The following is a 115343-nucleotide window of genomic DNA, read 5'->3' as shown; positions in this document are numbered from 1 at the left end:
GGTATGTTTACAGACAGAGGATATAACTATACAGCAGAAGCAATGACGGATGTGGAGGTATATTATATTCCAACGGTAATCTTTGAAGATATGGTAAAATCCAGCAGAACGCAATTGATGTACGTTGTTCAGCAATTATCATCTATATTAAAATTGAACGAAAATCGAGTGCAAAATATTACAATTCCTAATGCACAAGATCGTGTTATCCAAACGTTAAATTATTTAATGCAGGATTTAGGAGAACAGAGTGGGGAAAAGATTGTAATTTCATGTCCACTTACAACAATTGAAATATCCAAAATATCTGGAACATCTCGAGAGACAGTTAGCGGTGTATTAAAACAATTAAAAAATGATAGCATTGTTACAATTTTAGATAAAAAAATTACAATACATGATCCAACATATTTTGAAGAAATCTCTATGTGAAAATTGTATATTGATTTTTAATTCATACGGTATATTAATAAGGTTCTTTATATATTTATAAGGGACTTTTTTACGTTATCCGCTATAAAAAGATTGTATAGTATGGTAATAATAGCTAAAATCGATAATAAAAAACAAAGTAAAGGGGAGAAGGAATGATTCGCATTGAGTATGATCGATTAGTAGCTATTTGTTACAGTATAGGGGTTTTATTATTATTAAAAATTCCAAATGATAATGAATTAATTGGGGAAAAACTATTCAACGTCTATAGGGTTCCGATACATACGTATGTTTATATGGATTATAAAGTCTCAAATATATTGATTGTTTCTTTCATACTACATGTAATTGCATTTATATTATTTTTAAAATGGCTAGGAAAAAAGGAGTCTAGTACATTTAGAAAAATGAATAAGATAAAAGTAGTAGGTACTAGTATTTTGATTTTAATGATGCCGTTTATTTTAAATAACATCCTCCAGACATTGAATAAAACATGGTACTACGCAGGAAAAACAGGTGTAGAAGCCATAGAATATAAAAAAGATGATAGCCAGTGTAGAGTGGAGAAAAATGGAGAGGATATCGAACGAAAGTGCATCGTTACTTTAAAAAATTATCGTAGTCATTCACAAGCATTAAAAGTTGTTTTATATGATAATGCAAACGAAAATTCAAAAAGTTATCCGGTACCGAAACCAGTCTATTTGCAAAAACACGAGACAAAGCAATTCGAATTTCAAGTTCCTGTTTCTTATAATAGCGGTATTGAAAAAGATAAATTTCCAAATATTAAATTACATTCATTGCATGAAAATGATACGAAATACAATTAATCTATAAGTAAAAGTTTATGAGTAGGAGCAAGAATTTGAAACGATATAGAAAATCAATTTGAATCATCCAACATGCTGCGAGGTAACGGCATATTGGATGATTTTTTATTGTATACCTTTTTACATATGAAAAGGAGGGATACAAAAGAGAAAAATTATCGTAACTATGATGTCCGCTTCTTAATCGAAATGGTATACGACGTTCGCGTGCGTGGACAAGAGCTGATGAGGAATGAGATTTGCTCTTGTGAGAAATAAATAAAGCATAAGAATAAAGAATCTACATAGAGTTCAATGAAAACAGTTGCAAACTGTTCATATTTTGTTATGATAGTGTTACGAAAACGTTTGCATAAAATTCCGATGGGATGCAAAAGGAGAGAAGGACTATGAATAAGACATGGTGGAAAGAAGCAGTTGCTTATCAAATTTATCCACGTAGCTTTATGGATTCAAATGGAGATGGTATTGGAGATTTACAAGGTATTATTGCGAAACTGGATTATTTAAAAGATTTAGGTATAGATGTAATTTGGATTTGCCCAATGTATAAGTCACCTAATGATGATAATGGTTATGACATTAGTGATTATCAAGATATCATGGATGAGTTTGGTACGATGGAAGACTTTGATGCTTTACTAGATGAAGTTCATAAGCGTGATATGAAGCTTATTATTGATTTAGTTATTAATCATACAAGTGATGAACATCCATGGTTTATTGAGTCTCGTTCATCTAAAGACAATCCGAAGCGTGATTGGTATATTTGGCATGATGGTAAAGATGGTGCGGAACCAAACAACTGGGAAAGTATTTTTAATGGTTCGGCATGGGAATATGATGAAGTAACAGGACAATATTATTTACACTTATTCTCGCGTAAACAACCAGATTTAAACTGGGAGAATAAAGAAGTTCGCGAAGTATTATACGATACAGTTAATTGGTGGCTTGATAAAGGTATTGATGGTTTCCGCGTTGATGCGATTAGTCATATTAAAAAAGAAGAAGGTCTCAAGGATATGCCAAATCCAAAAGAGTTAAAATATGTGCCATCTTTTGATAAACATATGAATGTAAAAGGTATTCAACCTTTATTAGAAGAGCTAAAAGAAAATACATTCTCTAAGTACGATATTATGACTGTTGGTGAAGCAAATGGCGTTAAGATTGAAGATGCTGAGCTTTGGGTTGGAGAAGAGCAAGGTAAGTTCAATATGGTATTCCAGTTTGAACATTTAAGTTTATGGGATGCAGAGAAGAAGAAAGACCTTGATGTTGTAGGATTGAAAAAAGTATTAACGAAATGGCAAAAAGGATTAGAAAATAAAGGATGGAACGCTTTATATATTGAGAATCACGATAAACCACGTATCGTTTCAACATGGGGAGATGATAAACAATATTGGCGTGAAAGTGCAACAGCTCTAGGAGCGATGTATTTCTTTATGCACGGTACACCGTTTATTTATCAAGGACAAGAAATTGGTATGACAAATGTTCAGTTACCAAATATTGAAGATTACGATGATGTAGCAATTAAAAATTTATATCGCGAGAAAATTGCAGAGGGCGTACCACATCAAGATATGATGGAGATTATATGGGCTTCTTGCCGCGATAATTCACGTACACCTATGCAGTGGAATGATGAGATGAATGCTGGTTTCACAACAAGTACACCTTGGTTTAGCATGAATCCAAATTACAAAGAAATTAATGTTGAGAAGCAAAAAAATGAAGAAAAGTCTATTTTCAATTTCTATAAGAAAATGATTGCCCTGAAAAAAGAGCACGATGTACTGAACTATGGTACGTACGATTTACTTTTAGAAGACGATCCACAAATTTATGCATATACACGTACGTTACAGGATGAAAAAGTCATTGTAATTAGTAATATCTCAAAAGAGGAAGCTGTGTATAATGAGGGTTCATTTGCACTAGAACGCAAACGTTTGCTTTTAAATAACTATGAAGTTGCGGAACATGAAGAAGTAACAACAATTGCTTTAAAACCTTATGAAACAAGGGTTTATCGCATTTCATAATAAAAAAGGATGCTCTTTGAGCATCTTTTTTTATGAAAAAAAATAAATTTCTATTGCAAAGTGAAAACGCTTTTATTAAAATAGATTTATGAAAACGGTTGCGTAAAAAGAAAAATGATATGAGGAATCGTTTTCATAAAAGGGACAGAAATTATAATTTAAATCATTATGTTGTTATAAATAAAGGGGAGGAAGAACAGATGAAAATTACGTCTTTTGATTTTTGGCAAAAGTTCGGGAAAGCTTTATTAGTTGTTGTAGCCGTAATGCCAGCAGCTGGTTTAATGATTTCCATCGGTAAGTTAATTGGTATGTCTGCTGGGGATGTTAACGCAGTTCATACAATCGCTCGCGTAATGGAAGACATCGGTTGGGCAATCATTACAAATCTACACATCTTATTCGCAGTAGCAATTGGGGGATCTTGGGCGAAAGATCGCGCGGGTGGTGCATTTGCAGCGCTATTAGCATTCGTCTTAACAAACCGAATTACAGGAGCTATATTTGGCGTAAACGCTGAAATGTTAGCGGATTCAAAAGCGAAAGTTTCTTCAGTAATAGCGGGAGATTTAATTGTAAAAGATTACTTTACTTCTGTACTTGGTGCACCTGCATTAAACATGGGAGTGTTCGTAGGGATCATCACAGGTTTCTTAGGAGCTACTTTATATAACAAATATTATAACTATAATAAACTGCCACAGGCATTAGCATTCTTTAATGGAAAACGATTTGTACCATTCGTTGTAATTCTTTGGTCTACAGTTACTGCGATTGTATTATCACTTCTATGGCCATTCATCCAAAGTGGGTTAAATGAATTTGGTCGCTGGATTGCAGCTTCAAAAGATAGCGCACCAGTTGTTGCACCGTTTGTATATGGAACGTTAGAGCGTTTATTATTACCATTTGGTTTACACCATATGTTAACGATTCCGATGAACTATACAGAGCTAGGCGGAACATATACGATGTTAACTGGTTCAAAAGTTGGACAAGTTGTAGCAGGACAAGATCCATTATGGCTTGCATGGATTACAGATTTAAATAATTTACTAGCAAATGGAGATACGAAGGCATATAACGATTTATTAAATAACGTTGTACCAGCTCGTTTCAAAGCTGGACAAGTTATCGGCTCAACAGCAGCGTTAATGGGGATTGCATTTGCGATGTTCCGTAACGTTGATAAAGAAAAGCGTGCAAAATATAAACCAATGTTTTTATCAGCAGCATTAGCAGTATTCTTAACAGGTGTAACAGAACCAATTGAATTCATGTTCATGTTTATTGCTCCAGTATTATATGTTGTATATGCTATTACAACAGGACTTGCATTCGCGCTAGCTGATTTAATTAACTTACGTGTTCATGCATTTGGATTTATTGAGTTAATTACTCGTACACCAATGATGGTTAATGCAGGTTTAACAAGAGACTTAATCAACTTTGTTATTGTTTCATTAGTGTTCTTCGGTCTTAACTTTACACTATTTAATTTCTTAATTAAAAAATTCAATTTACCAACACCAGGGCGTGCAGGTAACTATATTGATAATGAAGATGAGGCATCAGAAGGAACAGGAAATGTACAAGACGGTTCATTAGCAACAAAAGTTATCGATTTATTAGGTGGAAAAGAAAATATTGCTGACGTAGATGCTTGTATGACACGCTTACGTGTAACAGTAAAAGACTTAGATGTTGTTGCACCAGAAGCACAGTGGAAACAAAATGGTGCTTTAGGGCTTATTGTAAAAGATAAAGGTGTACAAGCGGTATATGGTCCGAAAGCTGACGTATTAAAGTCAGACATTCAAGATATGTTAGGTGCGTAATAATATGAAATTGCTAACTTTAAACTGTCATTCTTGGCAAGAAGAGAATCAAATAGAAAAGATACAATACCTTGCTAAAGTAATTCAAGAAGAAGAGTACGATGTCATCGCATTGCAAGAAGTAAGTCAGTCCATACAAGCTGAAATTGTATGCGGTAACAAGAAAGAAGATAATTTTGGACTTTTACTATTAGAAGAGTTAAAAGCGCTACATGTAAAAGATTACAATATTACTTGGGATTTCTCTCATATTGGTTATGACGTGTATGAAGAAGGATTAGCGATTATAACGAAGCATAATATTATAAAAGAAGATACGTTCTTTATTTCAGAAAACGAGGATACAACGTATTGGAAAACGCGTAAAATTGTAAGTACAACACTTGCTTATAATGGTAAGGATATAACGTTTTACTCTTGCCATCTCGGTTGGTGGAATGATGAAGAAGAGTCATTCAAAGGTCAAGTCGATCGTTTGATGGAGCGTGTAGATAGCAATAAGCTCGCCTTCTTAATGGGGGATTTTAATAACAATGCTCGATTGAAAGGCGAAGGTTATGAGTATATGATGCAAAAAGGGTTGTATGACACATATGAATTAGCAATAGAGAAGGATGAAGGAACGACTGTCCAAGGCGAGATTGCTGGTTGGGATGAAAATAAACATAGTTTGCGAATCGATCTAATATTGTGTAACCAAAGTAAAAAGGTTCATTCTTCAAAAGTTATTTTTAATGGTACAAACAGAAATGTAATTTCAGATCATTTCGGTGTAGAGGTTCAATTGGATATATATAATAGAAGAAATCCTCACAGAGAATAAAAGCTGTGAGGATTTTTTTTAGGAATACAAGTATTTCCAAGAGAAAATACTTGTATTTTTTATGACATTTCATATATATTTGTTATTATTGAATGCAAAACCGATTTGGTCATTTTGTATTCATACTTTCACTCACTTCGTTATATAATGAAGTAAGTGAAAGTTAATGGGAAAAAATAGTACGTTTTTGGTTAATACACGATGTAGAAAGTGATATAATTGCAAAATGTATGTATCATTTTCTAAAGAAGGAAAAATATATAATTAGGTGATAACTTCTATGAAACAGATTTGGCGTATTTATAAGACAGATTTACGGAATGTAGCCAAACATTGGGCTGCAATTGTTATTGTTTTAGGATTAATGATTTTACCATCGTTATATGCATGGTTTAACATTAAAGCTTCTTGGGATCCGTATGGAAATACAAAAGAGGTTCCCATTGCAGTTTCTAACCAAGATGCAGGTTCTAATTTAAGAGGGAAAGACATTAATATCGGGAAAGAGATTGTAGACTCCCTTAAGAAAAACAAAAATCTTGGCTGGAAATTTGTAGATGAAAAACAAGCAATTTACGGAGTTGAGCGTGGGGATTATTATGCAAGTATTACGATTCCAAAAGACTTCTCTGAAAAAATTGCAACTGTTCTGGATGAAAATCCTAAAAAACCAGAACTGGATTATTATGTGAATGAAAAAGTAAACGCGATTGCACCGAAGATTACAGCAAAAGGTGCATCAGGCATTACAGAAGAAATTAGTAAAAACTTTGTAAAAACAGCAAACGGTGAGATTTTTAAAGTTTTCAATGATCTTGGAATCGATTTAGAAACAAATTTACCAAGTATCGAAAAAGTAAAAGATCTTGTATTTAAGTTAGAAGCGCAGTTCCCAGAAATGAATACACTTATGGATAAGGCATTAGATGATGCAACTCGAGCAGAAGATGTTGTGAAAGTAGCGCAGAAAGATTTACCTGTTGTAGAGAGTGTAATAAATGATGGGCAGGAAGCGTTGGCGAATTTAGATAAGTTCTTTGCAAGACAAGATCAAACATTAAAAAATGCTCCAGGGACGATAAGAAATGATTTAGTGGCAGCAAAAGGCGTTATGGATAGTGCAGCTGCATTTACTGACTTTTTAATGAATCCAGGTGTAGAATTAAATATTCCTGATTTGTCTGGAATGAATGGATTACCTGAATTCCCAGCGAGACCAGATCTTTCTAAGTTGAATAGTGATGGGTATAAAGGGATAGCACAAAATATTAATCAAACAGTAAATAATGTTCTAAGCTCATCACGTGCAGGAACAGCTTATGCACAAAGTGTTATGGATGGATTGCAAAATGGAAGCGTTGATCCAGAGATAGCTAAGAAAAATATTTCGACTATATCTAATAATCTTCAAACGCATATTGACAATCTTTCTTATGTAATTGATGTTATGGCTCGTTTAGAGCAAGGGGCTCAAACTGAGTTTGGGCAAAATTTCTTTAAAACAAGAAAAGAGCATTTAACGGATATTAAGAATGGACAACAAGATTTAAATAATCGTTTTAAACGTTTAAACGATTTAATTAGCACAGGTCAGGAAGTTAAACAAGATGTGCGTGATGGAATTAATCAGAAATTAAATGAAACAAATGCTTTAATCGATCGAGCTGAAAAAGATTACAATGAAACGTTTGTAGCTGATTATAAAAAGGCAGTTAGCGCGGTAGATCAAGCTAAAGCTGATGCAAATCAAATATATGATAATGCAAAAGCAGATTATGATAAAGCAAAAAATAGCCTTGAAGGTGCAAAAGCAGATTTACAGAAAGCAAAAGAAGATGTACAAAATAGAGGTATTAACGGTTTAGATTCAACGAAAGTAGCTTTAAATAGCTTAAATGGTCAATTCCAATCTGGAATCGGTTTAATTGATGATATGATTCCAGTTCTAGAAAGTACAAATAAGGTTTTAGCGGATGTAAATAGTGATAAAAACCTTAATAATGGAATCGCAAAATTAAACAAAGCGAAAAGCAGCTTACAAAAAGGTGTAGAGGCAACGAATAAGGGAATTACACTTCTTAACAATGGCCAGAAACCTACAAAAGATGTAATTGAAAGTATTAACAACGCTGCGAAGGGCGGATCAGCTCAATTAACAGATGTATTATCGACGTATGATTCAGAAATTGTACCTAATTTCAATACAGCAATTGCTCGTACAAAAGAGATGTCGAAAAATACAACTCAAATTTTAAATGATGCAGACAAAAAGCTTCCAGATGTTAAAAAATTACTAGAAGATTCATCAAAAGGCTTAGTAGACGGGAAAAAGAAATTAGCAGATATTAAAGCTGAAATGCCAGCTACTGAGAAAAAGATTAAAGAATTAGCAGATAAAATTCGTGATTTTGAATCTGAAGAGGATTTAAAAGACATCATACGCTTATTGAAAAACGATGTTGAAAAGCAAAGTGATTACTTTGCGAATCCAGTAAATTTAAAAGAGAATAAATTATTTGCGATGCCGAACTACGGTTCAGCGATGTCACCATTCTATACAGTGCTTGCATTATGGGTAGGCGCATTATTAATGGTTTCATTATTAACGGTAGAAGTACACGAAGAGGGCGCGAATTATAAGAGCCATGAAATTTACTTCGGACGTTTATTAACATTCTTAACGATAGGTCTTTCACAAGCGTTTATCGTATCGATGGGAGATATATTCTTACTCGGTACGTACGTAGTCGATAAGTTCTGGTTTGTGTTATTTAGTTTATTTATTGGTGGAGTCTTCGTTTGTATCGTATACTCACTCGTTTCTATTTTCGGAAACGTTGGGAAATCGATGGCAATCATTTTACTTGTACTGCAAGTAGCAGGATCGGGCGGAACATTCCCAATCCAAATGACACCAGCGTTCTTCCAAGCGATTTATCCGTTCTTACCATTCACATACGCAATTAGCGCAATTCGTGAAACAGTTGGCGGAATGCTTTGGGATATCGTAACGCGAGATTTACTTGTGTTAAGTGCTTTCGTAGTAGTTATGATCGTTGCTGCGTTATTACTGAAAACACCAATTAACAAATCAAGTGAAAAATTTGTTGAGAATGCAAAAGGAAGTAAAATCATTCACTAAAATAAAAGGTTCCTACCGATAGAGGTAGGAACCTTTTTGTTTAATCAAATTTTAATTTTTTTAATGCTTCTGCGAATGGGTTATTTAATGGTTCTTCTTCTTTTTTCTGTTGTTTCATATATTTTTGAACGTCGCGTTTATCGGCTTTGTTTCCAGATTCTTTTTTACGTCGCTCTTGGAATGTTGATAATTTCTCGCGATAGCCACATTTACATGCGAAAATTTGGCCTGCACCCTCACCACGTAATTCTAGTTTCTTTTTACATTGCGGACAGCGAGCGTTTGTTGTACGAGATACATTTTTACGATGACCACATTCACGATCTTGGCATACGAGCATTTTTCCCTTTTTGCCGTTTACTTCTAGCATTGGTTTACCGCAATCTGGACAAGACTTCGTTGAAATATTGTCATGTTTATATTTTTTATCACTCGATTTAATTTCAGAAACAATTTCTTTCGTATAGTTCTTCATTTCCGAAATGAATACTTCTTTCTTTAATTTTCCTTTTGCAATTGCCTCAAGTTTTTGTTCCCATTCACCAGTTAGTGTAGGTGATTTTAATTCTTCTGGTACTAAATCAAGTAATTGACGACCTTTTGATGTAATGTGAATATCTTTACCACGTTTTTCAATTAAGAAAGAATTGAAAAGTTTGTCGATAATATCTGCACGTGTCGCTACAGTACCTAATCCACCAGTTGATTTTAACGTATCAGCAAGTTGTTTATTTTGCGTATCCATATATTTTGTAGGATTCTCCATTGCTGAAAGTAAAGTTGCTTCATTAAAGCGTGCAGGTGCTTTCGTTTGGCCTGATGTTTGCATAAGTAACTTTACAGTTAATGTATCGCCCTTTTCAATGTGAGGTAGAATCTGCTCTTTTACGTCATCAGTTACATCATCGTCTTCAAATCGATTTTCGTATACTTCCTTCCAACCAGCATGTAAAATCGTTTTTCCGCGTGCAATGAACGTTTCACTACCAACTTTGGTACGTAATGTTAGTTGCTCATATTCGAATGCTGGGAATAAAACAGCTAAGAAACGTTTTACAACTAAATCATAAATTTTGCGTTCTTTATCTGTGAATGCTGAGAAGTTAACGTATCCTTCTGTTGGAATAATCGCATGATGATCGCTTACTTTACTATCATCAACAAATGATTTGTTAGGTTTGATAGGCTTTTGTAATACTTTATGTGCGAAGGGACGGTATTCTCCAACACCACATGCTTTTAGACGTTCTGGAAGTGTTCCAACGATATCAGATGAAATGTAGCGTGAATCTGTACGAGGGTACGTTAGCACTTTATGCTGTTCATACAATTTTTGCATAATATTTAATGTTTCTTTAGCAGAGTAACCGAACTTTTTATTTGCATCACGTTGCAATTCAGTTAAATCGTAAAGACCAGGAGAGAATGACTTCTTCTGTTTCTTATCAATTTCCACAACAGTAGCATTTTGTTTATCTAAACTTTTTACAATACCATCGATTTTTTCTTTATTAAAACTACGGCTATTGCCATTTGCATCTTGCCAAGTAAGTTTGAGCTTCTCCATTGTTTGAGCTTCGATGCCGTAGTAAGTTTGTGCTTTGAAGTTCTTTATTTCATCCTCGCGACTAGCAATCATAGCAACAGTAGGGGTTTGCACACGGCCACAATTTAACTGGGCATTAAAGCGAGTCGTTAAAGCACGAGTTGCATTAAGACCGATATACCAGTCAGCTTCTGAACGCGCAACTGCTGAAGCGTATAAATTGTCATAGGCTTTACCTGGTTTTAAATTTGCAAAACCATCTTTAATTGCTTTATCGGTTACAGAAGAAATCCATAAACGTTTGATTGGTTTATTTATCTTAACTTTATCGATAATCCAGCGTGCGACTAATTCCCCTTCACGTCCAGCGTCTGTTGCTACAATAATTTCATTTACATCTTTTCTAAGTAGCTGACTTTTTACAGCATTAAATTGTTTACCAGTTTGTTTAATAACCGTTAATTTCAAACGCTCAGGTAGCATCGGTAAATCTTCTAAATTCCACTTTTTATATTTCACATCATAGCTTTCTGGATCAGCTAATGTAACAAGATGGCCTAAAGCCCAAGTTACAATATATTTACTACCCTCAAGATAGCCGTTTCCTTTTTTATCACACTTCAGTACACGAGCAATATCTCGTGCAACGGAAGGTTTTTCAGCGATTACAACGCTTTTTGACATATTAAAAACATCCTTTCAAATTTCCATAAGTTAAATATAGCATACATCTTCTTGAGATTCAGTTTCGCTCCATATTTGAGCTGTTTTTAATGGAGTGAACAAAATCCCAACTGATTAAAGTTTCACTTTATCAGTTGCTTCTATATTAAATAGAAAAGTAAAGAACTTGTTATTTTACTAGAATAAGAGTAGACTTTGAAGTAGATGAATAAGAAACACATGGGAGTTTGTGGATACAAACTGAGAGTATGACTAGTCCGTCATTGACCATTTGAACCTGTTGGATAATGCCAGCGTAGGGAGAGTGTAAAAGCACATGTTCAGGCACTTTGCGTACGCGCGAAGTGTCTTTTTGTGTATCTCCCATCATTATAGTTAGGAGATGAAAAGGATGAATATGAAAGAAATTAGTAAAGTAGTGGATTTGGTGAGAGAATCTAATCCGCTTGTTCATAATATTACAAATGTTGTTGTAACAAATTTTACTGCTAACGGTTTGTTGGCACTTGGGGCATCGCCTGTAATGGCGTATGCAAAAGAAGAAGTAGCAGAAATGGCTAGCATTGCTGGAGCGTTAGTATTAAATATGGGGACACTTCGTCCTGAAGAAGTAGAAGCGATGTTACTCGCAGGTAAATCAGCAAATGCGAACAATGTGCCAGTACTATTTGATCCAGTTGGTGCAGGAGCAACTTCGTATCGAACAGAAGTTGCGAGACATATTCCGGCTGAAATCGATTTAGCAATTATCCGCGGAAATGCAGCTGAAATAGCAAATGTTATTAATGAGAAATGGGAAATTAAAGGGGTAGACGCTGGTACTGGACATGGCAATGTTGTAAGTATTGCAAGGCAGGCAGCAGACGAATTAAATACAGTTGCGGTTATTACTGGAAAAGAAGATGTTGTTACAGATGGAGAGAGAACTATTGTTATTCGAAACGGTCACCCTATTTTAACGAAAGTTACGGGAACAGGTTGTTTACTAACTTCGGTAATAGGAGCATTTGTAGCAGTAGAAAAAGATTATGTAAAAGCAGCAGTAGCTGCATTAACATTTTATGGAGTAGCAGCGGAACTAGCAGCGGCTAAAACGGTAGAAAAAGGACCTGGTAGTTTCCAAATTGAATTTTTAAATCAGTTAGCGAATACTACTTCTGATGATATTGAGAAGTATGGGAAGATTGAGGAGTTAAAGTAAGGGGGAGGAAACACACGATGCGCATTGAAACAAAGAAAATGTCTAAGTTATTACAGGTGTATTTTATTATGGGAAGTAATAATTGCGCGAAGGATCCTTTATCTGTATTGAAAGAAGCATTAGATGGTGGAGTGACACTTTTTCAATTTCGTGAAAAGGGAGAAGGGGCTTTAATTGGAGAAGAAAGAGTGCGTTTTGCAAAAGAATTGCAGGCGCTTTGTAAGGAATATAGTGTTCCTTTCATTGTAAATGATGATGTAGAATTAGCCATTGAATTAGATGCAGATGGTGTTCATGTAGGACAAGATGATGAAGGAATTACATCTGTTCGTGAAAAAATGGGAGATAAAATTATCGGCGTATCTGCTCATACAATTGAAGAAGCACGCTTTGCAATCGAAAACGGAGCAGATTATTTAGGTGTTGGACCTATTTTCCCAACGAGTACGAAAAAAGATACGAAAGCGGTTCAAGGAACGAAAGGATTAGCTTATTTTAGAGAACAAGGAATTACAGTGCCAATCGTTGGTATTGGTGGGATTACAATTGAAAATACAGTGGCAGTTATAGAAGCGGGTGCGGACGGTGTTTCAGTTATTTCAGCAATTAGCTTAGCTGAATCTGCGTATGAAAGTACGAGAAAATTAGCTGAAGAAGTAAAGAGAAGTTTGTAGGGAAGGACGTGTAGTATTTTAAGTGCTACATGGAGAAATAGACTGCCCCAAAATTTAAACAAATATTTGATTAAAAAAGCACAAACCTTTTTAAATAAAGGTTTGTGCTTTTTCTTTAAAACATAATTGAAATTAAGAGCATTCCAATTCCGATAGAAGTAAATGTTGCAATTAGGCCCGGAATCATAAAACTATGATTTAATACGTATTTACCGATACCTGTTGTACCAGTGCGGTCGAAGTTAATGGCAGCAACGATTGTTCCATAGTTTGGAATGAAGAAGTATCCGTTCACTGCAGGGAACATAGCAATCAGTAATGCTGGCGGAATACCAAGAGATAGTCCAAGTGGCATTAAGGCACGAACTGTTGCTGCTTGGCTGTACAGTAAAATAGATAGAATGAATAATGCGATAGCAAATAGCCATGGTGCACTTGTTACTAAATGCTGAATGGATCCTTGAATCATATTTAAGTTTCCGTTAAAGAAAGTATCTCCCATCCAAGCGATACCGAAAATAGCAACAACTGCTGTTGCTCCTGCTTTAAAGACGTTACCAGATACAATGCTTTCTACATTTGGTTTACAGAAAATAATAATAAGGGCCGCGATAGTTAACATAACCATCTCAATTGTGTTCGGCATGGAAAGACGAGCTAACTTCCCATCAACTATCCATCCTGGACGAAGTGCTTCAAATGAACCAAGAAGTACAACAAGGAAGGTTCCTACAAGGAAAAGGATAACTGATAATTTGGCGCCCTTTACACCTACAAATTCTTTTTTCTCTTCAAGTTTAGGAATCATTCCTTCGTTTAATCGTTTTAAGTATTCAGGGTCTTCATTTAATTCTTTTCCCATCTTACTAGCAACAAATGCTGCTAACATACAAGCAATGAAAGTAGAAGGAATACTCACTTTTAAAATATCTAATAAAGTGATTTTATAGTCAGCTAACATTGCTAAAAGAGCAACTGTGGCAGCTGAAATTGGACTAGCTGTAATTGCTTGTTGAGAAGCGATTACGGCAATCGACATTGGGCGTTCCGGTCTAATCCCTGATTCACGAGAGACTTCTGCAATAACAGGAAGTACAGAATAGGCAACGTGACCAGTACCTGCACATAGTGTGAATAAATAAGTAACAATTGGAGCAAAAAAAGTAATACGCTTTGGATTTTTTCGTAATGCTTTTTCAGCTAGATGAACAAGATAGTCCATTCCTCCAGCAGCTTGCAAAGCACCAGCAGCTGTAATTACTGCCAAAATCATAAGCATTACATCGATAGGAGGCGCGGTAGGTTGTAAGTGGAAGACAAAAACGAGTATTGCCATACCAACTCCACCCATTACTCCTAAACCAACTCCGCCTAGGCGTGCACCAATAAAAATACAGAGTAACAAGGTAAGAAATTGTAGCCAAAACATGATAAACTACCTCCGAAATTCATTAGTTAAGATATATTCGAATAGTTTAATTTGAATGAAAATTAAATAAATACCCGAAGAAATCCTTGTTATTAATACATTTTTTATTATATAACACAAAAAAAGTAACATTCACGTACTTTTTGAAATTATTTTGAAAAAACAATGCGTTAAAAATTTGTATTTATATCTCTAAATAAGTAGACATTTTGATTTATATGTTGTAATCTTTGAAAGAGAATAAATTAATTCTCATAGAACTCCCATATCGTTCAACTCGTTCAGCGAGAAAGGCAAACTGATGGAAACATGAGGACGCAAAACTACAGGAGCTAAGGTCGAAAGGCTATGCTAGCCAGTTACCGGACGGATAGGGTTGGTCTTTGCCAATGCTTTTACATTGGCTTTTTTTTATTCTCGAACATATTGAGAAACATTTTTAAACAAAATATTCATATATTTTGTTTTTTTTGTTTATGTTAGTTAAGGAAGGTGGATATTAATGAAAAAATATTGGCATAAGTTATCGTTCCTTCAAAAGAACGTCTTATTAACCGTACTAGTTATTTTGACGCTTGTTGGAAGTATGGGTGCGTTAAGTTTCAACATGTTTCAAAATAGTATGATGTCTTTATTTGAAAGGCAGTCTATTGAAACAGGAGAAATAGTATTAAAAAAATTGGATTTAGAGTTAGTTAGAGACATGGCGAAAGATCCTACAGCCGAAAAAGTGAAAAAAGAAAAGTTAACAGAGAAATTAGATGAAGTTTCAAAAGAATTGAAAAGTGTTGGACAAACGTATGTTACAGGAGCAAAGCCGAATGAAAAGCGAGAATTAAAACTCGTTGGTTTGACTACAGAGTTAACAAATGCATTCCCTATAAAGACGGGAGATTATTATGAACAACCCGCTCATTGGATGAAGGCATACGATAAAGTGATTGATACGAAAAAGGCACAAATGACAGAAGTATATGAAGATGAAATAGGTTCGTGGGTGACAATATTAGAACCAATTACGGATGGAGAAAACAATATTGTTGCAATTATTGCGGCTGACCTAGATGCTTCCATTGTTCCTATTACAAAAGAGAAGTTTATGATACAGGGCTTACTCTTTATCATTATTTCATTAGCAATTGCGACTATTACTCAATTCTTTATCGTGCGTCACTCGCTAGCTCCATTAAAAGATTTACGAGAAGGGTTACGTAAAATTGGTGAAGGAGACTTAAGTATTAAATTAAAAGAAAGACCAGATGATATTGGAATTATTAATGTTTATTTCAATAACACGATTGAAAAATTTAAAGGGATTATAGATAAAGTAAGGCAAACTGCTGAGCAAGTTTCTTCTTCTTCGCAAGAGTTGTCAGCGAGTACAGAGGAAAATAGCATGGCAGTTCAAGAGATTGCAAGTTCTATTGAAGGTTTAAGAGTAGGGGCACAGTCTCAAAAAACGTCAGTACAACAATGTTTAGGAATTGTACATGGAATGGAAGATAAGGTAGAAGAGATAACTGGGGCTGCAAAACAAGTTGCAGTTGCTTCTGAAGGTATGGAGCAACATTCAATTGAAGGTAATGAAGTGATTGGACAAATTATTAATCAAATGAGTTTAATCCAAAATGCAGTACAAGATTTATCTTCCATCATTTATTCGTTAGAAACAAGGTCAAAAGAAATTAGTGATATCGTAACTGTAATTACAGGTATTTCAAATCAAACAAATCTATTAGCTTTAAATGCTTCTATTGAGGCTTCACGTGCTGGAGCAGCTGGAAGAGGGTTTGCGGTTGTTGCTGATGAAGTACGAAAATTAGCAGAACAAACTGAAGCGTCTGCAAAAGATATAGCGAAATTAATTGGTGAAACACAAGCTGAGACAGAAGATGCTGTAGTTTCCATGCAAAAAGGTTCAAAAGAAGTAGAAACTGGAATTTCACTTGTTCAAAGTAGTGGAGATTTCTTTGAAAAAATTTCAAAATCAGCGCAATCTGTTACAGATCAAGTAAAAGCTGTTTCTGGTAATTCGAGTGACATTTTACAAAATAGCCAAAATATTGTTCAAGTTGTAAATGAATTATCGCATATTGCAAATACTTATGCCAACAGCAGTAGTAATGTTGAAGAAAGCATGAAAGAGCAAGAAATATCAGTACAAGATATTGCAGAATTAGCGACTTCTTTAAGTTGGCTTTCTCAGGAATTACAAGAGCTAATTGGTGAGTTTAAAAGTGAATAAGAAGAAAGATCAATTCTAATCAAAGGGGGATCCCCCTTTGATTATGAATTGAACGAATCTGCCCGTTAATAAGGGATGAAAAAGGTGTGAATTTTCACACCTTTATTATATTTGAGAGAGGAATTTACATAAATATGAAATTAGCGATTTCTTATAATGAGATGGTAAAAGAATTTTTAGGAAAAGTAGAAGGAAATATTACAATACCTAAAGATGTGCAAGGAAAAGAAATTAGAATGAAAAGAAAAACGGAACTGTTTCTAAATTTGACTCATATTGTAGATTTAATAGGAGCGACTGCAACGTGGTTATATCATATTTCTAAAGAAAAACATATTGTCGTGTTTTATCATGTAAGAGGAAGTTTATTTCCGATTACTATTGAAGTTTCTAATTTTCTTTCCTATGAAAGTTTGAATCTACAGATTGAAGAGCAACTGGAACAAATTAAAGAAATAAATGCGGAAGAAATAGAAGAGTTTCAAAATGGTAAGAAATTATATGAAATGTCACCTATTATTATTGGTGAAACATATTATGAGCTACAAGATGCGAATACATTACAATTTGTATTTAGTAAAAATATGCAAAGTGTAGAAATAATATTTAATAGTGTTAATTGGAAAGAGACAACGATTACTCGTTATGCACAACAAATACAAGGTGTTTTAATTGATAAATCACAAAATAATAATAAACTAATAAAACATTTTAATGTTATTACAGAGGCCGAGATGGCACTTTATAGTCAAGTGAATGATACGACAGCGTTATATCCTGAGAAAAGTATCGTCGATATGTTCTATAATACTGTTACTCAATTTCCAAATCGTATAGCTTTATCTTCAAGGGAAGGTACTTTAACTTATGAGGAGTTAAATAAAAAAAGTAATCAAATAGCTCATATGTTAATTAAAAACGGCGTGCGATTAGGAGACTATGTTGGAATATTTATGAAACGTAGCATAGACACAGTAGTAAGTATGGTAGCTATATTAAAAGCTGGTGCAGCGTATGTTCCAATTGATCCAGATTATCCCGAAAGTAGAATACAGTACATTATTCAAGATAGCCAAGCGAAAGTTATATTGATGAAAGAGACGCCTATAACATGTGATGGAGTTCAAACTGTTTCAATTTATGATAGTGAAACTTGTGAAGATATAGATGTAAAGTTGTCTATTCATTGTGATGATGTAGCTTATATGATTTATACATCTGGTTCAACAGGGAATCCAAAGGGAACGATGTTAGCACATAGAGGCGTTGTTAATCTGTATACTTGGATGAAAAAGCAATATGAATTGACAGAAGAGGATGTATTTGCCCAATTTCCTTCCTTTAGTTTCGATGCCTCTGTATGGGAGTCATTTGCTTCTTTATTCTGTGGAGGAAACTTGTATGTATTATTAGAGGAAGAGCGATTGTCTGTAGAAGCATTTGCACATGCAATCTATAAAGTGAAAGCAACTTCGATCTTGGCATTAGCAACAATTTTTGTTCGACAAGTAGCAACGTATTTAGCAGAAGAAGATATATATAAGCTAGCTTCCCTAAAAAGAATTGCGATTGGCGGTGAAATGTTGCCTGTAGAGGTTATTAAATTGTGGAGAGAAAGAATAGGTACAAATGTTGAAATTCATAATGTATACGGACCGACAGAATGTACTGTAGTGACGACAACCTATAAAATACCTAGTCAGTTAAATGAGGATGTTGCGAGTATTCCCATTGGTAAACCATGTGCTAATTATCAAGTTATGATTTTGGATGAGAATATGAATCTTTGTCCAATTGGTGTACCTGGTGAATTATATATAGATTCAGTAGGATTAGCAAAAGGGTATTTTAATAAACCTAATAAAACAATTGAAGCTTTTATTCCGAACCCTTTTAATCCTATAGTTAATATATATAAAACAGGTGATATTGTTAAGTTGCTAGAGGATGGAAATATAGAGTTTTTACATCGGAAAGATGATCAAGTAAAAATTAGAGGACATCGTATTGAACTAGGAGAAATCCAAAGTAAAATTTCTCAAAATCATAATATAAAAGAAAATGCTGTTTTTGCTAAGAAGAGTAAGGAAGGTAGCCAATATTTAATCGCGTTCTATACAACTTTAAATAAAAAAGAAATACCAGAATTAGTTTATCAGTTACAAGAGCAGTTACCAGATTATATGGTGCCATCTAAACTAATTTATATTAATGAATTACCACTTACACCTAATAAAAAGATTGATGTTAAAAAGTTAGCCCAGTTAGAAGAAAAGTATGAACCGCTTCGTCTACAAGAATATGTTGCACCTTCTAATAAAGCAGAGAAGCAAATAGCGAATGCTTGGGCGGAAGTATTAGGAATTTCAAAAATTGGAGTGCATGATGATTTCTTTACAATTGGTGGACACTCATTGAAAGTATTACGAGTATTAACATTGTTAAAAGAAGACTTCTCGCATTTAACAATTCAAGATTTCTTTAAAGAAAGAACGATATATGGATTAGCTCGAATTGAGCGAGAAGTAAAAGTAGAGAAAGAAGAAGTATTTCGGGAATATAAAGTAATTCACGAACCAGATACTATTACGTATGCAAACGTTTTTGAAGAAAAACAGATTTCAAATGTCTTTTTAACAGGAGCTACTGGTTATTTAGGATCACACATATTATATGAATTGCTAAGAGATACATCTGCTACTATTTATTGTTTAGTAAGACCAACCAAAGATGTGCAGCAAAGAATTATAGATACATTAACAGGCTATTTTAATGATATATGTGAAGAATGGTTACAGCGTATACAGGCCGTAGCTGGCGATCTAGGAGAAGAGTATCTTGGGATGAGCGAAGAAGAATTTATGTTCATCAGTTCTAAGATGGATACGATAATTCATTGCGGTGCAGATGTAAGACATTTTGGAGATGTAAAACAATTTGAAAATATAAATGTACAAGGGACTAGCCGTATGCTAGCATTAGCGGAAAAAGGCGCTACATTCCATTTTATTTCTACAATTGGTATCCCGTTAGAATTAGCGGTAGATCAATGGGATACATACATGAAAACTGGTGATTTTAATTACAGTGTAGACTTAGAGAATGTATATTCAAATAGTAAACTACAAGCGGAAAACATTGTTCGTGAAGCAATGAAAAATGGTTTGCGTGGAAATATTTATCGTGCAGGTAATTTAGCATGTCATTCAGAAACAGGTTCGTTCCAACAAAATATTGAAGGAAACGCATTTTATCGTCTTATTAAAACAATGCTATTAATTGGGAAAGCACCAAATGTGAAGTGGAAAGTTGATTTCACACCAATTGATTTTGCTAGTAAATCAATTGTATCGTATTTACAAGATGCGCAAATTGTAGGAGAGACGTTACATATTTGTCATCCACATCAAATTGAGTTTGAACAATTTATACAGCTAATTGGAGAGTGTGGATACAATCTTGAAATGGTTCCACTTTCAGAATATGAAAATGCCGGACTGGAATTAGCAAAGGGAAATGAAGTAATAGCAGAGTTAATTGCTTCTCAAGTTGCAGGAGATGGAGCACAGCAATCTGAAATTGTAATGGGTACGCGTAGAACGAATGAATGGATTAAGAAAAAAGAATTGAAAGTACCAGCAATTAATAAAGAATTTATACAGCAGTTATTAGCTTATGGTGAAAAAGTTGGATATTTTCCAAAAATAATGAAATGATTATGCATGCTTTTGTTTGTTCAATAAAATAAATCATGCTACAATGAAAACGAATTAAGGACCGGGGAGCCAATTGGCTGAGAGGATGTAAGTAAACATCGACCCTCAACCTGATCTGGATAATGCCAGCGTAGGGAGTTACTTAAAGTGATGTAGCATATGTTATTCTATAATAACTTGCATACAAGGCTTTCCTACGCAGTAGGAAAGCCTTTTCTTATTTTTGAAATTTAATTTTATAAGGGGGATTTTATTATGTCACAACAAGTTACAATGTCATTTTCAGTAGTACCACAAGCGAAAACGAAAGATGTATATTCTGTTGTCGATAAAGCAATTGAAGTTGTGCAACAATCGGGAGTTCGTTATGAAGTAGGGGCAATGGAAACAACTTTGGAAGGAGAATTAGATGTACTTCTTGATGTCGTTAAACGTGCACAACAAGCTTGCGTCGATGCTGGAGCAGAAGAAGTGATTACTTCTATTAAAATCCATTATCGTCCAAGCACTGGTGTAACGATAGATGAAAAGGTTTGGAAGTACCGTGATGAATATGCAAAACCAGAAGCAATCTAAACTTATTACAACTATTTGGCTTATCCTTCTCATTGCGATATGGGAAGGATCTGTTTCATTATTTAAAATCGAACCGTGGATTTTACCAAAGCCTTCTGCCATTGTTCAAGAATTAATTGGGATGAAAGATTTACTATTACCAAATACGATGCAAACACTGCAGGAAGTTATAATTGGACTATTCTTTGCAATTTTATTGGGGACGAGCATCGCAATTATTATGGACGTTATACCGTTATTTCGTATTTTAATAAATCCATTGCTCGTTATTTCGCAAACAATTCCAATTGTTGTACTTGCACCGCTATTTATTATTTGGTTTGGATATGGGATGTTGCCGAAAGTAATGGTCGTAATACTCGTTTGTTTCTTCCCAATTGCGCTTAGTATTTTAGAAGGTTTTCAAACAGTAGATAAAAATATGCTGAAACTGTTACAAACAATGAAGGCGACGAAATGGCAAGTTTACCAGAAAGTAAAATTTCCAGCAGTGCTCCCATACTTTTTCTCAGGTTTAAAAATTGCAGTTACATATAGCGTAATGGGGGCAATTATCGGAGAATGGCTCGGTGCAAGTGAAGGATTAGGCGTTATGCTTACGAGGGCTACAAAATCCTTTTTGACTGCCCGAGTATTTGGTGTTGCAGCAATCATCGTTATGGTGACATTGTGCCTGTATTTTATCGTAGAGTTTATGGCAAGAATAACAGCACCATGGATATATAGAAAGGACGGCAGAAAATGAAAAAAGGTTTGAAAGTTATGTTAGCTGCCTTAGTAGCGGTAGGCGTGGCTGGATGTAATCCGGCGAAGAAAGAAGAAAGTAAAAGTAAAGATCAAAAAGTAAAAGTAGTATTAGATTGGTTTCCAAATACGAATCATACTGGCTTATATGTAGCACAAACGAAAGATTATTACAAAAAGCAAGGATTAGATGTAGAAATTATTCAACCGGGTGACAATGTAACAGCAGAGCAAATGATAGCATCAGGAAAAGCTGACTTCGCAATAAGCGCACAAGAAAATGTAACGTTGGCTCGTGTGGAAGGGATTCCTGTTGTATCTGTCGGAGCGATTATTCAGCATAACACTTCAGCATTTGCATCACTTAAGAAAGATAATATGACGTCACCGAAAGATTTTGAAGGTAAACGTTACGGCGGCTGGGGAGGACCAGCAGAAGAAGCGACATTAAAGACGATTATGGATAAGCATCAAGCTGATTTTAATAAAGTTGAAAAAATCATCTTAGGACAAACCGATTTCTTTAAATCAATCGGCCGTGATGCAGACTTTGAATGGATTTATTACGGATGGGATGGAATTGAAGCGAAGCGCCAAGGAAAAGAGTTAAATACGATTATGGTAAAAGACTTAGACCCAGCGCTTGATTTCTATAGTCCTGTTATTATTACGAGTGAAAAACATACGAAGCAAGATAAAGACTTTGTGAAAAAGTTTATGAGTGCAACAACAGAAGGTTATAATTTTGCAATTAAGGAACCGAAAGAAGCTGCTGATATTTTAATTAAAGCTGTTCCAGATGTAAATAAAGATTTAGTTCAAGAAAGCCAAAAATGGTTAAGTACGAAGTATCAAGATGATGCTAAAGCATGGGGAGTACAGAAGGAAGAAATTTGGACGAATTACATGAATTTCTTATATGACAACAAAGTTATTAAAAAGAAAATCGATGTAAAAGATGCTTTTACAAATGAATTCCTTCCAAGTGAAAAATGAGCGGATTACAAATAAAAAATATAGTGAAATCTTTCGATGGAAAGAATGTACTAGAGAAGATTAGTGCCTCTATACAAGAGGGAGAGTTTGTCTCCTTTGTAGGCCCGAGTGGTTGCGGGAAAAGCACATTATTAAACATGATTGCAAATGTTGAAAAACCAACAAGCGGGAACGTAACGTATAACGATAAGCAAGTACAAAAGCAAGATGTTGTTAGTTATATGCCACAACAAGATTTATTACTACCGTGGCGATCAGCTTTGCAAAATATCGTTCTTCCGTTAGAAATTGAAGGAAAGCCGAAAAAACAAAGACTGACAGAAGGAATGGAAGCATTAAAGCAGTTCGAACTAGATGAATATGCAGACCATTATCCAGATGAATTGTCTGGTGGTATGCGTCAAAGAATTAGTTTTCTGCGCACCTATTTATGTGAAAAGCCAATTATGCTGCTTGATGAGCCTTTTGGAAAGTTAGATGCATTTACAAAAATGGAAGTACATAGCTGGCTTTTAAACTCTTGGCATCAAGAGAAGCAAACAATCGTTATGGTGACACATGACTTAGATGAGGCAATCTTGCTGTCTGACCGTGTATTTATTTTATCTCAAAGACCAGCGTCAATAGTTGGCGAGGTACAAGTGAAATTACCTAGGCCGAGAACGATGGATATGTTAACATCACTCGAATTAAAAAAGGATAAAGAAGAGATTTTAAGTGTGTTAGCTCCTTATATGAAAAAATAGAAAAAGCTGATGTTTTAATTTTAGACGAACCGACTAATCATTTGGATGTAGAAACTAAGATGGCTTTACAGGAAGCGTTACAACAATACAAAGGAACGGTTTTAATTGTCTCACATGAACCTTCTTTCTATGAATCGTGGATAACAAAAGTATGGAATATAGAAGATTGGAATGCTGAACAATATGAATAAAGAAAAGGCATTAGCTTTTATGGGCTAATGCCTTTTCTTTGTGATTAACATGATTTTCGAGAACTCTTACATGAGAATTGTATGAAGAAGCACTCTTATGGTGCGCTTATAAGCGTGCTTTTTCTTTTGTTATATTTATAATAATACGAAAGCCTTTCCCTAACAGGTGACTATCTTTCTTTATATATATAGATAGTTCAAAATGGAATAAAAATAATTCCTATATGTAAAGGATAATATGGATATTATAGGAAGACAATAGAAATTAAAGGGAATTCATTTAAAATTCAAATGAACTTCATATAAACTTCATATAGAAACTAAATATAATTATAATAGTTTATTTTATTTTTTGATTTTTCATAAAATTAAAAGTTTGAATTTAGGAGGTATTGCTCAAACCTAAATTCAAACTTTAGTGAAAGAATTAATGGATATTACGTCTAGTTTTCGCTAATTACGGCATTTAAAAGTTCGGCAGGATTACCCGTTCCTGCACCGCCAATTGTAATAGATCCACTAGGAGGAATTTCGCCATTCCATCCTGCGTTCGTAATTACATAATGGTTATTTGTTTTACTACTAATTTTAGAATCCCAAACTTGTGTTAAATTGCCGCTATAATCAAATTCTAATTTCCAATTTTTAATAGGGGTCGTTCCATTATTTTTGATTATAATCGAGAAGTTATAACCGCTGCCCCAATTCGAAGTGACTGAAAATGTAGCAGTGCCATTTCCATCAGGAGGTGTCGTATTAGCTTCATCCGTTTTGACAGTAAGAGCGGTAGGTTGTGATTTATTTCCAGCAGCATCTTTGGCAATTACTGAAAATGTGTATTCTGTATTAGGTTTTAAGTTTTTAATTGTAATGCTATTTGTTGTTGTACTCCATTTCTCTTCTCCAGCAGTAATTTCATATTCCGTAACTCCTACGTTATCAGTAGATGCAGTCCAGTTTAATTGAACTGAATTTGAATTTTTATTCGTAACTACAATGTTTTTAACATTCGTTGGTGGCTCAGTATCTTTTTGACTAATAGGTCCACCAAGTAATTCTTTTACTAGCGTATCAAGTAATTTTGGACCACTGCAACTATATTTTGGACTTGTACGGCAATCTCCGCTTAGTTCCCAAAACATTGCTCCACTTAAACCTTTCGTCTTTATATAGTCTGTTTTGTATTTCATAGATTCATTGTCATCGTAGCTAATAAATGTGCCTGTAGTTGCATTATATAAATAAGGTACTTTAGCTGTGTCATTCCAGTAGCGTACAAAACCATTTTTATTAACGTAATTGGCTGCTAAATCACCGTAATCATACACACCCGTGTCACCGGTAGAATAATCATCCCAAGTACCTTTAGAAGCAAGTTTCCCATCACTACCTGGTTTGCAAGGTTGATATTGTCCGTTATTTTCCTTGCCACAACTTTTCCAGCCACGTCCGTAAAAGGGTACGCCTAATACTAGTTTATCGACTGGAACACCTTCATTTGTATAAACATTTATAGCACCATCTACGTAAAAATTCGTATTTGCTGCTGGGTCATTTGGATCCTTATATAGAGCTGCATTATGATTAGAAGTAGCTTCCCATCCGCCGTGGAAATCATATGTCATAATATTAATCCAATCGAGTATTTGAGAAATTTTCTTTAGCTCTGTATGATCAGCGTAGCGTTGGCTTGCACCTGAAGCGATTGTTAGTAAATATTGTTTGCCATCTTCAGCACCTGCTTTATTCAAAGCATTTCGGACGTCTTGAAGAAGGAGAGTGAAATTTTGTTTATCTTCAGGACGATAACTACCACCAGGAATCGTTTCAACGCCCGGATATTCCCAGTCTAAATCTACGCCATCAAACCCATATGCGCGAAGAAAAGCTACTGTAGAGTCAGCAAATACTTTTCTTGTTTTTTCATCAGCGGCCATATCAGAAAAGCGGTTAGACCAAGTCCAGCCACCAACGGAAATAATTGTTTTTAAGTGAGGATATTTAGCTTTTAATCGTTTTAGTTCACCGAAATTTCCGCAACGGGCATATTTATCGCAATCTTCCCAAGTTGTCCCTGAGCCAGGATACGATTTGGCAACATCAGCCCATGGTTCCCCGAGTACGAGAGTACCATTAGGAACCTCTTTATTTTGCAATGGTACACCAGATTCTTTACAGTTCCACGTTTGTTTATTTGGATTATCAGGATGAGTAGAAGGGTTTCCATGTTTTCCATTCCAACAAATATCCGCGAAAGCATAGTTAAGGTGAGTAAGTTTTGATGCATCAATGTCAGCAACTTGATAATTACGTCCGTAAACCCCCCACGAAGGAAAGTACCCAACAATTTTTTGACTTTGCTTTGGTGAATCTGCTAATGCGAGATTTGGAGTAATAAAATTTGTGAGAAAAAGAGGTAAGAAAAGTAGTATGGATAGTAATAGCAGTGTGAATTTTTGAGACCTCATAGCCATTTCTCCTTTCAAAATAAAAGATATATTTAAAGGCATACGCCAATAAATCAAAATGAATCTAGACGTGTGAAACGTCTGGATAAAATGATCAGACATCACGAAGTCTATACAAGGGAGCTGGGGGTGATTAAATCGTAACAAATGTAAGATTTAGTGTAAACGCTTTATTAAGTTGAAAAAGACTTTCTCAATACAAAAAGGCTTGAATACAAACTATATATGAAAACGAAAAATCGGTATGGGAGGAAAAAGCTCATTATAAATAAATTTGAGAAAAAATTGTATAGAGCCAATTATTAAAGACGTAGAAAGATAAGGAAATATCATGTAAAATAATAGTAAAAATATGTAAAGGAGGGAATAGTGTGGATGTGTTTTTGAACATTGCTGAAGAAAAAATTCGACAAGCAATACGGAATGGTGATCTTGATTATCTTCCGGGAAAAGGAAAACCACTACAATTAGAAGATCTTTCAATGGTACCTCCAGAACTTAGAATGAGTTATAAAATTTTAAAAAATGCGGGAATGATTCCACCAGAAATGGAACTACAAAAAGATATATTAAAAATAGAGGATCTAATTGCTTGCTGTTATGATGAAGAAGAGAGAAAGAAATTACGAGAAGAGTTAACAGCAAAAACTCTGCGTTTTCAGCAGGCAATGGAAAAGAGAAAGATTAAAGATAGTTCAGCTTTTCGTATGTATCAAGACAAAGTATTTCGTAAATTGCGCTGAGAGGGATAAGATGAATACATTTAAAACGATAGAAGAATTAGCGACCTATATCAAAGAACAACAATTGGTACTTCTGTTTATTAAAACGGAAAATTGTGGTGTTTGTGATGTTATGCTAAGAAAAGTAAATTGCGTATTAGAGAATTATGATTACGTAGAGAAAATAGAGATATTACTACAAGATATGCAAGAGATTGCGGGGCGATATGGAGTATTTACAGGGCCAACAATTTTATTATTTCATAATGGAAAAGAAATTCTTCGTGAATCACGCTTCATTTCACTTGAAAATCTAGAAAGAACCATTCAATTATTCGAGGAATAAGGGAGGCTTTTATATGGAATTTATTATTGTCATACTATTATTTGTTGTAGTTGGAATAATCGTAACAGCAGTTCGATCGAACAAAAAGAAGGTAAATCTTACAAAACAAAATAACATTCATAATTCATCTAACAGCTCATCACCATTATTTTTCTTTGCTGGATCTGATAATGATAGCTCGCATGATGGCGGCTCACATGATTGTGGAGGGTCTTTTGGGGGAGATAGCGGAGGAAGCTGCGGTGGCGGTGGTGATTGATGAAAATGCGCCTTATATAGGCGTATTTCTTTTTAAACAAACGTTTGATTAGTCGGCTTACATATGCATAAACACAGTTAAACAAACGTTTGATTAATATTTTTAACATACTAAGGGGAATGGAAATGAAAAGGGAACCGAAAGTGAAAAATAAGGGGAAAGTAGTGTTATTTTTATTAGCTGCGGGAGGCGTATTTCTTGTTAAATTAGCATTTAAATTTGGAACCATACATATGATTCGAACTTGGTTTGAAAGTACGTTTTCTTAAATAAGGAATATAGCCTCTTGCGATAGAGGTTTTTGATTTGTTATTATTAGACTGAACGGTCGGTTTAAAGAGGTGTGAATATGAGAAGAAGCGCAGAAGAGATAAAGAAAGAAATTGCATATAAAGCAGAAAGTCTATTTTCACAGAAGGGCTACGCAGCTACATCTATGGAAGAGATTTGTGAAATTACAGAGCGAAGTAAAGGAAGTATTTATTATCACTTTAAAAGTAAAGAAGAATTATTTTTATTTGTAGTGAAACAGCATACGTATGATTGGATTGAAAAATGGAATGAAAAAGAGAAGTTGTATAGCACTAGTACTGAAAAACTATATGGTCTCGCGGAATATCATGTAGAGGACATACAGCAACCAATTTCAAATGCAATAGAGGAATTCTCTATGAGCCAAGTTGTAAGTAAAGAGATTCTGGATGAACTGTTAGCTTTAACTAGAGAATCATATGTTATGTTTGAGAAATTAATTGAAGTAGGTATACAGTCTGGAGAGTTCCGTGAAGATAATACTCGTGATCTTATGTATATTGTGAACGGATTATTATCAGGACTTGGAGTGCTTTACTACGAATTAGATTATAAAGAGCTGAAACGTATTTATAAAAAGGCAATAGATGTATTGTTAAAAGGAATGGCAGCTGAATAATAGGTCAGTTGCTTTTCTTACAAAATAAATTAGACCGAACGGTCGGTTTGTGAAAGGGGAATGAAAATGAACGCTTTATTTAAAAACCGAGCATTTATGCTCGTTATGGCGTCTGATATTTTACAACAATTTGCAATTTGGATCAGAAATATGGCTCTTTTGTATTTTATAATGGAGCGAACGAATAATGATCCAGTTTCTGTTTCGTTGTTATCAGTTATGGAATATGCACCTATTTTTATTTTCTCGTTTATCGGTGGTGCGCTAGCTGATCGCTGGAATCCGAAAAGAACAATGGTCGCTGGAGATGTATTAAGTGTACTGTCTATTATAGGAATTGTCTTGTTGTTAAAAATGGATTATTGGCAGGCTATATTTTTTGCAACACTCATTTCCGCGATTGTAGGTCAGTTTTCTCAGCCCTCATCTTCGCGTATATTTAAGCGCTATGTAAAAGAAGAAGAGGTAGCAAATGCTATTGCATTTAACCAAACATTACAGTCATTATTTCTGATTTTTGGACCAGTGGTAGGATCGCTTGTGTATACACAACTTGGTTTATTTACGTCACTATATAGCTTAATCATTTTATTTTTGTTATCTGCTATCGCCCTTTCATTCTTACCAAAATGGGTTGAAAAAGAGCAAGTGGCGAGAGATTCATTAAAAAATGATATAAAAGAAGGTTGGAAGTATGTTCTTCATACGAAAAATTTACGTATGATTACGATCACTTTCACCATTATAGGCTTAGCTGTTGGATTAACAACTCCATTAGAGGTATTTCTTGTAATAGAGCGCCTTGGAATGGAAAAGGAAGCAGTTCAATATTTAGCTGCAGCTGATGGAATAGGTATGTTAATTGGTGGTATTGTTGCTGCAATTTTCGCTTCAAAAGTGAATCCGAAAAAGATGTTTGTATTCGGTATGGGCATATTAGCAATGTCATTTTTAGTAGAAGGGCTATCTACATCATTTTGGATTACTAGTTTCATGAGGTTTGGAACAGGTATTTGTTTAGCTTGTGTTAATATTGTTGTCGGTACGCTTATGATTCAACTTGTACCAGAAAATATGGTTGGAAGAGTAAATGGGACGATTTTACCACTGTTTATGGGGGCAATGCTAATTGGAACTTCACTAGCTGGAGGATTAAAGGAACTAACTTCACTAGTTACTGTGTTTTGTATAGCAATGGCACTTATTTTATTAGCGATATGGCCAGTTCTACGTATGCAAATAAAAAAAGAAGATGTTGCTAATAAAGAGGCACTAACAAATTCGTTAGCTTCGAAATAACTATTGTAAGGGAGCAATATTGCTCCCTTTTTCTTTGAGGAACTTTTGACAACTATATGAGCCAATTATATACTGATGTTGTAAAAACGATTTTACAGGTTAGGAGCAATGGTGTGAAAAATCAAATCTATGAATTACGCACTGAAAATAATATTTCACAAGGCGCATTAGCTGATAAATGTAAGGTTTCTAGACAAACGATAAATGCAATTGAGAATAATAAATATGATCCAAGTTTAGCGTTAGCATTCCGTTTAGCTGAAGTATTAGGAACAACTGTTGATAAATTATTTTTGTACAAGCAGTAGAGTCGTTCATTATAAGGCGCACCTTTAAAAATAAAAAAGATTCTCTTCTTATGAGAAGAGGATCTTTTCTTATAGCGTTTTAGTCTTTTGACTAGGTGGTGTAACGGATGTGTTATTTTCTGGAACTCTAGTTAGTAAGAATCCTCCTATAATAAACAGAACAATAATACTAAGAACACCAGCGTTTGTTTTTCCTGTTAATTGCGTTGTAACACCGACTAATACCGGACCCATAATTGCGGCAAACTTCCCAAATATATTATAAAATCCGAAGAATTCATTAGCAGATTCTTTTGGTACTAGTTTTGCAAAGTATGAACGACTTAGTGCTTGAATACCACCTTGAGATGTAGCAACTAACATTGCTAAAATCCAAAAATCAAGTGTCGTTTTTAAGAAATAAGCATATATGCAAATGATGATATAAATAATGATACCGACATATAGCATTTTTTTACCTGTGAATGTTGCTGATAATTTTCCGTATAATAAAGCAAATGGACAAGCGACAATTTGTGTTACAAATAATATGATTAATAGATTAGTTGCACTAATACCGAGATCGGTTCCGTAAGCGGTAGACATAGTAATAATTGTATCGACTCCGTCAATATAGAAAAAGTAAGCGATTAGAAACATAAATACAGTTTTATATTCTTTAATATTTTTAAAAGTAGCAGCAAGGCGTTTGAAGCTCATTGTAATTGGTCTAGGGTGACGTTCAATATAGTGCGTTTGCTCTACGTTTTTTAGCATTGGAATTGTAAATAACCCCCACCAAAGAGCTGTTATCGCAAATGAAATTTGACTAGCAATACCAACAGATAAAGGGATAGTTCCTTTTTGAGAAAGAATAATAAGAGCGATACAACCGATAAAAGGAATTGTACTCCCGATATAACCTAATGCAAATCCTCTTGTAGAAATTCGGTCCATTCTATCTTCAGAAGTGACATCTACTAAAAATGCATCATAAAAAATGTTTGCTCCAGCAAAACCGACTAAGGCGAGCATATAGCATCCTAATAATAAGTACCACTGAGATGTTGGAACGACTGCTAACATACTTGTAAATACGATACCGAGTCCAAAGAAGAATGTGAAAAATCGTTTTTTAAATCCTTTATAATCAGCAACTGTGCCGAGAATAGGAGCAAGTATAGAAATTAAAAGTGTTGCGAACGAGTTTGCATATCCCCAATATGCTGTTGAAGTTGCCCCGGATAGTCCAGCTTCTTTTGCAGCTGCTTTAAAGTAAATTGGAAATAATGCAGTTGTAATGACGAGCGAATATACCGAGTTCGCCCAATCGTATAATATCCAGCTTTTTTCTTGTCTGGACATTTTTTTCATATAATGTTCCCCCTTAAATTTGTTTTACTAACAGTGTACAAAAATAAAAATTATAAAAAGAGAAACAGTGATGAATTTTACATAACTTTTACATATATACACAGTTCTTTACAATTGGAGTAAATCCTCTACAATTGCTCCGTCTGTTTCACCTAAGTGTAAACCGAGTAGTCTAGCGATAGTTGGACCTTCATCAATAAGTCTCATATACGGGACGGTAACGCCACTTTTTATTCCTTTCCCAGCAGCGATAAAAATTGTTTCATAGTTAGGTTTTGTTGGAGAGTATCCATGCGTACCAAATGTATATTTTTTACTAGGCGTAACATCTTTTTCAGTAATTTCTTTTATAAAATCTCCTGTATAGTTTTCAGTGAAATAATACCCTTCTCGTGCTTCTAACATGAATAAACAATTACCGTCTGCACCGCAGTCTTTGGCAGCTTCATCATGAAGTATAAATTCAATTCCGTTTTGTTTATTTTGAAGTAGTTCTTCAAGGAGTAGTTGTACCTCCCGAATTGTATCCGTATCATTTTTGTCCTTTACATATACATAGGCAGAGCCGTCGCAACTTTGGCAATAGGCTTTCCAGTCTACTAATTTTCCTTTTTTATTAAGAGATATAAGTCCTCTTTGATGGAATAGCACATTTAATTGGATGGATTTGTTTTCACTTAAAGCGCTATGATCACCAAGGGCAATAATTGTACTTTCTTCGTATAGGTCACTTTCTTTTAGTGCTTGAATAATTTTCCCTAGACGTCCGTCGTGCCTCTGGATAGCAGCTATTGTTTCGTTAGATTCAAAGCCGTCATAGTGTCTTTGTGTGTCTAGATCGGTGAAATGTACGAACATGACATTAGGCTTTTTCGTCTGGATTGTATGCACAGCAGAGGCGAGGACGAAATCATCCAGCTCTGGTTGTGATAAACCATTTCTTATATGGCCGAAACGACGATTTAAATCTAATTGATATAGCGGGCTACCGCTAAATAAGGAAACTAACACTTGATTTTGCCAAGGTCTATTTGGAAAAATTTCTGGTAAATTGTAATCGATGTTCGCTCTTCCAGTAACAGGCCATAGAAGGGCAGCTGTCGTTAAATTTGCTTTGCGCGCTTCATCATACAATGTTGTTCCTTTTATTGATTTTCGATACCAATGCCAATCAGGTGATTCACGCCCTGGTTGAAGTAACGTATTGCTAACAACACCGTGCTTGTTAGGGTAATTACCAGTTACGATTGTTGAGTGGCTTGGATATGTTACAGAAGGATAAATTGGTTCTACTTTTTCGACAATCGTGCCCTTTTTTATTAGAGATTGGAAATGAGGTAGTTTTTGTAGTATAGGAAAATCTAAAGCTGATAAACAGTCGAATGATAAAATAATGACGTGGTTTGTTAATGCTTTATCCATAAAGTTCCCTCCTGATTATATAAAACCTATTATTATATATTACTATTAATACCTAGTAATAAAAATATATTTTTAGGTGAAAATTTATTATTTATTTTCAGAAAAATTAAACATATAATTAAGTATAAGGGAATCTATGGAAGGAGGAAACACTATGGATTGGTTAGATGGATTTGGTATCTTTTACATCATTGGCGGAATCACAATTATCCTTGTATTTGCTATTTCATATTTACTAAAGAAACGGTTTCCAGACAAACAGTTTGATATTATATTTGCACTTAGTTTAATACTTCTTTGTTTAGCGTCCTTTCCTGTTACAATGATGGTCATTGGTGGGTGGGAAGGAATGGGATATGGATTTATTGGTTTCTTCGTCCTACTTGGTACACTTATCGGTATGATTGCACATCAACTTGTGAAAATTACGCGGAAAAGCTACGTATAAAACTGCAAAAAATGAAAAGAATATATAAAAATAAGAAAATTAGCTATTGTTTAAAAAAAGAATTTGTATTATGATAATCAACAAATTTATTTCGTTATAACGATGAAAAAGGATTAGTACATGTTCAACCTTTTTAGCAGAGAGAGAATCCGTCAGGCTGAAAGATTCTTAAAAAGGTAATATGGAACCTGCCTTTGAGTTCTGCATATGCAGCGGGAATTTCCCGTTATCAAAAAGAGAGCATGCGCAATTTTTGTGCATGAATCAGGGTGGTAACGCCGGCAAAGCTCGGTCCCTATTTAGGGATGCGGGCTTTTTTGTATTTTCTAGAAGGAGGAAGACTGACTATGGCAAAAGAACAAGTGCAAGCCATTACGAAGATGGAAGAGGACTTTGCGCAGTGGTATACCGATATTGTAAAAAAAGCCGAACTTGTTGATTATTCAAGTGTAAAAGGGTGCATGATTTTACGTCCGTATGGTTATGCCTTATGGGAGAATATGCAGAAGGTGATGGATGAGAAGTTAAAAGGAACTGGCCATGAAAATGTATATATGCCAATGTTTATCCCAGAGAGTTTATTGCAAAAAGAGAAGGATCATGTTGAAGGATTTGCTCCTGAAGTAGCATGGGTTACGCATGGTGGAGATGAAAAGTTAGCGGAAAGACTTTGTGTACGTCCTACATCTGAAACTTTATTCTGTGAGCACTTTTCAAAAATTGTGCAATCCTATAATGATTTGCCAAAGTTATATAATCAGTGGTGTTCAGTAGTTCGTTGGGAGAAGACAACTAGGCCGTTCCTTCGTACGACTGAATTTTTATGGCAAGAGGGTCATACAATCCATGAAACGGCAGAAGAATCGCAGGCTGAAACATTAAATATTTTAAACTTATATGCTTCTTTCTGTGAGGATTATTTAGCAATACCAGTTATTAAAGGACAAAAAACAGAAAAAGAGAAGTTTGCTGGAGCAAAGGCAACTTATACAATTGAAAGTTTAATGCATGATGGAAAAGCACTTCAAACAGGAACCTCTCATAACTTTGGGACGAATTTCTCAGAAGCATTTGATATTAAGTTTTTAGATCGTAACGGTAAGTGGCAATATGTGCACCAAACATCTTGGGGTGTATCAACAAGAATGATAGGCGGGCTAATAATGGTTCATAGTGATAATAATGGACTTGTAATGCCACCAAAAGTCGCTCCAGTGCAAGTTGTTATTGTACCAATTGCTCAGCATAAAGAAGGAGTTTTAGCAAAAGCAACAGAGTTACAAGCACATATTCAAAAGGTTGCACGAGTAAAAATAGATGCTAGTAATAAAACACCAGGCTGGAAATTTAATGAGTATGAAATGAAGGGGATTCCAATTCGATTAGAAGTTGGCCCTAAAGATATTGAAAAGAAACAAGTTGTACTTGTAAGAAGAGATACGAAGGAAAAAGAGTTTGTACCAATGGATCAATTAGAAGAACGTATTCCAGCATTACTTGAAGAAATTCATATTTCTTTATTTAATAAAGCAAAAGTATTTCGTGATGAAAATACGTATGTTGCGACAAATTTCGAAGAGATGAAAAAAATAGCTGACGAAAAACAAGGATTTATTAAGGCAATGTGGTGCGGAGAATTAACTTGTGAAGAGAAACTAAAAGAAGAAGTTGGAGTATCTTCACGTTGTATGCCTTTTGAGCAAGAGCATTTAGCTGAAGAATGTATTTGTTGTGGTAAAGACGCTAAACAAATGGTGTATTGGGGAAAAGCGTATTAATACTTTTTCTGATAGGTGATAAAAAGGACTTTGGACTGCATAATAAAATGCAATCCAAAGTCCTTTTTAGTTTTATACATTATTTCATGTGTTATTTAGATGGAAGAATGTTGTTCTTATTTTACGTTTTTACGGCGAATAAATAGTAACATACCGATTAGGAATGTTGAAAGTCCCATTAAAATAGATGTAGGATAATGTGTTGCTGTATTCGGTAATTTATCACCTTGTTTTTTCGTATTATCTTTTACATTACCACCTTGAGAACCGTTGCCACCCTGAGAATTACTATCGCCTTTAACACGGTTGCCACCTTGAGAGCCACTGCCATCAGAACCGCTACCACTAGAACCATTGTCACCAGAGCCATTGCCACCAGAACCATTGTCACCAGAGCCATTGCCACCAGAGCTATTGCTACCAGAACCGTTGCCACCAGAGCTATTGCCACCAGAACCGTTGTCACCAGAGCCACTGCCACCAGAACCGTTACCACCAGAACCATTGCTACCAGAGCCACTGCCACCAGAACCACTGCCACCAGAGCCGTTACCACCAGAGCCGCTGCTATCAGAACCATTGCCGCCAGAGCCACTGCCGCCAGAACCGTTGCCACCAGAGCCGTTACCACCAGAGCCGCTGCTATCAGAACCATTGCCGCCAGAACCACTATCGTCCTGAGAACCACCGTTTCCTGGTGGTTTATTATTATCTTTCGAGTTACCTTCTACTAAATGATCGTTATTTTGTACAATTGCGTTTATTGCTGGAGAGAAGTTTTCTGTTGCTGCATTACCGATATTTAAACCGCTAAAAAAAGATAAAGAGAGTGTTGAGGCTAAAATGAAGATTTTCGTCATGGTTTTCCTCCTAAGAAATTAATATTCCATCTAAAATACATCCCTTTGTAATATTTCTTAGGAAAAAGAGTTTTATACAAAAAAAACTATATATAGAAAAAGGTGGAGTATTTCTAAAGAGAGAAAAGAGTTAGTGTAAATTTTTTATAATAAGTAGAGCGTGGGGAGTTTCAGACTCATTACAATAGAGGAAGTGACAGCAGATGAAAGAATATATTGCATTTGATGTTGGTGGTACACAAATTAAATATGGGATTGTTTCAGAAACAGGAACAGTACGAAAGCATCAAACAGTTCCAACAGAAATTCATTTAGGTGGAGAACAAATTATTCAAAAACTTATATATGTATCCAAAAAAATAATGAATGAACATACTATTGTAGGAATTGGTATTAGCACTGCGGGAATTGTTGATATTAACAAAGGAATTGTGACGGGAGGTGCGGATCATATTCCGGGATATAGTACTATTCCTATTATTGATAGATTGCAAGAGATATTAAAAGTTTCAGTATCGATTGACAATGATGTGAATTGTGCAGCGTTTGGAGAAAAATGGAATGGTAGTGGAAGAGAGAAAGAGAATTTTATTATGCTCACCCTCGGAACAGGGATTGGGGGAGCGATTTTTATAGATGGAGAATTGTACCGAGGAAATTCATTTAGTGCTGGTGAATGGGGGAATATGTTAATAGAAGGAAAAACGTTTGAAGAGGTTGCCTCGATTTCAGGATTAATTCGTCTTGTCAGAAAGTATAAAGGCAAAGGTGAGTGGAATGGGAGAACAATTTTTGAGTTGTATGATAAAGGAGATAGAGAAGTTGCTCAAGCAGTTGGGATTTTCTTTAGACATTTGGCAATCGGAATTAGTAATCTTGCTTATATTTTCAATCCAGAAACGATTATTATTGGTGGAGGAATTACCGATAGAGGAAATAAGTTTTTAAAAGAAGTAAAAGAAGAGGTCAGTAAATACTTAAATCAAGAGATTTATAATAATTGTGAGATTGAACTTGCACAAAACGGTAATTGTGCAGGAATGATTGGTGCTATTTACCACTTCTTACATCATCATAAGTAAATTATATGAATGTTTTCATATAACTGAGAATTTATCCTTTTTATCGCTAGGTAAATAATGCTACAATATAAGAGAAGAATACAATATTTTCCGATTTGGAAAATACTTTGTAGAGAGGGAGAAACTTCATGCCTATTATTTTAGAAAAAGGTCAAAAGATCGATTTAACGAAAGGACAACCAAAAGTAGCAAAACTACAGGTTGGCTTAGGCTGGGATCCAATTGGGCAATCAGGTGGATTTCTGTCTTCATTATTTGGAAGTAAACCAAATGTAGATTGTGATGCATCTGTTGTTATGTTAGAAGGAGATCGTTTTTTAAACAAAAATGATTTAGTTTACTTCGGAAATAAACTTTCTACTTGTGGTAGTATTATTCATTCAGGAGATAATTTAACAGGCGAAGGCGCTGGTGATGACGAAACAATTTTCGTAGAATTACATAAAGTTCCGAGCCGTATTAATCGTTTAGTATTCGTTGTAAATATTTATGACTGTGTAAATCGTCGTCAAGATTTCGGGATGATTCGTAATGCATATATTCGTATTCAAAATCCGCAAACTGGTGAAGAATTAGCGCGCTATAATTTATCGGATAATTATGCTGGCAAAACGACTCTAATTGCAGGTGAAATGTATCGTCACGGAAGTGAATGGAAATTCTCAGCAGTTGGAGAAGGAACACAAGATAAAAACTTAAGTGAGATTGTATCACGTTATCAATAAAATAAACCGAGGAGGAATTGTATATGGCATCAATTTCATTGAAAAAAGGACAAAAGGTAGACTTAACAAAAACGAATCCAGGTCTTTCAAAAGTTCTTGTAGGACTTGGTTGGGATACGAATCGTTATGATGGACAAAATGATTTCGATTTAGATGTTAGTATTTTCTTAGTAGGTGCTAACGGTAAAGTTTCAGGTGCAGAGGATTTCGTCTTCTATAATAACCCAAAAGGTGCGAATGGTGCTGTCGAGCATTTAGGAGATAACCGAACTGGCGAAGGTGAAGGCGATGACGAATCGATTAAAGTAGATTTAAAAAATGTACCTGCACATATCGAACGTATTTGCTTCACAATCACAATTTACGATGGAGAAGGACGCAGCCAAAACTTCGGACAAGTTTCTAACTCTTTCGTACGTATTTTAGATGAAGAAAAGAATGCAGAATTAATTCGTTACGATTTAGGAGAAGATTTCTCTATTGAAACAGCGGTAGTAGTAGGTGAACTATACCGTCATGCAGGTGAATGGAAGTTCAATGCAATCGGAAGTGGATTCCAAGGTGGATTAGCGTCTCTATGTAATAATTTCGGTTTAGATGTAGAGTAATAGATTGATATATCCATCGATAAAACAGATGTTTACTGATGGATATATTTTTTAAGATTAAAATATAGAGGTGAATATAAATGGTTATTCAATTGCAAAAAGGACAGAAGATTGATTTAGGTAAGACAAGCCCTGGTTTAACAAAAGCAGTAATTGGTCTTGGGTGGGATATTAAATCTTACGACGGTGGATCAGATTTCGATTTAGATGCATCAGCATTCCTATTAGATGCGAACGGAAAATGTACGAAGGAAACTGATTTTATCTTCTATAATAATTTACAGTCTCCTTGTGGATCTGTTCTACATACAGGAGATAACCGCACAGGTGAAGGTGAAGGTGACGATGAGCAACTTGTTGTAGATTTGAAGAAAGTTCCAGCAGATGTGCACAAAATTGCTATTACAGTTACGATTTATGATGCAGAAGGCCGTAGTCAAAACTTTGGACAAGTAGGAAATGCGTTCGTTCGTTTAGCGAATGAAGAAACGAATGAAGAAGTTCTTCGTTTTGATTTAGGGGAAGATTTCTCCATCGAAACAGCAGTTGTCTTTTGTGAATTATACCGTCATAATGGACAGTGGAAGTTTAATGCAGTAGGAAGTGGATTCCAAGGTGGTTTAGGTGCGCTTGTAAGAGCGTATGGCTTGGATGCATAGAAAGGAAACGACATTCGTTTCCTTTTTTTGACCTTTCTATAAATCTAGCAAAGAATAGGGGATATAGGTAAGATGAGTATTTTGCAAGGAATCCTTGATACGTATGCTCAGTTTTTTGACTTGGACATGTGGATTAAAGTGTTGCAGGATCCAGTATCTTGGGGATTAATTGGTACACTTGTTGTACTTGAAGGGTTGTTATCTGCTGATAACGCACTTGTATTAGCAGTAATGGTAAAACACCTTCCGGAAGAGAAACGTAAAAAAGCATTATTCTATGGACTTATTGGAGCTTATGTATTCCGCTTTATTGCGATTGGAATCGGAATGTTCTTAATTAAATTATGGTGGGTAAAACTTCTTGGTGCACTTTACCTTGCTTGGTTATCAGTAAAATACTTTATTGATAAGCGTAAAGGTGCAAGTGAAGAAGACGAAGCTCACGGTATGAATCAAAATAGTATTCTCTTTAGAATGTTCGGTGTCTTCTGGGGAACAGTTGCGATGGTTGAATTAATGGATATCGCGTTCTCTGTAGATAGCGTACTTGCTGCATTTGGTGTATCTAATGAAGTTTGGATTCTATTATTAGGCGGAATGCTCGGTATTTTAATGATGCGTGGTATCGCTGGTGTATTCTTAAAATTGTTAGAGCGTATTCCAGAGCTTGAAACAACAGCATATATTTTAATCTTAATTATCGCATCGAAAATGCTATTGTCTCTAATTGATATTCATATTAGTCATACACTGTTCTTCATTATTTTAGTTGTAGCATTTGGAGCAACGTTTATAATTCACTACATGAAGAATTCTGGACAAGCTAAAGAAGAAGTTGCAGCTACTAAAGAAGACAATAAATAATTGAAATGGGTTTGCTCGTTTTGCGAGCGCCCATTTTTTATAACCAAAAATAGTTTATAATATAAGAAGGACTTAGAAAAAACGTAAATGTTTTTGGAGGTGAACTGTTGTGTTTTCACGTTTTACACTTCAACCATATGCATTAAAAGATGAATCAGATTTAAAGCAATTTGAAACGCTTTTAGAAAAACGCCCACAATATGAGCTGACAGAGAATGAGATGAAATTTAGTTATATAGCATGTCGAATCCTTGGCGTTCCTAATGATGTAGATGAATATTTTAATGAACTGTTTGATTATAGTGAAGCGAAAGGAATCGAGGTTTTACACGAACAAAATTTAAACAAAGTGATTGATTCAGAAAAGCTTCGTCATATTCAAGAAGTGTTCGGATTACATCAAGAAGCACCCAATGGTCTGACAGTAAATAGGTTAGTTGCACACTTATCTGGGAAACAACTTTTACCGAAAGTAGACAATCCTGATTTACAGCATTACATACATACGACGTTTATTTCACTATTGAAATTATATGAGAAGCAACATAATCAGTCGTTAAAGACAGAAGGCTTCCGTCGTTTCTTAATCGACATAATTAAACTAAGTGAAAATTACGTAGCGAAGTGGTTTTCTACGATTAATTATAAGAAACAAATGCCGCGTATCGTTTGGTATGGTGATGCACAGGAAAGCCGTATATATTTCTTATATTTTCTTATTATGCTCGGTTGTGATGTGCTTTATTATCACCCCGAAGGAAAAGATGGATTTGAAAATATTGATGAAGAGGGAAGAACTTTTGTTGTATCTCATTCAAGTCGCATTTCGCTTGAACCGTTCCCTGATCGTCGACGTGAGCGTGTTGCAACAGTAGCATATCAAGCTTCGAAAGAAATTGAACAAGTACTTCACCACGATAATTCACTATTATATAAACCGTGGCAATTCCGTTCGTATACACCTGTAGCACGTACGTTAAAAACGACATATGATGAACTCTTTTTAATTACGAAAGAAAAGGCATTTGTACGTCCAACATTCTTTGTTGAAAATAAACATATTTATATCCCTTCTTTATTTGCGAAAATATCAGGTGTTTCAAAGAATGATAAAGAATATTTTCAACGATTAAAGGCTGTTACATCATTTGATAATAGTTTACTAATTAATACATTCCCATTTACGAAAGAGCAAAAAGCAAACTTCCAATATCATTATCGAGATGCATTGGACCGAGCTGGGAAATTACATCCTGATTTAATTATGAATAGCCATTGGTGGCCGCATAAGCGTTTACCGGAAGGTTTACAACATGGGATTGCAGAGGCGATTATCCATACGTGCGAAAGTGAAATGTGTAAACCAATTGCAAAAGAGACGAAACAAGATGTAGCGCTATATGTTTTCGCACAACTTTCTCAAATACCACCGAATATTTTAGAACAGCTTGAGAAATTTGATTATTCACAAGATGTACCAAAAATTGTTATATTTAATAATGAGAAGAGTGGAGAATTAACTCGTTCTGACGCTGTTTTATTACTATTTTTAAATCAAATAGGAGTAGATGTATTCCACTTCAATCCAACAGGAAGAAACGATATTGAACCGTATGTTGAAGCGGGAGCATTTGATTCTCATTGGCTTGAAGAAGTTAATTTCGATCTTGAGTTTCATGGTTCATCAGCCTATAAAAATTTATCACAAACAATAAAAGGACTATTTCGTCCATTTTTATAAGGAAAGGGAGAATACCATATGAATAACCCAGTCGTACTAGATTCGAAAACTGAATTGAATGAGCAAACCGCACAAGATGTTCGCTTGCAACTTAGACAAGATGCAGATGTGCAACGTATTTATAATGCAGTAGATATTAAAGACCAACTGGAATTAATTGAACTTGGAAAAGAACCTTCTATGGAAATTTCACGTTTTGCTGATCAAATTTTACATACAATGTCATTATCAAAAATAGAAGATTCTGGTGAATTGTTAAAGCAACTTGGTAAAATTATGGACAGATTTGATAGTAAAGACTTTGCGGAAGAGAAAAGTGGTTTCTTCTCACGTATGTTCAAAAAAGCGGATAAAATGATTGAACAAATCTTTAGCAAGTATCAAACGATGGGCCGTGAAATTGATAAAGTGTATGTCGAAATTACGAAGTATCAAGATGAAATGAAAAAATCAATTGGTACGTTAGATGGTTTATATGAGCAAAACTTAAAATATTATTTAGACTTAGAAAAATACGTAGTAGCAGGAGAAATGTTGTTAGAGCGTTTAAATACAGAGTTAGTTCCGATGTATGAAGAGCGCGTGCGTAATAATGATCAATTAGCAGGTATTGAATTAGAGTCGCTTAAAAACTCGGTTGAAATTTTAGAGCAACGTATTGATGATTTAGAAAAAGCTCGTATGGTTGCGTTACTTACAGCACCACAAATTCGTATGATTCAACGTGGTAATAATAAATTAATTGGTAAAATCAATACAGCATTTATTACGACGATTCCTATCTTTAAAAATGGTATCATTCAAGCGGTAAATGCCAAACGTCAAAAGCTTGTTGCAGATTCTATGGCTGAACTTGATCGCCGTACAAATGAATTACTTAAGAAAAATGCACAAAATATCGCAACGCAAAGTGTAGAAGTAGCGAGATTATCGGGTTCTTCTAGTATTAAGATGGAAACACTTGAGGAAACTTGGAACATTATTTCAAGAGGTATGCAAGAAACACAACAAATTGAAGAGCAAAACAAACGTGAGCGTGAAGAAAGCCGTAAGCGTATGGCTACATTAACAGAGAATATCAAAAAAGAATTACAAGGGTAAATGAAAAGGCAATGAGGAATAGTCCTCATTGCCTTTTAGTTTTTCTTCACTAATTTAATGATTTCATTCACAACAAGCGGAATGATACTTAATAAGAGAACAAATCCCCAATCTCGCATCGTTAATGCATGTACACCGAATATATTTGCAAGGGGCGGGATGGAGATGATACAAACTTGCATAAGAACACCGATAAGGAGGGAGAAGACTAAATATTTATTTGTAAAGATCCCAATTGAAAAAATCGATTTTGTTCTTGAACGCAAGTTAAATGAATGAACGAGCTGAGAAAAACTAAGAACGACAAATGCCATCGTTTGAGCATGTAATAGAGCATCGTCATCAATTTGCTCTGGGAAAAGAGGGAATAAATTTGTATCTCCAGTATAGAATTTTGCTCCGGCGATAAAAGCTATTAGCGTTAAAAGTCCAATGACAACTCCATTGAAAATTAGGAAAGGAACGCTGCCGCTAAATAAGCTTTCTTTCGCATGTCGTGGTTTTTCCTTCATCACATCTGGGTCTTCAGGATCAACCCCAAGTGATAATGCAGGCAGTGTATCTGTAATTAAATTCACCCACAAAATGTGAATAGGTCGTAGTGGTGTCGCCCAGCCGAGTAAAATGGCTAAAAATAAAGCGATAATTTCTCCGAAGTTACAAGAGAGTAGGAAGAGAATTGATTTTTTTATGTTGCGATAAATATTTCTACCTTCTTCAACGGCTTTCACGATAGATGAGAAATTATCATCTGTTAACACGACATCTGCTGCCCCTTTTGCAACGTCTGTTCCTGTAATGCCCATCGCTACGCCAACATCAGCTTGCTTTAAAGATGGTGCATCATTGACACCATCACCAGTCATAGAAACGATATTTCCTTTTGCGCGTAATGCCTTTACAATTTTCACTTTATGCTCTGGAGAGACTCTAGCGAATACATTTAAATGATTAATTTTGTTAGCTAGTTCTGTATCAGAAATGTTATCTAATTCAGTTCCAATCATAATTTCCGATATTTCTTCAGCAATGCCAAGTTCTTTGGCAATTGCAAAGGCGGTATCTTTATGGTCACCAGTAATCATAACTGTGCGAATACCGGCTTTTTTACATTCTTTAATTGAATCTTTCACTTCAGTTCGTGGTGGATCAATCATACCGACAAGACCAATAAAGATAAGATTTTCTTCAAGATGATTTATATCCACATCGTTTGAATCGTATTGTTTAAATGCGAATGAAAGTACTCTTAAAGCTTCTTGAGACATTGATCCGGCAGCTTCTAATATTTGATTTTTATCAGAATCAGTTAAAATCTCGATTTTGCCGTTTTTAAAAATATGGGTACATCGAGGTAAGAGTTTATCAATAGCGCCTTTCGTCATGCTATAGTAACTTTCATTGTACATATGTACGGTTGACATCATTTTACGATCTGAATCAAAAGGTACTTCGTTAACACGTTCATGTATTTTTTCTAAATGATCTTTTTGCATGTTAAAAGTGGTTCCAGCAACGAGAAGTGCAATTTCAGTCGGGTCTCCCGTTTGTGATTCGTTATTGTAAGACGCATCATTACATAGCACCATATTTTCTAACAATAGACGTTGCGCATCATTATTTACATTTAAACTTTCTAAGCGATCGTATGTGTTATCACTATAAAAGTGAGTAACGGTCATTTTATTTTGCGTTAACGTACCTGTTTTATCTGAACAAATAATTGTGACAGAACCGAGGGCTTCAACAGCTGGTAGTTTCCGAATGATAACGTTTTGTTTAATCATACGTTGCACACCAATTGCAAGAACGATGGAAACGATAGCTGGCAAGCCTTCTGGAATAGCTGCAACAGCTAAACTAATAGCAGTCATAAACATTTCTAATGTATCCCGGCCTTGTAAAAAACCGATGAGAAACATAACGATACAAATAGCTACAGCGACAAAGCCTAAATATTTTCCAACTTGTGCTAAGCTTTTTTGAAGTGGTGTCATATCATCGTCTGCTTCATGTAAAAGGGTAGCAATCTTACCAATTTGTGAGTTCATCCCAGTTTCAACAGCAACACCGACGCCTCTTCCGTATGTTACAAGAGTAGACATAAATGCCATGTTTTTTTGGTCGCCGAGTGGTACTTGCTCATCACTTTGCATGGAAGGGTGGTAGATTGCATCTTTATCAACAGGGACAGATTCACCAGTTAGAGCAGATTCTTCAACTTTTAAATTTGCGGTTTCGATAAGGCGTAAATCGCATGGGATATATCGTCCGGCGTCGAGCATAACGATATCCCCTGGAACGACGTGCTCAGATGGAATTTCTTTTAGTTCACCATTTCTCTTGACGATAGCTTTAGGTGTTGCCATCTTTTTCAATGCCTCTAAAGCTTGTTCTGCTTTCGATTCTTGGACAACACCGATAACAGCATTTAAAACTACAACGAGCGCGATAATACTGGCATCCGCCCATTCACCTACAAAGGCAGAAATAAGGGCAGCAATAATAAGGACATATACGAGGACGTCATTAATTTGGGCGAAAATACGCTGCCATAAAGTGCGTTTTTGTTTTGTAGCTAATTCATTAGAACCGTATTGCTTTAAACGTTCACTTACAATCTCATCTGTTAAACCGTGTTGTTCGTTTGTTTCTAGGTCAATTAATGTTTGATTTTTCGTCTTACTGTACCAATTGCTCATAAGTAAGCACCTCCAGTAAAAACAGTTAGCAATGGTAGTGTTGCTATTATTTGTGAGTAGTATGTATGGAGAAAAAATCTAAGATGAGGTTCTACTTCTATTGTACAATATTTTACAGTTGGTTGAGGGAAAGAGATGAGTTGTCATGAATTTGTTGGAAATAAAAAAGAGCCTCATATAAGAGAGGCTTTTTTACTTTTTAATTAATGTACCTAATTCTTCTGTAATAGCTTGCATTTCACTAATGCTGAATGTTTCACGTTTCATAACATGATCATAAATGTCACGTAAATCTTCGTACATTTCTTCGTTAAAACTAGCAGCTCTCATCGCTCCAGCATTAACCATACGTAATTTTTCTTTAATAGCTTCGACCATATATTCAACGTTTTCTTCTGACTTTACGGATAAATCCACCGAAGTGTCCCCCTTTAAAATAACATAAGGCTATCTTAACATTTTTTATCATTTTCGTTAATGAATCTTTTCAATCCCATTAAATTAGTAGGGATTTCCTTTATATTCACTAATTGGTTGTTTATACTATAAGTATATATAAACAAATGCACCAAGAAAGGAAGAAACAAAAATATGGTTCAAGTATTGTTTGTTTGTCTTGGGAACATTTGCCGTTCTCCGATGGCAGAAGCGATTTTTCGAGATCTTGTCGTAAAAGAGGGACTTAAAGAGAAAATTGTCATTGATTCTGCAGGAACTGGAGATTGGCATGTTGGCCATCCGCCACATAAAGGAACACAAAAAATTTTAAAAGAAAATGCAGTCACTTTTGAAGGAATTAAAGCAAGGCAAGTAGAAAAAGAAGACTTAACAAAGTTTGATTATATTATTGCCATGGACAACAAGAATATAGCAGATTTAAAAAGTTTAGGTAAAACTGGAGGCTATATTGGTAGGCTGTCCGACTTTGTTCCAGACGGTGGCTGGACAGACGTTCCTGACCCTTACTATACAGGGAATTTCCAAGAAGTATATGACCTTGTAACAGAAGGGTGTGCAAAGCTATTAGCTTTCATTCGAAATGAACAAGGAATATGAGGAAGCTTAGAAAGAAATACTTTCTAACATAAGAAATGAAAGGGTGAAGGAATATGGCAAAGAAAAATAATATTGCTCGAAACATTGCGATTGGTGTAGCGGCAGGTGTAGCTGTATCCATGTTAAAGAAAGAAAACCGTGAAAAAGTAAAAAATACAGCAGAAAAAGCAAAAACAAAGATGATTGAAATTGGTGAAAATGCAAAGATCAAAGAAAAAGTGCAAACTGTTACAGATAAAGGACGCGAACTTGCTGATTTCAATGTGGTAAAAGCGAAAGTAGCAGAAATTAAAAAATTAACGCCATCTGTTGTAGAGACGTTAAAAGAAACGAAAGAAATTTTTAGTAAGAAAAAAGTTGAGCCAGAAGAAAAGCCAGAAACGATTGAAATTCAAGCTGTATCTCCAAAGGTAGATGAGCTAAAAGCAGAAGAAGAGCCAGTAGTTGCTGAAGATGGTGGTATGAAAGAAGCGCGTGAATTATTTATGAAAGACTCAAATGCAGTGGAAAAAAAAACTGAAGCGTACATTGAGTTAAAGCAAGATAAAGAAGAGAAGAAAAGCGTTTAAACATATATGAGAAAAATTTTAGAAAAGGTGAGAAGAAATCGTACTTATTCGTTTGGTAAAGATTTATATGACCGGACGATGCGCGATGATGTAGCGGGCTTGGCAGCACAGCTCGCTTATTTCTTCTTGCTTGCGATTTTTCCTGGGCTCGTTTTCTTAATTACGCTTCTTGGATTTATTCCCATTCAAACAGAGGATGTGCTTAGTTTATTAGAGGTTTATGTACCAGATGATGCAATGAACTTAATTGAGGTAAATGTAGATAAAGTTGTAAACCAGCAAAATGGTGGTTTATTATCATTTGGTTTATTATCCATGTTATGGTTTGCCTCAAATGGTGTTAATGCGGTTATGAATGCTTTTAACCGCGCTTATGACGTGAAAGAAACACGTTCTTTTATTACAACAAGAGCGTTATCAATTGTGTTTACATTAGCTATTATTTTTATGATTGTCTTTGCGTTAATTGTTCCGGTATTCGGACAAGTTATTGGAGCAGCAGTGTTTAAAGCACTCGGTTTATCAGATAGTTTTTCTTTCGTATGGAGCATTACACGATTAGTAGCGAGTTTCTTCGTGCTATTTGCTTTGTTTAGTTTCTTATATACATTTGCCCCAGATCGAAAGTTAAAAAGAAGAGAAGTTATTTCAGGGGCGTTATTTGCTACTGTAGGATGGATTGTGGTATCGTACTCATTTGCTTATTATGTAGATAAGTTTGCGAATTACGCCAATACATATGGTGGTCTCGGTGGTATTATTATTTTAATGTTATGGTTTTACTTAACTGGATGGGTAATTTTACTTGGCGGTGAAATTAATGGTTTACTCCACCATTATAGAACGGGTGACAATAATTCCCGTAATGAAAAATGACCTCTTGTTCCATAATAATAGGGAATAGGGGGGATATTTCATGAGTAATAATAAAAAGAATCACAACAATAAAAATAACAATAAACAAAAGAGCAGTTCGCATCCTAAGCATAAAACGAGTAGTAGTGCGAACGGACATAATAGCTACCATTAAAAAAAACGGGTCCTCTATGAGGGACCCGTTTTTTTTAATGGGCAGTAAGACCCCCACCTCAAAATTCAGCGAAAGCAAAGAAGTTAGGTGGGGGTCGGGCTACCCATAAAAGTCCGATTGGTGAGGGCTGATAATCAGTGGGTGATGAAGAAAACCCCCACTGATTAAAGTTTCACTTTATTTGCTTCCTTTTAATAATCGTAAGCCATTCAAAATGACAAGAATCGTACTTCCTTCATGGCCAATAACACCGAATGGAAGAGCTAAAAATTGCAAGAAGTTTGAACAAATTAGCATGGCAATAACGGCTAGCGAAAAGATTACGTTTTGCTTCACAATACGGTTCATTCGTTTTGATAGACGGATCGCTTGAGAAAGACGAGATAGTTCGTTTTTCATCAGTACAACATCCGCAGTTTCTAAAGCTACATCTGTTCCTTCTCCCATTGCGACACCAATGCTAGCAGTAGCTAGTGCAGGTGCATCATTTATACCGTCTCCGACCATTGCTACTGTACCGTATTTTTCTTTTAACTTTTTAATCGTTTCAACTTTTGTTTCTGGTAAACATGATGCGTAATATTCTTTTATATTACTTTCAGAGGCAATAGCTTTTGCCGTCTCTTCATTATCGCCAGTAATCATAATTGCTTCGACACCAATGCTTTGCAATTCACGAATAGCAACTATTGTTTCTTGGCGAAGCGTATCTTTTAAAGCGATAAGTCCAAGAATGCCTCCTTCATCACTAATATAAACGACAGTTTTACCTTCCTTTTCAAGTGAGGCAGAAATACCATTATGAAATGTTTTGGTTTCTTCACCGATAAAATCAGCTTTACCTATTTTATAAGCAGTGTTTTCCAATATTCCTTTTAGCCCAAAACCAGTTACATCTTCAACCTTTTCTGGTTTTTTTAATGTAATGTCGTACGCATGTTGTGCATATTTAACAATAGATTCAGCTAAAGGATGTGTAGAGTGACTTTCAATGGATGCTGTAATAGAAAGTACTTCTTTTTCTGTTATATTTTCTCGAACATATACATCTGTTACGGTAGGTTTACCTTCCGTTAATGTACCTGTTTTATCAAAGGCGATTGCTTTTACTGAAGCGAGACGTTCTAAATGTACGCCACCTTTAAAGAGAATCCCATTTCTCGCTCCGTTAGAAATTGCAGATAACGTTGCTGGTGTAATGGCAGCAACGAGTGCACAAGGAGATGCGACTACAAGTAAGATCATAGCGCGATAAAACGTTTCATTCCAGCTCCAGTCAAGTAAGAAATGAGGAACGAACATCATAAGCGCAACAACGAGTAGTACACCTTTTACGTATGTTCCTTCAAACTTTTCGATGAATAGTTGTGATGGTGATTTTTCACTTTGTGCACTTTGGACGAGACGGATAATCTTTTGGAATAATGTTTGATCGCTCGGCTTCGTAATTTTAACTTCGATAGCACCACGTAAATTTACAGTACCGGCAAATACTTCATCGCCATGTCTTTTCTCATTTGGAATAGGTTCTCCTGTGATTGCTGCCTCATCGATATTTGTTTCACCGTTATGAATTGTACCGTCAGCAGGAACACGTTCACCTGGTTTAATTAAAATAATGTCGTTAATTTGTAACTCTCCAACAGGAACACGTTCCTCAGTTCCGGTGGAAATACGTAATGCTTCTTCAGGTTGTAAGTCAAGAAGAGCGGAAATTTCTTTTTGGCTCTTACTTAACGTATAAGATTCCATAGCACCGCTGAGCGCAAAGATGAAGATTAAAATAGCCCCTTCTGCCCAATAGCCAATAATTGCAGCACCAATAGCTGCAAAGAGCATTAGCATTTCAACATTTAGCTCTTTTTCTTCAATCGTATCTTCAATTCCTTCTTTCGCTTTTGCATATCCACCAACTATATAAGCAAGGATATAGCAAGTAATACCTACATTCATTGCATCGTTCTTTGTGAATAACCAACCAACTAAAATAAAAATACCAGATGCTACTGCAAATACAAGTTCATAATGTTTTTTTAATGTGTCCCATAGAGAGGGATGAGAAATTGTTTCTTTTGCGTGTAACGTTTTTACTTCTGAGTTCATTACTACTCGCTCCTTCCGAATTCTTATTGAGAAAAATAATCAAAATCGAAACCCCTATAAAACGACGAAAGCTGCCATCCATAATGGATAGCAGCATTTCTGTTGAATCTGTTTTTAATAGTTATTATGTTGTAATTATTCTATAGTATATCATATGTTTTTATGAGATGGTACGGTTTTGTTTCAAGTATAAACGGAAAACTTGTGTTTTCGCAATTCCTCTGGTATATATGAATATTGTTCATAAAAGATCGGAAAGGAAGATAACAAGTGAAGACAGAGAAATTTTTTACCCATCCGATTGGCGTATTTATTGCTGCGATAGTAGCAACTTTTTTATGGGGAAGCGCATTTCCTTTTATTAAATTAAGTTATGTTGAACTTGGAATTCAACCACAAGAAGTTGGAGAGCAAATATTATTTGCCGGTTATCGTTTCCTTTTATCTGGAGTCATGCTCTTATTATTCTTTAAAATGTTAGGAAAAGATATGAGCTTCAAAAAAGGAACGGGGAAACAGTTAATACAAATTGGTTTATTCCAAACGTTTCTTCAATATATCTGTTTTTATATTGGAATGAGTTATAGTTCGGGAATTGAAGGAGCTATCATTTCAGGGACATCATCATTCTTTCAAATTTTACTCGCCCATTTTTTATATAAAGATGATGCCCTCAATATGAGAAAAATAATTGGGGTATCGATTGGTTTTTGTGGCGTCATTTTAGTAAATGTGCCGAGTGATGGTAGCTTATCATTTCATTTTGGAATCGGAAGCTTGTTACTTCTTAGTGCAGCAATGCTGTATTCATATGGAAACATATTAGCAAAAGAAGGTAGTAAAACATTAGATGTTGGCTATATGACAGCATACCAAATGATGTTTGGTTCTATAGGATTATTATGTATAGGGGCTTTACAAGTTGGAGTAATGCCATTTACATTTAGTCTACATGCACTACTTATGCTGATTTATTTATCTTTCTTATCTGCAGCTGGTTTTTGCATTTGGAATACAATTATGAAATACAACAAGGTTGGAAAAGTATCTATGTATATGTTCTTTATACCCGTATTTGGTGTATTATTATCGAGCATGATTTTAGGTGAAGCAATTCATTCATTTGTGCTATTCGGTTTAGCGTGTGTAGCCGCGGGAATTATTGTGGTAAATCGAACGCCAGCTAAGCAAAAAATGGAGCAAGAAAAACAAGTGGCATAGAGAGCAGAAAAGCGATTACAATGGAAGAACAGTACTGTTCTTCTTTTTTTTTGTAGAAAAAGGATAATAGACTAAGTGTAACGAAAAAAGATACAAAAAGCATTTATTGAGGAGAACATATTATGAATCTACTTTACGTGTTGTTAATTGGGCAAATACTTCTTTTTTTAATTGGTGCAATTTATGCAATACGGCAGACAAAAAGAACAAAAGATAATATGCCGTTACCTTTAGCAATCCGTCTTATTCTTAGTTTTTCTTTAACAGGTAGTGCAATTTGGATATGGGTACAAGATCCATCTGTAGAGTATAGTACGTGGGTTGCACTTGGTATGACTTTATCCACTGTGGGAGATTTGTTTATGGCTGGGCTGATTCCAATTGGTCACAGGTTAATTGGTGGGATGGTTACTTTCGCTCTTGCTCATTGTTTTTATGTAAAAGCATTTTTGCAAACAGGAATTTCGTGGAATGGTTTTTGGATTGGCTTACTCGTATATGGGCTCTTTCTAATTGTAGGATGGTTCTTCTTTATCCGAAATGATAAACAGGATAAATTGTTTACGATAGGAGCTCTAATTTACGGATTGTGGGTTGGAGGAATGGCTTGCTTTGCATTCGCCTTATATTATGAAAATACAGGAATATGGTGGATACCAGCGTTTGGTGGTTTACTGTTTGTGATTTCTGATTTCATTATTGGCGTGACAGATATCGGAGGGCGTAAATTGAAGTATGAGCCACTTTGGATTTGGTTTACATATGTAGCTGCTCAAATGTGTATTGTATATGTGGGATTATAAAAAGATACTCTCAAAATAGTGGATAGACTATTTTGAGAGTATCTTTTTTGCTTGTTTAATTTGATCAGTATTATTATTTTAAAATTTATAATTTTACAATTAATAATTTTGTAGAAAATCATCAGTTGTATTATTTATAATAAAAGTAAAAAGATGATGAGATGGTGAAATGATGCAAAAGAAAAAACGTTGGCGTGAATTCTTTGGAACTATTGCAATTGCATGTTTATTGGTGTTTTTGGCGAAAATTTTTGTGTTTTTCCCTACGACTGTAAAAGGAGCATCTATGAGGCCAACGTTGAAAGATGGAGATAAGGTGATTGTTAATAAGTTAGCAAAACAATTTGAAAGCTATGGGAGAGAAGACATTATTGTTGTGAAAACAGATAATTTTTATGTCAAAAGAGTGATTGGATTGCCTGGAGATATAATTGAGATGAGAAATGATCAATTATATGTAAATTCTGAAGTGGAAGATGAAGAGTATTTGGATAGTAATAAAAAACAAGCAGAAAAAAAACTTATGAATTTAACAGAGGACTTTGGACCGATTACAGTTCCTAAAAATAAGATTTTTGTTATGGGAGATAATCGCTTAATAAGTAAAGATAGTAGAAATGGTTTAGGTTTTATTGATAGAGAAGATGTGTTAGGAAAGTTAGCAGGCGTTTATTATCCGTTTGAACATATGAAAATAATAAAGTAAAAAAACCAAGCAAATTTTAGTTTGCTTGGTTTTTTTGTTAAACAGTAGGAGATTCGTTAGATACAAAGGTATCTTCATATTTCTTTGTAGTACTTAAAACGAATTTATGTTGTAGCAATTGTAGTTTAAATAACGCCAAAGGATCATGATATGTTTCTGGATTGCTTCTTAGCGTTGCTAATGTTTGCTCGTCTTCCTTTATCTCAAGTTGAGCTGCATCTACATTTTGTTTCAATATGTTAAGTGGATCTTTGAAGAACATCATGATATCACGTTCTAATGCACCTTCAAATACTTCAAATTGAAGGAAGAATTGTTTTGAAATTGTGTGAGCAATTTCTGTATAGTCTTCTGTTTCAATATATTGTTTATATTTGTTGGCGAGCATAGATTGGTTTTTTTGCATATTACCAAATAATTTTCCGGCACTTTTTAAGAAAAACTGTGTCGGTGTAAAGCGTAATAAAATATTGATGTTCGTTACTGTAATTCGATTTGTCATTCGTACAACATCTCGATTCCAATCATCTAATAATTTGAAATCGCAAGGAAGTTTCATACGTTCTTCTTTATATAATTTATTAAATGTTTCACTCATTTCATCTAAATAAGCTTGAGCTTGAATAAATTCATTATGTGCTGTTTCAATCCATTCTTGAATAGAACCAGTAAATTTAGGAAGAAGTACCTGTTGTACATGCTTTTGAACTCGTTCATTCATTGCAGCATTTAATTCTTCATGAACTAGTTTGAAATCACTATCTTCTTGAACAAGATCAGAGCAGCTCTGTAATAATTCAGGAATTTGAGAATGTATATCTCGTGTAATTTCTTCTTTCATTAAAAGATAGGATTCGGTAATAGAGCGAATTTTATCTTTTTCAAGAGCAGTAAGGTTATTAATAAATCCAGTAAGTTTCACTGAGATGTGTTTATTCCAGCGTACGGATTTTACTAATGTATTTTCTAATTCCACACGTTCATTTATGAGATAAGCAATTGTCTTTTGCGTAAACCATATTAGCTTTTCTATACGTTCTTTTTCTATATCGCGTTTTGCAAGATTAGAGAGAATAGATTCTGTTACATCTCCAAGTTGCTGGCTACTCTCTTGCGAAGGAGAGTATGGGAAGAATTGTGCATCTGGAAAATGTGCTTTAAGTTTATTAATTAGTTTTTCATTAGTAGTCGTATTATTTGTATGTAATACGAAGTGAATTTGTAAGTTTGGTACTTGTTCACGTAAATAAATTAACGTATCAATTTCTTCACTATGCAATGGTGAAGAAGAATTTAATACGTAAACAAGGCTATCTGCTGCTTGTAAGTATTCAAAGTATGCATTGTTTTTATCCAATTGTTCTTGAATGGATGGTGTAATAAGAAATGTAAACTTATTTTTTCTTAAAAACCTACTTGGTAGCTTAATTTCTATACATTTTTTCTCAAGTTCTGACTGAGCAGATGTAGACGTTATTTGATGGAATTCATCAAGGTTAGAGATATTTCGTATATCTAACTCGGTAAATTCTGTAATTTCAGTTTGACTAGCGTCTTTAAATAGAATAGGAGTTGTTAAAGTTTCAGTTAAGATGTTCTCTCCCAATATTGAATTAACAAATGATGTTTTATCATGGTCGCTAGTTCCAGCTATTAGTAGTGGTGTGACATTTAAATCACATAGTTCATGGACGAGTAGCGTAAATTGATGACTTAAATCTACATCATTTTTCTCAGCCCATACAGCGATTGTTTCGAATAAATGAGAAACTGTTTCCATATTTACATCTGCTTCAGCTGATGTATTAGAAAGTAAGGAACCAGCACTTTTTACAAGTAATGATTCTAAAGTTGTAGGTGAGACTTCATTCCATGCTAACACTGCTGCAGAGACAACTAGAGAATCTTTTGCTTTTGTTAAACTGAACCAATTTGTTAATAAATTTGGTACAAGTCCGTTTAATTCATGCATAAAGTGATTTCCGGTAATTAATGCAAAGTATGTTTCTTGATAGCGAGTACAAATTTCATTCCAATCGTCATTATTGTCTGTTTCAATATGCAAGAATAAATGATTAATACTTTGAATCCAAGGAAGGTATAAGGATTCATGTTGATAGCTATTCCAAAGAGCAATAACAAGTTCTTTAAATTGGGCTTGATCAACAGCATATAGAGCTTTTAAAGACTCATAGAAATATTCAGGCTTAATATTTTTTGTAAATCCTTTGTTTATGTAATTTATTAACGTATCAAACCAGTGTAAAGATTGTGTTCGAATACCTTCTTGAACAGCTAGTTCGATAGCGTTGTTCCAATCTTCTTGTTTTTCATAGAAAGAACGTGCAATTGCAGTAATATTTGGGTAATCCGGTTGGAATGCAACAGCTTCACTAATCGTCTTAAAAGCGAGTCCTAAACGATCTTGTTCGATATAAAGAGAAAGAAGTTGTAAGGAAACCTCCATCGTAAGAGTTGTATCTTCCGTTTGAATAGATTGATAAATTTCTTCTGCCTTTGATAAGAATCCTAGTTCAAAATAAGCATCTGCAATATTTTTTGTCGCCCAAAGTGCAAGAGCATTATTTACTTTTTCCCATTTAAATATAGCTGCTTCAAAATCTTTATTTTGATAATAAAATTCACCTTGAGCAAATCGAATATTAGAAATGTTGGAGAATTCATTTTTAGATTCATTTATATATGCTTCACCGAGTACTTCCGATGCAGGAGTAGAAGTTTCTTCTGTTAAAAATGTTTTATAGTAAACTTTTTGAATAAATTGATTTTCAATGGTCATGTTCGTTCCCCCCTGTATAATTTAGAAAAATGATGTTGTATGTAAAAGGGTGTATGTTCTTTTAATAGGTAGAAGTTGCATTATATAGACCAAACTATGTTTTTGCTAGATATATCATTTTTCTTGAGAGTTAAACCGTTGCGAAAAGTAACTTTCCTTTATTGTAACAAAAAAACACGCATATGAATTTTTATTTTTTATCGGGTCATTTGCGTGCAGTAAGAATCTAATCTCAAAATTGGTGAATGTAAGTGAGTTATGTGGGAGTCGGGATGTCTGTAGAAGCAAGATTGGCATAGGTTAATAATTAGTAGAGGATGAACAAAACTCCCACTGATTAAAGTTTCACTTTATCTCTGTTAAAGGAAAGAATAGAAGTAGAGTTCATTATAAAAACAATGTATAGTGAATATGTATACCATGTTTGCCTTAAAGATAGAAAGGGTACAATGTGGAATAACGATCGTGCATAGGATGTGTCTTCCGAATGGAACAACATATTGGCGAGTTAATCGCGCATTATGGCTATTTTGGAATTGTTATAGCTTTGGCTGGTGGGATTGTCGGATTACCGATACCAGACGAGTTTTTATTGACCTTTGTTGGTTATAATGTTTCAAAAGGAGTTATGTCAGGAACTGCTGCTTTTTTAAGTGGGATGGCTGGTGCGATGTTAGGGATCACGTTAAGCTACATATTAGGTTTAAAACTTGGGCTCCCTGTTTTAAAGAAATATGGGCCGAAAATTAGAATTAAAGAACATCACATTGAAAAAACACATATTTTATTTGAAAAATATGGGCCATTTCTTTTAATGATTGGTTATTTTATACCGGGAGTACGTCATTTAACAGCATATTTTGCTGGGGTATCAAATTTGACACTTTGGCGTTTTTGTTTATACGCTTACGGTGGTGCGCTCATTTGGATAAGTGTTTTTATTGGGCTTGGCTGGAAGTTAGGCGAGAAGTGGCGCTTCGTTGAGTATAGTTTACATCATTATGGAATATGGATTTTATTAATTTCAGCAGTTGTTACATGTGTTGTATGGTTGTACATAAAGAAAAAGAAAAACCGCTAATAGCGGTTTTTTAGCTGAAAGCAATAAATAATACACCAGCTGTAATAAAGACTACACCAACACCGGTCATAAAGTTTAACTTTTCACCGAGGATAATCATAGCGAGAATGATAGAAAATACGACGCTTAATTTATCGACAGGAGCTACTTGTGAAACCTTTCCTGTTTTGAGGGCAAGAAAATAAAATAGCCATGACGAAGCACCTGCAACCCCACTTAATGTGATAAATAGCAGTGCTTTTTTATTTAGCAGTACGTCGCCGATATTTTGAAATTTACCTTGTATGATAATAACGCCTATCATAAATAATGCCATAATAATAGATCGAATTGTTGTTGCAACGTTTGCATCGATGCCGTCTAAACCAAACTTTCCAAAAATCGATACAAGGGCAGCAGCAATTGCTGATAATAGGGCAAATAAGAGCCACGAACTCATAGTAAAATTCCTCCAATCTTACAGTATTATACATGAAAATGATTCTCATGTATAAGGTTGAAGCAATTGAGGTTTATAGGAAGCACGACTTCAACTTAACTTCTTGCTCCACCTGAATTTTAAGGTGGGAGTTTTACTGTCTGTAAATAGTGGGCTAAATAACGAAATAACCCCCACCTTATATTTTTAATAAGGTGGGGGTTATTATACTACTCTGCAATTTCCTCATATAAAAAGTACGTTACATTATAAATATGTTCTACTTCATCGTCTGTCATAAACAGTAATTCGTCACGCTCAATCCCTTTTTTCTTTTCAATAAACTCAATCATGTTTTTGCGTTCTTCTCTCTTCATCAATTTTATTTCTCCTCTCAATCTGTTTTAATACAGTTTATTTAAGTTACTGCTATTATATAACAGAATCTTTAGAAAGTTCCACCTATTTTATTGTTTTTTTCAAAAGAACTTTTCGACAAAACAAGCCCACCTAAGGGGGCTTGTTTTATTTTATAGTCGTAAAAACTCAGGCTCCGTCGTACCGGCACCATCGATGTAATAAATTGTGTCGGGATTGATTTTGATCAGTACGTAATTAGGGTCTTCAGGGCCGAGTAACCAACGTTTTAAGCTATTATTCCAAAACTTGTTTTTTAATGTCGAGTCTTCCTCGATTGAAGCCAATCCTTCAACTTCAATATAATCTTCATCTAATTTTTTCCCTTCTCGTCCGAGTAGTACATGGACATTAGGATTTTGTTCAATATCTGTTATCTTTTTTGATTGTCGATCTGTTGCAACATACAGTACAAAATCTTCATGGAAAAACATCATAAAGGCGCTATGAGGTTTCTCATTTCGTACTGTAGATAATACACCAGTACGTTGACCTTGAATAATAGTTGCGATTTTTTCTTTTAAGTGCATAATTTTAACCCCTTTTCACAATTTATAATTCTGTCTGTTTAAACAAGATAATTTAAATATCTTTCATACTGTTTTCTTCAATCCGATTTTTTAAACGTAATTGTGATGAAATCGGACAAGTTAGGAGAATAATAATAATAATATTGAGGAGAAATACATACGATGGAAGGATGAAAAAGCATGTTTAATAAAATATTTCTTGTAGTAGCGCTTATAGGTGTACCACTGTCTGTGCTTGGAAAAACACTTCATTGGCCAGAAACAATTATGTTTGCTGTGTATTGTATTACGATTATCGCATTAGCTGGTTTTATGGGGAGAGCAACAGAGAGTTTAGCAATTGTTTCTGGTCCTAGAATAGGCGGGTTATTAAATGCTACTTTCGGTAATGCTGTTGAACTTATCATTTCAATTTTTGCACTTCAAGCAGGGTTAATTGAAGTGGTGTTAGCTTCTTTAACGGGTTCTGTACTTGGAAATTTATTATTAGTAGGAGGGTTATCTTTCTTTGTTGGAGGTCTTAAATACAAAAGACAAAGTTTTAATGTATATGATGCAAGGCATAATTCAGCTTTATTAATATTTGCTGTTGTTGTGGCCTTTGTTATTCCAGAGATCTTTTCAATGAAAATGGACGCTGGAAAGACGTATCAATTAAGTATAGGTGTTTCTATTATTATGATTATCATGTACCTTGCTGCATTACTATTTAAGTTAGTTACGCACCGTGGTGTATATCAACATAAAAGTGACGAAGTAGCGCATGAAGAAGAGCCAGAGTGGTCGAAAGGGAAGGCGCTCCTTATTTTAGCGATAGCAACACTGGCAGTAGCTTATGTGTCAGAGGCACTCGTGCATACTTTTGAAACTGTTGCAAAGTCATTTGGCTGGTCAGAGTTATTTATAGGGGTTATTATCGTTGCAATTGTTGGGAATGCAGCGGAACATGCGTCTGCAATTATTATGGCTTATAAAAATAAAGTAAATATTGCAGTCGAAATTGCAATAGGCTCTACATTACAAATCGCTATGTTTGTTGCTCCTGTATTAGTATTGCTATCTATGTTCTTCGCACAAAGGATGCCTTTAGTATTTACCATACCAGAACTTGTGTCTATGATTACAGCCGTTTTCTTAACGATTGCGATTTCCAATGATGGAGATACAAACTGGTTTGAAGGTGGCACTTTACTAGCGGCGTATGTCATTATGGGAATTGGTTTTTATTTATTATGAAAAATAGGCATAACAATTGCGCTCAGAGAAAACAATAAACGAAGTAGTATATATACCTACATAGGAAGGAGCCAGACAGGTGAAACGAGTATACAGCATATGTCTTTCAACTATGGTCTCGTTTATTTTATTATTTCCTAACATGAGTTTTGCAAAGACAACAGTAGGAACAAAAATGCCTTCATCTGTTTTAAATATTTCAAAAGACAATACATTTCCAAATGATGCGCAAGATTTGCCACGTTTACAACCAAGTAAATTTGCTCAAGAGCTATTGAAAACGGCTAATATTAAAATTGAAAATCCAGACTTAATTCGGATGTTTAATGAAACGACAATTTCAAATGCGCCGCTTGCAGTAGGGTATCGGGCAAAAATTTATTTAGGTCAATGGGCTTTACGTTATGAATCAGTAGACACATCGATTAATTGGGAATATAAACAAGTGAATCGAAATGTGTATGATAATCGCGGAGGAGACCGTTTATATCCACTTCGCTATAAGCAAGAAACACAAAAGACGGTTGAAGGCGATTTAACAGCAGATATGAAAGATGCTGCAGATGTGAAAAAAATGATGCTTCTCAAAGCACTTGAAAAAGTACAATTACCCCTTTCGTTTAAAACGACCATTGGTTATGGTACTGGACATGAGCGTGTGTATAATATTAGTCCGAGTCAACTCGGATATTTATACGCTTATACACCAGCAGTAAATGAAAAAGGAAAAGTAACATTTGGAGAAGTGTATCTTGTATTAAAGGGAAATCAAAAAAGACTTGTTGTGAAAAATATTACTTCTCAAGGAATTGGAGCTGCTATTCCAATTCATGATCATTTGTATTTTAAATTCATTTCTTCTTCCCACTCGCAATAACATGAAAAAACGTCAGCTTATGAGCTGACGTTTTTTTATAATGTAATGTTTGCTGTTTTTGATAAGAAATCTTCTGTCGGATAGTAGCTGTTTTTTACAAGAACATTTGGTCCAAGACATTTTACTGCAGGACAGTGACAGCTTAATGATTTTGCTGTTTTTGAAGCGCTCCATTTTTCATACGCTTCTTGTAATGTGTTTGTTTGTATGTTTCCTAGAAGTGGAACATCACCAAAATCAGTAACGATAATATTGCCATCAAAAATATTTACATTTAAGCGTGAACGACCATCTGGATCGTTACGAACAGTTACATTTTTGCTCTCTTGTAACTTTTTAAATGTGGCAATGTCTCGCTCGTCATCGCTACAAGCATAGAAAGGTAAAGTTCCAAATAGCATCCATACATTTTCATCGCGAATTTCTAGTAAATGTTCAATCGCATCACGAATTTCAGCTTTTGTTAAAATTTCTAGATTACTCGCGAAGTCACTTGGATACATTGGATGAACTTCATGACGTTTACAGCCCATCTCTTCGACGATTTGGCGGTGAATATGTTCAATATGTGGTAGAGTTCTTTTGTTTAGCATTGTTTCGGCCGATACAAGTACACCTGCATCTGATAAAGCCTTACTATTTGTAATCATTCTTTCGAATAATTTTGCACGTTGTTCGTAAGTAGGCTTACGCTCCATCATTGCAAATCCGCCTTCAACGAAGTCATCAATTGTTCCCCAGTTATGAGAGATATGCAATACGTCTAAATAAGGAATAATCTGTTCATAACGTGCTAAATCTATAGTTAAGTTAGAGTTGATTTGAGTGCGAACGCCTCGTTCATGGGCATATTTTAAGAGTGGTGTTACATAGTTGTCGACGGATTTTTTGGAAAGCATAGGTTCTCCGCCAGTAATACTTAAAGAACGTAAATGAGGAATCTCATCTAATCGTTTTAATAAAAGATCCATCGGAAGCGGATTTGGGTCTTTCGGCTGTAACGTGTAACCAACAGCGCAATGCTCACAGCGCATATTGCATAACGTCGTCGTTGTAAATTCAACATTTGTTAATAGTAGTTTGCCGTACTCTTCAAGGTCCATATACGCTTCCCATGGATCGTAAGAAGGAGTAATCGGCTTCATTTTTTGTGATATCGTCATATGAAATACTCCTTTGACTATTGAAATAACAATTTGTCCATTCTCTATAATAGAAGAATATGTGCTTTTTATAAAGTGAAACTTTTTAGCATGAAAAGAGAGAGGGCTTACATTATAGTGGATGACTGTGACAAAATTGATGAAATTTCATGCCCATAGCAATCGTTTTTGCGGTATAATAAAAGCAACTCGAATTAAAAGGAGAGTGCCTTCATGGGAAAAGCAATTCAAGATAAAGATACACAATTAGTATATTTAAAAGAACGTTTAAATATGTTCATTGAAGTAATTGATACAATTGAACCTGAAGAAGTAGAATTAGAAGATGTAGATCGTCTTCTTGCAATGTTAGATGAATTAGAATTAAAATGTGAGCAATTTAAAAAAGACGAATAATATATTAAAAAGGCTACCAATTCCAATTTGGTAGCCTTTTTCTGTTCGGGTAATAGAAGGACGATAGAAAAAGAGGTATAATCAAGTTGTGAAAAATTTCATTTATGCTCTAATAGCGTGAAACAAATAAATAGCTAAAGAGCATAACAATTGAATTTTCAGCTCATAACGTTTTGGTAGCGTTCACAATTGAGGGGGAAGTAACAATGGAAAAGCTTCAAGAAAGCATGTATCAACTAATTGTTGAAACGTCAACGAACTTACCGAAAGATGTTCGTCGTGCGATTCAACAAGCGAAAGAGCGAGAAAATGCAGGGACTCGTTCTGCGATGGCACTTGGCACAATTACAAATAATATTAAAATGGCTGATGATAACATCTCGCCGATTTGCCAAGATACAGGGATGCCAACGTTTAAAATTTATACACCAGTTGGTGTGAATCAATTAAAGTTGAAGGAAGCTATCTATAATGCGCTTGAGCGGGCGACAAAAGATGGTAAACTTCGTCCCAATTCTGTTGATTCTCTTTTTGGAGATAATAGTGGAAATAATTTAGGACCAGGTACACCGGTGATTAAGTTTGAACAATGGGAAAAAGATTATATTGATGCACGTTTAATCCTAAAAGGTGGTGGCTGTGAGAATAAAAATATTCAATATAGCTTACCGTGTGAACTAGAAGGACTTGGACGAGCTGGCCGTGATTTAGAAGGGATTCGTAAATGCCTTCTTCATGCAGTATATCAAGCACAAGGGCAAGGATGTAGCGCTGGTGTAATTGGTGTTGGTATCGGGGGAGACCGCACATCAGGTTATGAATTAGCAAAAAATCAATTATTCCGTACATTAGATGATGTCAATCCAGTACCAGAGTTACAACATCTTGAAGAGTACGTATTAGAAAATGCGAATAAGCTTGGCATTGGTACGATGGGATTTGGCGGAGAAACAACTTTACTTGGTTGTAAAATTGGCGTCTATAATCGTTTGCCAGCTAGTTTCTATGTATCTGTTGCGTATAATTGCTGGGCATATCGTCGCCTTGGTGTGAAAATCCATCCTGAAACAGGAGACATTATGGATTGGTTATATCAAGAAGGGGAAGATACACTTCAGCATGAAGTACAAGAAAAAACAGAGCAACGTGAGATTGTATTACAAGCACCAATTACAGAAGAGCAAATTCGTGAACTTCGCGTTGGTGATGTTGTAACAATTAATGGCATGATGTATACAGGTCGTGACGCAATCCATAAGCATTTAATGGATAATGATTGTCCAGTAGATTTAAACGGACAAATTATTTACCACTGTGGTCCAGTTGTTGTGAAAGATGAAAATGACAATTGGCAAATTAAAGCGGCAGGTCCAACGACAAGTATTCGTGAAGAACCGTACCAAGGCGATATTATGAAGAAATTCGGTATTCGCGCTGTCATTGGAAAAGGCGGTATGGGTGCGAAAACATTAACGGCTTTAGAAGAACACGGCGGTGTATATTTAAACGCAATCGGTGGTGCAGCGCAATATTATGCTGAATGTATTAAAGAAGTGAAAGATGTTGATTTCTTACAATTTGGTATTCCAGAAGCAATGTGGCATTTACGTATCGACGGGTTTAAAGCAGTTGTAACGATGGACTCTCATGGTAATAGCTTACATGCAGATGTTGATAAAACATCACTTGAAAAATTAGCTAGCTTTAAAGAGCCAGTATTTAAGTAAATAAAAAATGCATCTCGAATGATTCGAGATGCATTTTTTTGGTATATATAGAAAAACATGTTCAGCATGAAAGAATGCGTAGCAACAGAAACTACAAGTACGATTATATATGGAAAGGAGACTATTTATGAAATATAAATGGTTATATATCGGTCTCATTTTTTCAATTATGATGGCACTTGTTCCAGTTTCAGCACTGGCTTATACAAATACTCCACATAACTGGGGAATCCCGCGTCCTAAAAATGAAACAGTACCAGATGCAGGAAAGTTATATACAGATTTACTACAAAAAAATGGCGGGTTTTATTTAGGAGATACGAAGAAAAAAGATATTTATTTAACATTTGATAATGGATATGAGAATGGATACACCGGGAAAATATTAGATGTATTAAAAGAGAAAAAAGTACCAGCAACTTTCTTTGTAACGGGGCATTACATTAAAACACAAAAAGATTTATTGTTAAGAATGAAGGATGAAGGACACATTATTGGAAACCATTCTTGGAGTCATCCTGATTTTACAGCGGTAAATGATGAGAAACTTCGTGAAGAATTAACGAGTGTAACGGAAGAAATTAAAAAAGTAACTGGGCAAAAAGAAGTGAAATATGTACGTCCTCCGCGCGGTGTATTTAGTGAAAGAACGTTAGCTCTTACGAAAGAAATGGGCTATTATAATGTATTTTGGTCACTTGCATTTTTGGATTGGAAAGTGGATCAGCAAAGAGGATGGCAATATGCGCATAATAATGTTATGACGATGATTCATCCAGGATCTATTTTATTACTTCATGCAATATCAAAAGATAATGCAGAAGCACTTGCGAAAATCATTGATGATTTGCGCGAGAAAGGGTATCATTTTAAAAGTCTAGATGACTTAGTAAAAAGCAATCAACCGTAAGCATGTATGCTTACGGTTTTCTCATGCTATAATGATGTGTAAAAAGGATGGGGAAACGTATGTGGAGCGAACATGTTACGTTAGAGTATCCGTATCATTTTGAAGAAGTATTAAAACGTTTATCTTTTGATCCTCTTAACGTCATTCAATTAGATGAGAAAGTTATTTATATCCCGCTTTGTATAGACGAGGAACAGGTTGTTGTTCGCTTACAAGGGATTGGTACTGTTCAAAATCCACAGTTTTGGATTTCTAGTCAGACAGGAGATCCAGAGAAAGTCATGAAACGAATGAGGGCCATTTTTCATTGGAATGAACCGTTTCAAGATATACAAAATCATTTTTTAAACACATCATTACGTCCACTATTTGAAACATATGCTTATACTCCAATTATTTTAGAATTTGATTATTTTGCTTGTCTTCTTCGCTGTATCATTCACCAACAAATAAATTTGAAATTTGCTACTGTGTTAACAGAACAATTTGTGAAACGGTATGGAACAGAGAAGAACGGTGTATTCTTTTTCCCCACTCCGGAAATAGTAGCAAATATTTCAATAGAAGAATTGAGAGAGCAGAAGTTTAGTCAGCGAAAGGCTGAATATATAGTAGGATTAGGTCGAAGTATTGTCAGTGGTACATTAAATTTAGCGAGTATAGAAAATGGGACGGAAGAAGAAGTTTCAGCACAATTGTTGCCAATTAGGGGAATTGGTGCATGGACAGTGCAAAACTTTTTAATGTTTGGGCTTGGACGGAAAAATATGTTCCCGAAAGCGGACATTGGGATTCAGCGTGCAGTGCAAGGTATATTTCAATTAGATGATAAACCTGATGATGCATTTTTAGAAAAAGTGAAACAAGAGTGTGAACCATACTGCAGTTATGCAGCGTTATATTTATGGAAAAGTATAGAGTAGAGGTGTAATAATGATACAAAAGCAACATGAGAGTAAGTTGGAAGTTGGTCAAACGTTTCCTGTGACAATTAAACGTCTTGGGATTAACGGAGAAGGCGTTGGTTATTTTAAGAGACAAGTTGTTTTCATTCCAGGGGCATTACCAGGAGAAGAAGTTGTTGCAGAAACAACGAAAATTCAGCGTGGCTTCGCTGAAGCGAAAGTGAAAAAAGTTCGTAAAGCTTCACCGCATCGTGTGAAAGCACCGTGTCCAGTATATGAGGAGTGCGGCGGTTGCCAATTGCAACATTTAGACTATAAAGAACAACTAAATCAAAAGCGTGATATCGTTGTACAAGCATTCCAGAAGTATATGAACAACGGTTTGGAAGAGAAAATTCGTCCGACGCTTGGCATGGAAAATCCATGGCATTATCGTAATAAGAGTCAACTACAAGTGGGGCGTAAAGACGAAAAGGTTATTACAGGGCTGTATAAACAAAACTCACATCAGTTAATTGATATTGCTCATTGTATGATTCAACATAAAGCAACGAATGAAGCGACAAAAGTTGTAAGACGTATATTAGAAAAGTTAAATGTTTCTATTTATAATGAGAAAAAGCAAAAAGGTTTAGTACGTACAATTGTGACACGTACTGCAGTGCAAACAGGGGAAGTACAAGTTACACTTATTACAACAAAAGAAGAATTGCCAAATAAAGAGCAATTTATCGCAGAAGTACAAAAACAGATGCCAGCTGTTAAATCAATTATGCAAAATGTAAACTGGCGTAAAACATCTGTTATTTTCGGTGATAAAACATTTAAATTGGCTGGAAAAGAAGTAATTCAAGAAACACTTGGTGATTTATCATTTGAATTATCAGCACGTGCATTCTTCCAGTTGAATCCAGAACAAACGGTTGTTTTATACAATGAAGCGAAAAAAGCCGCTGCTTTAACAGGCAATGAGAAAATTGTAGATGCGTATTGTGGCGTTGGTACAATCGGACTTTGGCTTGCAAATGATGCAGCGGAAGTACGTGGTATGGATGTAATTCCAGAAGCGATTGCAGATGCAAGAAAAAATGCGAAGCGTCACGGATTTACAAATACGAAATATGAAGCAGGTAAAGCTGAACAATGGTTACCGAAATGGGTAAAAGAAGGATGGCGTCCAGATGTAATTGTTGTCGATCCACCACGTACAGGTTGCGATGATAAATTACTGGAAACAATTTTAAAAGTGAAGCCGAAACAAGTTGTGTATGTGTCTTGTAATCCTTCATCATTAGCACGTGATGTACAAGTATTAATGAAGAGCTATGAAGTGGAGTATGTGCAACCAGTTGATATGTTCCCGCATACAGCTCACGTAGAAAATGTAGTGAAGCTTGTTAGAAAGTAAAGTTTATTAATATTCCCTCATGGTATGAGGGAATATTTTCTATGAAGGAGAATGAAATGTACAATTATAAATTAACGATTCAGTACGATGGTGCACGTTTTAAAGGATGGCAACGTCTCGGTAATAACGATAATACGATTCAAGGAAAAATCGAAAGTGTCATCTCTGAAATGGTCGGAAAAGAAATTGAAATTATCGGTTGTAGTAGAACAGACGCTGGTGTACATGCTTTGAATCAAGTTGCTAACTTTCAAAGTGATGAGAAGTTAGTGGAACATAAAGTGAAAAAATATTTAAATCAATATTTACCTAATGATATTAGCATTACGAATGTGGAAGAAGTACATGATCGCTTCCATGCTCGTTACAATTCTAAAGCAAAAACATATCTGTATAAAATTTGGAATGAAGAGCATACAAATCCATTTATGCGTAAATATAGTATGCATGTGAATAAAAAATTAAATGTGAAAAGCATGAAAGCAGCTGCAAAACATTTAGTTGGTTCACATGATTTTACTGCTTTTTCAAATGCGAAATCAAAGAAAAAATCTATGGTTCGAGAAGTATATACACTTGATGTGATGGAAGAGGCAGGGTTTGTACAAATTAGAGTAAGTGGTAACGGCTTCCTTCATAATATGGTAAGAAAAATTGTCGGGGCATTAATTGAAGTTGGATTAGGACAATTAGACGCTGAAGCAATTCCAAACATTTTAGAGGAAAAGCAGCGCAATCAAATTAATTGTCTTGCTGAGGCAAGTGGGTTGTATTTAGAGAATGTTGAGTTTTAATGGCAAATAAAAAAATCGGGCTAAGTAGCTCGATTTTTTTAGTATTACGAAGATTTTTCGTTTTTTATACGTAGCTTCAAATTCCAAAAAGCAGCAAGCATAATAGCTGCAAAGGAGCCAAAAATTGTTCCTAATAGCTTTGCATAAGGAGAGCTGCTTACATCGGCATTAATGAATAACATCATACAGAGCATGGCAGGGAAAAAGTATAAGTATTGTAATAACTTTAATTTTTTATCATTACTCATATATATAGCCCCTTTCTAGCATGTTATATGTTGATTGTAACATATTTTACCAAGTTGTTTTTACACATGGAGACATGTTTATTTTATATGTGTAAACGCAGTTTTTTAATTCGATATTGTAAGTTTTGCCTACTTAATCCTAAAAATTTTGCAGCTTGTGAGATGTTTCCATGATTCTCTTTAAGAATTTGGTTAATGTAGTTCTTTTCCATTTTTTCTATTGTGTGTTTTAAAGTTTTAGGTGTATCAGTATTGTGATTAGTTAGTGCATGTTGCATATTGAATTCTGTTTTTATTCGTTCGCGAAAGCGAGTAGGCAGCTGAAACGCTGTAATGATGGTTTCAGCTTCTATCAAGTTCATGGAACCTTCAATTATATGTTCCAACTCCCGTACGTTTCCAGGCCAATCGTATGCATAGAAAAATTCTCTTACATTTACATCTACATCGGTTACATTGAGCCCGAATTGAGTATTATATTTTTCAATAAAGTGCTGAACAAGAGCTGAAATATCTTCTTTTCTTTCACGTAAAGGCGGAAGACATAAAGTAACGACGCTTAATCGGTAATATAAGTCTTCTCTTAATCGATTATGTGCGATGGCTTCAAAGGGATCTTCATTGATAGTTGCTATAATACGAACATCAATTTCTTTTTCGTGTGTACCTCCGATTCTTCGTATTGTTTTCTCTTGTATAGCCCGCAGCAACTTAGCTTGAAGTATTGGGCTTAATGAATTGATTTCATCTAATAATAAAGTTCCTCCGTTTGCTTCTTCGAATAAGCCTGATTTATCTATTGCTCCTGTAAAGGCACCTCGATTTGTTCCAAATAGTAGGCTTTCCATTAATGTATCAGGTATAGCGGCACAGTTTTGTGAAATAAAGGGTTTGCCTGAACGCTGACTTTCATTATGGATGCTTTGTGCAAATAGTTCTTTACCAGTGCCTGTTTCTCCTACTAGAAGTATGGAGGAAGATGTACGAATTACTCTTTTTCCTTCTGTAATGATTGATTGAATGGCTTCAGAATCACCAATTATGTGATCAAAGGTAAATTTAGTGCTTTGTTTTCGAGAAGGGCTCATTTTTATTGTTTGCTTTAAGTTACTAATTTCTTTTGATACTTCAATAGCGCCTTTGATTTTTCCATTTTCTGTTATAGGGAAAGTATCGTTAATCGTTGTAATTTCTTGTCCTTTATTATTAAAATACGTTTGTTTTATATTTTTCTTTGTTTTTCCAAATTTTAATGCCTCTATAAGAGTACTATTTTTATTTTCTTCAAATGCAAACACCTCTAAAGGGCTTTTATATAGCACATCTAAGCGATCCATTGATTCAATTTCCATCATTTTGCGGTTATAGACAATAGTTTTACTTTCCTCATTAATAATATGAATCCCGATATCGAGTTCATTGAGTAAAGTTTCATATAGCATATTCATTTCAATAATTTGTTTAAAATTAATTTCTTCTGTATGCATGTAACATCTTCTCCTCATTTTACCCTATGAAGACTGACTTTTTATAATTTTATTAAAATTCTCATAAAATCGCAAAAATTTTTTGCTATTTTTCTCTTAAAACTTTTCAAATGATAGAAAAATTTTGCGGTTATAAACATTTTTTTTTGAGAAACCTTCATTTTAAATAGGAATTGGAGATTGGTACGCATTTTGCATAAATAATAGTTGAAATCTCTAAAGGAGGGATATGCAACGTTTCAGTACCAATTAAAAAGAAGGAGGAGTTTATAAAGTGAAGACGGTTATAGAAGGCGTGTATAGTCCTTGTTACGGGAAAGTTGAGAAGTTATTTGTTACGGAAAGTTCTTACGTATACGAATGGGAGAAATTAGCATTAATTGAAACGATAGATAAACAGAAAGTAGAAATTAAGATAGGGATCAGTGGTTATATTGAATCATTAGAAGTAGTAGAAGGACAAGATATTGCTGATCAAAAGTTATTAATAACAGTAAGGGATGACCTTTTAGTAACAGGCAGTGATTAATGCAAGTGACGTGTATTTTTGCTCTTTTAAATCATTATTTTTAAGGTGAGGAATTTTAAAAACGCTTACATTAAATGGGTTGGCAAAGTGAAAAGGGGGGATTTATATGATGGATCAAAACCAAGGATTAAAAAGAGAATTGAAAAGTAGGCACATATTTATGATTGCACTCGGTGGAGTTATTGGTACAGGACTTTTTTTAGGGTCAGGTTATACGATTCATGAGGCTGGACCTGGAGGAGCAATTGTAGCGTATCTTGTCGGTGGATTTGTAATGTATTTAACGATGCTCTGTCTTGGAGAATTAGCTGTTGCGATGCCTGACGCAGGGTCTTATCAAACGTATGCGACAAAGCATATTTCCCCTGCAGCAGGTTATGTAGTGGGATGGATGTCATGGTTAAACTGGTCTGCTACGATAGGTATTGAATTAATTGCAGTTAGTATTTTGATGAAACGTTGGTTTCCTGATGTACCGTCATGGATTTGGTGTGTAGTGTTCGCGGTACTGCTCTTTGCTATTAATGCGTTATCTTCAAGAAGTTTTGCGGAAGTGGAATTTTGGTTTGCAAGTATTAAAGTAATTACAATTATTGCATTTATTATTTTAGGCGGGGCGGCAATGTTTGGTTTTCTAGATATGAAAGGAAATGAACCAGCACCGATGTTCTCTAGCTTTACTGATTACGGGGGACTGTTTCCGAATGGATTATCAGCCATTTTAATTACGATGATTGCAGTTAATTTTTCTTTCCAAGGAACAGAACTAGTTGGTATTGCAGCAGGTGAGAGTGAAAATCCAGAGAAAACGATCCCGAAGGCAATTAACAATACAGTTTGGCGTATACTTGTTTTCTTTGTACTATCTATTTTTATTCTTGCTGGACTATTCCCTTGGCAGCAAGCAGGAGTAATTGAAAGTCCATTTGTAGTTGTATTTGATAAAATTGGTATTCCTTATGCAGCAGATATTATAAATTTCGTTATTATTACAGCAGTTCTATCCGTTGCGAATTCAGGATTATATGCAACTTCTCGTATGCTATGGTCTATGTCTAATCAAGGAATGATTAGTCCGATTTTTGGTAAGTTATCTAAAAACGGTGTTCCTATTTATGCATTGATTGTAAGCACAATTGTAGGTTGTCTCTCATTATTATCAGGTATTTATGCGGAAGATACAGTTTATTTATGGCTGCTTTCTATCGCTGGATTCGGAGCGATACTAGTTTGGGCATCTATTGCTCTATCTAACTTATTAGCTAGAAGGACATATGTTAAGCAGGGCGGGGATGTGAAGGACTTGAAATTTAAAACACCATTGTATCCATTTGTACCACTTCTTGCGTTAGTATTAAATTTAACAGTAATCGTTGGAATGGCCTTTATTCCAGAACAAAGAATGGCATTATATTGTGGTATTCCATTTATGATTGTTTGTTTACTGTTTTATCGTGCTACAAGAAATAAGGGAAGTAATGTAGAGCATATTGAAAAGACAAATACAACGGAAGTAGAGAGTTTATAATAGTGATTAATTAGGAGACTGTAAAATTGTAAACAGTCTCTTTTTTTGTGAAAATAAAGCTGGAAACATACTATGTATGCAAAGGGGAATTAGCGATGAATCCAGAAGTTTCGCAGTTGTTAAAACAAATAGATTCAAGGAAAGAGGAATTGTTAGAACTTACAAAAACATTAATTCGTTTTGAAACACCAGCACCGCCAGCGAGAAATACAAATGAAGCGCAAGAATTTGTTGCAGAGTTTTTAAGAAAACGAAATTTTAGTATTGATAAATGGGATGTATATCCGAATGACCCAAACGTTGTCGGGGTTAAAAAAGGAATAAAAAGTGATTCATATAAAAGTCTTATCATTAATGGTCATATGGATGTAGCTGAAGTGTCAGCAGATGAGGCGTGGGAAACAAATCCGTTTGAGCCATTTATAAAAGATGGTTGGTTAGTTGGACGTGGCGTAGCTGATATGAAAGGGGGAATAGCTGGAGCGCTATTTGCTATTCAGCTATTACAAGAAGCTGGTATTGAATTACCTGGAGATTTAATCTTTCAATCCGTAATTGGAGAAGAAGTTGGAGAAGCTGGCACACTTCAATGCTGTAGGCGAGGTTACGATGCTGATTTTGCAGTCGTAGTGGATACGAGTAATTTACATATGCAAGGACAGGGCGGCGTAATTACTGGCTGGATTACTGTGAAAAGCCCTCAAACGTTTCATGATGCAACGCGTAGGCAAATAATCCATGCTGGAGGACGTTTATTTGGAGCGAGTGCAATTGAAAAAATGATGAAAATTGTGCAAAGTTTACAAGAATTAGAGCGTCATTGGGCAGTTATGAAAACATATGAAGGCTATCCGTCTGGAACAACAACAATTAATCCAGCTGTTATTGAGGGAGGAAGGCATGCGGCGTTTATTGCGGATGAGTGCCGATTATGGATAACAGTGCACTTCTATCCGAATGAAACACATGAACAAATAATAAAAGAAATTGAAGAGTATATTGGAAAGGTGGCAGCTGCCGATCCATGGTTAAGTGAAAATCCGCCACAATTTAAGTGGGGCGGAGAATCAATGATCGTAGATCGTGGTGAAATTTTCCCTTCATTAGAAGTCGATAGGGAACATGCAGCTGTAAAAAAACTTAGCTCAGTACACGAGTCTATTTTATCAAAAAATGCAATTTTAGATATGTCTGCAACGGTAACTGATGGCGGTTGGTTTAGTGAGTTTCACATTCCAGCCATTATATATGGACCAGGTACATTAGAAGAAGCACATTCTGTAAATGAGAAAGTTGAAGTTGAACAGTTAATTGAATTTACAAAAGTGATAACAGCATTTATATATGAATGGTGCCACACGAAAAAATAGATTTGTATAGTAAAATCGTACGAGTATGTATACTTGTACGATTTTTTAGTGAACTATTTCAGAGGTAAAAATAAACAACTGAAATAGTTCTTTATTTTGCTATGTCTTTCGCTTTATTTCAAGTAATTTCTCTTTTGCTAATTCAACGGCGATCGCATCATCTAAATAGCCAATTGGAAAGAGATAGTCGGGAATAATATCTGTCGATAAAATGAAATACAGTAATGCGCTCCCAAGAACTGCACGTTCTTCTTTTGAAATGGTTTCATTGCAAAATTGTTGATACATATCTGTTAATTGTTCAATAAAAGGACCAGCACTATCAATTTGCTCTAATTTACTTGCGAAACTGTCATGAATACGTTTTTCGCCTTCTGTTGTCTGGGCATAGCGTTCGTAATTTTCGAGTTCTTGTTTTACGCGAGTTGTAGTGTAATCGAAATCGAATAAGTTAGAGGATTGCAGCGTTTGCTGAATGGTATCAAGAGATGTGTACATATCTGTTTTTTCTTTATTTATGTGAGGAGAATCAGGGTACATTTCATCAAATAACAATTGGGGTGGAACTTGAAGACATTCTGCAAATTTTTGTAGATGTTTTTGTTTTGGCGGTTGTTTGCCATTAATAATTCTTGAGACTGTTGCAGGATCAATATTTGTAAGTATTCCTAGTTGGCGCATAGATAAGGCGCGTTCTTTTAAAAGTTTTTTTATTAATTTGCCAAGCCGATCATTCGGGTTTTCATTAGCCATAGTGTAGGCACTCCTTTTTTAGTATTGAAAAAATATTGAGCATTTATTACAAGTATATGAAACAGACAGGCACAGTTGCTCAACATTTTCATAATATGCATTGAAAAGTGAGAAAAAGGGGTGACTATTTATGAGTACAGTAGGCTTATTTTCAATTTTTTTAATCGGGATCGCTTCTAATTTAGATAATGCAGGTGTTGGAATTGCATATGGCATTCGTAAAATTCGTATTTCGTGGTTTAACAATTTTATCATCGCATTCTTTGGATTTTTATTTACTTTACTAGCTGGATTTTTTGGAAACTGGATTGCGTTATTTATTTCAGAGTTTACAGCAAATCTGATTGGAGCAATCGTTTTAGGGGTAATCGGTGTGTTTATTTTGTGCCAGCCTTTCTTGGGTCAAAAAAATACTGCAGGTTCTAAAGATGGTAATGTACTTATGGGCATTTTACGTAATCCGGAAAAAGCAGATTTTGATGGTTCTAAAACAATTAGTTTCTCAGAAGCAATTGTTTTAGGAGTTGCGTTGTCTATTAATAATATTGCAGGTGGATTTGATGCAGGGGTAACAAATTTAAATCTTTGGCTTACAGCGACTATTTCTGGGGTGTTTAGTTTTATTTGTATTAGTGGTTTTGCGTATGTAGGAAAACGATTTTTAGCAGAATACTTAGGGAAATGGGCGACAGTTATCGCAGGACTATTATTAATTCTTATTGGGATCGATCAGTTGTTGTAAGGAGAGTAGAAAACAAGGTTCGAGTATTTCCTTGGAAATACAGCAAGAGATTGCATATATCGACGTACTTTTCTCCATACTAATACGGATTTCTTTTAAGAAAGGGGGATTTGTATGGGACGCGGGAAAGCATTTGATCATAAGAAAAAAGGGCATGATCATCAACCACCTAAAGGTGCGTTCATTCATAAAGATGTAAATGAACATACTTTGGAAGAGGAAGAGCTACCAGTAAATATTGAGGCGTATAAAAATAGTTTAAAAAAACATTAAAAGCACCTACATAGGTGCTTTTTTACCGTATATCTTCAATTAATTGTTCGGATTCTTCATGCATACTGTACTCACTTAATACTTGAATGCAAAGCCACTTTAATTCCTCAATCGTATGCTCAAGTTCTTCAGGAAGCACATGATAAATGTCTTCAAGTCCCATCCCGAAATGAATAAGTTCAAGTACTTGATCATCGATGTTCCGATCCATTAATAATTCAAGTACTTCTAAATTGAATATGTATCGGTGAGCTTCGTCGAGTGAAACAACTTTTAACTTCAAGCTTTCTACAATACTCAATATAAAAAGAAGGATTGTTTTTTCAAGAACAGGTTGTTTTCCCATTTGAAATATTAGTTTCATCTTTCACACCTCCACATATAGCGCTAGGTTGTACTATATTATTCAGGAGGGGGGAACAAATATGCATGATATAGAGAAACTTTCAGCACTGTTTTTGTAAGAGGATTGATAACTGACAAAAGTGAGGTTTTGGCGAAATAAAAAATCCTGCTAGTATAGCAGGATAACTCGCGATTAAAAAATGCTCCAACCTTCTTGAGCAGAAAGAAGTTCAAGAATTTTAAAACCGGCAATACTATTTCCGTTTGCATCTAAAGCTGGTCCGAAAATACCGATTCCCATGTCTCCTTTTACGCAGCCAAAAATACCACCGGCTACACCACTTTTTGCAGGAATACCAACACGAATTGCAAATTCACCAGATTCGTTATACATACCACATGTGACCATAAATGTTTTGCAAATTTTTGTAATATGTTTAGGGATGATTTGTTTCTTTTTATATGGATCATATCCATCCATTGCAAAAATTAAGCCGATACGTGCTAAATCGATGCAGTTTACTTCAACTGCGCATTGACGAGTATATAAATCCATAAGTTCTTCAATATCACAATCGATAATTCCGTTTTGTTTCATATAATAACAAAGTGAACGGTTTAGGTAAGCTGTCTCTAGTTCTGAATCGGCAACTTTAGAGGAATAATTAATAGTAGGATTATCTGTTATTTCACGTACAAAATGAAGAATACGTTCCATTTTTTCCTCGTTATCTTTTCCTGCTAGCATGCTTGTAATAGCTAAAGCCCCTGCATTTATCATTGGATTAAGGGGTTTGGATGGACTTGTCGTTTCTAACTTAATAATAGAATTAAATGGGTCACCCGTTGGTTCCATTCCAACTTTAGAAAATACATATTCTTCACCACGGTCTAAAAGGGCAAGGGCAAGTGTAATTACTTTGGAAATACTTTGAAGAGTAAATAGTGTTTGTGAGTTGCCTGCATGGATATATTCTGTTTCTTTATGGAAAATGGCAATCCCTAAATCGTCTGGATTTGCATTTCCTAGTTCGGGGATATAAGTAGCAAGTTTTCCTTTTTTCGTATATGGTTTTACTTGTTCTAACAACTGTTGTAAGTTGTTTGTTTCAATGCACTGCATAGTACCAACGCTCCTATTTTGAATTAACTAAGTTTACTTTTCCCGATATGCTCGGAAATAAATAATAACATGAAAAAGTGGAATGATAAAACGAAAGTTCAATGTGCTATAATAGGTCTTTCGTTTCGAGTATTCTGTATTTTAAAAAGGAGAATTTTCCTTTTATATAACAGTTTGGAAATAGGAGATTTATCCATAAAAAGTTCAGAAATAAAAACTACACATCTATACAACTATATGTTATTATGGTTATGTAATAGAAAGCGTTTTCTAAAGCGTACTTATAATGATAACGATTTCATAAATTTGATTAGGGGGAATTAAAATGTTGCAGTTTTTACAACGTATTGGTAAAGCTTTAATGCTTCCGATCGCAGTACTACCAGCAGCAGGATTATTGCTTCGTTTAGGGCAACCAGATGTATTTGATATTCCTGTTATGGCACAGGCCGGCGCAGCAGTTTTTGATAACTTAGCACTTATTTTTGCAATTGGTATTGCAATCGGTCTTTCAGTGGATGGTAGTGGTGCAGCAGGTCTTGCAGGTGCAATTGGTTATCTTGTTATGAAAAATAGTATTGATGCGCTTAGCAAAGGGTATTCAACTGCTGAATTACAAGATAAATTGGGTAAAGTCCAAGATTTAATAGGTAATAGCGCAAATGTAGATCCATCTAAGCTTGCGGATACAATGACACAAGTATCTAAGGCTGCTGAATTATCGACTAAAGTAGATATGAAGGTTTTAGGTGGTATTATTGTCGGTGTTATAGCGGGACTTCTTTATAATAAATTCCATAAGATTAAACTTCCAGAATGGTTAGGTTTCTTTGCTGGAAAACGTTTCGTCCCAATTGTTACATCAGTTGTGATGCTGATATTAGGAATTCTATTTGCACAAATTTGGCCAACAATTCAAAATGGTATTGATGCATTAGCTCATGGAATTGTTAATTTAGGTGCAATTGGTTCAGGATTGTTTGGTTTATTAAACCGTTTATTAATCCCAATTGGTTTACACCACGTAATGAACACATACTTCTGGTTTGTATTTGGGGACTTTACAAATGCAGCAGGTAATGTTGTTAATGGTGATATTGCTCGTTTCCTTGCCGGAGATAAAACAGCGGGTATGTTTATGACTGGTTTCTTCCCAGTTATGATGTTCGGTTTACCAGCAGCATGTTTCGCGATGATTGCAGCTGCTAAACCAGAAAAGCGTAAAGCAGTTACTGGTATGTTAGCTGGTCTAGCATTAACTTCATTCTTAACTGGTATTACAGAGCCTATTGAATTCTCATTCATGTTCTTATCACCAGTATTATATGGTATTCATGCTGTACTAACAGGTCTTTCTTTATTTATTACAACATCACTTGGCATTCATGATGGTTTCTCATTTAGTGCCGGTGCAATCGATTACGCTTTAAACTTCGGTATTGCAACAAAACCAGTCTTACTAGCAGGTATCGGTTTAATTTACGCAGCAATTTATTTCATAGTATTCTACTTCTTAATTAAGAAGTTCGATTTAAAAACTCCTGGTCGTGAAGATGATGATGAGTTAGTTGAAGATGGTGATGCACCAGTTGCAGGTTCAATTGGTGAAACTTACGTAGCAGCTTTAGGTGGAAAAGAAAACTTAACTGTTATTGATAACTGTGCAACACGTCTACGCTTACAAGTAAAAGATGCTGGTCAAGTAAACGAAGCAGCGTTAAAACGTGCTGGTGCGAAAGGTGTTATGAAATTAAGTAACACGAGTGTCCAAGTTATCGTAGGTACAAATGTTGAATCTGTTGCCGATGATATGAAAAAACACGTATAACTAATACGATAAGAGGATATCCGAAAAGATTGATGACATCAATTTTTTAGAGGATATCCTCTTTTTTGTTAATAATTTAAAGGGAATCTTACTTTTGTAAATTTTCTTTTTCTTTTTTGTACATATAGGTTGGTAATATGTGCAGTGCGTGATAAAGTAGGGATGATATAGAATGGATTATCCATAATCTACTAAAATAATTCTTTAGTAGACGAATTAAATTATTGTTGAGTAAGGGGAAAAAAGCAATTATGGATCAGGAAAAAAATAATGCGAATAGGGAAGCACGTCGGCCGATTGTATACATAAAAAGAACAATTATTTTCGTCTTACTACTATCACTTGTATATTTCATGTATACAAAAATTGTTGCGTATAATAAGAAAGAAGAAACTTTAAAAGCGGCAGCAGAAATGAAGAAACAAGAAGAGCTAAAAAAGAAAGAAGAAGAAAAAAAGAAGCAAGAAGAACAAAAACAACAAAAACAAAAAGAGCAGGAAGAACAAGTGAAGCAAGCGCAAGCTGTGGAGAAGCTTACCGAGGGACCACCTCAAGAAATTAATGAAAACGCTCAATTGGACCAGTATTTACAAAACGCAGGATTTAGTGGTACGGCTGTTATTGTGAAGAATGGAAAAGTTCTTTTAAATAAAGGGTACGGCATGGCAAATAAAGAGCAGCAAGTACCAAATAATTCAGAGACAACTTTTTATATTGGCTCTATTTCAAAGGCGTTTGTGGCAACCGCTATTATGCAGTTGAAAGATCAAAATAAATTACAAGTAGAAGATACTGTTGCAAAGTATATTCCAGACTTTCCTCAAGGTAATAGTATTCAGCTAAAACATCTATTAACACATACATCAGGGATTCCCGAATATGAGCAGGGAAAAGAAGATATTTCTCATGAAGAACTGATAAAGCGGATAGGAAATCAAAAGCGTATTGGTGGTCCAGGAGAGAAGTGGAAGTATTCTGATTCGAATTACTCTATACTTGCATACATTGCCGAGAAGGTAAGTGGACAGTCGCTCGAAGAATATATTAAACAACATATTTTTGCTATTGCGGGTATGAAACATTCTGGTTTTGGCACAGCGTTAGAACAAACAAGATTCCCATCAACGGGTTATAAAATAGTAAATAATAATATGACAACACCTAATATTCCGAGCATGTCACAACTATATGGTTGTGGTGATATATACACAAGTGCGCATGATTTATATTTATTTAACGAAGCACTATTCTCTGGTAAATTAATTTCAAAAGAGAGTTACGATCAAATGTTTACGGGTGGAAAAAAGGATTACGGGTTTGGATGGTACGTAGACCCAGGAAGCTATTCGAATCACGGTGTAATGCCAGGATGGAATTGCTTAAACGGATTTAGTAAAAATGGTAGTGTATATGTTGTTTTATTATCTAACATTCAAAATAACATTAAATCATTTGGTAAAGTGAATAACGACATTTATTCGATATTGCGGAATATTGAAGTGTAAGAAACTATCCTTTTGGATAGTTTTTTTTATGCCTTGAACCAAATATTTCTTTTAGAAAATGTATGTCTTACCTATCACAAAAATATCTATTTTGTATACATTAAGATGTATGGATGTGAAATTTTATAATCTAAAAATAATAGGAGGAGAAGTGTATGTGTCTGTTCAGAAAATATTGGCATAAATTATCGAGATTGTTTAATAGGCAATTAGATTATTTTTTAGATAATAAGTTATTACCTGCTGTGGAAAGACTTTTATTTTCACAAAACTTCGCGAGATTTATTCAAAGAAATTCTAAGCAAGCTACAGAGGAATTTATTGAATCAAGTAGATTTCAATCTATTATTTGTAACATTTTAAAAGAATGTAATACATCACCATTTAAAGAAATTGCAGAGCAGTATTTGGGTAAAAACGTAGAAATTACTGTGACAGTTGGACAGTTAACGGGTGTGATTGTAGCGGTTGGAGATGATTTCTTAACACTGCGAGAAGGAATAGGAACAGAAGTTTTATTACCATTTACAAGTATTATATCAATTAAAGAAGCGTAAGAAAGGAGAGTTATATATGTTATTTACTGATGAATTACGTAACCATGTTGGGGAACTAGTGCAAGTTGTGACAGCTGTAGAAATCATTGCAGGCGTTCTTTTATCTGTGACGGATGGGGCAGTAATTGTTCGTACTTCTCCTTCTTATGGACCACCAGAAGATGTAGTTGTACGTATTCCTATTATTGCTTATGTTCGCTTGGAAGGGTAAGAGTGATGCAAGTATGAGAGTGTCAGTTGTGATTCCAGTGCATAATGAAGCAAGTACTTTATCAAAAGTTTTAATAGAAGTAAGAAAGCTCGAACCATATGAAATTATCATAGTAGATAATGGATCGACAGATGGTACGAAAGAAATAGCGCTACAGCATAATTGCCGTGTGATTTATTATAGATATTCCCTTGGTAATGATGTGGGACGGGCAATTGGTGCTAGAGAAGCAAAAGGTGAAATTGTTTTATTTTTAGATGGCGATATCGTCATGAAAAGTGAAGAATTATACAATTTTATTAAAGGAATACAGCAAGGACATGAGATTGTTTTAAATAATTTAACATGGTCCGTTTATTTGAAGATGAGACCGCATTATACGACGGTTGGAAAATATATGTTAAACCGTTATTTGAACAAAAAAGAGTTTGTTGTAGGATCTTTAATTGCGATACCACATGCGATAAGTCGTGAAGTGATTGAAAAACTAGGATGGTGGAATTTAGCGGATCCAGCACTATTTCAAGCGATGGCGATGTCTAGAGGAGTAGATATTTCTGATATGGCTTCAGTTGATGTCATTTACACAAATAAAGTTCGTCCTGTCCATACGGGCACATCACCTGGCTCTCCTTATCCGAAAGCGACTAGTCGTATTATGGGTGATCATTTGCGTGCTTTACAATACGTAATTGAAACATACGGTAATCGCGGTGATTTTTCAGAGGACAATAGAGATAGAGAGTTTGTAGGAAAGTATAAACCAGTTTTATTACAAAAGAAAAAAGCGAAATATAGTGCCATTATCCCGGTATCAGAAGAGAAAACAACTATAAGGTCTGTTATACAAGAAGTGAAAGAAGCAGGTGTAGATGAAATTATAGTTGTCGCGAATGGAGCAGATGTTGAGACTGTTAAACAGGCAAAGCTAGAGAATGTTATTGTTGTTGAATTTACGAAGGCGCTTGGACATAATGTAGCACGAGCAATAGGGGCCATGCATGCTACGGCAGATATTTGTTTATTCGTTGATGGTGATTTTGTTATTCCAGCAAAAAAACTCACTCCATTTTTACATGCTGTTGAAGATGGAAATGACGTGGTGTTAAATGATTTACAATGCTTATTAGATATGTTTCATCCAGCAGATCCAATTAGTATGGGAAAATACTTTTTGAATTTGGTAGCGAAAAGACCAGATTTATGGAATAACTCACTAACTGCTGTACCACATGCCATTCATAAGAAGGTAATAGAGAAAATAGGATATGACTCCCTTATCATTCCGCCATTAGCACAAGTGAAAGCTATTTTAGAAGGATTCTCTATTACAGCAGTAGAGTTAGTAGATGTTATAAAAACAAATCGAGTACGTCCAGAGCAACACGAATTTGTAAATGGACGTATTTCAGCATTTGATCGTATTTTCGGTGATCAAATTGAGGCGATTGCGTATTTATTACAACGTACGGACGAACGCGGTGGCTTTACTGATGGAGATAGAGATAGAGATATAATTCAACAATTGAGAAGGGAAGAAGAGAATACAAATGAATAGTAGTAAAGTAGCTATTATTGGGTTAGGGTATGTTGGCCTTCCTTTAGCAGTACATTTTGCAGAAAGAGGGCATACAGTACTTGGATTAGATAAAGATATTAGAAAAATAGATTCAATTATAAAAGGAGAAAGTTATATTCCGGATGTTTCTTCTAAAGAGTTACAAAGTTTATTGACCAAAAAAAAATTAACAGTAAATACACCGGATCAAGGCATTGCTGATTTTCAAAATAGTGATTATGTTATTGTCACTGTCCCGACTCCAATTAATGAACAAAGAGAACCAGACTTAAGTGCCCTCATTTCAGCTTCGCATTATATACAACAAAACCTTCAAAAAGGACAAACCTTCATTTTTGAAAGCTCCACATATCCAGGCACACTTGAAGAAGTCATCCTACCTATTATTTCTCAAAATGGTAAAAAGGTAGGTGAAGATTTCTATATCGGATATTCCCCTGAGAGAATTGATCCAGCAAATAGTCAATATTCAGTTCAAGTTATTCCAAAAGTTATTAGTGGACAAACAGAAAAGTGTAAACAAAAAGTACAGGAGTTGTATAGCACTACATTTGATGTAGTTGTTCCAGTTAGTTCTCCAAAAGTAGCGGAAATGTGTAAGTTATTTGAAAATATTCAGCGCCTAGTCAATATTTCCTTAGTAAATGAGTTAAACACACTATGTGAAAGTTTAGGAATTGATTTTTATGAGGCGCTTGAAGCCGCATCTACAAAACCATTTGGATTTACCCCATATTGGCCAGGACCAGGAATAGGAGGACATTGTATTCCAGTAGATCCTTTATATTTCCAATGGAGAATAAAAAAGAATGGGGAAATTAGTCAATTAATTGAGGCTGCACATGTGATTAATGAAGAAATGCCAGAGAAAATAGTCCGGAAAGTAAAAAGTGTGGTGCAATCACCTGCAATGGTGTTAATTGTAGGGATTGCGTATAAAAAAGATGTAAATGATTTGAGAGAATCACCAGCGTTACCGATTATTCAGTTATTAAGAAATAAAGGATACGAGATAGAATATCATGATCCTTATATTTCTTCCGCGGAAATGGGAGATAAGGTGTACCAATCTGTTTCTTTAGATGAAGAAAAAGTTAAAAAAGCGGATTGTATTTTAATTTTAACGGATCATTCAAATATTGATTGGAAGCTTTTTAAAGGAATGGATCAAGTAATAGATACACGCGGGATCGTAAAGAAGGTGAGTAAATGAGTAAGAAATGTTTAATTACAGGTGGGGCCGGATTTATCGGGTCGCATTTAGCTGAAGAGTTGATGAGAAGAGGTTATGAGGTCACTGTTGTGGATAACTTTTATAAAGGTAAAAATAAGTATCATAAAGAGTTAATGAAAGAAATCCGTGTTATTCCAATAAGTGTTTTAGATAAAAATTCTATTTATGAATTAGTAGATCAGCATGATGTCGTGTTTCATTTAGCAGCAATTTTAGGTGTGAAAACAACAATGGAAAAAAGTATAGAGCTCATAGAAACGAATTTTGATGGGACGAGAAATATTTTACAAGCAGCGTTAAAAGGAAAGAAGAAAGTAGTTTTTGCTTCTACTTCAGAAGTATATGGTAAGGCCAAGCCGCCTTTCTCTGAAGAGGGAGATCGATTATACGGGGCAACTTCTAAAATACGCTGGAGTTATGCAGTGTGTAAAACATTAGAAGAAACATTATGTTTAGGATACGCATTAGAAGGTTTACCGGTAACGATTGTTCGTTATTTTAATATTTATGGTCCAAGAGCGAAAGATGGTCCGTATGCAGGGGTAATCCCGCGATTTATTAGTGCGGCACTGCAAGGAGAAGACATTCTCGTATATGGAGATGGAGAGCAGACACGTTGTTTTACGTATGTAAGTGATGCGGTAGAGGCAACGATTCGAGCGATGGATGAAAAGGTAAATGGTGAAATTATTAACATAGGTTCTGAGAATGAAAAGAGTATAAAAGAAGTAGCAGAAGTAATTAAAAAACTAACGAAATCTTCTTCGAAAATTGTCCAAGTTCCTTTCGAAGAGGTATACCCACATGGATTTGAAGAAATTCCAAATAGAAGACCGGATGTTGCGAAATTAAGAGAACTTGTTCAGTTTCAAGCAGAAGTAACGTGGGAAGAAGGATTGAAAGAAACTATTAAGTGGTTCCGTGAAGAAAATAATGGCTAAGTCACTATCGGTCATTATACCTGTATGTAATGAAGTTGAAACGATTTCAGATATTATCCAATCGGCAAAAGGATTAAATCCAATAGAGATTATTGTAGTAGCAAACGGTTGTAACGATGGTACAGAAGAGGTTGCTGATCGTTTAGGGTGTAAAGTAATCAAGCATACGGAGCTACTAGGGAACGATGTTGGCCGTGCGGTTGGCGCAAAACACGCGATAGGTGATGTATTACTATTTATAGATGGTGATTTTGCTATTCAAACTTCCAAATTACAATTATTCCTGAATCCGATTTTACATGATCAGACCGACATCGTTTTAAATAACTTGGATGCATTATTTTTAAAAAGGCAAAAACCCAATTCTATTACAGTATGGCGCCAAATATTAAATGCAATGTTAGAGCGTGAAGAATTAAAAATTGATTCCTTATTAGATGCACCTCATGCGTTGACGAAAGAAGTCGTTCAAAGCATTGGATATGAAAGCTTTGTTAATCCTATTGTCGCTCATTTACGCCTAGTTCAAAGTGAATGGAGAATTAGTCGGCATTGTGCAATTGACGTTATTACGCCAAATAAATTTCGGCCGACCGAGCATGCTGCATATGGCACGGGTCTGTCGCAATCTGAAAAACGGATGATAGGTGATCATATAGAAGCTGTAGCGGAGCGAATAGTAGGTAGTGATGAGCGCGGAGGATATTATGATGGAAATAGGAAAAGGGATAGTGTCTATCATACTCTAGATTTCGAAGATTTTTATCAAGGATGGGGCATTACATCTAAATTGTATAAAGGAAAGCAATTATCAGTCATTATTCCTGTACAAGATGAAGAGAAAACAATTGGAAATGTTATAGATGAACTTCGAAAAATTGAACCTTTTGAAATTATCGTTGTAGTAAATGGCTCGTCTGATCAAACCGCAACGATTGCAAAAGAAAAGGGAGCAACAACAATTGTATATAAAGAAGCACTTGGAAACGATGTAGGGCGTTCACTTGGAACTTACTTTGCAAAAGGCGATATTGTGTTGTTTATAGACGGTGACTTTGTTATCCCGGCTAGGGAACTATATCCTTTCGCAAAAGCTATTGCAGATGGAATGGATGTCGCATTAAATGATCTAAATCATTATTTAGATTTAAGAGTACCGCTTCATCTTGTAACTGCATTTAAATATGCATTAAATTTAGCTTGTGATAGAAAGGATTTAGGGGTAGGATCACTTATTGCGGTACCTAATGCATTTAGCCAAAAGTGTTTGAAAGCAATTGGGTATAAATCTTTATTGTCACCTTGTGTAGCACAAGTGAAGGCTCTTCTTTCTGGATTTGAAATTGCATGTGTATATCATGTTGAGGTTGATAAGATGAACCGTATTCGTCCCAGTGAACATTTCGCAAAAATAGGTCACCCTCCAGCTGTACTTCGAATTATAGGTGATCATATAGAGGGACTAGAGCAAATAATTGCATTAACAGACAATCGTGGCGGATTCTATGACGGCAATAGAAAAAGAGATGTTTTAGAGTAGTAACAAAAAAAGTGTACAACATATGTACACTTTTTTGTTCTGTTATAAAAACTATAACAGATTAGGAGATAAGAGTATTACAGCTCTACAATGGGTATTGTTCTTATATTACAAAATAGGACTCGTATATAAGGGTACCAAAAAAATACAATTAAGGAAAGGGTTAATTATAAAGACTTTTAAGTGAAGTTAACACTATACATATAGTAGTTTGCTCAACATTTCACAAACATGTCACAACTGTTTCGTTCACTTTCGCAAAAAAGTAGTATTCTAAGTGTGTAAGCTGTTATATAAAAAATCTTAGTCCTGTACTAATCAAAAATGGAGGAGATTAGGATGACTCAAGTATTAGAAAATGTTAAAAACGCATGGGAAAACTTTAAAGGTGAAAAATGGAAAGCTGAGATTGATGTTCGCGATTTCATTTTAAATAATGTAAACGTTTACGAAGGAGATGAATCTTTCTTAGCGGGAGCAACTGAAGCAACGAAACAACTTTGGGATCAAGTAATGGATTTAACAACAAAAGAACGTGAAAACGGTGGCGTTCTTGATATGGATACAAAAATCGTTTCTTCTATTACATCACATGAACCAGGATATTTAAATAAAGATATTGAAAAAGTAGTCGGTTTCCAAACTGATAAACCATTTAAACGTTCTTTACAACCATATGGTGGTATTCGTATGGCGGAACAAGCTTGTGAATCTTACGGATACGAAATGGATAAAGAACTTAGTCGTATTTTTAGAGATTGGAGAAAGACTCATAACCAAGGTGTATTCGATGCTTATACATCAGAAATGAGAGCTGCTCGTAAATCAGGTGTTATTACTGGTCTTCCAGATGCATACGGACGTGGACGTATTATCGGTGACTACCGTCGTGTAGCATTATATGGGGTAGATCATTTAATTGAAGCGAAAAAAGCTGATTTAAATTTAACTGGCGGTGTAATGAGCGAAGAGACAATGCGTTTACGCGAAGAGTTATCTGAGCAAATGCGTGCACTTCAAGAGTTAAAACAAATGGCTGCTGCTCATGGTTTTGATATTTCTAAGCCAGCAACAAATACGCAAGAAGCATTCCAATGGTTATACTTCGCATATCTTGCAGCAATTAAAGAGCAAAACGGAGCTGCAATGAGTCTTGGACGTACTTCTACATTCTTAGATATTTATATTGAAAGAGATTTAGCAAATGGTACTTTAACAGAAGAAGAAGTACAAGAAATTGTGGATCACTTCATTATGAAATTACGTCTTGTGAAATTTGCAAGAACTCCTGATTATAATGAATTATTCTCTGGTGACCCAACTTGGGTAACTGAGTCTATCGGTGGTATGGCATTAGATGGTCGTTCATTAGTAACAAAGAACTCATTCCGTTTCTTGCATACATTAGATAATTTAGGACCAGCTCCAGAACCAAACTTAACAGTTCTTTGGTCTAAACAATTACCACAAAACTTTAAAAACTACTGTGCAAAAATGTCTATTAAAACATCAGCAATTCAATATGAAAATGATGACATTATGCGTGCTGATTACGGCGATGACTACGGAATTGCTTGCTGTGTATCTGCAATGAGAATTGGTAAACAAATGCAATTCTTCGGCGCACGTGCAAACTTAGCAAAAGCATTACTATATGCGATTAACGGTGGTAAAGATGAAAAATCTAAAGCACAAGTTGGTCCTGAGTACGCACCGATTACTTCTGAAGTATTAGATTATGAAGAAGTTATGCATAAGTTTGATATGACAATGGAATGGTTAGCAGGCCTGTATTTAAACACATTAAATGTTATTCATTACATGCATGATAAATATAGCTACGAACGTATTGAAATGGCACTTCATGATACAAATGTTCTTCGTACAATGGCAACAGGTATCGCGGGTCTATCTGTAGTGGCAGATTCATTAAGTGCAATTAAATACGCAAAAGTAAAACCAATTCGTGATGAAAATGGTATTGCAGTTGACTTCGAGATTGAAGGAGATTTCCCTAAATACGGTAACAATGATGATCGTGTAGATGAGATTGCTGTAAATCTTGTAAAAACATTTATGAATAAACTTCGTAAACATAAAACATACAGAAATTCTGTTCATACAATGTCAATCTTAACAATCACATCTAACGTTGTATATGGTAAGAAAACTGGTAATACTCCAGATGGCCGCCGTACTGGAGAACCATTTGCACCAGGTGCGAACCCAATGCATGGACGTGATACAAAAGGTGCATTAGCTTCATTATTATCTGTGGCTAAATTACCATATAAAGATGCACAAGATGGTATTTCTAATACATTCTCTATTATTCCGAAAGCACTTGGTAAAGAAGATGATGTACAAGTACGTAACTTAGTATCAATGCTTGATGGCTATGCAGTAAAAGAAGGTCACCACTTAAATATTAACGTATTTAACCGTGAAACATTAATGGATGCAATGGAACATCCTGAGAAGTATCCACAATTAACAATTCGTGTATCTGGTTATGCTGTAAACTTTATTAAATTAACTCGTGAACAACAAATTGATGTAATTAACCGTACAATGCATGAAAGCATGTAAATGAAAAAAAGTGTCCCTTCGTTCTTAATATATAGCGAAGGGAGGCTGTTTCAATAAAGGAGGAAGTAACATGGTAAAAGGAAGAATACATTCTGTAGAGTCTTGTGGTACTGTTGATGGCCCAGGGATTCGTTATGTCATATTTACACAAGGGTGTTTATTACGTTGTCAATATTGTCATAATGCTGATACGTGGGAAATCGGTAAAGGTAAAGAAATAACAGTTGAAGAAGTGATGCAGGATGTGACATGTTACCTTCCATTTATTGAAGCTTCCGGAGGCGGTATAACAGTTAGCGGTGGAGAGCCATTATTACAGCTAGACTTTTTAATTGAGTTGTTTAAAAAGTGTAAAGAGGCTGGTATCCATACAACAATTGACTCTTCTGGTGGTTGTTATTCTGAAGAACCAGAATTCCAAAATAAGCTAGATATTTTAATGGATTATACAGATTTAGTTTTATTGGATCTGAAACATATCGATTCCAAAAAGCATCGTAAATTAACAGGGAAACCAAATGAACATATTTTACAATTTGCTCGTTATTTATCGGATAAGAATAAACCGATTTGGGTACGACACGTATTAGTCCCTGGTGTTACGGATAATGAAGAGGATCTACAAAAACTATCTAGCTTTATTCAAAGCCTGTCTAATGTTCAAAAAGTTGAAGTGTTACCATATCATAAGCTTGGTGTATATAAATGGGAGGCGCTTGGACACAAGTACCCACTCGCAAATGTAGAACCACCTACTGAGAAAAATGTAGAACATGCTAAACATATTTTACAAGCGGTCTAATCCAAATATTGGATTAGGCTTTTTGCTTTCTTTACAATAAAATCTAGAGTATATATTGATAAAAGAGTATACTGAAAGTAGAATATCCATAATTTTGTAAGGAATAAGTGGAGAAATTTACATAATTGTAAAGGGAAATCAAAATAGTAAAAAGAATTAAGAAGTAAAAGAGTGAGTATCATGGAATAGAGAACATTTGTAAGTTATTGCGAAAGCTCTTATAGGAAAGTATAATGTAAAGATATGAGCACAGATAGGATTAAGGGGTCAATCTTATATGCTTTGCATATCCACGACAGGTACATAGCTGAAAGGGAATTATTAGAATCTGTTTATGTAATTTTTAAGGAAAATGTTTTTCCTATTGTCGTATATGCAATATGGAGAAACAAAAAGCTAGGAGTGGATTTGTTTGATAAAAAACCCCAAGGTTTTAATATTAACTGCACATTACGGTAATGGTCATGTGCAAGTAGCAAAAACATTAGAACAAACATTTCGCCAAAAAGGAATTGAAGATGTTATTGTATGCGACTTGTTTGGAGAATCACATCCATTTATAACTGACATTACAAAATATCTATATTTAAAAAGTTATACAATAGGAAAAGAATTATATCGTTTGTTTTATTACGGGGTAGAAAAAATTTATGATAAGAAAATAGCATCTTGGTATGCGAACTTTGGAAGAAAACGTTTGAAAACACTGTTACAGGTGGAGAAACCAGATATTGTAATTAATACATTTCCAATTATCGCTGTACCAGAATTGAAGAAACAAACAGGTATTTCAATTCCTGTCTATAACGTATTAACGGATTTTTGCGTGCACAAAATATGGATTCATCGAGAAGTAGATCGTTATTTTGTTGCAACGGATCACGTGAAAGAATTGATGGTTGATATCGGTGTACCTGCGGAACAAATTGTTGAAACAGGAATTCCAATTCGGAGTAGTTTTGAGTTAAAGGTAAATCCAGAAATCATATATAATAAATATCAGTTATGTGAGAACAAAAAGATTTTACTAATTGTAGCAGGTGCTCATGGAGTATTAGGAAATGTAAAAGAACTATGCCAATCATTTATGTCAGTGCCTAATTTACAAGTAGTTGTCGTTTGTGGAAAAAATGAAGCTTTAAAACAGGATTTATTAAGTTTACAGAAGCAAAATTCCGATGCATTAAAAGTGTTTGGGTATGTTGAAAATATTGATGAATTATTCCGTGTTACTTCTTGTATGATTACGAAGCCAGGCGGAATAACATTAAGTGAAGCAGCAGCGTTGCAAGTACCTGTCATTTTATATAAGCCTGTTCCAGGACAAGAAAATGAAAATGCGATGTACTTTGAAAGAAAGGGAGCAGCAGTTGTCATTCGCGATGATAGTGAGGTTTTTGCTAAAACAGAGGCATTATTACAAGATGATGTGAAGCTTCTTCAAATGAAAGAAGCAATGAAAAGCATCTATCTTCCAGAGCCAGCTGGTCATATTGTAGATGCAATTTTGGCAGAAAATCATGCAGAACCGCGCCATATACCTATTAAATCACCTGCTCTTGCACAATCTTTTACTTAATATGAAACCCTCTTTGTATATGTAAAGAGGGTTCTTTATTATTTTCAAAGAAAATTTAGCCAGTTATCCACAAAAGGATTACGCTTTCATTAAACAGTAAAGTCGGAATATTAACAACTATATCCACATTGTCCACAATTTTTAGAAAAATATCCACAATTAAAACAGCTGATATATGCTTTAATATAGAAAAATATTAAATGTTTTTGAAAATTACTAACAATTTCATTGATTTTGTGGATAAAGTTGTCCACAGCAAAAAAGACCCTTATGTATAAGGGTCCTTTTTGCTTACTTCTATCAGTCGAGAAAATTGTGTAATGAAAATGAATAATTAGGGGGGAAACTTCTAATTATTCATTTTCACTTTAAATGCTTTTCGAGCGATATCCTGCTGCACGATCTGCTTTTTGAAATTCGCGTTGATAGAGAACTTCTTGTGTACTAGATAATGTGTTTTTTGCTTTATCACGTTTCTTTTTATCCATTACAAATCACCTCGTGTCTTAAAGTTACTATTTATCGTTTCCAAAGACATGAGGGGATATACGCATATGGAAAATGTTAACTATTGATTATTATTTCAGAAAATTTAGATTACGCTTCTTTTAATTGATGAGCATCTTGGAAGGTTGTATCTCGCATTGTAGCAAGTGTGTATTGATCTTTTGGAATTTCATATAAGTTATACACTTCTTCGTTTGCGTTAATTTCATCATATACGGCTTTTCTTGTTTCGTTTGCTAGATTCACATATTGCAGTTTTTCTGCAGCTTTAATAGAACGAATATTTATTTTACGAATACGCATGAAAATTGTTTCAATATCTAATTCATAGAAAAGTTCACTAAAAAATGAATCTTTTGCCAATTTATTATAGCCTTTTCCATGATATGGTTTGCCAAGCCATGTCCCGAGAAATCCAGCTTTTTCTTGCACATCAAATAAAGTAATTGTTCCGATAGGGTTACCCCATTCATCTAAAATTGTGCGTGAAATTAATTCACCACGCTCTTCAGCTTCAATCGTTTGTTTCGTTAAGAATAAATATTCTTCATAAGAATAAGCCTTTTGACGCACAAAAGGGAAGACAGCTGGATCCACCATTAACTCGTATAGAACGTGGCTGTCGTGTAAGTCGCGTTTTTTCAACATACTAACTCCTCCTCACACGAGGGTAGCATGACGAAAAAACACCCCACCCTCGAAATTTTTATATCAATCTTTAAAAAATTTCGGGGTGGGAATCGAACCCACTAGAACCAGTTTCTAACGCTGGTGGCGCACCATTTGCCTTCCCCATTCATCAATTTGAAAATGATAATCACGACACAAATTGATTATGGTTTCATTCAGTTTATAATCGTATAATACTTTATCTAGTCAAAAAAATAAACTAGTTTTTTTTATTTTTTTTGTAAATTATTTTTCCATCAATCATAGTTAGTACAGGCTTGGCTAAATAATGGAAAGGATGATGAGTCCATAACACGAGATCGGCGTCTTTTCCAACCTCGATGCTTCCAATTCTATCCTCTAAACGCAAATTTCGCGCTGGAAATATGGTGATTCCTTCTAGTGCTGTTTTCTCGTCTAACCCTTCTCTTACTGCGACAGCGGCACAAATATTTAAATATTGAATGGGTGTATAAGGATGATCTGTTGTTATAGAAACTTCCACACCATTTTTAGATAATATATGGTAAGTATCCCATGTCTTGTTTTTTAGTTCGATTTTAGAACGACGTGTCAGAGTGGGACCAACTGAAACCTTCAAATTGTGTTTCGAAAGCTCTTCAACAAGAAAGTGTCCTTCTGTACAATGTTCAATACGTAGATCAAGGTTGAATTCCGTTGCAAAGCGTAGCGCAGAACTAATATCATCTGCTCGATGGGCGTGGATACGTACGGGTATTTCACGACGTAATGCTTTTAAAATAGGAAGCATTCGAAAATCAGCTTCGTGCCCGTAGTGTTGCGCTTCATAGAATGATTCCCGAAGTAACCCCATAATCCCCATACGTGTAATGGATTCTTTTGTTCCATTACTATGGACTTTTTTAGGATTTTCTCCAAAGGCAATCTTTAAACCAGCAGGTTCTTGAATAATCATATGATCAATACAAGTTCCAGCTGTTTTTATTACACAAGTCGTACCCCCGATAATATTTTGACTGCCAGGCATAACGTGAACGGTTGTAATTCCGTTTTGTACAGCGTCTTGAAAGGCAATATCGAAAGGGTGGATCCCATCTAAAGAACGAATATGTGGTGTTGAAACTTCAGATGTTTCATTGGCATCATTTCCAGCCCAACCAGTACCCTCATCATAGAGACCAAGGTGAGTATGGACATCAATAAAGCCAGGTAAGAGATGGAGTGCTCGTGCATCTATAACGGTCATATCCTGAGTAGGTTGAATAAAAGGTTTGACCTCGGTAATTCGCTCTCCTGTAACGAGTACATCGCCTTGAAATTTTTGAGATGTAATAGGGTATACAATGGCTTGTTTGAGCAATATTTTCATAGGTACCTCATTTCTGTTACTTTATAATGCTAATGGAAGTTAAGGGAAAGTAACTGAAAGGTTATTTGTATAGTGATGCTTCGGATTCTAGAAAATGAAAGTTTTGAAAGAGCCCATGTAAAATTGTGTTTTAGAAGTACTACATTGTATGCGAAAGTATATTTTGTAATGCATGGTCTATTGCCGGAAATGTGTATTGGTATCCATGTTCAATTGCTTTAATGGGTAATACACGTTGCCCTTCTAGTACAAGTATGCTCATTTCACCTAATAAAGTTTGAATGATAAATGAAGGTACAGGCAACCAATGAGGTTTTTTCATTATAGTTGCAATGGTTTCTCCAAATTCCTTCATTCTTATAGGTGTTGGTGCTGTCATATTAAGAGGACCATCAATTTCTTTTTTGTGTATGATGAAATCCATCATACGAACGACATCGTCTATATGAATCCATGATAACCATTGCTTCCCAGAACCAATGGTGCCGCCGATATAGAATTGATAGGGAAGTAGCATTTTTGGAAGAGCTCCTCCATTTGCACCTAATACAACTCCAAATCTTGTGTAGATTGTTCGTATTCCGAGAGAACTTGCTTTAGATGCTTCTTGTTCCCATGAATATACTGTATTTGCTAAAAAGTCATTTCCAGGAGTCTTATCCTGTTCTGTAAAAGATTCTATTTCAGACGTTCCATAGTATCCAATAGCACTTGCGTTAATAAATGTGTGTGGTTTTGTATGGAGTGTTTGCAATTGTTTAATGAGTCCTTTTGTTGTTTGAATTCTACTGTTTAAAATGGCTTTCTTTTGTTGCTTTGTCCATCTACTATTAATAGACTCTCCGGCTAGATTAATAACTACATCAATAGAAGAGAGGGGGAAGGTTTGTAAATCCGGTGTCCATTGAACATACTGAAGGTTAGGGTCGGAAGTTTCAGTAGTTTTTTTTCGTGTGAGAATGTAAACAGTATATCCTTTTTGAATAAAAAAAGTAGAAAGGTATTTGCCGATAAAGCCTGTACCACCAGAAATTGAGATTTTCACAAGTATTTCCTCCTCATTATATATATTCTTGAAAAGAAAAAATGTTCCTCGACTATGTTAAAATAATAGAGAGGTGAGAGTATGGCTGTCATTACAAAAATCGAAGTACAAAAACGATCGAAAGAACGATTTAATATTTATATTGATAAAGGTCAAGGCGAAGAGTACGGATTTAGTGTGGATCAAGTAATCTTAATAAAACATGGATTACAAAAAGGATTAGAAATTGATGAAATCGAGTTAGGAAATATTTTGTACAATGAAGAAGTACAAAAAGCATATTTACAAGCAATCTCCTATTTATCCTATCAAATGAGAACAAAACAAGAAATAGAAGATTTTTTACGAAAAAAAGAAGTGGGACAGGCCATCATCTCTGAAGTCGTTTCGAAATTATTACATGATCGATATATTAATGATAAAGAGTATGCTGTTTTATATACGCGAACGCAAAGTAATGTGAATCGAAAAGGTCCAACTGTTATTAAAAGAGAGCTATTAAATAAAGGTGTTCAGGATTTAATTATTACACATAGTTTACAAGAATATCCAAAGGAAAAGCAAATTGAGAATGCTTCGTTTCTCATAGAAAAGAAGAAAAAATCTTATCAAAAGCATTCTTTTTTACAAATGAAACTAAAGTTAGATGAGATGCTTGTTCGAAAAGGATATTCTAGAGAAGTAATTCAGATTTGTTTGGAAGAATTGAAAGACGAAAAAGATGACGAAAAGCAACAAGAAGCGTTACACTATCATGGGAATAAATATTATGAGAAATATAAGAAGCATGATGGATGGACATTTGAAAACAAGATGAAACAAGCGTTATATCGAAAAGGATTCTCTATTGATGAAATCGAGATATTTTTGCAAATGAAACGCGAAGAGGAATGAGGAGAATAAGATGAATATGCCAAAACGCTACAGTGAAATGACACCGCATGAGCTAAGGGAAGAAATTGGCGCTTTGAAGGAGCAAGCAGTAAAAGCTGAGCAGCTTGGGATTGTCAATGAATTTGATGTATTAATGAGAAAAATGGCAATGGCTCGTGCTTATATGACGGATATAAACAAATTCCGTATTGGTGAAACATATGAATTAGTAGAAGAACCTGGTGTATTATTTAAAATTACGTATTTCAATGGGGTATTTGCTTGGGGATATAAGCAAAATGATAATGAAGAGATTGGCATACCAATTTCCTTATTGCAAGAAAAATAAAAACCAGAGAGCACATATCTCTCTGGTTTTCATCTTTGGTAGGCGTTAAAGGAGATAGGAGATTCTAAAATTGGCGTTTTTTACATTCATTTGCCAATATAATGAGAGACTGGGTTTGTTGCGTCTGTCCGTTAACTTGCGCTTTCGCATGTTTTGGACGAGTCCACGTATGGTTAAATAATTCAGAACGACTATCTAAGCGATCACGGTAGCTCATCTTTATCACCTCGTGTAGGAAGTTAATTTAATTTGTACTACTCTTCCTGCTGATTTGCAGCACGCATACGTTCTTGTGGGTGCGTGTTAATTGTGCCGTTAGGTCGTTTCGAAGCGAAGCGTGATTTCGCTTTCGGTTGACCGTCGATTTTGCTGTTATTTTTTGACTCAGACCAAAATTCGGCTTGTTTACCCATTGCGAACGCCCTCCTCATTATCGGTTGATACCTCTTCTTTAAGAAGTATCAATTATAGAATGTGCAAAATTGAAGAAACTATCCTTTAGAAATGAAGGGATAAATAGGTAAAAGGAGATTATAATATGAATGATATTTATGAAATATTAACGAAAGAATTATTAGACAAGAATGACAAGCTTTCTTACGCACAAGCTCGTGCGTGGGTTGAGTTACTATGGGAAGATTTTCAAACAACTTATGCCAAATCAGGTCGTTATCAAGGCGATGAAATGACGGAACAAGTGGTACGATCATGGATTAATAATCATGGTATACGCCTTCATGAAATGCGTACAAATAATCCGAAGTATAGCCATTTAATTAATCAAGAAGATCATTTGAAACATTAAAAAAAGCGACTTAAGTCGCTTTTTTTAATGTGGAAGTAATTCTAGTTTTTTTCGAAGTTTTTCTTCACTAAAAATCCATCCTGTATAGGAGCTAATAATATTTAAATTGTGGTCGAGCTGAACGATCGCGACAAATGGATAATAATCTTTACTTCGGTATCGTAAATCAATGAATCGTACTTCGTAATAATGATCATGATCAAAAATATCCCAGCGATATACAGGAGAGAAAGATAAGAAGGCTGAGATGTTTTCATCTTGTTTAGCTGCTCGCATAATATCATTGTCTGGGAACGGTACCCGATCGAACTTATCATATATCATGATGTTACCACGATGCCATCTCGCAACGTAGTAATAATCAGCCGTAACGACTGCTAAATGATAATGATAAAATCGGTAAGAAGGAGAAATGATAATCTTCTCTACATTGTTGAAACGTTTGTGTACAACGCTTCTTATATTTCTATGCATCATAATCCGTCCGATATAGTAAATAATCATTAATATATATGCTGCTAAGGCTGTATATCCTTTATGAGAACCGACGAGCATGCAAGCAATTGCAAGTATATGGATAAAGAAAATTACGGTATCGAATGTATTAATTATGCCAAGTGCGACCCATTTTTTTGTGAAAGGTCGTAATGCTTGTGTACCATAGGCGTTGAAAATATCTACAAAGACGTGAAGAAAGACGGCAATAAATGACCAAAGTAGTAAATGAAGATATGGAGCTTCTGAAAAGAAGGCGAAAGAGATGCCACTTATAAGGAATGACCAAAGAATTACCGCGGGAATGGAATGAGTAATCCCACGATGATTTCTTATATATTTAGCGTTATTACGCAATTTTAAAACTGTGTCAATGTCAGGAATGTTGGAACCAGCAATTGTAGCAAGCATAACAGCTTGAGGGCCAATATCACTTTGTGCTATGGCTGGATCTAATGTTGCTAAGCTACCTAAAGTGATACCCATAACAAGGTGAGTGGCTGTGTCCATAGAAATCCACCTCCGTTTTTTTATTAATGTAACTCTTTTTATTCGATACCTCAAGTCCTTTGCCTTCTATTTCCTATGTCATCTTACTTAAATTTTTTCCTAAAATCTTTATAATAGTACTTATATGCAAAAAAATGAGGGGGATCAAGTTTGACACTTGAAATACTAAACAATTTTAATATAGAGCAGTTTCAAAATGATTTAATTGGTTGGTTTGAAGAAGAACAGCGCGACTTGCCATGGAGAAAGAATAAAGATCCATACCGCGTTTGGGTTTCTGAAATTATGTTACAGCAAACAAGAGTAGAAGCTGTAAAACCATATTACGCAAATTTTATGGGGAAGTTTCCTACACTTGAAGCGTTAGCGAACGCAGATGATGAAGAAGTATTAAAAGCATGGGAAGGTTTAGGATATTATTCTAGAGCACGTAATTTACATGCGGCAGTAAAAGAGGTAAAAGAAGTATACGGCGGGGTTGTACCAAGTGATGTAAAGAAAATTGAAAAGTTAAAAGGAGTTGGACCATATACAAAAGGTGCTATTTTAAGTATCGCATATGGTATACCAGAGCCGGCAGTTGATGGAAATGTTATGCGTGTATTATCTCGCATTTTATCAGTATGGGATGATATTGCAAAACCAAAGACTCGAAAAGTTTTTGAAGAGATTGTGCGTGAAATTATTTCGACTGAAAATCCATCTTATTTTAATCAAGGTTTGATGGAATTAGGTGCACTAATTTGTATTCCGAAAAATCCAGCATGCTTACTTTGTCCTGTACGTGAACATTGCAGGGGATATGCTGAAGGTGTTCAAAAGGAGTTACCAGTAAAAAGTAAAGCGAAAGCTCCGACGATGGTACCCCTTGTTGCAGGAGTACTTCAAACGGAAGATGGTCGTTACGTCATTAATAAACGTCCAAGTACCGGATTATTAGCTAACATGTGGGAATTTCCGAATATTGAACTTGGCGAAGGGATTCGAAATCAGAAAGAGCAGCTTATAGATTATATGAAAGAGAAATTTGAGCTCGGGGTTTCTATTGATGAGTACGCAATGAATGTACAACATACGTTTACACATCGTACTTGGGATATATTTGTATTTTACGGAAAAGTAACCGGTAATATTGTTGATACAGATACATTAAAATTTGTATCGAAAGAAGCATTCGAGCAATTGCCTTTCTCGAAATCACATCGTACTATTTACGAAAATTGCGTGGAGAAAATTACAATGCAATAAATAAAAAAAGTGTTCCCAATCTAGGGAACACTTTTTTAATCGTAAGAAATTTTTGTCCCATGAGTCCAACTAGCTTCGCCTTCTTGTAAGCCGCCTCTTGATTCGATTTCTACTACAATTTCTTTGTAAATACTTTGCCCTTCGGCGTTTAAATAAGGCAAAATTTGTTGTAATGAATGATGAAAATAAGCTAATTCATCTTCTTTCCACTCATTTTTTGAAACCATCGTTAGTTCAGTCATATCGCGTCCTATATACATATTCCCACCTCCATTTCTTATAGTTTGAATAAGTAACAAAAGATATATGCGGAAATTATTCAAAAGAAAATTACGGATAGCTTCTAAGTGAATTGGTTACATTATTGATTGTGGAGGTGAGAAAGATGAGTAAAAAACAACAAGGTTATAACAAGGCAACTTCTGGTGCTAGCATTCAAAGTACAAATGCTAGTTATGGTACAGAGTTTTCAACTGAAACAGATGTGCAAGCAGTAAAACAAGCAAACGCACAATCAGAAGCAAAGAAAGCACAAGCTTCTGGTGCACAAAGTGCAAACGCTAGTTATGGTACAGAATTTGCAACTGAAACAGACGTGCATGCTGTGAAAAAACAAAATGCTAAGTCAGCTGCAAAACAATCACAATCTTCTAGCTCAAATCAGTAATGAAAGAAAAACACTTCTCTAATTCGTGAGGAGTGTTTTCTTTGTGCGTGGATCGTTGTAATGAAAAGAAAGTGAACGACATAACTTCTAATAAGTCAACAAATGTAGTCAAAGGAGAAGGCAGTTAACAATTAGAATTATGTAATTAGGAATAATAACTGATGAATAAGTCCAAAAGGGGGTAAGTGATGAACGATTTTGATAAGTTGGTAGGGGAGCAATTAGAAACGATGGATGAGTTGTTAAAGTTACAAGCACATCTAGAGAAGTATCAACAAATTGAAATGAATGAAAAAGATACGTGTGATAAAAAAGAACTGCATTTTATCCGCCAGGAAATATATAGAACAGAAGTAGCATTGAAGATGTTACATGAGAAATTTGAAGAACAAACGAATAGTGTAATCCAATCTTTTGAAAATGAAAAAATGATTTCAAATTTAGGATAAGATATATTATTACTTTCAGATGAAAAGTCCTTCAATAGAGAGGGACTTTTTCTATTACATGTCCTCTTTTATAAATAATACAGTACAATCCTTGTTTCCTGAGAAGATTGGGGATTATTGTATTCAACAATAAACATTCTGCATATTCACTGTGAAAAATAGAGTCTTGTCCCTTTAGTTTTAAAATTTCGACAAAAAAGTTATAATAGAAAAAAAGTGAATGCCGTTCAAAGGGCATTTGCAGTTGAAAGAAGGGAGCATATATGGGATTTCCCAAAGAAGGAGAAAAAGTACAAATACATAGTTATAAACATAATGGCTCCATTCATAGAATGTGGGAAGAAACAACAATTTTAAAAGGGACACAGAGTCTTGTAATCGGAGCGAATGATCGTACAGTAGTTACAGAATCGGATGGCCGAACATGGATTACTCGTGAACCAGCAATTTGTTATTTTCATGCCAACTATTGGTTTAATGTGATTGGGATGCTTAGGGAAGATGGCGTATATTATTATTGTAATTTAAGCTCACCTTTTGCGTATGATCCTGAAGCATTAAAGTATATTGATTATGATTTAGATATTAAAGTATATCCAGATATGACATATACGCTTCTAGATGAAGATGAGTATGAAAAACATAGTCAAATTATGCAGTATCCACCTGTTATTGATACAATTTTAAAACGAAATGTAGCACATTTAACACAGTGGATTCATCAAAGAAAAGGTCCATTTGCACCAGATTTCGTAGATATGTGGTATGAACGATATTTAATGTACAGAAATTAAAACAAACCTGCAGGGGGCTTCCCGGCAGGTTTGTCCTATTAGAGGGGGGATTATGTGCAAGGCATAAAAAGATATTTACAATTTGTTAAACCATATCGATGGCTTATTGCTATTACAATTATTATTGGGCTAGTTAAATTCGGTATCCCACTTATTATGCCGTGGTTATTAAAGTATATTATAGATGATGTAATTCAAGGCGCGGGCTCACTTCAAGATAAAACATCTCAATTAATAACAGCGATTGGAATTGCTTTTTTTATTTTTGCGGTATTAAGACCACCGATTGAATATTATCGTCAATATTTCGCACAACGTATCGCAAATACAATACTGTATGATTTGCGGAAGCATATTTTCGGTCACTTACAAAAGTTAAGTTTACGTTATTATTCCAATACAAAAACAGGGGAGATTATTTCGCGTGTCATCCATGATGTAGAACAAACGAAGGATTTTGTAATTACTGGTTTGATGAACGTCTGGTTAGATACTGCAACAATTGCTATTGCTATCATTGTTATGTTTTCTATGAATATAAAATTAACATTTGTTGCGTTATTGATTTTACCTATTTATGTAATTGCAGTGAAATATTTTTTCGGACGTCTTCGGAAATTGACGAAAGAGCGTTCACAAGCGTTAGCGACGATGCAAGGGTATTTGCATGAACGTATTCAAGGAATGCAAGTGACACGTAGCTTTGCGTTAGAAGAGTATGAGGGGAAGCAGTTTGAAAAAAGAAATAATGAATTTTTAACGAAAGCATTAACCCATACAAGTTGGACGGCGAGAACATTTTCGGCAGTAAATACGTTAACCGATTTAGGTCCGTTACTTGTGATTGGTTTTGCAGCATATGAAGTAATTCAGGGGCAGTTAACGCTAGGGACGATGGTTGCTTTTGTTGGATATATGGATAGTTTATATAGTCCGCTTCGCCGCCTTGTTAATTCATCCACAACATTAACACAATCTTTTGCATCGATGGACCGTGTGTTTGAACTGTTAGATGAAAAATACGATATTGTTAATGTGCCAAATGCAGTACAAACGAAAAAATTAAATGGAGAAATTGTATTTGACAATGTTTCTTTTCGTTATAATGCAGATGAAAAAGAGATATTACACAACTTGTCATTAACTATGCAGCCTGGAGAGAAAGTAGCGCTTGTAGGAGCGAGTGGGGGAGGGAAGTCATCTCTTGCTAGTTTGATCCCGCGTTTCTATGATGTTTCTGAAGGCGCGGTTTATGTAGATGGCATAGATGTAAGAAAGTATAATATGAGAAATTTGCGTAGTCATATTGGAATTGTACTGCAAGATAATTTATTGTTTAGCGATACAATTGAAGCTAATATTCTATATGGAAATCCGAAAGCTACAGAGAAAGAAGTGATTGCAGCTGCCAAAGCTGCGCAAATTCATGATTTTATTATAGACTTACCAGATGGTTATAATACTGTCGTTGGAGAACGTGGTGTGAAGCTATCGGGCGGGCAAAGGCAACGCGTGGCAATTGCACGCGTATTTCTAAAGAATCCGTCGGTACTTATATTGGATGAAGCAACTTCGGCTTTAGATTTAGAAAATGAAAGGTATATTCAAGAGGCGCTTCAGACGTTAGCTGCTGACCGGACAACGATTATAATTGCACATCGATTAGCGACGATTACGCATGTTGATACGATTATTTACATTGAAGACGGTGAGATTAAAGAAACAGGTTCTCATGAAGAGTTAATGCGAAAAAGAGGATTTTATTATAATTTATATCAACTTCAACATATAACAGAAACAGCTCCTTTAGCATAAAAGGAGCTGTTTTTTATTCGTCTTCTTTTTTATCATCGATTTGGAGTTCTTTTTCTGGTTTATGGTATGTGTAGAAGCTATCTACAAGTAAATCTAAATGCTCTACTTCTTCACTATAGTTAATGATGGAAGAAATAAGAGGGAAGAGATGTAACCATGTTTTATATGCTTCTTCATCGTCCTTATTTTGATATTCCATAAAGATATCAATTAATTCTTGTTTACCTGTTTCGACTTCATCAAGCATTTCAACTGATTGTTGTTTTTTTGCTTTACCAATAAATTTTAATAAAACTTGTTCATGATAATGCGTTAATGAATCAAGTTCGTTTTGGATAGATTCCTGAAATTCCTCTGGCATATAGCGCAGTTCATTTTCAGTACGGTGTAATGATTTTAACGTACTTAAAGCACGGCTTGTTGTCGCTAACATTTGTCTGAATAAAACGAGCTTACGAATTTTTGCGAACTTTACTTTTTTCGTGTAGCTTCTTTCTTCTTTATACAGCAAATAGTAATGGTTTAGTTTGATCATTTTTTCTTTCATACGATCAATATCAGTTTTTAGCGTTGTAAAATCAGAAGCCTGCCTGCTATTCATTCGAATCCATTTTACAATTTCTTCTGTATTATCAACGATACGATGATAAAGTTTTGTTTCATATTTCGGCGGCATAAATACTAAATTTACAAGTGAAGCCGCAATAATACCAATCATAATCGTCGCAAATCGAAGTAAGGCAAAACTAAAGAAATCTTCGCCTTGATACTCCATAATGGCGATAACTGTTACTAAAGCAATTGATATTGTGTTTTCTAATCGTAATTGTAATGTAAGAGCAATTACTAATATACATGTTAATCCAATAATAAAAGGATTATGTCCAAAAGCAGTAGCAAATGCGATAGCAAATATCGCACCAATTACATTTGCTTGAATTTGTTCAAGTGCTGTTAAATAAGAACGGTATACAGACGGTTGAACAGCAAAAATAGCTGAAATTCCCGCAAATACCGGACTCGGTAATTGAAGTAAAATACAAGCAAATAAAGCTAACGTGATGGCAATACCCGTTTTTAAAATGCGAGCACCAAGTTTCATACCCTTAATAAGATCCTTTCTCTTGTCATAATGAATGTACAACATGATACTATACATTCATTACAATATGTTAGCAAGTGATATTTTAGTGACGTTAAAAGAAATTAGTATTCATTTTATCCCGCTAATTGTGAGCAGTAAGATTCCTGCCTCAAAAATTAGAAGCTAGATGCCGGTAAACGTCCGATTGGTGTAGGCTAATTAAAGTTTCACTTTATAATTTTTCCTAATTTCTTTTAAACATCAGTTTTTAGTAAAAAAACCTGCTGAATTTCAGCAGGTCTCAAATTGTTACTATAGATTACTATGAGAAGCGTACTTCGTCAATTTTTTCTTAATAATGAAAATTACCTATTTTACTCTGTTGAGATAGATGGGTCTGCCTGTTCTTTTTTCGGGATAATCTCAAAAAACTGGTTCTGTATATCATCTAATAATGCTGTTAATATAGCAACTTCCTCATATTGCTCATGCTCATTTAATACACGAATATAGTCTAGCAATAATTCAGTTACATCTTTCAAACCATTTTTACTAATTGGTTGTAATGTAACATTTGCACCTTTTGCGATTCTTCTTTTTAAGGCCTGTTCTGTTAAGCCTAAGTTTGAATCACGACGCAAATAAACAACACCGCCAGTCATGCCAGCACAAATCCATGGCCCAGGGTCACCTAAAACAAGCGCTCGCCCATTTGTCATATATTCAAAAGCAAAACCTTTAATATTGGAGTATGCACCTATATTTCCTTGCTCTTTTTCACGAAGTGGTTTTGTTATTCTACCTCCAATTATCATGTCTGCCCCAGAAAGGCGAATGCCAGCGCGAGCATCAGCGTTCCCTTGCACGTATAGTGCCCCTTTTTGTGCACCATATCCAAATCCTTTTCCGACAGAACCGTTATAATATACTCCGTCTTTTCCTTTTGATTTCGTTATATAAATCCCACCACCAAAGGAAGTTTTACCAATGCCATCTTGTGCGCCGCCATTTACGTGTATAAATAAATTTTCACTATTGTAAGCGCCTAACCCATTTCCGGGAATAGAACCATTCGTATACTTTAATGTAAGTGGTTCAAGTTGAGTAGCTTCATATAGTTTACTGCGAACGCGATAACATGATTCTAGACCCCCCATAACGCGTTGCTCTACACCAACGCCTACTAATTCTTTTGAGTCAGCGGAATGAACTGTCTTAAATTGTTTTTCTGGTACGCCTTCTGTTGTTGTAACAGATGGATGTTCTATTATTTGTAGTAAATTACGTAAGTTTAATAAATTTTCGCCTCGAACTTGCTCTAATAAATCAGAACGCCCAACTATTGCTTGTAAATTTGTATACCCAAGCTGTCCTGTTAATCGTTTTAGTTCTACACCGAAAGAGGTGAATAAATTTAGCAGGCCAGCAACTGCGCTTTCTAATTCGCGTGGGACGAAGCGGCGTAACCCATGTTCTTTTGCTTGTGCTTCAGACTCAATTTGTGTCGCAATTCCAACATGGCAAGTATCTAGATGACACCCACGGCAAGTAGTACAGCCGATTGCAATCATTGATAGTGTGCCAAATCCAATCCGGTTTGCTCCGAGGAGCATGATTTTCAAGGCATCATTTACACTTCGAATACCACCATCTGCCCAAATCTCTACTTTATGTCTCATGCTTGCTTCTAATAAAGCGTTGTGAGCGGCTTTAACACCAATTTCTACAGGAAGACCTACATGTTGCAATGCGTGAATACGGGCAGCACCTGTTCCGCCATCGAATCCGCTAATGTTAATAAAATCAGCGCCAGCTTTGGCGATACCGACAGCAATTGTTCCGATATTAGGAACGACAGGGACTTTCACGGCTACTTTGGCAAGTTGATTAGCTGTTTTAATTTCCGTAATCATTTGAGCTAAATCTTCAATTGAATAAATATCATGGTTATTAGAAGGTGAAATTAAATCTGAGCCAATTGTCGCATTACGTGCTTCAGCGATTTTGGCTGTTACTTTTGAACCAGGTAAATGTCCGCCTTCCCCAGGCTTTGCGCCTTGACCGATTTTGATTTCAATTAAGTTGGATGAGTTTAGTAGTTCGGCATTTACTCCAAATCGCCCAGATGCCACTTGTTGTCCACGTGTATGTGGGTATTTTCCAATCATATCTTTAATTTCGCCGCCTTCACCGTTCAAGCTAATCATATTTAGCTGATCGGCTGCTTCTGCATATGCGCGAAAGGCAATTTCGTTTTGAGAACCAAATGACATAGAACTAATAATAAATGGTAAATTATGATTTTGAATGCCGATAGATACTTCTTCAGTTGGAACGACATGTTTTGTTTGTTTCGTTTGGACAAGGTGTCTGATTGCGATTGGATTATTCTCTTCTAGTTCACTTAATTTGTCACGGTAATCATCATAAGAATTTCCTTTTGCAACGTCGCCGATTGCTTTCCAAATTCGCGGGAATATATGAAATGATTTTCGCATTCTAATTTTAGGATTGTTATAATCCTCTGCTCGTATTTTTGCATCTTCAGCAAGTGATTCGAGTGAAAAGGCTAAATCATTTGAACCGAAGAAATTTGTAATTTGTAATATATTTGCGATTTCTTCATGTAACCCAATAGATGAATAGAGACGTCCGTAACCACGTAACTCATGAATGCCAATTGTTGAAATGACTTTTTCTAATCCTTTATTAAGTGCATTATACAGATTCGTAATTGGTGTTTTTGTTCCATCATTTACAGTCGCGAATAATAAATATGGATTAATACTATCTGCTCCTAATCCATATAGCGTGACAATGTCATGTAAGGAGCGAAGGGCACCAGAACGTATAACGAGAGAACAATTGCGGCGTAATTTATTTTCACTTAATGATTGATGCACTTTAGCAGTAACTAAATGTGGATCAATCCAAAAGCGTTCGTTTAGATGGGCTTTTGCGTCATCTAATACTAGTAGGGAAGCACCATTGTTAACAGCAGCTATCGCTTCAGAACTAATGCGGTTTAATGCACATTGTAGAGTTTCTGACGAGCTGAATGTAGCAGAGATTGTGGCGATAGAGTTATGAGTTTTAAATAGTTCTATGAGTTGTTCGTACGTAATTGTGTGTAATTCCTCTGCAATAGGTTGTGCCACGCTGCCTTCTAAAATAATTGGTGAAAGCATTTCAACTACAAATGGCCGTTTTGCGCCGCTTAATAAACTTGGACGCTCTCCAAGTACAGTACGTGTAGAGAAGTGTTCAATTTCACGGTCACGGTCAATTGCAGGGTTTGTAACAACAGCTACACTTTCTTTAATAAAGTCAGCGATATTTCGTCTATCAGTATCAAGTGCGGCAAGTGGTGAGTCATGCCCAAGTGAGCGTATTGGCTCAACGCCTTTTGTTGCCATCTGTTCAAGAAGTTGAATATGTTCTCGGTCCCATCCGAAAGCGACATATTGTTTCGTTTTAACTTGAACAGAATCACATAGCCCTTGAATTTTTTTCGTTTCAGGGATAGATAAATTTAAATGGTAATTGGTAGTATCAATTCGCTTTTTAAAACGGTTATATACTTGGATTTGATATTTGTCATATTCATAAAGAACAAGTTCATCTTGTTCATTCCATTTTAATCCGACTTTTTCTCCAGGAGCGAGTGGTTTTGGTTCTGCTACATATTTAGTTGGTGATACAACTCCAGGTTCAGAAGAGAAAATATAAGAGCTTTCTGTCTCTACTTTCCATACTGGGCGTAATCCAAGAGAATCAACGCTGAAAACAGCTTCATCTTTAAAACGTGAAATGATGCCAGCTGGTCCTTGTGCAAAATGTCCCCATGCTTCACGTATATACGTATATAAATCTTGTAAAGGTGTTTCATAAAGTTTAATTTCATTAATAATTGGTGGGAATAGTATTTCCATTGCTTCAAATAAACTGTAGTCGTATTGAACAAGTAGGGTTTCTAAGGTGCGGTTTAAATCTTGAGAGTCACTGCCTCCAGCAGTAAGTGGTACATCAATCATTTCAGCTTGATCGCGTAATTTCGCAATTGTGTTAATTTCACCATTATGTCCGAGAATACTAAATGGTTGTACACGAAAAAAATTAGATAATGTATTAGTAGAGTAGCGGTTATGTCCTAATGTCATAGTTGAAGCGATAAGTGGATGTTGTAAATCATTATAGTAGGCAACAAGTGTATCACCAGCACCTAGAACTTTATATACAACATGATCACGACTTAATGAAGCAACATGAATTGTTTCGTTTTCCTCTATTTTTATTGTGACAGAAAATAATGTTTGCTCAATATTTGTAATTTCGTTTTCTGCGATAAGGGCAACTTGCCAAAATAAAGGTTCTTCTTGTTTACCGAGTGGACCGAGCGCATCTGAGTTTGTTACATCATCACTTTCGAAAATGATAGTAAAGTTTTTGTTGTTTAATTGCGTACGAATATAATCTTTTAAGGCAGTAATGTTTTCTTTTTTATTTAGAAAAAAATGTCCAACGATAAAGTGGGGATGATCCACAATCGTTGGATTATATCCACTACTTTTTAGTTTTTCATGCCAAAGCGTTTTTGGTATATCAATGTGAATGCCGATGCCATCGCCCTCGCCATTAATGAAACCAGCTCTATGATTCATTTTGACGAGTGATTGTATGCAAAGGTCAATGTTTTCTTTTGTAGCAATTTTTCGTTTCTCCATAACGGAAACGATTCCACACGCATCATGTTCTGCATTTCTATAATCTCGAAATAAAGACGGTGTCCATGTATTTTTTTTATTGAGCATCCGTCAATCCCCCCTCTTGTAAAAGTTAGAATAATCTTACTATTTAAGGTGCGAATCACCTTGTACACAGAGATAGTAATGCTGTAAAAGAATATAAAACAGATAATTATGAATAATTATACTATTAATACGGAATTTATGAAATAGAAAAAAGGAAAAAAGAAAGGTGAGCTTTCTTTTTTCCTTTTAATGATGGGATTATTTATTGTCTGCTAGGGCAGCAAATGCTCTGCCGACAGCTTCGATTGTATATTCAATATCTTCTTTTGTATGTTCTGTAGTTAAGAACCATGCCTCGTATTTAGAAGGTGCTAAGTTAACTCCTTCTTGAAGCATTAGCTTGAAGAATTTACCGAACATTTCACCGTCTGTATCTTGTGCTGCATCGTAATCTTCAATTGTATTTGTTGTGAAGTATACAGTTAAAGCACCTTTTAGACGGTTTAATGTAATATCGATATTATGTTTTGTAGCTTGCTCTAAAATTCCTTTTTCAAGCATGGCACCAAGTTCATCTAATTTCTCATAAAGTCCTTCTTGTTGAAGAACTTCTAGACAAGCAATACCAGATGCCATAGAAGCAGGATTTCCTGCCATTGTACCTGCTTGATATGCAGGTCCAAGCGGAGCAACTTGTTCCATAATTTCTTTCTTACCACCGTAAGCACCGATTGGAAGTCCGCCGCCAATAACTTTACCCAGAGCTGTTAAGTCTGGTGTTACGCCAAGTAAATCTTGAGCACCACCGTACATGAAGCGGAAAGCGGTAATAACTTCATCATAAATTACTAGTGCGCCAGCTTCATGAACAAGTTCATTCACTTTCTCAAGGAATCCAGGTTTTGGCTCTACAATACCGAAGTTTCCAACAATCGGTTCTACAAGAATAGCCGCTACTTCATGTCCCCATTTATCTAACGCTTCTTTTAAAGTTTCTACATTATTAAATGGAACAGTAATAACTTCTTGAGCGATACTTTGTGGTACGCCGGCTGAGTCAGGTGTTCCTAGTGTAGAAGGACCAGATCCAGCTGCTACAAGTACTAAATCAGAATGACCGTGGTAACAACCAGCAAATTTCATGATTTTTGTGCGGCCTGTGTAAGCACGAGCAACACGAATTGTCGTCATTACTGCTTCAGTACCAGAGTTTACAAAGCGTACTTTATCTAAAGCAGGCATTGCCTCTTTTAACATTTTTGCAAATTTTACTTCTAGCGCTGTTGGTGTTCCGTAAAGTACACCATTTTCAGCAGCTGTTGTAATTGCTTTTGTGATGTGCGGGTGAGCATGTCCAGTAATAATAGGACCGTATGCTGCTAAATAATCGATATATTTATTTCCGTCTACATCCCAGAAATAAGCACCTTTTCCACGTTCCATAGCAACAGGAGCGCCACCGCCAACTGCTTTAAAAGAACGAGAAGGACTATTAACGCCGCCAACGATATGCTCTAAAGCTTCTTTATGTAATGCTTCTGACTTTGTGAATTTCACTACCATTCATCTCCTTACAAAAATCTATGTATTATTCTAACATGTTTTTCGAAAAGACGTATTGTTTGTGATAGAGAAGGCAGTTGGGTAAACTATTCGTTGTGACATTTAGGAGGGGGGTCCGATTATGAAGTCGGTAATTGAGGTACAAGGGTTACGTAAAGAATTTACAGCCTATTCAAGTCGTCCGGGTTTAAAGGGTGCATTTCGCGATTTATTAAATCGTAATTATAAAATAGTACCAGCAGTAAATGATGTATCTTTTACTGTAAAACAAGGTGAGATGGTTGGTTATATCGGTGAGAACGGTGCTGGTAAATCAACAACAATTAAAATGCTTACGGGGATTTTGACTCCGACATCAGGAGAGATTTTAGTAAATGGGATGAACCCACATAAGCAGAGAGAAGAATTTGTAAGAACCATTGGTGTTGTTTTCGGTCAACGCTCACAACTTTGGTGGGATATTGCTGTACAAGAATCTTTTCGTTTATTAAAAAAAGTGTACGGTGTATCAGACGCTCAGTATAAAGAGCATATGGAACACGTGATTGAAACGTTAGATATTGGTCCTTTATTAGATAAGCCAGTTCGAAAGTTATCTCTAGGTCAAAGAATGCGTTGTGAATTAGCGGCAGCATTAATTCATAACCCACCGTTATTATTTTTAGATGAACCAACAATTGGGCTAGATGTACTTGTGAAATTGAAAATACGTGAATTTTTAAAAGAAATGAATGAACGTTATAAAACAACAATTTTATTAACAACCCATGATATTACTGATATTGAAGCATTATGTGAGCGTGTTATCATGCTGGATGAAGGAAATATTATGTATGACGGTTCTTTAAGTAATCTTCGTACGCAGTGGGGAGCGGAGAAGGAAATACATTTTCAGTTTATTGCACCAGTTTCCTATCAGGCTTTATCAATGGTTATGCCAGATAGTCATGTCGTTTGGTCGAAAGCGAAAGAGGAAAACGCGTGGGTTGCAAAAATACCGAATGAAGAAGTTATTATTTCAATGCTTATTTCTAAAGTAGTACAAGCCTTTCAAATTAAAGATTTAAAAATTAATGAAGTGTCTACAGAGGAAATTATTCGTAACATTTATGAAGAAGGTATTAAACATGGGTAAGTATATTGAAATGATTCGAATTCGCTTTTTAATGATGCTTGCGTATCGCACAAATTATTATAGCGGGATTTTAATTTATACGATTAATATCGGTGCTTACTATTTTTTATGGCAAGCAATTTATAGCGGAAAAGAGAATATTGAAAGTTTATCTATTTCGCAAATGACCACGTATATCGCAATCGCGTGGATGGCACGTGCCTTCTATTTTAATAATATAGATAGGGAAATTGCGATGGAGATTCAAGAAGGACGTGTGGCTGTAGAATTAATTCGTCCGTATAACTATTTGGGAATGAAAGTTATGCAAGGTCTTGGCGAGGGAATATTCCGTTTTGCCTTCTTTTCCATTCCAGGCATGGTTATCGTTACGTTATTATTTTCGTTGCAAATTACAACGAATTTTCAAACGTGGTTATATTTCTTCTTATCTTTAATATTTAGTTTTATTATTAATACACAAATTAATTTAATGACAGGAATGCTTACGTTTTTTCTATTTAATAATAGTGGGATTATGTATGCAAAACGCGTTGTTATTGATTTATTTTCAGGTCTATTATTACCAATTAGTTTTTATCCGTTATGGGCCCAAAAAGCAATGATGTTCTTACCGTTTCAGGCTATTAGTTATATTCCAAGTATGATTTTTTCTGAAGGTATACAGGGGAGTAAGTTGTATGAGGCTTTAATATTTCAAGTGATTTGGGCGATTGTACTTATTATTCCAATTGTACTCATGTGGAGAACGGCGAGAAAACGTCTAATTGTACAAGGGGGATGATGAGATGCTATATATAAACTTATTTTTACAATATGCAAGTCAATATATAAAAACGAAATTGGAGTATCGAGGCGATTTTATTGTTGGTTTACTTTCTGATTTATCGCTTCAAGCAGTTAATTTAATATTTATTCTCGTTGTATTTGGGCATACACAAGCATTGAAGGGATGGAGTCGAGAAGAGGTAATCTTTATTTATGGTTTCTTTTTAGTACCATTTGCCATCTTTTCAGCTTTCTTTAATATATGGGATTTTAATGATCGATACATTATTAAAGGGGAGATGGATCGTGTATTAACGCGACCGATCCATAGCCTATTTCAAATTATATTAGAAAGAATGGAACTTGAATCTTTAATTGGAGCTATTACAGGGATTGTTGTAATGGGATATGCAACTGTGGAGTTACAATTATCTTTTTACTGGTATGATTTCTTCTTATTTATATTGATGGTAGGAGGAGGAGCACTTGTATATGGAGGGATATTTGTTACGCTGGCGAGCCTTGGTTTTTGGTCGGATGCGAAAAGTTCAATTATGCCTCTTATGTATAACATAGGTAATTACGGGCGCTATCCTGTTAATATTTATAATCGTGTAATTCGTTTCATTTTAACGTTTGTTTTACCGTTTGCGTTTGTTGGAGTATATCCAGCAGCATACTTTTTAAGAAAAACAGAATGGAATAGTTATGCATTTGCGACGCCAATTGTTGGTATTATCTGTTTTACGATTGCAATCACCCTCTGGAACCAAGGGGTAAAAAGGTATCGTGGCGCGGGTAATTAATTATAGAAGCTTGTTCGTTTCTAAGGGATAAATCAGTTCTCCACCTCATACATATAAAATGAGGTGGAGGACATGTTATGGGGATTTATTCTATTAATTGCAGCAATCGCTATTTTGAAAAGTGTCCAATTATTATGGAGTTCCTATTCGGATTCAACGCGTTTTTTTTCGCTCTATAATTTGGCCACATTATTTTTGATCTATACAACAGTACTGATCGCGTTTGGATTAAGTTACGTTGTATTAGAGGAAATGGGTTTCGCAGTTTTGAAAGAGGACGGAGAAAGTTTGAACGCTCATTCTTTTCAACTCGTCGAAGTTTGTTTATATTTTAGCGCAGTTACTTTATTGTCTGTTGGATATGGTGACATATCTCCGATTGGAATTGGGCGATGGATTGCAATCGCAGAAGCGCTAATTGGATATACACTCCCTTTTGCTTTTGTGATGAGGTCTGTAATAGACAATGAAAAATAAGGAAGCATTTGTTATAGTAAAGGAAAAGAGTAGGAGTGATAACTATGATTACAGTAGGAGAAATGGCACCAGAATTCAAATTAGAGGGAAGTAACGGAGAAGAAGTTCGTCTAGCTGATTTCCGCGGTAAAAATGTAGTTCTCTATTTTTACCCGAAAGATATGACGCCAGGATGTACAACTGAAGCATGTGATTTTCGTGATGCGTATGGAGTATTTCAAGAGAAGGATACGGTTATTCTTGGAGTAAGTCCTGATTCAGCGAATAGACATTTGAAATTCATTGAGAAACATGAATTGCCATTTACACTTTTAGTAGATGAAGATCATAAAGTAGCAGAGTTATACGATGTTTGGAAGTTAAAAAAGAACTTTGGGAAAGAGTATATGGGAATCGAGCGTTCTACATTTCTTATTAATAAAGACGGTGAACTTGTAAAAGAGTGGCGTAAAGTAAAAGTGAAAGGGCATATTGAGGATGTTCTTTCTTATATAAAATAAATCTACGTTGGAGATAAAATATGCAGAAACAAGGCAAGTGTCTATACATATTTTACTGCCTTACATAAAGTGGAAGTGTAGGGCATACCTCCTCAGATGATAGTATTCCAAGTGCGATTATGTCGCACTTTTTTTCTATGTAATATATGAAGAAAAAGGGAAAGATACATAAAAACAAGTCCTGAATATAAAAATAAACCACATACTTATAGTAGAAATATTGACGATTTATAAGAAAAGGAGTACACTCTTTATAAGAATTATAAAATAATAATCCGTATAGAATCGGGGTGCATGACGGTGGTCAAAGAAGAATTAAAAGAAGCGCTAGAAATGCTGAAAAATACGGGTGTACGCATTACTCCACAGCGTCATGCTATTTTAGAGTACCTTGTGGAATCAATGACGCACCCAACAGCGGATGATATTTATAAAGCATTAGAAGGTAAGTTTCCAAATATGAGTGTTGCAACTGTCTATAATAACTTACGTGTGTTTAAAGAGGTTGGACTTGTAAAGGAATTAACTTATGGAGACGCTTCAAGTAGATTTGATTATGTTACAAGTCAACATTACCATGTGATTTGCGAAAAATGTGGTAAGATTGTTGATTTTCCTTATGGAGGCTTGGAAAAGCTGGAAGAGGAAGCTGCGAAAACGACAGGCTTCGTTATCAATAGTCATCGCTTAGAAATTTATGGCGTTTGTCCAGAGTGTCATAAGGCGTAATATATAATAAAGAAAGAGGCTGACGGCTATACGTCAGCCTCTTTCTTTATTATATAAGGATTAGCGTGAGGTTAATCGGGATTTACAGTGCTAAGTTAGTAAGAAGGGTTAGATAAAAGTTTGTCGAATTTACTTTGTATTGGTGGAAATGAATTCTTGGAGGGGACATTTTGAAGAAATATGAGATTAAAAATAACATTCCAACATTGGAAGAATATAAATATTTATGTGATTCTGTGGGATGGACTAATTATATGAACTTTGAGGTGGCGGAAATATCACTTCAAAATTCCATTTACTGTATAACAGTCAAGAATCATAATCAAATCATCGGCATGGGGAGAATTGTTGGTGATGGGGCTATCTATTTCTATATTCAAGATATAGTGGTTCATCCAGAGTATCAAAAGAATGGTATTGGAAAGAAAATAATGAATACTTTAGTAGAATACTTAAATGGGAATGCTCCAGATAAAGCATTCATTGGTTTGTTTGCGTCGCAAGGTAAAACATCATTCTACGAAAAATATGATTTTAAAGATTATTCGCCTAATATGACAGGGATGTTTACTGTTATTTCGAAAAAATAGGTGTAATAAATTTAATAAAACAATTAAAAAGTTGATTTTTAAGAAATCAACTTTTTAATGAGTTGAAACGTTTGTGGTGTTGCAAATTCGTATTTCCCTTGATACTTATGATTTATAACTCTTCTTATTATACTTTTCATCAAATTCTTTTCCATCTAGATCTCGATCTAGTGTTAAAGGTTGATTGCAGTGCATACATGCATCGACACGGCCGAGCATTTTTGTTGGCTTATCACAGCTTGGGCAAATAATTTGGATAGTCTTAGTAGATAACATACCAATCCAAAAGTAAACGACAGTGCTAGCGATAACAGCTAAAAAGCCAACCATCATAAACGTTGTCATAATAATAATGTTTTCGCGGAAAAAGACACCTAAGTATGCAATGAAGAGGCCGATAAATACTAAACTTAATGCAAAGGTCCGGATTTTATTGATTTTGTTTGAATACTTAATGCTCATTCTCACCACGCTCCTATACTAATAATATAACATAAAATTTAGAATTTTCACTCTCATGTAAATTGATAAAGGGATAAGATATGAAATGAATAGGAGGGGAGCCATGAAGAATGAATGGACACTATAATGATTTTTACAGCGGTTTTTAAGTTTTTAACGGGATGTGAAATTTTTTATAAAAAGTATTGACCCCGTATATACTGCATGATATATTAATAACCGTCGCTGATGCGGAAACGCAGAAAACGACAAAAAAGAAAATAAAAAACTTAGTTGACATTGAAAAATGAAGATGTTAACATAAGGAAGTCGCAAATGAGCGACTAAGTAGTTCTTTGAAAACTGAACGAAACAAACAACGTGAAACGTCAATTTTTATTTTAGATGCTAGACAAACTAACTTTATTGGAGAGTTTGATCCTGGCTCAGGATGAAC

At 35.1% G+C, this 115343-nt stretch carries 107 protein-coding genes, 2 pseudogenes, 3 riboswitches and 1 other annotated feature (1 of these 113 running past the window's edge); of the genes and pseudogenes, 78 read left to right on the top strand and 31 right to left on the bottom strand.

Features of this window, described 5'->3' with window-relative positions; translation table 11 throughout:
* From ACTFRH_RS22860 to ACTFRH_RS22835, 6 genes are all read left to right on the top strand, one after another.
* On the top strand, positions 1-432 hold the 3' portion of the coding sequence (locus ACTFRH_RS22860) for a Crp/Fnr family transcriptional regulator (RefSeq protein WP_001081904.1). The gene continues 258 nt to the left of window position 1, outside the view; the window shows 432 of its 690 coding nt (coding positions 259-690); its start codon lies off the left edge, out of view; the stop codon is at positions 430-432.
* A 155-nt stretch (positions 433-587) separates the two neighbouring features.
* Positions 588-1271 (top strand): hypothetical protein, encoded by a 684-nt coding sequence (locus tag ACTFRH_RS22855; RefSeq protein WP_000619197.1) that lies wholly within the window; start codon positions 588-590, stop codon positions 1269-1271.
* A gap of 389 nt (positions 1272-1660) precedes the next feature.
* A complete protein-coding gene (locus ACTFRH_RS22850) occupies positions 1661-3325 on the top strand; it encodes a glycoside hydrolase family 13 protein (protein WP_001044745.1) in 1665 nt (554 codons plus the stop codon).
* A gap of 200 nt (positions 3326-3525) precedes the next feature.
* Positions 3526-5163 carry a PTS transporter subunit IIBC gene (locus ACTFRH_RS22845; RefSeq protein ID WP_000705560.1) on the top strand — a complete coding sequence of 546 codons (1638 nt, stop codon included), beginning with the start codon at positions 3526-3528 and terminating at the stop codon, positions 5161-5163.
* 4 nt (positions 5164-5167) lie between these two features.
* A complete protein-coding gene (locus ACTFRH_RS22840; RefSeq protein WP_440048834.1) occupies positions 5168-5986 on the top strand; it encodes an endonuclease/exonuclease/phosphatase family protein in 819 nt (272 codons plus the stop codon).
* Positions 5987-6266: 280 nt separating this feature from the next.
* Positions 6267-9128, top strand: coding sequence for a YhgE/Pip domain-containing protein (locus ACTFRH_RS22835; protein WP_000810095.1), 2862 nt, complete (start codon positions 6267-6269; stop codon positions 9126-9128).
* A gap of 40 nt (positions 9129-9168) precedes the next feature.
* On the opposite strand, the gene topB is transcribed toward ACTFRH_RS22835, so the two are convergent.
* Positions 9169-11358, bottom strand: coding sequence for a DNA topoisomerase III (gene topB, locus ACTFRH_RS22830; RefSeq protein ID WP_000047287.1), 2190 nt, complete (start codon positions 11356-11358; stop codon positions 9169-9171).
* 209 nt (positions 11359-11567) lie between these two features.
* Positions 11568-11677: riboswitch (TPP riboswitch) on the top strand.
* A gap of 72 nt (positions 11678-11749) precedes the next feature.
* On the opposite strand from topB, the gene thiM reads away from it, so the two are divergent.
* The gene (thiM, locus tag ACTFRH_RS22825) at positions 11750-12559 is read left to right on the top strand and encodes a hydroxyethylthiazole kinase (RefSeq protein ID WP_001056091.1); all 810 of its coding nucleotides are present in this window, start codon (positions 11750-11752) and stop codon (positions 12557-12559) included.
* Positions 12560-12576: 17 nt separating this feature from the next.
* Entirely contained in the window at positions 12577-13233 is a 657-nt protein-coding gene (gene thiE / locus ACTFRH_RS22820; protein ID WP_001217745.1) for a thiamine phosphate synthase, read from the top strand.
* A 115-nt stretch (positions 13234-13348) separates the two neighbouring features.
* Here thiE and ACTFRH_RS22815 read toward each other — a convergent pair whose 3' ends face one another.
* On the bottom strand, positions 13349-14662 hold the full coding sequence (locus ACTFRH_RS22815) for an anaerobic C4-dicarboxylate transporter family protein (protein WP_000498707.1): 1314 nt from the start codon (positions 14660-14662) through the stop codon (positions 13349-13351).
* A gap of 282 nt (positions 14663-14944) precedes the next feature.
* Positions 14945-15029: riboswitch (cyclic di-GMP riboswitch) on the top strand.
* 135 nt (positions 15030-15164) lie between these two features.
* Between ACTFRH_RS22815 and ACTFRH_RS22810 the strand changes: the two genes are divergently transcribed.
* The 7 genes and pseudogenes from ACTFRH_RS22810 to ACTFRH_RS22780 all read left to right on the top strand — a co-directional run.
* Positions 15165-16907 (top strand): methyl-accepting chemotaxis protein, encoded by a 1743-nt coding sequence (locus ACTFRH_RS22810; protein ID WP_000761074.1) that lies wholly within the window; start codon positions 15165-15167, stop codon positions 16905-16907.
* Positions 16908-17041: 134 nt separating this feature from the next.
* A complete protein-coding gene (locus ACTFRH_RS22805; protein WP_000761454.1) occupies positions 17042-20623 on the top strand; it encodes a non-ribosomal peptide synthetase family protein in 3582 nt (1193 codons plus the stop codon).
* A 52-nt stretch (positions 20624-20675) separates the two neighbouring features.
* Positions 20676-20777: riboswitch (TPP riboswitch) on the top strand.
* A gap of 101 nt (positions 20778-20878) precedes the next feature.
* Positions 20879-21199: an MTH1187 family thiamine-binding protein gene (locus tag ACTFRH_RS22800; protein ID WP_000082906.1), complete on the top strand. Its 321-nt coding sequence runs from the start codon at positions 20879-20881 to the stop codon at positions 21197-21199.
* The gene (locus ACTFRH_RS22795) at positions 21171-21944 is read left to right on the top strand and encodes an ABC transporter permease (protein ID WP_001057166.1); all 774 of its coding nucleotides are present in this window, start codon (positions 21171-21173) and stop codon (positions 21942-21944) included. The genes ACTFRH_RS22800 and ACTFRH_RS22795 overlap by 29 nt, the downstream gene beginning before the upstream one ends.
* A complete protein-coding gene (locus tag ACTFRH_RS22790) occupies positions 21941-22939 on the top strand; it encodes an ABC transporter substrate-binding protein (protein ID WP_000715577.1) in 999 nt (332 codons plus the stop codon). The genes ACTFRH_RS22795 and ACTFRH_RS22790 overlap by 4 nt, the downstream gene beginning before the upstream one ends.
* Positions 22936-23685 (top strand): ABC transporter ATP-binding protein, encoded by a 750-nt coding sequence (locus ACTFRH_RS22785; protein ID WP_000016077.1) that lies wholly within the window; start codon positions 22936-22938, stop codon positions 23683-23685. Before ACTFRH_RS22790 ends, ACTFRH_RS22785 begins: the two co-directional genes overlap by 4 nt.
* Positions 23682-23876, top strand: a pseudogene (locus ACTFRH_RS22780) (ABC transporter ATP-binding protein); the annotation flags it as partial. The gene ACTFRH_RS22785 and the pseudogene ACTFRH_RS22780, both read left to right, overlap by 4 nt.
* A 443-nt stretch (positions 23877-24319) precedes the next feature.
* Here ACTFRH_RS22780 and ACTFRH_RS22775 read toward each other — a convergent pair.
* Positions 24320-26344, bottom strand: a complete 2025-nt coding sequence (locus ACTFRH_RS22775; RefSeq protein ID WP_001257469.1) for a glycosyl hydrolase family 18 protein — start codon at positions 26342-26344, stop codon at positions 24320-24322.
* A 371-nt stretch (positions 26345-26715) separates the two neighbouring features.
* Between ACTFRH_RS22775 and ACTFRH_RS22770 the strand changes: the two genes are divergently transcribed.
* From ACTFRH_RS22770 to ACTFRH_RS22740, 7 genes are all read left to right on the top strand, one after another.
* Complete coding sequence (locus ACTFRH_RS22770; RefSeq protein WP_000382374.1) at positions 26716-27087, top strand: J-domain-containing protein; 372 nt, start codon at positions 26716-26718, stop codon at positions 27085-27087.
* 10 nt (positions 27088-27097) lie between these two features.
* A complete protein-coding gene (locus ACTFRH_RS22765) occupies positions 27098-27412 on the top strand; it encodes a thioredoxin family protein (RefSeq protein ID WP_001091339.1) in 315 nt (104 codons plus the stop codon).
* 13 nt (positions 27413-27425) lie between these two features.
* Entirely contained in the window at positions 27426-27671 is a 246-nt protein-coding gene (locus ACTFRH_RS22760) for a hypothetical protein (protein WP_000394364.1), read from the top strand.
* Between the two features lie 125 nt (positions 27672-27796).
* A complete protein-coding gene (locus ACTFRH_RS22755) occupies positions 27797-27940 on the top strand; it encodes a hypothetical protein (RefSeq protein WP_000817981.1) in 144 nt (47 codons plus the stop codon).
* Between the two features lie 80 nt (positions 27941-28020).
* Positions 28021-28602, top strand: a complete 582-nt coding sequence (locus ACTFRH_RS22750) for a TetR/AcrR family transcriptional regulator (RefSeq protein WP_001254434.1) — start codon at positions 28021-28023, stop codon at positions 28600-28602.
* A 66-nt stretch (positions 28603-28668) separates the two neighbouring features.
* The gene (locus tag ACTFRH_RS22745) at positions 28669-29901 is read left to right on the top strand and encodes an MFS transporter (RefSeq protein ID WP_000992572.1); all 1233 of its coding nucleotides are present in this window, start codon (positions 28669-28671) and stop codon (positions 29899-29901) included.
* Between the two features lie 56 nt (positions 29902-29957).
* Positions 29958-30209 carry a helix-turn-helix transcriptional regulator gene (locus tag ACTFRH_RS22740; RefSeq protein WP_002023181.1) on the top strand — a complete coding sequence of 84 codons (252 nt, stop codon included), beginning with the start codon at positions 29958-29960 and terminating at the stop codon, positions 30207-30209.
* Between the two features lie 69 nt (positions 30210-30278).
* Here ACTFRH_RS22740 and ACTFRH_RS22735 read toward each other — a convergent pair whose 3' ends face one another.
* Both ACTFRH_RS22735 and ACTFRH_RS22730 read right to left on the bottom strand, forming a co-directional pair.
* Positions 30279-31562, bottom strand: coding sequence for an MFS transporter (locus tag ACTFRH_RS22735; RefSeq protein WP_000738827.1), 1284 nt, complete (start codon positions 31560-31562; stop codon positions 30279-30281).
* 108 nt (positions 31563-31670) lie between these two features.
* Positions 31671-32984 (bottom strand): alkaline phosphatase family protein, encoded by a 1314-nt coding sequence (locus ACTFRH_RS22730; RefSeq protein WP_000356405.1) that lies wholly within the window; start codon positions 32982-32984, stop codon positions 31671-31673.
* A 154-nt stretch (positions 32985-33138) separates the two neighbouring features.
* Here ACTFRH_RS22730 and ACTFRH_RS22725 point away from each other — a divergent pair, with 154 nt between their 5' ends.
* Both ACTFRH_RS22725 and proS read left to right on the top strand, forming a co-directional pair.
* The gene (locus ACTFRH_RS22725) at positions 33139-33432 is read left to right on the top strand and encodes a YesK-like family protein (RefSeq protein WP_000383853.1); all 294 of its coding nucleotides are present in this window, start codon (positions 33139-33141) and stop codon (positions 33430-33432) included.
* Positions 33433-33525: 93 nt separating this feature from the next.
* Positions 33526-33732 (top strand) — a binding site (T-box leader).
* Between the two features lie 47 nt (positions 33733-33779).
* Positions 33780-35210 carry a proline--tRNA ligase gene (gene proS, locus ACTFRH_RS22720; protein ID WP_001040993.1) on the top strand — a complete coding sequence of 477 codons (1431 nt, stop codon included), beginning with the start codon at positions 33780-33782 and terminating at the stop codon, positions 35208-35210.
* A 116-nt stretch (positions 35211-35326) separates the two neighbouring features.
* Here proS and ACTFRH_RS22715 read toward each other — a convergent pair whose 3' ends face one another.
* Complete coding sequence (locus ACTFRH_RS22715; RefSeq protein ID WP_440049327.1) at positions 35327-36070, bottom strand: LPXTG cell wall anchor domain-containing protein; 744 nt, start codon at positions 36068-36070, stop codon at positions 35327-35329.
* 203 nt (positions 36071-36273) lie between these two features.
* Here ACTFRH_RS22715 and ACTFRH_RS22710 point away from each other — a divergent pair, with 203 nt between their 5' ends.
* The 7 genes from ACTFRH_RS22710 (at position 36274) to ACTFRH_RS22680 (ending at position 42850) form a co-directional block, all read left to right on the top strand.
* Positions 36274-37152 (top strand): ROK family protein, encoded by an 879-nt coding sequence (locus tag ACTFRH_RS22710; RefSeq protein WP_000666141.1) that lies wholly within the window; start codon positions 36274-36276, stop codon positions 37150-37152.
* 128 nt (positions 37153-37280) lie between these two features.
* Complete coding sequence (locus tag ACTFRH_RS22705) at positions 37281-37877, top strand: TerD family protein (RefSeq protein ID WP_001121586.1); 597 nt, start codon at positions 37281-37283, stop codon at positions 37875-37877.
* 23 nt (positions 37878-37900) lie between these two features.
* Positions 37901-38485 carry a TerD family protein gene (locus ACTFRH_RS22700; protein ID WP_000146731.1) on the top strand — a complete coding sequence of 195 codons (585 nt, stop codon included), beginning with the start codon at positions 37901-37903 and terminating at the stop codon, positions 38483-38485.
* Between the two features lie 80 nt (positions 38486-38565).
* Positions 38566-39144 (top strand): TerD family protein, encoded by a 579-nt coding sequence (locus tag ACTFRH_RS22695; RefSeq protein ID WP_000236649.1) that lies wholly within the window; start codon positions 38566-38568, stop codon positions 39142-39144.
* A 72-nt stretch (positions 39145-39216) separates the two neighbouring features.
* Positions 39217-40008, top strand: a complete 792-nt coding sequence (locus ACTFRH_RS22690) for a TerC family protein (protein ID WP_000025705.1) — start codon at positions 39217-39219, stop codon at positions 40006-40008.
* Between the two features lie 109 nt (positions 40009-40117).
* Positions 40118-41749 (top strand): YceG family protein, encoded by a 1632-nt coding sequence (locus tag ACTFRH_RS22685; protein ID WP_000492863.1) that lies wholly within the window; start codon positions 40118-40120, stop codon positions 41747-41749.
* A gap of 18 nt (positions 41750-41767) precedes the next feature.
* Positions 41768-42850 carry a toxic anion resistance protein gene (locus ACTFRH_RS22680; protein WP_001064413.1) on the top strand — a complete coding sequence of 361 codons (1083 nt, stop codon included), beginning with the start codon at positions 41768-41770 and terminating at the stop codon, positions 42848-42850.
* Between the two features lie 35 nt (positions 42851-42885).
* On the opposite strand, the gene ACTFRH_RS22675 is transcribed toward ACTFRH_RS22680, so the two are convergent.
* Both ACTFRH_RS22675 and ACTFRH_RS22670 read right to left on the bottom strand, forming a co-directional pair.
* Entirely contained in the window at positions 42886-45552 is a 2667-nt protein-coding gene (locus ACTFRH_RS22675; protein WP_000073734.1) for a cation-translocating P-type ATPase, read from the bottom strand.
* A 192-nt stretch (positions 45553-45744) separates the two neighbouring features.
* On the bottom strand, positions 45745-45969 hold the full coding sequence (locus ACTFRH_RS22670; protein ID WP_000366196.1) for a DUF1128 domain-containing protein: 225 nt from the start codon (positions 45967-45969) through the stop codon (positions 45745-45747).
* A 174-nt stretch (positions 45970-46143) separates the two neighbouring features.
* On the opposite strand from ACTFRH_RS22670, the gene ACTFRH_RS22665 reads away from it, so the two are divergent.
* Genes ACTFRH_RS22665 through ACTFRH_RS22655 form a run of 3 tightly spaced genes read left to right on the top strand, consistent with a single transcriptional unit; the run spans position 46144 to position 48053 of the window.
* Positions 46144-46608 carry a low molecular weight protein-tyrosine-phosphatase gene (locus tag ACTFRH_RS22665; RefSeq protein ID WP_000250913.1) on the top strand — a complete coding sequence of 155 codons (465 nt, stop codon included), beginning with the start codon at positions 46144-46146 and terminating at the stop codon, positions 46606-46608.
* A 53-nt stretch (positions 46609-46661) separates the two neighbouring features.
* Entirely contained in the window at positions 46662-47177 is a 516-nt protein-coding gene (locus ACTFRH_RS22660; RefSeq protein WP_001085388.1) for a DUF4075 domain-containing protein, read from the top strand.
* Positions 47178-47183: 6 nt separating this feature from the next.
* Positions 47184-48053, top strand: a complete 870-nt coding sequence (locus tag ACTFRH_RS22655) for a YihY/virulence factor BrkB family protein (RefSeq protein WP_001226537.1) — start codon at positions 47184-47186, stop codon at positions 48051-48053.
* 331 nt (positions 48054-48384) lie between these two features.
* Here the strand turns inward: ACTFRH_RS22655 and ACTFRH_RS22650 are convergent, their stop codons facing one another.
* Complete coding sequence (locus ACTFRH_RS22650) at positions 48385-50310, bottom strand: heavy metal translocating P-type ATPase (RefSeq protein WP_001083757.1); 1926 nt, start codon at positions 50308-50310, stop codon at positions 48385-48387.
* A 270-nt stretch (positions 50311-50580) separates the two neighbouring features.
* Between ACTFRH_RS22650 and ACTFRH_RS22645 the strand changes: the two genes are divergently transcribed.
* The 3 genes from ACTFRH_RS22645 to lepB all read left to right on the top strand — a co-directional run bounded on the left by ACTFRH_RS22645 (position 50581) and on the right by lepB (position 53040).
* Positions 50581-51531 carry a DMT family transporter gene (locus ACTFRH_RS22645; protein ID WP_000845712.1) on the top strand — a complete coding sequence of 317 codons (951 nt, stop codon included), beginning with the start codon at positions 50581-50583 and terminating at the stop codon, positions 51529-51531.
* A gap of 122 nt (positions 51532-51653) precedes the next feature.
* The gene (locus tag ACTFRH_RS22640) at positions 51654-52334 is read left to right on the top strand and encodes a lysoplasmalogenase (protein WP_001051069.1); all 681 of its coding nucleotides are present in this window, start codon (positions 51654-51656) and stop codon (positions 52332-52334) included.
* Positions 52335-52503: 169 nt separating this feature from the next.
* Positions 52504-53040 carry a signal peptidase I gene (lepB, locus tag ACTFRH_RS22635; RefSeq protein WP_002163834.1) on the top strand — a complete coding sequence of 179 codons (537 nt, stop codon included), beginning with the start codon at positions 52504-52506 and terminating at the stop codon, positions 53038-53040.
* Positions 53041-53077: 37 nt separating this feature from the next.
* On the opposite strand, the gene ACTFRH_RS22630 is transcribed toward lepB, so the two are convergent.
* Entirely contained in the window at positions 53078-55840 is a 2763-nt protein-coding gene (locus tag ACTFRH_RS22630; protein WP_000151422.1) for a tetratricopeptide repeat protein, read from the bottom strand.
* Positions 55841-56327: 487 nt separating this feature from the next.
* Here ACTFRH_RS22630 and ACTFRH_RS22625 point away from each other — a divergent pair, with 487 nt between their 5' ends.
* Positions 56328-56921 (top strand): DedA family protein, encoded by a 594-nt coding sequence (locus tag ACTFRH_RS22625; protein WP_000434878.1) that lies wholly within the window; start codon positions 56328-56330, stop codon positions 56919-56921.
* Positions 56922-56931: 10 nt separating this feature from the next.
* Here the strand turns inward: ACTFRH_RS22625 and ACTFRH_RS22620 are convergent, their stop codons facing one another.
* The 3 genes from ACTFRH_RS22620 to ACTFRH_RS22610 form a co-directional block, all read right to left on the bottom strand.
* Positions 56932-57360 carry an EamA family transporter gene (locus tag ACTFRH_RS22620; protein ID WP_000100296.1) on the bottom strand — a complete coding sequence of 143 codons (429 nt, stop codon included), beginning with the start codon at positions 57358-57360 and terminating at the stop codon, positions 56932-56934.
* A gap of 209 nt (positions 57361-57569) precedes the next feature.
* Positions 57570-57716, bottom strand: a complete 147-nt coding sequence (locus ACTFRH_RS22615) for a BH0509 family protein (RefSeq protein ID WP_000817786.1) — start codon at positions 57714-57716, stop codon at positions 57570-57572.
* Between the two features lie 153 nt (positions 57717-57869).
* Positions 57870-58286: a pyridoxamine 5'-phosphate oxidase family protein gene (locus ACTFRH_RS22610; RefSeq protein WP_000550220.1), complete on the bottom strand. Its 417-nt coding sequence runs from the start codon at positions 58284-58286 to the stop codon at positions 57870-57872.
* Between the two features lie 180 nt (positions 58287-58466).
* On the opposite strand from ACTFRH_RS22610, the gene cax reads away from it, so the two are divergent.
* Positions 58467-59522 (top strand): calcium/proton exchanger, encoded by a 1056-nt coding sequence (cax, locus tag ACTFRH_RS22605; protein ID WP_000482151.1) that lies wholly within the window; start codon positions 58467-58469, stop codon positions 59520-59522.
* A 79-nt stretch (positions 59523-59601) separates the two neighbouring features.
* Entirely contained in the window at positions 59602-60399 is a 798-nt protein-coding gene (locus ACTFRH_RS22600) for a YfkD famly protein (RefSeq protein ID WP_002163835.1), read from the top strand.
* Between the two features lie 35 nt (positions 60400-60434).
* Here ACTFRH_RS22600 and yfkAB read toward each other — a convergent pair whose 3' ends face one another.
* On the bottom strand, positions 60435-61562 hold the full coding sequence (gene yfkAB / locus ACTFRH_RS22595; RefSeq protein WP_000156023.1) for a radical SAM/CxCxxxxC motif protein YfkAB: 1128 nt from the start codon (positions 61560-61562) through the stop codon (positions 60435-60437).
* 213 nt (positions 61563-61775) lie between these two features.
* On the opposite strand from yfkAB, the gene ACTFRH_RS22590 reads away from it, so the two are divergent.
* The 6 genes from ACTFRH_RS22590 (at position 61776) to truA (ending at position 67702) form a co-directional block, all read left to right on the top strand.
* Positions 61776-61958: an SE1561 family protein gene (locus ACTFRH_RS22590; RefSeq protein ID WP_000513558.1), complete on the top strand. Its 183-nt coding sequence runs from the start codon at positions 61776-61778 to the stop codon at positions 61956-61958.
* 206 nt (positions 61959-62164) lie between these two features.
* Positions 62165-63685 (top strand): class I fumarate hydratase, encoded by a 1521-nt coding sequence (gene fumA / locus ACTFRH_RS22585; RefSeq protein ID WP_000413524.1) that lies wholly within the window; start codon positions 62165-62167, stop codon positions 63683-63685.
* A gap of 127 nt (positions 63686-63812) precedes the next feature.
* On the top strand, positions 63813-64595 hold the full coding sequence (pdaA, locus tag ACTFRH_RS22580; protein ID WP_000875957.1) for a delta-lactam-biosynthetic de-N-acetylase: 783 nt from the start codon (positions 63813-63815) through the stop codon (positions 64593-64595).
* Between the two features lie 59 nt (positions 64596-64654).
* Positions 64655-65518 (top strand): DNA-3-methyladenine glycosylase family protein, encoded by an 864-nt coding sequence (locus ACTFRH_RS22575; protein WP_000269424.1) that lies wholly within the window; start codon positions 64655-64657, stop codon positions 65516-65518.
* A 10-nt stretch (positions 65519-65528) separates the two neighbouring features.
* Positions 65529-66908 carry a 23S rRNA (uracil(1939)-C(5))-methyltransferase RlmD gene (gene rlmD, locus ACTFRH_RS22570; protein ID WP_000615224.1) on the top strand — a complete coding sequence of 460 codons (1380 nt, stop codon included), beginning with the start codon at positions 65529-65531 and terminating at the stop codon, positions 66906-66908.
* 56 nt (positions 66909-66964) lie between these two features.
* Entirely contained in the window at positions 66965-67702 is a 738-nt protein-coding gene (gene truA, locus ACTFRH_RS22565) for a tRNA pseudouridine(38-40) synthase TruA (RefSeq protein WP_002181877.1), read from the top strand.
* Between the two features lie 44 nt (positions 67703-67746).
* On the opposite strand, the gene ACTFRH_RS22560 is transcribed toward truA, so the two are convergent.
* Both ACTFRH_RS22560 and ACTFRH_RS22555 read right to left on the bottom strand, forming a co-directional pair.
* Complete coding sequence (locus ACTFRH_RS22560) at positions 67747-67950, bottom strand: hypothetical protein (RefSeq protein WP_000063861.1); 204 nt, start codon at positions 67948-67950, stop codon at positions 67747-67749.
* An 83-nt stretch (positions 67951-68033) separates the two neighbouring features.
* Positions 68034-69437, bottom strand: coding sequence for a sigma-54 interaction domain-containing protein (locus ACTFRH_RS22555; RefSeq protein WP_000556692.1), 1404 nt, complete (start codon positions 69435-69437; stop codon positions 68034-68036).
* Between the two features lie 274 nt (positions 69438-69711).
* Between ACTFRH_RS22555 and ACTFRH_RS22550 the strand changes: the two genes are divergently transcribed.
* The 3 genes from ACTFRH_RS22550 to ACTFRH_RS22540 all read left to right on the top strand — a co-directional run bounded on the left by ACTFRH_RS22550 (position 69712) and on the right by ACTFRH_RS22540 (position 72864).
* Positions 69712-69966, top strand: a complete 255-nt coding sequence (locus tag ACTFRH_RS22550) for a biotin/lipoyl-containing protein (RefSeq protein WP_000859490.1) — start codon at positions 69712-69714, stop codon at positions 69964-69966.
* A gap of 106 nt (positions 69967-70072) precedes the next feature.
* Positions 70073-71494, top strand: coding sequence for an amino acid permease (locus ACTFRH_RS22545; RefSeq protein ID WP_000969256.1), 1422 nt, complete (start codon positions 70073-70075; stop codon positions 71492-71494).
* Between the two features lie 95 nt (positions 71495-71589).
* Positions 71590-72864: an acetylornithine deacetylase gene (locus tag ACTFRH_RS22540; protein ID WP_001067764.1), complete on the top strand. Its 1275-nt coding sequence runs from the start codon at positions 71590-71592 to the stop codon at positions 72862-72864.
* Positions 72865-72963: 99 nt separating this feature from the next.
* Here ACTFRH_RS22540 and ACTFRH_RS22535 read toward each other — a convergent pair whose 3' ends face one another.
* A complete protein-coding gene (locus ACTFRH_RS22535) occupies positions 72964-73617 on the bottom strand; it encodes a DUF1232 domain-containing protein (RefSeq protein WP_001262772.1) in 654 nt (217 codons plus the stop codon).
* 130 nt (positions 73618-73747) lie between these two features.
* Here ACTFRH_RS22535 and ytaF point away from each other — a divergent pair, with 130 nt between their 5' ends.
* The gene (ytaF, locus tag ACTFRH_RS22530; protein ID WP_000108731.1) at positions 73748-74359 is read left to right on the top strand and encodes a sporulation membrane protein YtaF; all 612 of its coding nucleotides are present in this window, start codon (positions 73748-73750) and stop codon (positions 74357-74359) included.
* 114 nt (positions 74360-74473) lie between these two features.
* Positions 74474-74632, top strand: coding sequence for a hypothetical protein (locus ACTFRH_RS22525; protein ID WP_000532409.1), 159 nt, complete (start codon positions 74474-74476; stop codon positions 74630-74632).
* Between the two features lie 22 nt (positions 74633-74654).
* Here the strand turns inward: ACTFRH_RS22525 and ACTFRH_RS22520 are convergent, their stop codons facing one another.
* Together ACTFRH_RS22520 and glsA are read right to left on the bottom strand one after the other, a co-directional pair.
* A complete protein-coding gene (locus ACTFRH_RS22520) occupies positions 74655-74996 on the bottom strand; it encodes a DUF3969 family protein (RefSeq protein ID WP_000766604.1) in 342 nt (113 codons plus the stop codon).
* A 174-nt stretch (positions 74997-75170) separates the two neighbouring features.
* Complete coding sequence (gene glsA / locus ACTFRH_RS22515; protein WP_001149850.1) at positions 75171-76100, bottom strand: glutaminase A; 930 nt, start codon at positions 76098-76100, stop codon at positions 75171-75173.
* A gap of 69 nt (positions 76101-76169) precedes the next feature.
* Here glsA and ACTFRH_RS22510 point away from each other — a divergent pair.
* The 12 genes and pseudogenes from ACTFRH_RS22510 (at position 76170) to ACTFRH_RS22455 (ending at position 90465) form a co-directional block, all read left to right on the top strand.
* Positions 76170-76284: pseudogene (locus ACTFRH_RS22510) on the top strand (transcriptional regulator).
* Between the two features lie 141 nt (positions 76285-76425).
* On the top strand, positions 76426-77928 hold the full coding sequence (nagE, locus tag ACTFRH_RS22505) for an N-acetylglucosamine-specific PTS transporter subunit IIBC (RefSeq protein WP_000938892.1): 1503 nt from the start codon (positions 76426-76428) through the stop codon (positions 77926-77928).
* A 251-nt stretch (positions 77929-78179) separates the two neighbouring features.
* Positions 78180-79433 (top strand): serine hydrolase domain-containing protein, encoded by a 1254-nt coding sequence (locus ACTFRH_RS22500; RefSeq protein WP_440048857.1) that lies wholly within the window; start codon positions 78180-78182, stop codon positions 79431-79433.
* 155 nt (positions 79434-79588) lie between these two features.
* Complete coding sequence (locus tag ACTFRH_RS22495; protein WP_000335529.1) at positions 79589-79990, top strand: hypothetical protein; 402 nt, start codon at positions 79589-79591, stop codon at positions 79988-79990.
* 16 nt (positions 79991-80006) lie between these two features.
* Positions 80007-80201 (top strand): hypothetical protein, encoded by a 195-nt coding sequence (locus ACTFRH_RS22490; RefSeq protein ID WP_000899469.1) that lies wholly within the window; start codon positions 80007-80009, stop codon positions 80199-80201.
* Between the two features lie 13 nt (positions 80202-80214).
* A complete protein-coding gene (locus tag ACTFRH_RS22485; protein ID WP_001266454.1) occupies positions 80215-81759 on the top strand; it encodes a glycosyltransferase family 2 protein in 1545 nt (514 codons plus the stop codon).
* The gene (locus ACTFRH_RS22480) at positions 81752-82993 is read left to right on the top strand and encodes a nucleotide sugar dehydrogenase (protein WP_001088927.1); all 1242 of its coding nucleotides are present in this window, start codon (positions 81752-81754) and stop codon (positions 82991-82993) included. The genes ACTFRH_RS22485 and ACTFRH_RS22480 overlap by 8 nt, the downstream gene beginning before the upstream one ends.
* Positions 82990-83955: an NAD-dependent epimerase/dehydratase family protein gene (locus ACTFRH_RS22475; protein ID WP_000037019.1), complete on the top strand. Its 966-nt coding sequence runs from the start codon at positions 82990-82992 to the stop codon at positions 83953-83955. The genes ACTFRH_RS22480 and ACTFRH_RS22475 overlap by 4 nt, the downstream gene beginning before the upstream one ends.
* Positions 83948-85495, top strand: a complete 1548-nt coding sequence (locus ACTFRH_RS22470) for a glycosyltransferase family 2 protein (protein WP_033703498.1) — start codon at positions 83948-83950, stop codon at positions 85493-85495. Before ACTFRH_RS22475 ends, ACTFRH_RS22470 begins: the two co-directional genes overlap by 8 nt.
* Positions 85496-85834: 339 nt before the next feature.
* Positions 85835-88084 carry a formate C-acetyltransferase gene (gene pflB / locus ACTFRH_RS22465; RefSeq protein WP_000195482.1) on the top strand — a complete coding sequence of 750 codons (2250 nt, stop codon included), beginning with the start codon at positions 85835-85837 and terminating at the stop codon, positions 88082-88084.
* A gap of 70 nt (positions 88085-88154) precedes the next feature.
* Positions 88155-88886: a pyruvate formate-lyase-activating protein gene (gene pflA, locus ACTFRH_RS22460; RefSeq protein ID WP_000238466.1), complete on the top strand. Its 732-nt coding sequence runs from the start codon at positions 88155-88157 to the stop codon at positions 88884-88886.
* A 412-nt stretch (positions 88887-89298) separates the two neighbouring features.
* Positions 89299-90465: a diglucosyl diacylglycerol synthase gene (locus ACTFRH_RS22455; protein WP_000594687.1), complete on the top strand. Its 1167-nt coding sequence runs from the start codon at positions 89299-89301 to the stop codon at positions 90463-90465.
* Between the two features lie 368 nt (positions 90466-90833).
* On the opposite strand, the gene ACTFRH_RS22450 is transcribed toward ACTFRH_RS22455, so the two are convergent.
* The 4 genes from ACTFRH_RS22450 to ACTFRH_RS22435 form a co-directional block, all read right to left on the bottom strand.
* On the bottom strand, positions 90834-90953 hold the full coding sequence (locus tag ACTFRH_RS22450) for a YfhE family protein (RefSeq protein WP_000358482.1): 120 nt from the start codon (positions 90951-90953) through the stop codon (positions 90834-90836).
* Between the two features lie 109 nt (positions 90954-91062).
* On the bottom strand, positions 91063-91620 hold the full coding sequence (locus ACTFRH_RS22445; RefSeq protein ID WP_000914737.1) for a GNAT family N-acetyltransferase: 558 nt from the start codon (positions 91618-91620) through the stop codon (positions 91063-91065).
* A gap of 241 nt (positions 91621-91861) precedes the next feature.
* Positions 91862-92992: an amidohydrolase gene (locus tag ACTFRH_RS22440; RefSeq protein WP_000698317.1), complete on the bottom strand. Its 1131-nt coding sequence runs from the start codon at positions 92990-92992 to the stop codon at positions 91862-91864.
* 139 nt (positions 92993-93131) lie between these two features.
* Positions 93132-94037 carry a TIGR01777 family oxidoreductase gene (locus ACTFRH_RS22435; RefSeq protein ID WP_000703249.1) on the bottom strand — a complete coding sequence of 302 codons (906 nt, stop codon included), beginning with the start codon at positions 94035-94037 and terminating at the stop codon, positions 93132-93134.
* 81 nt (positions 94038-94118) lie between these two features.
* On the opposite strand from ACTFRH_RS22435, the gene recX reads away from it, so the two are divergent.
* Positions 94119-94931 (top strand): recombination regulator RecX, encoded by an 813-nt coding sequence (gene recX / locus ACTFRH_RS22430; RefSeq protein ID WP_000268503.1) that lies wholly within the window; start codon positions 94119-94121, stop codon positions 94929-94931.
* A 10-nt stretch (positions 94932-94941) separates the two neighbouring features.
* On the top strand, positions 94942-95259 hold the full coding sequence (locus tag ACTFRH_RS22425) for a YfhH family protein (RefSeq protein ID WP_001057024.1): 318 nt from the start codon (positions 94942-94944) through the stop codon (positions 95257-95259).
* 64 nt (positions 95260-95323) lie between these two features.
* On the opposite strand, the gene ACTFRH_RS22420 is transcribed toward ACTFRH_RS22425, so the two are convergent.
* Positions 95324-95476 carry a YpzG family protein gene (locus tag ACTFRH_RS22420; RefSeq protein WP_000122093.1) on the bottom strand — a complete coding sequence of 51 codons (153 nt, stop codon included), beginning with the start codon at positions 95474-95476 and terminating at the stop codon, positions 95324-95326.
* A 37-nt stretch (positions 95477-95513) separates the two neighbouring features.
* On the bottom strand, positions 95514-95672 hold the full coding sequence (locus ACTFRH_RS22415; RefSeq protein ID WP_000517891.1) for a small, acid-soluble spore protein K: 159 nt from the start codon (positions 95670-95672) through the stop codon (positions 95514-95516).
* 125 nt (positions 95673-95797) lie between these two features.
* Between ACTFRH_RS22415 and ACTFRH_RS22410 the strand changes: the two genes are divergently transcribed.
* A complete protein-coding gene (locus ACTFRH_RS22410) occupies positions 95798-96064 on the top strand; it encodes a YfhJ family protein (protein ID WP_000998165.1) in 267 nt (88 codons plus the stop codon).
* Between the two features lie 24 nt (positions 96065-96088).
* Here the strand turns inward: ACTFRH_RS22410 and ACTFRH_RS22405 are convergent, their stop codons facing one another.
* Complete coding sequence (locus ACTFRH_RS22405; RefSeq protein WP_000379107.1) at positions 96089-97069, bottom strand: metal-dependent hydrolase; 981 nt, start codon at positions 97067-97069, stop codon at positions 96089-96091.
* Positions 97070-97219: 150 nt separating this feature from the next.
* On the opposite strand from ACTFRH_RS22405, the gene mutY reads away from it, so the two are divergent.
* A complete protein-coding gene (gene mutY / locus ACTFRH_RS22400) occupies positions 97220-98317 on the top strand; it encodes an A/G-specific adenine glycosylase (protein ID WP_000171393.1) in 1098 nt (365 codons plus the stop codon).
* 35 nt (positions 98318-98352) lie between these two features.
* On the opposite strand, the gene ACTFRH_RS22395 is transcribed toward mutY, so the two are convergent.
* Positions 98353-98577 carry a hypothetical protein gene (locus ACTFRH_RS22395; protein WP_000275447.1) on the bottom strand — a complete coding sequence of 75 codons (225 nt, stop codon included), beginning with the start codon at positions 98575-98577 and terminating at the stop codon, positions 98353-98355.
* Positions 98578-98702: 125 nt separating this feature from the next.
* Here ACTFRH_RS22395 and ACTFRH_RS22390 point away from each other — a divergent pair, with 125 nt between their 5' ends.
* The 4 genes from ACTFRH_RS22390 (at position 98703) to ACTFRH_RS22375 (ending at position 102042) form a co-directional block, all read left to right on the top strand.
* Positions 98703-98984 (top strand): gamma-type small acid-soluble spore protein, encoded by a 282-nt coding sequence (locus tag ACTFRH_RS22390; RefSeq protein ID WP_000039044.1) that lies wholly within the window; start codon positions 98703-98705, stop codon positions 98982-98984.
* A 188-nt stretch (positions 98985-99172) separates the two neighbouring features.
* Complete coding sequence (locus ACTFRH_RS22385) at positions 99173-99433, top strand: YgaB family protein (RefSeq protein ID WP_000997576.1); 261 nt, start codon at positions 99173-99175, stop codon at positions 99431-99433.
* Between the two features lie 263 nt (positions 99434-99696).
* Entirely contained in the window at positions 99697-100227 is a 531-nt protein-coding gene (gene ntdP, locus ACTFRH_RS22380; protein ID WP_000506624.1) for a nucleoside tri-diphosphate phosphatase, read from the top strand.
* Positions 100228-100281: 54 nt separating this feature from the next.
* A complete protein-coding gene (locus tag ACTFRH_RS22375) occupies positions 100282-102042 on the top strand; it encodes an ABC transporter ATP-binding protein (RefSeq protein ID WP_061883752.1) in 1761 nt (586 codons plus the stop codon).
* A 13-nt stretch (positions 102043-102055) separates the two neighbouring features.
* Here the strand turns inward: ACTFRH_RS22375 and ACTFRH_RS22370 are convergent, their stop codons facing one another.
* The 3 genes from ACTFRH_RS22370 to hemL form a co-directional block, all read right to left on the bottom strand.
* The gene (locus ACTFRH_RS22370) at positions 102056-103144 is read right to left on the bottom strand and encodes an aromatic acid exporter family protein (protein ID WP_000765787.1); all 1089 of its coding nucleotides are present in this window, start codon (positions 103142-103144) and stop codon (positions 102056-102058) included.
* 356 nt (positions 103145-103500) lie between these two features.
* Positions 103501-107937 (bottom strand): glutamate synthase-related protein, encoded by a 4437-nt coding sequence (locus ACTFRH_RS22365; RefSeq protein ID WP_000932752.1) that lies wholly within the window; start codon positions 107935-107937, stop codon positions 103501-103503.
* 198 nt (positions 107938-108135) lie between these two features.
* Positions 108136-109440 carry a glutamate-1-semialdehyde-2,1-aminomutase gene (gene hemL, locus ACTFRH_RS22360; protein ID WP_003299918.1) on the bottom strand — a complete coding sequence of 435 codons (1305 nt, stop codon included), beginning with the start codon at positions 109438-109440 and terminating at the stop codon, positions 108136-108138.
* A gap of 121 nt (positions 109441-109561) precedes the next feature.
* Between hemL and ACTFRH_RS22355 the strand changes: the two genes are divergently transcribed.
* From ACTFRH_RS22355 to ACTFRH_RS22325, 7 genes are all read left to right on the top strand, one after another.
* Positions 109562-110575 (top strand): ABC transporter ATP-binding protein, encoded by a 1014-nt coding sequence (locus ACTFRH_RS22355; protein WP_000843650.1) that lies wholly within the window; start codon positions 109562-109564, stop codon positions 110573-110575.
* Positions 110568-111359, top strand: coding sequence for an ABC transporter permease (locus ACTFRH_RS22350; protein ID WP_000521516.1), 792 nt, complete (start codon positions 110568-110570; stop codon positions 111357-111359). Before ACTFRH_RS22355 ends, ACTFRH_RS22350 begins: the two co-directional genes overlap by 8 nt.
* A gap of 4 nt (positions 111360-111363) precedes the next feature.
* Positions 111364-112149 (top strand): ABC transporter permease, encoded by a 786-nt coding sequence (locus tag ACTFRH_RS22345; RefSeq protein ID WP_000965778.1) that lies wholly within the window; start codon positions 111364-111366, stop codon positions 112147-112149.
* 72 nt (positions 112150-112221) lie between these two features.
* Positions 112222-112626 carry a potassium channel family protein gene (locus ACTFRH_RS22340; protein WP_000964343.1) on the top strand — a complete coding sequence of 135 codons (405 nt, stop codon included), beginning with the start codon at positions 112222-112224 and terminating at the stop codon, positions 112624-112626.
* 44 nt (positions 112627-112670) lie between these two features.
* Positions 112671-113126, top strand: coding sequence for a thioredoxin-dependent thiol peroxidase (bcp, locus tag ACTFRH_RS22335; RefSeq protein ID WP_000633706.1), 456 nt, complete (start codon positions 112671-112673; stop codon positions 113124-113126).
* Positions 113127-113426: 300 nt separating this feature from the next.
* On the top strand, positions 113427-113855 hold the full coding sequence (perR, locus tag ACTFRH_RS22330) for a peroxide-responsive transcriptional repressor PerR (protein WP_000237829.1): 429 nt from the start codon (positions 113427-113429) through the stop codon (positions 113853-113855).
* 170 nt (positions 113856-114025) lie between these two features.
* Positions 114026-114445 (top strand): GNAT family N-acetyltransferase, encoded by a 420-nt coding sequence (locus tag ACTFRH_RS22325; protein WP_000759739.1) that lies wholly within the window; start codon positions 114026-114028, stop codon positions 114443-114445.
* Positions 114446-114550: 105 nt separating this feature from the next.
* Here the strand turns inward: ACTFRH_RS22325 and ACTFRH_RS22320 are convergent, their stop codons facing one another.
* On the bottom strand, positions 114551-114907 hold the full coding sequence (locus tag ACTFRH_RS22320) for a YgzB family protein (RefSeq protein WP_000025057.1): 357 nt from the start codon (positions 114905-114907) through the stop codon (positions 114551-114553).
* Positions 114908-115343 lie beyond the last annotated feature (436 nt).

The sequence above is a fragment of the Bacillus cereus group sp. MYBK216-1 genome (genome assembly GCF_051916495.1).
In the GTDB taxonomy this organism is placed as follows: domain Bacteria; phylum Bacillota; class Bacilli; order Bacillales; family Bacillaceae_G; genus Bacillus_A; species Bacillus_A thuringiensis_K.
The sequence above is the reverse complement of the archived record's forward strand: the minus strand, read 5'-3'. Positions and strand labels throughout refer to the sequence as shown.

Coding starts and splice junctions, on each gene's coding strand:
- ACTFRH_RS22715 (WP_440049327.1), bottom strand. CDS start 36,070: ATGACGAAAATCTTCATTTTAGCCTCAACACTCTCTTTATCTTTTTTT.
- rlmD (WP_000615224.1), top strand. CDS start 65,529: ATGATACAAAAGCAACATGAGAGTAAGTTGGAAGTTGGTCAAACGTTT.
- thiE (WP_001217745.1), top strand. CDS start 12,577: ATGCGCATTGAAACAAAGAAAATGTCTAAGTTATTACAGGTGTATTTT.
- ACTFRH_RS22525 (WP_000532409.1), top strand. CDS start 74,474: ATGGGACGCGGGAAAGCATTTGATCATAAGAAAAAAGGGCATGATCAT.
- recX (WP_000268503.1), top strand. CDS start 94,119: ATGGCTGTCATTACAAAAATCGAAGTACAAAAACGATCGAAAGAACGA.
- ACTFRH_RS22625 (WP_000434878.1), top strand. CDS start 56,328: ATGGAACAACATATTGGCGAGTTAATCGCGCATTATGGCTATTTTGGA.
- ACTFRH_RS22480 (WP_001088927.1), top strand. CDS start 81,752: ATGAATAGTAGTAAAGTAGCTATTATTGGGTTAGGGTATGTTGGCCTT.
- ACTFRH_RS22350 (WP_000521516.1), top strand. CDS start 110,568: ATGGGTAAGTATATTGAAATGATTCGAATTCGCTTTTTAATGATGCTT.
- ACTFRH_RS22810 (WP_000761074.1), top strand. CDS start 15,165: ATGAAAAAATATTGGCATAAGTTATCGTTCCTTCAAAAGAACGTCTTA.
- ACTFRH_RS22680 (WP_001064413.1), top strand. CDS start 41,768: ATGAATAACCCAGTCGTACTAGATTCGAAAACTGAATTGAATGAGCAA.
- ACTFRH_RS22855 (WP_000619197.1), top strand. CDS start 588: ATGATTCGCATTGAGTATGATCGATTAGTAGCTATTTGTTACAGTATA.
- ACTFRH_RS22345 (WP_000965778.1), top strand. CDS start 111,364: ATGCTATATATAAACTTATTTTTACAATATGCAAGTCAATATATAAAA.
- ACTFRH_RS22420 (WP_000122093.1), bottom strand. CDS start 95,476: ATGAGCTACCGTGATCGCTTAGATAGTCGTTCTGAATTATTTAACCAT.
- ACTFRH_RS22790 (WP_000715577.1), top strand. CDS start 21,941: ATGAAAAAAGGTTTGAAAGTTATGTTAGCTGCCTTAGTAGCGGTAGGC.
- ACTFRH_RS22705 (WP_001121586.1), top strand. CDS start 37,281: ATGCCTATTATTTTAGAAAAAGGTCAAAAGATCGATTTAACGAAAGGA.
- ACTFRH_RS22740 (WP_002023181.1), top strand. CDS start 29,958: ATGAGCCAATTATATACTGATGTTGTAAAAACGATTTTACAGGTTAGG.
- ACTFRH_RS22425 (WP_001057024.1), top strand. CDS start 94,942: ATGAATATGCCAAAACGCTACAGTGAAATGACACCGCATGAGCTAAGG.
- ACTFRH_RS22655 (WP_001226537.1), top strand. CDS start 47,184: ATGAGAAAAATTTTAGAAAAGGTGAGAAGAAATCGTACTTATTCGTTT.
- ACTFRH_RS22365 (WP_000932752.1), bottom strand. CDS start 107,937: ATGCTCAATAAAAAAAATACATGGACACCGTCTTTATTTCGAGATTAT.
- ACTFRH_RS22405 (WP_000379107.1), bottom strand. CDS start 97,069: ATGGACACAGCCACTCACCTTGTTATGGGTATCACTTTAGGTAGCTTA.
- ACTFRH_RS22320 (WP_000025057.1), bottom strand. CDS start 114,907: ATGAGCATTAAGTATTCAAACAAAATCAATAAAATCCGGACCTTTGCA.
- pflA (WP_000238466.1), top strand. CDS start 88,155: ATGGTAAAAGGAAGAATACATTCTGTAGAGTCTTGTGGTACTGTTGAT.
- ACTFRH_RS22750 (WP_001254434.1), top strand. CDS start 28,021: ATGAGAAGAAGCGCAGAAGAGATAAAGAAAGAAATTGCATATAAAGCA.
- ACTFRH_RS22700 (WP_000146731.1), top strand. CDS start 37,901: ATGGCATCAATTTCATTGAAAAAAGGACAAAAGGTAGACTTAACAAAA.
- ACTFRH_RS22450 (WP_000358482.1), bottom strand. CDS start 90,953: ATGGATAAAAAGAAACGTGATAAAGCAAAAAACACATTATCTAGTACA.
- ACTFRH_RS22495 (WP_000335529.1), top strand. CDS start 79,589: ATGTGTCTGTTCAGAAAATATTGGCATAAATTATCGAGATTGTTTAAT.
- ntdP (WP_000506624.1), top strand. CDS start 99,697: ATGGGATTTCCCAAAGAAGGAGAAAAAGTACAAATACATAGTTATAAA.
- ACTFRH_RS22665 (WP_000250913.1), top strand. CDS start 46,144: ATGGTTCAAGTATTGTTTGTTTGTCTTGGGAACATTTGCCGTTCTCCG.
- ACTFRH_RS22410 (WP_000998165.1), top strand. CDS start 95,798: ATGAATGATATTTATGAAATATTAACGAAAGAATTATTAGACAAGAAT.
- ACTFRH_RS22795 (WP_001057166.1), top strand. CDS start 21,171: ATGAATATGCAAAACCAGAAGCAATCTAAACTTATTACAACTATTTGG.
- hemL (WP_003299918.1), bottom strand. CDS start 109,440: ATGGTAGTGAAATTCACAAAGTCAGAAGCATTACATAAAGAAGCTTTA.
- ACTFRH_RS22555 (WP_000556692.1), bottom strand. CDS start 69,437: ATGCATACAGAAGAAATTAATTTTAAACAAATTATTGAAATGAATATG.
- ACTFRH_RS22730 (WP_000356405.1), bottom strand. CDS start 32,984: ATGGATAAAGCATTAACAAACCACGTCATTATTTTATCATTCGACTGT.
- ACTFRH_RS22840 (WP_440048834.1), top strand. CDS start 5,168: ATGAAATTGCTAACTTTAAACTGTCATTCTTGGCAAGAAGAGAATCAA.
- ACTFRH_RS22390 (WP_000039044.1), top strand. CDS start 98,703: ATGAGTAAAAAACAACAAGGTTATAACAAGGCAACTTCTGGTGCTAGC.
- ACTFRH_RS22340 (WP_000964343.1), top strand. CDS start 112,222: ATGTTATGGGGATTTATTCTATTAATTGCAGCAATCGCTATTTTGAAA.
- nagE (WP_000938892.1), top strand. CDS start 76,426: ATGTTGCAGTTTTTACAACGTATTGGTAAAGCTTTAATGCTTCCGATC.
- ACTFRH_RS22835 (WP_000810095.1), top strand. CDS start 6,267: ATGAAACAGATTTGGCGTATTTATAAGACAGATTTACGGAATGTAGCC.
- ACTFRH_RS22710 (WP_000666141.1), top strand. CDS start 36,274: ATGAAAGAATATATTGCATTTGATGTTGGTGGTACACAAATTAAATAT.
- ACTFRH_RS22355 (WP_000843650.1), top strand. CDS start 109,562: ATGAAGTCGGTAATTGAGGTACAAGGGTTACGTAAAGAATTTACAGCC.
- ACTFRH_RS22755 (WP_000817981.1), top strand. CDS start 27,797: ATGAAAAGGGAACCGAAAGTGAAAAATAAGGGGAAAGTAGTGTTATTT.
- ACTFRH_RS22690 (WP_000025705.1), top strand. CDS start 39,217: ATGAGTATTTTGCAAGGAATCCTTGATACGTATGCTCAGTTTTTTGAC.
- topB (WP_000047287.1), bottom strand. CDS start 11,358: ATGTCAAAAAGCGTTGTAATCGCTGAAAAACCTTCCGTTGCACGAGAT.
- ACTFRH_RS22470 (WP_033703498.1), top strand. CDS start 83,948: ATGGCTAAGTCACTATCGGTCATTATACCTGTATGTAATGAAGTTGAA.
- cax (WP_000482151.1), top strand. CDS start 58,467: ATGTTTAATAAAATATTTCTTGTAGTAGCGCTTATAGGTGTACCACTG.
- ACTFRH_RS22615 (WP_000817786.1), bottom strand. CDS start 57,716: ATGAAGAGAGAAGAACGCAAAAACATGATTGAGTTTATTGAAAAGAAA.
- ACTFRH_RS22520 (WP_000766604.1), bottom strand. CDS start 74,996: ATGAAACTAATATTTCAAATGGGAAAACAACCTGTTCTTGAAAAAACA.
- ACTFRH_RS22490 (WP_000899469.1), top strand. CDS start 80,007: ATGTTATTTACTGATGAATTACGTAACCATGTTGGGGAACTAGTGCAA.
- ACTFRH_RS22805 (WP_000761454.1), top strand. CDS start 17,042: ATGAAATTAGCGATTTCTTATAATGAGATGGTAAAAGAATTTTTAGGA.
- ACTFRH_RS22610 (WP_000550220.1), bottom strand. CDS start 58,286: ATGCACTTAAAAGAAAAAATCGCAACTATTATTCAAGGTCAACGTACT.
- pflB (WP_000195482.1), top strand. CDS start 85,835: ATGACTCAAGTATTAGAAAATGTTAAAAACGCATGGGAAAACTTTAAA.
- ACTFRH_RS22660 (WP_001085388.1), top strand. CDS start 46,662: ATGGCAAAGAAAAATAATATTGCTCGAAACATTGCGATTGGTGTAGCG.
- ACTFRH_RS22695 (WP_000236649.1), top strand. CDS start 38,566: ATGGTTATTCAATTGCAAAAAGGACAGAAGATTGATTTAGGTAAGACA.
- ACTFRH_RS22395 (WP_000275447.1), bottom strand. CDS start 98,577: ATGTATATAGGACGCGATATGACTGAACTAACGATGGTTTCAAAAAAT.
- yfkAB (WP_000156023.1), bottom strand. CDS start 61,562: ATGACGATATCACAAAAAATGAAGCCGATTACTCCTTCTTACGATCCA.
- ACTFRH_RS22775 (WP_001257469.1), bottom strand. CDS start 26,344: ATGAGGTCTCAAAAATTCACACTGCTATTACTATCCATACTACTTTTC.
- ACTFRH_RS22500 (WP_440048857.1), top strand. CDS start 78,180: ATGGATCAGGAAAAAAATAATGCGAATAGGGAAGCACGTCGGCCGATT.
- ACTFRH_RS22725 (WP_000383853.1), top strand. CDS start 33,139: ATGGATTGGTTAGATGGATTTGGTATCTTTTACATCATTGGCGGAATC.
- ACTFRH_RS22785 (WP_000016077.1), top strand. CDS start 22,936: ATGAGCGGATTACAAATAAAAAATATAGTGAAATCTTTCGATGGAAAG.
- ACTFRH_RS22845 (WP_000705560.1), top strand. CDS start 3,526: ATGAAAATTACGTCTTTTGATTTTTGGCAAAAGTTCGGGAAAGCTTTA.
- truA (WP_002181877.1), top strand. CDS start 66,965: ATGTACAATTATAAATTAACGATTCAGTACGATGGTGCACGTTTTAAA.
- ACTFRH_RS22620 (WP_000100296.1), bottom strand. CDS start 57,360: ATGAGTTCGTGGCTCTTATTTGCCCTATTATCAGCAATTGCTGCTGCC.
- ACTFRH_RS22545 (WP_000969256.1), top strand. CDS start 70,073: ATGATGGATCAAAACCAAGGATTAAAAAGAGAATTGAAAAGTAGGCAC.
- thiM (WP_001056091.1), top strand. CDS start 11,750: ATGAATATGAAAGAAATTAGTAAAGTAGTGGATTTGGTGAGAGAATCT.
- ACTFRH_RS22440 (WP_000698317.1), bottom strand. CDS start 92,992: ATGAAAATATTGCTCAAACAAGCCATTGTATACCCTATTACATCTCAA.
- ACTFRH_RS22540 (WP_001067764.1), top strand. CDS start 71,590: ATGAATCCAGAAGTTTCGCAGTTGTTAAAACAAATAGATTCAAGGAAA.
- ACTFRH_RS22485 (WP_001266454.1), top strand. CDS start 80,215: ATGAGAGTGTCAGTTGTGATTCCAGTGCATAATGAAGCAAGTACTTTA.
- ACTFRH_RS22445 (WP_000914737.1), bottom strand. CDS start 91,620: ATGTTGAAAAAACGCGACTTACACGACAGCCACGTTCTATACGAGTTA.
- glsA (WP_001149850.1), bottom strand. CDS start 76,100: ATGCAGTGCATTGAAACAAACAACTTACAACAGTTGTTAGAACAAGTA.
- ACTFRH_RS22370 (WP_000765787.1), bottom strand. CDS start 103,144: ATGAAACTTGGTGCTCGCATTTTAAAAACGGGTATTGCCATCACGTTA.
- ACTFRH_RS22640 (WP_001051069.1), top strand. CDS start 51,654: ATGAATCTACTTTACGTGTTGTTAATTGGGCAAATACTTCTTTTTTTA.
- ACTFRH_RS22745 (WP_000992572.1), top strand. CDS start 28,669: ATGAACGCTTTATTTAAAAACCGAGCATTTATGCTCGTTATGGCGTCT.
- fumA (WP_000413524.1), top strand. CDS start 62,165: ATGGAAAAGCTTCAAGAAAGCATGTATCAACTAATTGTTGAAACGTCA.
- proS (WP_001040993.1), top strand. CDS start 33,780: ATGGCAAAAGAACAAGTGCAAGCCATTACGAAGATGGAAGAGGACTTT.
- ACTFRH_RS22735 (WP_000738827.1), bottom strand. CDS start 31,562: ATGAAAAAAATGTCCAGACAAGAAAAAAGCTGGATATTATACGATTGG.
- ACTFRH_RS22415 (WP_000517891.1), bottom strand. CDS start 95,672: ATGGGTAAACAAGCCGAATTTTGGTCTGAGTCAAAAAATAACAGCAAA.
- ACTFRH_RS22630 (WP_000151422.1), bottom strand. CDS start 55,840: ATGACCATTGAAAATCAATTTATTCAAAAAGTTTACTATAAAACATTT.
- ACTFRH_RS22850 (WP_001044745.1), top strand. CDS start 1,661: ATGAATAAGACATGGTGGAAAGAAGCAGTTGCTTATCAAATTTATCCA.
- ACTFRH_RS22650 (WP_001083757.1), bottom strand. CDS start 50,310: ATGAACTCAGAAGTAAAAACGTTACACGCAAAAGAAACAATTTCTCAT.
- ACTFRH_RS22675 (WP_000073734.1), bottom strand. CDS start 45,552: ATGAGCAATTGGTACAGTAAGACGAAAAATCAAACATTAATTGACCTA.
- bcp (WP_000633706.1), top strand. CDS start 112,671: ATGATTACAGTAGGAGAAATGGCACCAGAATTCAAATTAGAGGGAAGT.
- ACTFRH_RS22590 (WP_000513558.1), top strand. CDS start 61,776: ATGGGAAAAGCAATTCAAGATAAAGATACACAATTAGTATATTTAAAA.
- ACTFRH_RS22815 (WP_000498707.1), bottom strand. CDS start 14,662: ATGTTTTGGCTACAATTTCTTACCTTGTTACTCTGTATTTTTATTGGT.
- ACTFRH_RS22535 (WP_001262772.1), bottom strand. CDS start 73,617: ATGGCTAATGAAAACCCGAATGATCGGCTTGGCAAATTAATAAAAAAA.
- ACTFRH_RS22765 (WP_001091339.1), top strand. CDS start 27,098: ATGAATACATTTAAAACGATAGAAGAATTAGCGACCTATATCAAAGAA.
- pdaA (WP_000875957.1), top strand. CDS start 63,813: ATGAAATATAAATGGTTATATATCGGTCTCATTTTTTCAATTATGATG.
- lepB (WP_002163834.1), top strand. CDS start 52,504: ATGATGCAAAAGAAAAAACGTTGGCGTGAATTCTTTGGAACTATTGCA.
- ACTFRH_RS22575 (WP_000269424.1), top strand. CDS start 64,655: ATGTGGAGCGAACATGTTACGTTAGAGTATCCGTATCATTTTGAAGAA.
- ACTFRH_RS22760 (WP_000394364.1), top strand. CDS start 27,426: ATGGAATTTATTATTGTCATACTATTATTTGTTGTAGTTGGAATAATC.
- ACTFRH_RS22475 (WP_000037019.1), top strand. CDS start 82,990: ATGAGTAAGAAATGTTTAATTACAGGTGGGGCCGGATTTATCGGGTCG.
- ACTFRH_RS22560 (WP_000063861.1), bottom strand. CDS start 67,950: ATGAGTAATGATAAAAAATTAAAGTTATTACAATACTTATACTTTTTC.
- ACTFRH_RS22385 (WP_000997576.1), top strand. CDS start 99,173: ATGAACGATTTTGATAAGTTGGTAGGGGAGCAATTAGAAACGATGGAT.
- ytaF (WP_000108731.1), top strand. CDS start 73,748: ATGAGTACAGTAGGCTTATTTTCAATTTTTTTAATCGGGATCGCTTCT.
- ACTFRH_RS22800 (WP_000082906.1), top strand. CDS start 20,879: ATGTCACAACAAGTTACAATGTCATTTTCAGTAGTACCACAAGCGAAA.